The 115,343-nt window shown below is 33.7% G+C and carries 96 protein-coding genes (2 of these 96 only partly in view); 36 read left to right on the top strand and 60 right to left on the bottom strand.

Annotated features, from left to right (window positions below):
• The 5 genes from AAYQ19_RS04410 to AAYQ19_RS04390 form a co-directional block, all read right to left on the bottom strand.
• Positions 1-56, bottom strand: the beginning of a protein-coding gene (locus AAYQ19_RS04410) for a hypothetical protein (protein ID WP_343534254.1). Its footprint begins 466 nt before the window's first position; the window shows 56 of its 522 coding nt (coding positions 1-56); it begins with the start codon at positions 54-56; its stop codon lies off the left edge, out of view.
• A gap of 58 nt (positions 57-114) precedes the next feature.
• The gene (locus AAYQ19_RS04405; protein ID WP_343534252.1) at positions 115-663 is read right to left on the bottom strand and encodes an RBBP9/YdeN family alpha/beta hydrolase; all 549 of its coding nucleotides are present in this window, start codon (positions 661-663) and stop codon (positions 115-117) included.
• A 223-nt stretch (positions 664-886) separates the two neighbouring features.
• Entirely contained in the window at positions 887-1,717 is an 831-nt protein-coding gene (locus AAYQ19_RS04400; protein WP_343534250.1) for an alpha/beta hydrolase, read from the bottom strand.
• Between the two features lie 172 nt (positions 1,718-1,889).
• On the bottom strand, positions 1,890-2,258 hold the full coding sequence (locus AAYQ19_RS04395) for a PUR family DNA/RNA-binding protein (protein WP_026728980.1): 369 nt from the start codon (positions 2,256-2,258) through the stop codon (positions 1,890-1,892).
• A gap of 69 nt (positions 2,259-2,327) precedes the next feature.
• Positions 2,328-4,106 carry an ABC transporter ATP-binding protein gene (locus AAYQ19_RS04390; protein WP_343534248.1) on the bottom strand — a complete coding sequence of 593 codons (1,779 nt, stop codon included), beginning with the start codon at positions 4,104-4,106 and terminating at the stop codon, positions 2,328-2,330.
• A gap of 203 nt (positions 4,107-4,309) precedes the next feature.
• On the opposite strand from AAYQ19_RS04390, the gene AAYQ19_RS04385 reads away from it, so the two are divergent.
• The 3 genes from AAYQ19_RS04385 (at position 4,310) to yajC (ending at position 6,848) form a co-directional block, all read left to right on the top strand.
• Complete coding sequence (locus AAYQ19_RS04385; protein WP_343534246.1) at positions 4,310-5,416, top strand: Glu/Leu/Phe/Val family dehydrogenase; 1,107 nt, start codon at positions 4,310-4,312, stop codon at positions 5,414-5,416.
• 205 nt (positions 5,417-5,621) lie between these two features.
• Positions 5,622-6,533 (top strand): transcription antitermination factor NusB, encoded by a 912-nt coding sequence (gene nusB / locus AAYQ19_RS04380; protein WP_343534244.1) that lies wholly within the window; start codon positions 5,622-5,624, stop codon positions 6,531-6,533.
• 36 nt (positions 6,534-6,569) lie between these two features.
• A complete protein-coding gene (gene yajC / locus AAYQ19_RS04375) occupies positions 6,570-6,848 on the top strand; it encodes a preprotein translocase subunit YajC (RefSeq protein ID WP_343534242.1) in 279 nt (92 codons plus the stop codon).
• Between the two features lie 238 nt (positions 6,849-7,086).
• Here yajC and AAYQ19_RS04370 read toward each other — a convergent pair whose 3' ends face one another.
• The 7 genes from AAYQ19_RS04370 to AAYQ19_RS04340 all read right to left on the bottom strand — a co-directional run bounded on the left by AAYQ19_RS04370 (position 7,087) and on the right by AAYQ19_RS04340 (position 15,711).
• Positions 7,087-7,674 (bottom strand): YdeI/OmpD-associated family protein, encoded by a 588-nt coding sequence (locus AAYQ19_RS04370; RefSeq protein WP_343534240.1) that lies wholly within the window; start codon positions 7,672-7,674, stop codon positions 7,087-7,089.
• Positions 7,674-8,951, bottom strand: coding sequence for a peptidase T (gene pepT, locus AAYQ19_RS04365; protein ID WP_343534238.1), 1,278 nt, complete (start codon positions 8,949-8,951; stop codon positions 7,674-7,676). The genes AAYQ19_RS04370 and pepT overlap by 1 nt, the downstream gene beginning before the upstream one ends.
• Positions 8,952-9,071: 120 nt before the next feature.
• On the bottom strand, positions 9,072-10,211 hold the full coding sequence (locus AAYQ19_RS04360; protein ID WP_343534236.1) for a formylglycine-generating enzyme family protein: 1,140 nt from the start codon (positions 10,209-10,211) through the stop codon (positions 9,072-9,074).
• 104 nt (positions 10,212-10,315) lie between these two features.
• A complete protein-coding gene (locus AAYQ19_RS04355) occupies positions 10,316-11,293 on the bottom strand; it encodes a DUF6515 family protein (protein WP_343534234.1) in 978 nt (325 codons plus the stop codon).
• A gap of 72 nt (positions 11,294-11,365) precedes the next feature.
• Positions 11,366-12,586, bottom strand: a complete 1,221-nt coding sequence (locus AAYQ19_RS04350; RefSeq protein WP_343534232.1) for an OprO/OprP family phosphate-selective porin — start codon at positions 12,584-12,586, stop codon at positions 11,366-11,368.
• Between the two features lie 18 nt (positions 12,587-12,604).
• Entirely contained in the window at positions 12,605-13,183 is a 579-nt protein-coding gene (locus tag AAYQ19_RS04345; RefSeq protein WP_343534230.1) for a hypothetical protein, read from the bottom strand.
• A gap of 89 nt (positions 13,184-13,272) precedes the next feature.
• On the bottom strand, positions 13,273-15,711 hold the full coding sequence (locus AAYQ19_RS04340; RefSeq protein WP_343534228.1) for an arylsulfatase: 2,439 nt from the start codon (positions 15,709-15,711) through the stop codon (positions 13,273-13,275).
• A 373-nt stretch (positions 15,712-16,084) separates the two neighbouring features.
• Between AAYQ19_RS04340 and AAYQ19_RS04335 the strand changes: the two genes are divergently transcribed.
• The gene (locus AAYQ19_RS04335; RefSeq protein WP_343534226.1) at positions 16,085-17,119 is read left to right on the top strand and encodes a quinone-dependent dihydroorotate dehydrogenase; all 1,035 of its coding nucleotides are present in this window, start codon (positions 16,085-16,087) and stop codon (positions 17,117-17,119) included.
• Here the strand turns inward: AAYQ19_RS04335 and AAYQ19_RS04330 are convergent.
• Together AAYQ19_RS04330 and AAYQ19_RS04325 are read right to left on the bottom strand one after the other, a co-directional pair.
• Positions 17,105-17,821: a DUF3307 domain-containing protein gene (locus AAYQ19_RS04330; RefSeq protein ID WP_343534224.1), complete on the bottom strand. Its 717-nt coding sequence runs from the start codon at positions 17,819-17,821 to the stop codon at positions 17,105-17,107. The two genes, AAYQ19_RS04335 and AAYQ19_RS04330, sit on opposite strands and share 15 nt — an antisense overlap.
• The gene (locus AAYQ19_RS04325) at positions 17,818-18,429 is read right to left on the bottom strand and encodes a hypothetical protein (protein WP_343534222.1); all 612 of its coding nucleotides are present in this window, start codon (positions 18,427-18,429) and stop codon (positions 17,818-17,820) included. Before AAYQ19_RS04325 ends, AAYQ19_RS04330 begins: the two co-directional genes overlap by 4 nt.
• A 333-nt stretch (positions 18,430-18,762) precedes the next feature.
• Here AAYQ19_RS04325 and AAYQ19_RS04320 point away from each other — a divergent pair, with 333 nt between their 5' ends.
• The 4 genes from AAYQ19_RS04320 to guaB all read left to right on the top strand — a co-directional run bounded on the left by AAYQ19_RS04320 (position 18,763) and on the right by guaB (position 23,345).
• Positions 18,763-19,629: a hydroxymethylglutaryl-CoA lyase-like TIM-barrel protein gene (locus tag AAYQ19_RS04320; RefSeq protein ID WP_343534396.1), complete on the top strand. Its 867-nt coding sequence runs from the start codon at positions 18,763-18,765 to the stop codon at positions 19,627-19,629.
• A gap of 77 nt (positions 19,630-19,706) precedes the next feature.
• The gene (locus tag AAYQ19_RS04315; protein ID WP_343534220.1) at positions 19,707-20,264 is read left to right on the top strand and encodes a hypothetical protein; all 558 of its coding nucleotides are present in this window, start codon (positions 19,707-19,709) and stop codon (positions 20,262-20,264) included.
• Positions 20,261-21,661, top strand: a complete 1,401-nt coding sequence (locus AAYQ19_RS04310; RefSeq protein ID WP_343534218.1) for a DUF5723 family protein — start codon at positions 20,261-20,263, stop codon at positions 21,659-21,661. The genes AAYQ19_RS04315 and AAYQ19_RS04310 overlap by 4 nt, the downstream gene beginning before the upstream one ends.
• A gap of 211 nt (positions 21,662-21,872) precedes the next feature.
• The gene (guaB, locus tag AAYQ19_RS04305; protein WP_343534217.1) at positions 21,873-23,345 is read left to right on the top strand and encodes an IMP dehydrogenase; all 1,473 of its coding nucleotides are present in this window, start codon (positions 21,873-21,875) and stop codon (positions 23,343-23,345) included.
• A 75-nt stretch (positions 23,346-23,420) separates the two neighbouring features.
• Here guaB and AAYQ19_RS04300 read toward each other — a convergent pair whose 3' ends face one another.
• From AAYQ19_RS04300 to AAYQ19_RS04225, 16 genes are all read right to left on the bottom strand, one after another.
• On the bottom strand, positions 23,421-24,566 hold the full coding sequence (locus AAYQ19_RS04300) for an FAD-dependent oxidoreductase (protein ID WP_343534215.1): 1,146 nt from the start codon (positions 24,564-24,566) through the stop codon (positions 23,421-23,423).
• 202 nt (positions 24,567-24,768) lie between these two features.
• Positions 24,769-25,650, bottom strand: coding sequence for a L,D-transpeptidase (locus tag AAYQ19_RS04295; RefSeq protein WP_343534213.1), 882 nt, complete (start codon positions 25,648-25,650; stop codon positions 24,769-24,771).
• 91 nt (positions 25,651-25,741) lie between these two features.
• Positions 25,742-27,235 (bottom strand): S41 family peptidase, encoded by a 1,494-nt coding sequence (locus AAYQ19_RS04290; RefSeq protein WP_343534211.1) that lies wholly within the window; start codon positions 27,233-27,235, stop codon positions 25,742-25,744.
• Positions 27,236-27,274: 39 nt separating this feature from the next.
• Positions 27,275-27,856: an NUDIX domain-containing protein gene (locus AAYQ19_RS04285; protein WP_343534209.1), complete on the bottom strand. Its 582-nt coding sequence runs from the start codon at positions 27,854-27,856 to the stop codon at positions 27,275-27,277.
• A gap of 55 nt (positions 27,857-27,911) precedes the next feature.
• On the bottom strand, positions 27,912-29,183 hold the full coding sequence (locus AAYQ19_RS04280; protein ID WP_343534207.1) for an adenylosuccinate synthase: 1,272 nt from the start codon (positions 29,181-29,183) through the stop codon (positions 27,912-27,914).
• A gap of 97 nt (positions 29,184-29,280) precedes the next feature.
• Positions 29,281-29,745, bottom strand: coding sequence for a Fur family transcriptional regulator (locus AAYQ19_RS04275; RefSeq protein WP_026729002.1), 465 nt, complete (start codon positions 29,743-29,745; stop codon positions 29,281-29,283).
• Between the two features lie 181 nt (positions 29,746-29,926).
• Positions 29,927-30,469 (bottom strand): hypothetical protein, encoded by a 543-nt coding sequence (locus AAYQ19_RS04270; protein ID WP_343534202.1) that lies wholly within the window; start codon positions 30,467-30,469, stop codon positions 29,927-29,929.
• A gap of 32 nt (positions 30,470-30,501) precedes the next feature.
• Positions 30,502-32,721, bottom strand: coding sequence for a RelA/SpoT family protein (locus AAYQ19_RS04265; RefSeq protein WP_343534200.1), 2,220 nt, complete (start codon positions 32,719-32,721; stop codon positions 30,502-30,504).
• A 139-nt stretch (positions 32,722-32,860) separates the two neighbouring features.
• Positions 32,861-33,649, bottom strand: a complete 789-nt coding sequence (locus AAYQ19_RS04260) for a TrmH family RNA methyltransferase (protein ID WP_343534198.1) — start codon at positions 33,647-33,649, stop codon at positions 32,861-32,863.
• A 124-nt stretch (positions 33,650-33,773) separates the two neighbouring features.
• Entirely contained in the window at positions 33,774-34,274 is a 501-nt protein-coding gene (locus AAYQ19_RS04255) for a hypothetical protein (protein WP_343534196.1), read from the bottom strand.
• A 121-nt stretch (positions 34,275-34,395) separates the two neighbouring features.
• Entirely contained in the window at positions 34,396-35,481 is a 1,086-nt protein-coding gene (locus AAYQ19_RS04250) for a phosphoglyceromutase (protein ID WP_343534194.1), read from the bottom strand.
• 114 nt (positions 35,482-35,595) lie between these two features.
• Positions 35,596-36,927, bottom strand: a complete 1,332-nt coding sequence (locus AAYQ19_RS04245) for a DUF58 domain-containing protein (protein ID WP_343534192.1) — start codon at positions 36,925-36,927, stop codon at positions 35,596-35,598.
• A gap of 115 nt (positions 36,928-37,042) precedes the next feature.
• Positions 37,043-38,056, bottom strand: coding sequence for an AAA family ATPase (locus AAYQ19_RS04240; RefSeq protein WP_343534190.1), 1,014 nt, complete (start codon positions 38,054-38,056; stop codon positions 37,043-37,045).
• A gap of 41 nt (positions 38,057-38,097) precedes the next feature.
• Positions 38,098-39,303, bottom strand: coding sequence for a DUF4350 family protein (locus AAYQ19_RS04235; RefSeq protein WP_343534188.1), 1,206 nt, complete (start codon positions 39,301-39,303; stop codon positions 38,098-38,100).
• The gene (locus AAYQ19_RS04230) at positions 39,296-40,069 is read right to left on the bottom strand and encodes a DUF4129 domain-containing protein (RefSeq protein WP_343534186.1); all 774 of its coding nucleotides are present in this window, start codon (positions 40,067-40,069) and stop codon (positions 39,296-39,298) included. Before AAYQ19_RS04230 ends, AAYQ19_RS04235 begins: the two co-directional genes overlap by 8 nt.
• A 22-nt stretch (positions 40,070-40,091) precedes the next feature.
• Positions 40,092-41,063 (bottom strand): stage II sporulation protein M, encoded by a 972-nt coding sequence (locus AAYQ19_RS04225; protein WP_343534184.1) that lies wholly within the window; start codon positions 41,061-41,063, stop codon positions 40,092-40,094.
• Between the two features lie 20 nt (positions 41,064-41,083).
• Between AAYQ19_RS04225 and AAYQ19_RS04220 the strand changes: the two genes are divergently transcribed.
• From AAYQ19_RS04220 to AAYQ19_RS04190, 7 genes are all read left to right on the top strand, one after another.
• Positions 41,084-41,833, top strand: coding sequence for an RDD family protein (locus AAYQ19_RS04220; RefSeq protein ID WP_343534182.1), 750 nt, complete (start codon positions 41,084-41,086; stop codon positions 41,831-41,833).
• Positions 41,834-42,103: 270 nt separating this feature from the next.
• On the top strand, positions 42,104-42,952 hold the full coding sequence (locus AAYQ19_RS04215; protein ID WP_343534180.1) for a hypothetical protein: 849 nt from the start codon (positions 42,104-42,106) through the stop codon (positions 42,950-42,952).
• 73 nt (positions 42,953-43,025) lie between these two features.
• Positions 43,026-43,628 (top strand): trimeric intracellular cation channel family protein, encoded by a 603-nt coding sequence (locus tag AAYQ19_RS04210; RefSeq protein WP_343534178.1) that lies wholly within the window; start codon positions 43,026-43,028, stop codon positions 43,626-43,628.
• Between the two features lie 4 nt (positions 43,629-43,632).
• Entirely contained in the window at positions 43,633-44,580 is a 948-nt protein-coding gene (locus AAYQ19_RS04205) for a GNAT family N-acetyltransferase (protein WP_343534176.1), read from the top strand.
• Positions 44,577-45,779: a DegT/DnrJ/EryC1/StrS family aminotransferase gene (locus AAYQ19_RS04200; protein ID WP_343534174.1), complete on the top strand. Its 1,203-nt coding sequence runs from the start codon at positions 44,577-44,579 to the stop codon at positions 45,777-45,779. Before AAYQ19_RS04205 ends, AAYQ19_RS04200 begins: the two co-directional genes overlap by 4 nt.
• A gap of 4 nt (positions 45,780-45,783) precedes the next feature.
• On the top strand, positions 45,784-47,277 hold the full coding sequence (locus AAYQ19_RS04195) for an oligosaccharide flippase family protein (RefSeq protein ID WP_343534172.1): 1,494 nt from the start codon (positions 45,784-45,786) through the stop codon (positions 47,275-47,277).
• Positions 47,270-48,016, top strand: a complete 747-nt coding sequence (locus AAYQ19_RS04190) for an acyltransferase (protein ID WP_343534170.1) — start codon at positions 47,270-47,272, stop codon at positions 48,014-48,016. Before AAYQ19_RS04195 ends, AAYQ19_RS04190 begins: the two co-directional genes overlap by 8 nt.
• A gap of 130 nt (positions 48,017-48,146) precedes the next feature.
• Here the strand turns inward: AAYQ19_RS04190 and AAYQ19_RS04185 are convergent, their stop codons facing one another.
• Positions 48,147-49,043 carry a glycosyltransferase family 2 protein gene (locus AAYQ19_RS04185; RefSeq protein WP_343534168.1) on the bottom strand — a complete coding sequence of 299 codons (897 nt, stop codon included), beginning with the start codon at positions 49,041-49,043 and terminating at the stop codon, positions 48,147-48,149.
• 45 nt (positions 49,044-49,088) lie between these two features.
• Between AAYQ19_RS04185 and AAYQ19_RS04180 the strand changes: the two genes are divergently transcribed.
• The 3 genes from AAYQ19_RS04180 to AAYQ19_RS04170 are packed head-to-tail and all read left to right on the top strand — an operon-like array spanning position 49,089 to position 51,656.
• On the top strand, positions 49,089-50,186 hold the full coding sequence (locus AAYQ19_RS04180; protein WP_343534166.1) for a glycosyltransferase: 1,098 nt from the start codon (positions 49,089-49,091) through the stop codon (positions 50,184-50,186).
• A 4-nt stretch (positions 50,187-50,190) separates the two neighbouring features.
• Positions 50,191-50,595, top strand: a complete 405-nt coding sequence (locus AAYQ19_RS04175; protein ID WP_343534164.1) for a sugar 3,4-ketoisomerase — start codon at positions 50,191-50,193, stop codon at positions 50,593-50,595.
• Positions 50,592-51,656: a glycosyltransferase family 4 protein gene (locus AAYQ19_RS04170; protein ID WP_343534162.1), complete on the top strand. Its 1,065-nt coding sequence runs from the start codon at positions 50,592-50,594 to the stop codon at positions 51,654-51,656. The genes AAYQ19_RS04175 and AAYQ19_RS04170 overlap by 4 nt, the downstream gene beginning before the upstream one ends.
• Here the strand turns inward: AAYQ19_RS04170 and AAYQ19_RS04165 are convergent.
• Together AAYQ19_RS04165 and AAYQ19_RS04160 are read right to left on the bottom strand one after the other, a co-directional pair.
• The gene (locus tag AAYQ19_RS04165; protein ID WP_343534160.1) at positions 51,651-52,508 is read right to left on the bottom strand and encodes a glycosyltransferase family 2 protein; all 858 of its coding nucleotides are present in this window, start codon (positions 52,506-52,508) and stop codon (positions 51,651-51,653) included. The genes AAYQ19_RS04170 and AAYQ19_RS04165 overlap by 6 nt on opposite strands.
• Entirely contained in the window at positions 52,508-53,191 is a 684-nt protein-coding gene (locus tag AAYQ19_RS04160) for a cell division ATP-binding protein FtsE (protein ID WP_343534158.1), read from the bottom strand. The genes AAYQ19_RS04165 and AAYQ19_RS04160 overlap by 1 nt, the downstream gene beginning before the upstream one ends.
• Positions 53,192-53,531: 340 nt before the next feature.
• Here AAYQ19_RS04160 and AAYQ19_RS04155 point away from each other — a divergent pair, with 340 nt between their 5' ends.
• The 10 genes from AAYQ19_RS04155 (at position 53,532) to secDF (ending at position 73,671) form a co-directional block, all read left to right on the top strand.
• Positions 53,532-56,549: a tetratricopeptide repeat protein gene (locus AAYQ19_RS04155; RefSeq protein WP_343534156.1), complete on the top strand. Its 3,018-nt coding sequence runs from the start codon at positions 53,532-53,534 to the stop codon at positions 56,547-56,549.
• A gap of 90 nt (positions 56,550-56,639) precedes the next feature.
• Complete coding sequence (locus tag AAYQ19_RS04150; protein WP_343534155.1) at positions 56,640-57,503, top strand: PhzF family protein; 864 nt, start codon at positions 56,640-56,642, stop codon at positions 57,501-57,503.
• A gap of 110 nt (positions 57,504-57,613) precedes the next feature.
• Positions 57,614-59,365 (top strand): TonB-dependent receptor, encoded by a 1,752-nt coding sequence (locus AAYQ19_RS04145; protein WP_343534154.1) that lies wholly within the window; start codon positions 57,614-57,616, stop codon positions 59,363-59,365.
• Between the two features lie 166 nt (positions 59,366-59,531).
• Positions 59,532-59,981 (top strand): hypothetical protein, encoded by a 450-nt coding sequence (locus AAYQ19_RS04140; protein WP_343534152.1) that lies wholly within the window; start codon positions 59,532-59,534, stop codon positions 59,979-59,981.
• A gap of 509 nt (positions 59,982-60,490) precedes the next feature.
• Positions 60,491-62,167, top strand: a complete 1,677-nt coding sequence (gene asnB, locus AAYQ19_RS04135) for an asparagine synthase B (RefSeq protein ID WP_343534150.1) — start codon at positions 60,491-60,493, stop codon at positions 62,165-62,167.
• A 315-nt stretch (positions 62,168-62,482) separates the two neighbouring features.
• Complete coding sequence (asnB, locus tag AAYQ19_RS04130) at positions 62,483-64,090, top strand: asparagine synthase B (protein ID WP_343534148.1); 1,608 nt, start codon at positions 62,483-62,485, stop codon at positions 64,088-64,090.
• A gap of 258 nt (positions 64,091-64,348) precedes the next feature.
• The gene (locus AAYQ19_RS04125) at positions 64,349-67,093 is read left to right on the top strand and encodes a M16 family metallopeptidase (protein ID WP_343534142.1); all 2,745 of its coding nucleotides are present in this window, start codon (positions 64,349-64,351) and stop codon (positions 67,091-67,093) included.
• Between the two features lie 390 nt (positions 67,094-67,483).
• The gene (gene gyrB, locus AAYQ19_RS04120; RefSeq protein WP_343534140.1) at positions 67,484-69,424 is read left to right on the top strand and encodes a DNA topoisomerase (ATP-hydrolyzing) subunit B; all 1,941 of its coding nucleotides are present in this window, start codon (positions 67,484-67,486) and stop codon (positions 69,422-69,424) included.
• A gap of 112 nt (positions 69,425-69,536) precedes the next feature.
• Positions 69,537-70,472 carry a malate dehydrogenase gene (mdh, locus tag AAYQ19_RS04115; protein WP_343534138.1) on the top strand — a complete coding sequence of 312 codons (936 nt, stop codon included), beginning with the start codon at positions 69,537-69,539 and terminating at the stop codon, positions 70,470-70,472.
• Between the two features lie 226 nt (positions 70,473-70,698).
• Positions 70,699-73,671: a protein translocase subunit SecDF gene (secDF, locus tag AAYQ19_RS04110; protein WP_343534136.1), complete on the top strand. Its 2,973-nt coding sequence runs from the start codon at positions 70,699-70,701 to the stop codon at positions 73,669-73,671.
• A gap of 446 nt (positions 73,672-74,117) precedes the next feature.
• On the opposite strand, the gene lgt is transcribed toward secDF, so the two are convergent.
• The 5 genes from lgt to AAYQ19_RS04085 all read right to left on the bottom strand — a co-directional run bounded on the left by lgt (position 74,118) and on the right by AAYQ19_RS04085 (position 79,096).
• Positions 74,118-75,080 (bottom strand): prolipoprotein diacylglyceryl transferase, encoded by a 963-nt coding sequence (lgt, locus tag AAYQ19_RS04105; protein WP_343534134.1) that lies wholly within the window; start codon positions 75,078-75,080, stop codon positions 74,118-74,120.
• A 66-nt stretch (positions 75,081-75,146) separates the two neighbouring features.
• Positions 75,147-75,386: a membrane protein insertion efficiency factor YidD gene (gene yidD, locus AAYQ19_RS04100; protein ID WP_343534132.1), complete on the bottom strand. Its 240-nt coding sequence runs from the start codon at positions 75,384-75,386 to the stop codon at positions 75,147-75,149.
• 21 nt (positions 75,387-75,407) lie between these two features.
• Positions 75,408-76,886: a cysteine--tRNA ligase gene (gene cysS, locus AAYQ19_RS04095; RefSeq protein ID WP_343534130.1), complete on the bottom strand. Its 1,479-nt coding sequence runs from the start codon at positions 76,884-76,886 to the stop codon at positions 75,408-75,410.
• Between the two features lie 154 nt (positions 76,887-77,040).
• On the bottom strand, positions 77,041-77,712 hold the full coding sequence (gene folE, locus AAYQ19_RS04090) for a GTP cyclohydrolase I FolE (RefSeq protein ID WP_012024336.1): 672 nt from the start codon (positions 77,710-77,712) through the stop codon (positions 77,041-77,043).
• 187 nt (positions 77,713-77,899) lie between these two features.
• A complete protein-coding gene (locus tag AAYQ19_RS04085; RefSeq protein WP_343534118.1) occupies positions 77,900-79,096 on the bottom strand; it encodes a pyridoxal phosphate-dependent aminotransferase in 1,197 nt (398 codons plus the stop codon).
• Between the two features lie 123 nt (positions 79,097-79,219).
• On the opposite strand from AAYQ19_RS04085, the gene AAYQ19_RS04080 reads away from it, so the two are divergent.
• The 5 genes from AAYQ19_RS04080 (at position 79,220) to AAYQ19_RS04060 (ending at position 87,058) form a co-directional block, all read left to right on the top strand.
• A complete protein-coding gene (locus AAYQ19_RS04080) occupies positions 79,220-80,545 on the top strand; it encodes a PDZ domain-containing protein (protein ID WP_343534116.1) in 1,326 nt (441 codons plus the stop codon).
• Between the two features lie 150 nt (positions 80,546-80,695).
• Positions 80,696-83,326: a T9SS type B sorting domain-containing protein gene (locus AAYQ19_RS04075; protein ID WP_343534114.1), complete on the top strand. Its 2,631-nt coding sequence runs from the start codon at positions 80,696-80,698 to the stop codon at positions 83,324-83,326.
• 31 nt (positions 83,327-83,357) lie between these two features.
• Positions 83,358-84,293, top strand: a complete 936-nt coding sequence (locus AAYQ19_RS04070) for a PorP/SprF family type IX secretion system membrane protein (RefSeq protein WP_343534112.1) — start codon at positions 83,358-83,360, stop codon at positions 84,291-84,293.
• A 10-nt stretch (positions 84,294-84,303) separates the two neighbouring features.
• Complete coding sequence (locus AAYQ19_RS04065) at positions 84,304-86,436, top strand: OmpA family protein (protein WP_343534110.1); 2,133 nt, start codon at positions 84,304-84,306, stop codon at positions 86,434-86,436.
• Positions 86,437-86,575: 139 nt separating this feature from the next.
• Entirely contained in the window at positions 86,576-87,058 is a 483-nt protein-coding gene (locus tag AAYQ19_RS04060) for a hypothetical protein (protein WP_343534108.1), read from the top strand.
• Positions 87,059-87,161: 103 nt separating this feature from the next.
• Here AAYQ19_RS04060 and AAYQ19_RS04055 read toward each other — a convergent pair whose 3' ends face one another.
• The gene (locus AAYQ19_RS04055) at positions 87,162-87,542 is read right to left on the bottom strand and encodes a DUF1573 domain-containing protein (RefSeq protein WP_343534107.1); all 381 of its coding nucleotides are present in this window, start codon (positions 87,540-87,542) and stop codon (positions 87,162-87,164) included.
• 261 nt (positions 87,543-87,803) lie between these two features.
• On the opposite strand from AAYQ19_RS04055, the gene AAYQ19_RS04050 reads away from it, so the two are divergent.
• Positions 87,804-90,434, top strand: a complete 2,631-nt coding sequence (locus AAYQ19_RS04050) for a valine--tRNA ligase (protein WP_343534105.1) — start codon at positions 87,804-87,806, stop codon at positions 90,432-90,434.
• Positions 90,435-90,554: 120 nt separating this feature from the next.
• Here the strand turns inward: AAYQ19_RS04050 and AAYQ19_RS04045 are convergent, their stop codons facing one another.
• The 5 genes from AAYQ19_RS04045 to AAYQ19_RS04025 all read right to left on the bottom strand — a co-directional run bounded on the left by AAYQ19_RS04045 (position 90,555) and on the right by AAYQ19_RS04025 (position 99,020).
• On the bottom strand, positions 90,555-91,868 hold the full coding sequence (locus tag AAYQ19_RS04045; protein ID WP_343534103.1) for an APC family permease: 1,314 nt from the start codon (positions 91,866-91,868) through the stop codon (positions 90,555-90,557).
• A 191-nt stretch (positions 91,869-92,059) separates the two neighbouring features.
• Positions 92,060-94,288 (bottom strand): TonB-dependent siderophore receptor, encoded by a 2,229-nt coding sequence (locus AAYQ19_RS04040; protein WP_343534101.1) that lies wholly within the window; start codon positions 94,286-94,288, stop codon positions 92,060-92,062.
• A gap of 254 nt (positions 94,289-94,542) precedes the next feature.
• Complete coding sequence (locus tag AAYQ19_RS04035; RefSeq protein WP_343534099.1) at positions 94,543-95,268, bottom strand: DUF4198 domain-containing protein; 726 nt, start codon at positions 95,266-95,268, stop codon at positions 94,543-94,545.
• A 176-nt stretch (positions 95,269-95,444) separates the two neighbouring features.
• A complete protein-coding gene (locus AAYQ19_RS04030) occupies positions 95,445-96,605 on the bottom strand; it encodes a PepSY-associated TM helix domain-containing protein (RefSeq protein ID WP_343534097.1) in 1,161 nt (386 codons plus the stop codon).
• A gap of 90 nt (positions 96,606-96,695) precedes the next feature.
• Positions 96,696-99,020 (bottom strand): TonB-dependent siderophore receptor, encoded by a 2,325-nt coding sequence (locus AAYQ19_RS04025; protein WP_343534095.1) that lies wholly within the window; start codon positions 99,018-99,020, stop codon positions 96,696-96,698.
• Positions 99,021-99,235: 215 nt separating this feature from the next.
• Here AAYQ19_RS04025 and AAYQ19_RS04020 point away from each other — a divergent pair, with 215 nt between their 5' ends.
• Positions 99,236-100,396, top strand: coding sequence for an MFS transporter (locus AAYQ19_RS04020; protein WP_343534094.1), 1,161 nt, complete (start codon positions 99,236-99,238; stop codon positions 100,394-100,396).
• Between the two features lie 533 nt (positions 100,397-100,929).
• Here the strand turns inward: AAYQ19_RS04020 and AAYQ19_RS04015 are convergent.
• The 15 genes from AAYQ19_RS04015 to AAYQ19_RS03945 all read right to left on the bottom strand — a co-directional run bounded on the left by AAYQ19_RS04015 (position 100,930) and on the right by AAYQ19_RS03945 (position 114,264).
• The gene (locus tag AAYQ19_RS04015; protein WP_343534091.1) at positions 100,930-101,385 is read right to left on the bottom strand and encodes a hypothetical protein; all 456 of its coding nucleotides are present in this window, start codon (positions 101,383-101,385) and stop codon (positions 100,930-100,932) included.
• Between the two features lie 68 nt (positions 101,386-101,453).
• Positions 101,454-101,876, bottom strand: a complete 423-nt coding sequence (locus AAYQ19_RS04010) for a hypothetical protein (protein WP_343534089.1) — start codon at positions 101,874-101,876, stop codon at positions 101,454-101,456.
• 87 nt (positions 101,877-101,963) lie between these two features.
• Positions 101,964-103,031 (bottom strand): outer membrane protein assembly factor BamB family protein, encoded by a 1,068-nt coding sequence (locus AAYQ19_RS04005; protein ID WP_343534087.1) that lies wholly within the window; start codon positions 103,029-103,031, stop codon positions 101,964-101,966.
• Between the two features lie 22 nt (positions 103,032-103,053).
• Positions 103,054-103,530 carry a DUF6265 family protein gene (locus AAYQ19_RS04000; RefSeq protein WP_343534085.1) on the bottom strand — a complete coding sequence of 159 codons (477 nt, stop codon included), beginning with the start codon at positions 103,528-103,530 and terminating at the stop codon, positions 103,054-103,056.
• 250 nt (positions 103,531-103,780) lie between these two features.
• Entirely contained in the window at positions 103,781-106,090 is a 2,310-nt protein-coding gene (locus AAYQ19_RS03995) for a type IA DNA topoisomerase (protein WP_343534083.1), read from the bottom strand.
• Positions 106,091-106,171: 81 nt separating this feature from the next.
• Complete coding sequence (locus tag AAYQ19_RS03990) at positions 106,172-106,561, bottom strand: hypothetical protein (RefSeq protein WP_343534081.1); 390 nt, start codon at positions 106,559-106,561, stop codon at positions 106,172-106,174.
• A gap of 107 nt (positions 106,562-106,668) precedes the next feature.
• The gene (locus AAYQ19_RS03985) at positions 106,669-107,163 is read right to left on the bottom strand and encodes an SRPBCC family protein (RefSeq protein WP_343534079.1); all 495 of its coding nucleotides are present in this window, start codon (positions 107,161-107,163) and stop codon (positions 106,669-106,671) included.
• A 149-nt stretch (positions 107,164-107,312) separates the two neighbouring features.
• Positions 107,313-107,735, bottom strand: coding sequence for a VOC family protein (locus AAYQ19_RS03980; RefSeq protein WP_343534077.1), 423 nt, complete (start codon positions 107,733-107,735; stop codon positions 107,313-107,315).
• 31 nt (positions 107,736-107,766) lie between these two features.
• Positions 107,767-108,510: a DUF6597 domain-containing transcriptional factor gene (locus AAYQ19_RS03975; RefSeq protein ID WP_343534075.1), complete on the bottom strand. Its 744-nt coding sequence runs from the start codon at positions 108,508-108,510 to the stop codon at positions 107,767-107,769.
• 120 nt (positions 108,511-108,630) lie between these two features.
• Complete coding sequence (locus AAYQ19_RS03970; RefSeq protein WP_343534073.1) at positions 108,631-110,538, bottom strand: S9 family peptidase; 1,908 nt, start codon at positions 110,536-110,538, stop codon at positions 108,631-108,633.
• A gap of 361 nt (positions 110,539-110,899) precedes the next feature.
• On the bottom strand, positions 110,900-111,301 hold the full coding sequence (locus tag AAYQ19_RS03965; protein ID WP_343534071.1) for a hypothetical protein: 402 nt from the start codon (positions 111,299-111,301) through the stop codon (positions 110,900-110,902).
• 133 nt (positions 111,302-111,434) lie between these two features.
• A complete protein-coding gene (locus tag AAYQ19_RS03960) occupies positions 111,435-112,337 on the bottom strand; it encodes a hypothetical protein (RefSeq protein ID WP_343534069.1) in 903 nt (300 codons plus the stop codon).
• Positions 112,338-112,468: 131 nt separating this feature from the next.
• Positions 112,469-113,116, bottom strand: a complete 648-nt coding sequence (locus AAYQ19_RS03955; protein ID WP_343534067.1) for a hypothetical protein — start codon at positions 113,114-113,116, stop codon at positions 112,469-112,471.
• Positions 113,117-113,118: 2 nt separating this feature from the next.
• Positions 113,119-113,676 (bottom strand): hypothetical protein, encoded by a 558-nt coding sequence (locus tag AAYQ19_RS03950; RefSeq protein WP_343534065.1) that lies wholly within the window; start codon positions 113,674-113,676, stop codon positions 113,119-113,121.
• A 42-nt stretch (positions 113,677-113,718) separates the two neighbouring features.
• Entirely contained in the window at positions 113,719-114,264 is a 546-nt protein-coding gene (locus tag AAYQ19_RS03945; protein ID WP_343534063.1) for a hypothetical protein, read from the bottom strand.
• A gap of 132 nt (positions 114,265-114,396) precedes the next feature.
• On the opposite strand from AAYQ19_RS03945, the gene AAYQ19_RS03940 reads away from it, so the two are divergent.
• The gene (locus AAYQ19_RS03940; RefSeq protein ID WP_343534061.1) at positions 114,397-115,182 is read left to right on the top strand and encodes a DUF5995 family protein; all 786 of its coding nucleotides are present in this window, start codon (positions 114,397-114,399) and stop codon (positions 115,180-115,182) included.
• 126 nt (positions 115,183-115,308) lie between these two features.
• On the opposite strand, the gene AAYQ19_RS03935 is transcribed toward AAYQ19_RS03940, so the two are convergent.
• Positions 115,309-115,343, bottom strand: partial view of a DoxX family protein gene (locus AAYQ19_RS03935; RefSeq protein ID WP_343534059.1) — the final stretch only. It continues 799 nt past the right edge of the window; only the last 35 of its 834 coding nucleotides appear in the window; its start codon lies off the right edge, out of view; its stop codon occupies positions 115,309-115,311.

The raw sequence follows: 115,343 nt of genomic DNA, 5'->3' as shown, positions 1-115,343 counted from the left end.
AAGTCCCAATAATCTTCATAATCACTTTTGTCTTGTATGGCTTCTATTTTGTTCATTGAACGTTTTTAAAATTTGCCTATTTGTGAAAAACTATTTTCTTTTTTGTGACTTTTTTTAACTGGTAATTTTCTCAATTAACTTCTGCAAAATTTCCTGCCCTTCTTCCCAATATTTCAAATCAGAATCTGAGTTGATGTGGCCTTGTTCGCCAACGTTTACAAACTCGCTTCCCCATTTTTCGGCAAAATGTTTTTTTCTTTCGAATGACGCATACGGATCATTTTCGCTTGCGACAACAATTGAAGGAAAAGGTAATTTGTAAAGAGGCATTGGTGAAAAATTTCGAACTACTTCGGGTGTGTGTTCTGGTGAATCAACATCAGCAGGAGCTACTAATAAAGCGCCAATTATATTTTTATTAGAATTGTTTTCTGCCCAATGCAATACCAAGGAAACGGCAAGACTATGCGCAACTAAAACCGTAGGGCTTTCTAATTTTGAAATTTCTTCATTCAGGCGGGAAACCCAATCTTCGCGTAAAGGTTCATCCCAATTATCTTGTACAATTCGAATTGAATTTTCGAATTTTTTGTGCCAAAAAGTCTGCCAGTGTTTTTCTCCAGAATTTCCAAGTCCTGGTAGAATTAATAGTTGTGTGTCCATTGCCGTGGATTTTAGTTTGTTATTAGCTAATTTACTTTTTCAACACATAGAAACATAGTTTTTTGAAGATTAAAAAAGGCGTTTCACTAATTTAAATTCACATAGTTTGGCTATGTGTGGAAACTTGTTTCTTTTATTTTCAGAACAGTTCCAAAGCTATGGAACTATGTTTCTATGTGTTAAAATTTTTATTCAATTTTCAACTAAAGAAGTCGTTGTTAGTTTACTTCTTGGTTTGTTTTTCTTTTAAAATGCGGTTTACTTCATTGACAAGTAATGGAAAGCCGGGTTCTGTCATTCCGTGCCCGTAACCATCTAATTCATAAAGTTTTGTTTGCGTATGTCCAACAAGTTTCATCATTCTTGCCATATAAGCGTTTTCTTCATATCGTCCTAACATTTCCAATTCGCGATCTCCTGTGATTAACAAAAGTGGCGGAGCATCCGCGCGAACGTGATATAAAGGAGCATATTCGTCAATTGTAGGCTGTTTTTCAGGAATTCCGTTTTGTCTTCTAATTTCAAAATGCGTAATGCATTGTGAGCTAAACGGAATAAGTCCAGCGATTTTGTTTGCATCAATTCCTTCTTTTTGGAGCCATTTTTTATCAAGTCCAATCATTGAGGTCAAATAAGCCCCAGCCGAATGTCCAGAAACAAAAATTAGAGAATTATCCCCACCATAACTAGCGATATTATTGAAAGCCCAGCTTACTGCTGCTGCCGCATCTTCAATACATTTTTCTGCTCTTACTTTTGGCGAAAGCCTGTAATTTACACCAATAATTGCAAAACCTTTATTTTTCAATGCTTCAGGAATTTCTTTGCTTCCGCCTGTCAGCCCACCACCGTGAAACCATACGATTGTTGCAAAGCCTTTAGTGTTTTTTGGATAATAAATATCTAAAACGCATCTTTCGTTAATGTAGCTATCAGCTTTGTTTGCCGTTGCGTTGTAATATTGAATATTTGTTTTGGTTTCGTATTCCAGTTTTTGTGAAAATGCTGAAAAGCTGATGAAAACAAAAGCCAATAGGGAAAATAATTTTTTCATTTTTTGTTGAATGTAAAATGTTAGTAGTAAAATGTATTTCGTGGAAGTTGAAGATGTCTAAATCGTACGTCTCACATTTTACAATTCACATCTCAAAAAATAAATATATAAAAAAAGTCCAAAATGCTATACAAATTGGACTCGTACTTTTTTAAAAAAAAGTTATTTAGGACTAAATATCGTCAAAATCAATATCGGTAAAGCTTGATCTTTGTGTTTCAGCTTTATCAGAACTGTATTCTTTTTTAAAATCTTTTTGGTGTCTTTCAGAGATCACTTCTTCGCCTTTGTGGTTCAAGACATATGAAGTCATTTCTTCTAGTATTTCTGCAAAAGCACTAAAATCTTCTTTGTACAAGTAAATTTTGTGTTTTTTAAAATGAAAAGAACCATCTTCTTCAGTGAATTTTTTACTTTCGGTAATTGTGATATAATAATCGTCAGCTTTTGTAGCTCTCACATCAAAGAAATAAGTTCTTCTTCCTGCGCGTAATACTTTAGAAAAAATCTCTTCTTTTTCTAACATGTCATTTTCTCTCATAATACGTTCTATCATTTTTTGGAATTAATAGTACTCAAAAATCATAAAAATTTATCTATTACACAACAATTAAAGTAATTCTTTTTCCGAAAGTTGTTTTAAATATAACGATGAATAATAGCCGTCTTGATTTATTAATTGATTATGAGAACCTTGTTGAATAATTTTACCGTCTTCCAAAATGATAATCTTGTCAGCATTTTTAGCTGATGAAACGCGGTGGCTTACAATAATTGTAGTTTTATTTTTACAAATTTCAAATAAATTGCTTAAAATGGTTTCTTCAGTTTCTGTATCGACTGCAGAAAGACAATCGTCAAAAAGCAAAATGGCAGGATCTTTAATTATGGCGCGGGCAATAGAGACACGTTGCTTTTGTCCGCCCGAAAGCGTGATGCCTCGTTCACCTAAAATAGTGTCATATTGTTTGTTGAATGCTACGATATTGTCATGAACCACAGCATTTTTCGCCGCTTCAATGACTTCTTCATCAGTAGCATTTTCGTTGCCAAATTTGATGTTGTTTTTGATGGTATCCGAGAATAAAAAAGCATCTTGTGGCACCATTCCAATGCTGTTTCTCAGATCATTTAAGTTCAAAGTACTGATCTCATTTTGATCAATTGTAATTCTTCCTTCCGTAACATCATAGAAACGTGAAATTAAGGATAAAATAGTCGATTTTCCAGATCCCGTTTTTCCTAAAATGGCTAATGTTTCTCCATTTTTTACAGAAAAAGTTACATTTTTTAGTGCTTCGATATTGGTATCTTCATACGTGTAACTCACATTTTCAAAAGCAATTGAACCGTGAATTTCAGATGAATTTGGATTGTTGTTTTTGATTTCGGGCTCCAATTTCAAAAATTCGTTTAAACGTTTCTGAGAAGCTTCGGCCTCTTGAACCATCGACGAAACCCAGCCCAAAGACGCTACTGGCCAAGTCAGCATGTTTACATATAATATAAACTCGGCAATGGTTCCAATATTCGGGATACTTCCGTTAATGTACATTACGCCTCCAAAATAAATCACAACCAAATTACTGATTCCGATAAGCGCAATCATCAACGGCCCAAAAAGCGATTGTACTTTAGCTAGATCCAAACTTTTCTTTTTGCTTTCATCAGCAAGATCAATCATATTATTCTGATGCTGATTTTCTAACGAATAGGCTTTTATGACGCGAATTCCAGAAAAAATTTCTTGTGTAAAACTGGAAACTTTTGATAAATATTGCTGGAAAGTGGTGCTTCGCTTATTGATTTCTGAACTCAATTTAAAAATACAATACGATAAAATTGGCAACGGAAGAATCGTGTACAAAGTCAAAAGCGGCGAAACATTATACATATATATGATAACGATCGCAAAGCGTATAAATGTATTGATTGTATACATTACTGCAGGCCCGACATACATACGAACTTTTGAAACGTCTTCAGAAATTCGGTTCATTAAATCTCCAGTTCGGTTTTGTTTGTAAAAATTCTGCGAAAGAATTTCGTATTGCTTGAAAACTTCATTTTTCAAATCAAACTCGATGTGGCGTGACATTACAATTAATGTTTGGCGCATTAAAAAAGTCAAGAAACCTGCTACAATCGCACTTCCGATGATTAACAGCACATTATGAATCAAATCTTGTTTGTAAAATTCTCTAATAATGGCTGAATTTTGATCTGCTTCTGAAAGTTTTAAAAACCGTTCAATAACGTCAAAGGAATGACTGACCAGTTTTGGAGTAAACAAAAAGAATATTTGTGCGATTATTGTGATTAAAATTCCAAAGGAAAAACTGAATTTATATTTGATGAAATATTTGTTTAAATAGCTTAATTCTTTCATTTTTTTAAGAAATGTGATATTGAATTGATTTAAAATTATGAATTATCATTAATTAAAATTATAATAAATTGCAATTAAATCAAAACAATTATATTGTAAAATTGTTATTTTAAAGATAAAAAATTAGCACATGTGTATTTTTTAATTATGTTTGAGAAGTCTTTTTGACAAATTCATAATTTTAACTAATTAATACTAGCGCTATGGATGCAACTTTCGCAACTGGAAAGGAACTTCAAAAAATGGATCCTGTTTTTGGTCAATTATCTTTTGACGATCACGAACAAATTGTATTTTGCAATGACAAAGATACAGGTTTAAAAGCAATTATTGGTATTCATAATTCGGTTATGGGGCCAGCTTTAGGAGGTACTAGAATGTGGAATTATAACACCGAGTGGGAGGCATTAAACGATGTTTTGCGTCTTTCAAGAGGGATGACTTATAAATCTGCCATTACTGGACTAAATATTGGTGGAGGTAAAGCGGTTATTATTGGTGATGCTAAAACCCAAAAAACGCCTGAACTAATGCGCAAGTTTGGAGAATTTGTTCACTCTTTAAGCGGAAGATATATTACTGCTGAAGATGTTGGAATGGAAACAAAAGACATGGACACAGTGAGAGACGTTACGCCTTATGTAACTGGAATTTCTGAGGAAAGAGGTGGATCTGGAAATCCTTCGCCTGTTACAGCTTACGGAGTTTATTTAGGAATGAAAGCGGCAGCAAAAAGCCAATTTGGTTCTGATGTTTTAGACGGTAAAAAAGTTTTGGTTCAAGGAATTGGGCACGTGGGTGAAGCTTTGGTTGAATATTTGACTAAAGAAGGAGCGCAGGTTACAATTTCGGATATCAATGAAGAAAAATTATATGAGGTAGCTTCAAAATACAACGCAACAATTTACACAGGTGAAGATTTGTATACTGCTGATGTTGATATTTATGCGCCATGTGCAATGGGAGCAATCATCAATGATAATACAGTAAACAAAATTAAAGCTAAAGTTATTGCTGGTGCTGCCAACAATCAATTAGCAGATGAAAATGTTCATGGTGCAAGATTGCAAGAAAGAGGAATTTTATATGCTCCAGATTTCTTGATCAATGCTGGTGGAATCATCAATGTTTATGCTGAATTAGCTCACTATGGAAAACCTGAAATTATGGCTAAAACCGAAAATATCTATAACACTACTTTAGAAATTATCGATTATGCTGTAAAAAACGGAATTACAACGCATAAAGCGGCACTTACAATTGCTCAAAATCGTATTGATGCAAGAAAATTAGAAAACGCTAAAAAGTAGTTTTTTTTAGTTTACAATCTTAAATCTCAGTTTTCGGTTATCTGGAAACTGAGATTTTTTTTGAATTAAACTGAAAACTGCGACTCAAAACTGTTACTTTTTTACGAATTAATTTTAAAATAAGCTTCAAAAGTTATACTTTTGCAGACTAATTTTTAAATGTTCTTACAAGGTGGTAAATAGAAGACACATACGCGTTAAAGTAATGCAATCCATTTATGCAATGCATCAAAGCGGTTCTGATAATATGGAAAAAGAAGAGAAATTTCTTTTTTACAGCATAGACAATATTCAGGACTTATATCTTATAATGCTTTCTTCATTGATTGAAATTTGCAAAAAAGAATCAGTATTCCTGCATTTATCAAGCAAAAAACACCTTGCAACTGCAGCAGAACGTAACCCGAATGAAAAATTTATCAAAAACAAAATTTTTCAACTTCTTGCCGAAAGCAATTCTCTTAGCATCGCTCTAGAAACTCGTAAAATCAACAATTGGTCTTTAAATGATGATTATATTATTTTGCTTTTGAATGATATTAAAGCAAGTGATATTTACAAGAATTACATGAAGAATAATGTAAATACATTTGAAGAAGACAGACAATTTATAATTGATTTGTTTGAAAATGTAATTGTTCCAAATGAAAAATTATACGAATATCTTGAAGACGACAAATTGACTTGGGTTGATGATATTCCGGTTGTGAATACACATATTATCAAGCAATTGAAAGCAATCAAAACAGAAGATCCAGATGCTTTCAGAGTTCCGAAATTGTACAAAGATGTTGAAGACAAGGATTTTGCAAAGGATTTATTCAGACGCACTATTTTGAACGAAGCAGTTTTGGCAAAAGAATACGACGACAAAACACCAAATTGGGACAGCGAACGTATTGCAGAAATTGATACTATTATTTTGAAAATGGCAATTTGCGAATTTTTGAAATTTCCATCAATTCCTGTAAAAGTAACTCTTAACGAATATTTAGAAATTGCAAAAGAGTATTCTACACCAAAAAGCAGTATTTTTATCAACGGAATTTTAGATAATCTGGTAAAAGAGCTTACTGCTAACAAAAAGATGGTAAAAGTAGGACGAGGATTAATGTAAAATAAATTAATAATCAATAATTATAAAATATAAAAAATGGGAAATTACATGTTGTATCTTCAGCTTGGTCTAATGGGAGTAATTATTTACTTGTTTATGTTTCGACCAGCGCAGAAAAAAGCGAAAATTGAAAAGGAATTCAAGGAATCTTTAAAAGTTGGAGATAAAGTTGTTACTATTGGAGGAATCCACGGAAAATTAACTGAACTAGGGGAAGCTACAATTGTAATTGAAACAATGTCAGGAAAATTGAAATTAGACAGATCAGCACTTTCAGTAGAAAAAACTGCAGCTTTGAATGCTAAAAAAGCTTAAGTTTTTTTAAATTCCAATAAAATTTAAAATCCCAAATTCCAAAATGGAGTTTGGGATTTTTTTATGGTTTAACAAATGAATGTCTCAATTTTTTCATTCCGAGGAACGACTCTCTACGAAGCTCGAAAAAAAACCTTTGTCAAAGTTTAAAACTTTGACAAAGGTCTTGTATGTTTAGTTTCTCAACGATGGCAGTAGCGTTGGTTGGAATTTGGAATTTTAAAATTTGGAATTTAACCTACCTGTATTTATCATTCAGCCCAACGTTCGCCAAAATCATAGGAAGCACTTTTTCTATTCTCGAAAGTTTGGTTTTTTCCTGTTTGGCTGTTTCGATATATTCCAAAAACTCATATTGTTTATAAGGAGAAAATTTTTCAAAAGCTGCTGCCAAAGCTGGATTCTGAGCCATTTCTTTATTTAAAAGTTCAGAAACAATGGCTTCTTTTTTAGAAGGTTTTATAACTTTTCCTTGTTTCTCGTTTTCGATTGCTTCTTTTAGGTATTCCAAAATAACTGTTTCGTCAATTTCATCTTTAGAAGAAAATCGCCATTGACGCAAAGATTTGGTTACATCTTCTTGAGCATTTATAAGTTTCTTTTTCTCGTCTTTTAAGAAAACACCATTAAAAAACCATAAAGCAAAATAATCTTTAAATCCTCCAATTCCGACAACATTTTTCTTTTCATAAACAAAAACCGGACCTCCCCATTTTGTGGTTTCAGTAAGTTCTGTCTTGTCAATAATGGCTTTAAGGAGAATCAATTCTTCTTCCCATTGTGCGCCATATTTCCACATGCCTTTATTTTCAGATTTAGTTTCCACTATTTTCTTTTTTTAGAATTTTCTGGTTTGTCAAAAATTCCTGGAACAGCAGTCAATTCAGCAATTTTCACAATTACATCAGTTGCTTTTTGGATGCTTTCCGCAGGAACATATTCGTATTTTCCATGGAAATTGTGTCCGCCAGCAAAAATATTCGGGCAAGGCAATCCCATAAATGATAGTTGCGATCCGTCCGTTCCGCCACGAATTGGTTTGATGATCGGTTTTATGTTTAATTCTCTCATCGCTTTTTCAGCAATATCAACAATATGTTTTACAGGCAAAACCTTTTCTTTCATGTTGAAATATTGATCTTTTACAACAGGAATCACAATATCTTCTCCGAATTTTTTAGCATATTTTTTATTGAAGCTTTTCGCAATCTTGAAAATAAGCTCTTTTCTTTTTTCGAATTTCTTTTTGTTATGATCGCGAATAATAAGTTCTAAAACTGTTTCTTCGATATTTCCTTTAATGTGATGAATGTGAAAGAAACCTTCATAACCTTTAGTTTCTTGTGGTGTTTCTCCAGCAGGAAGTTCATTGATAAATTCATTTGCCAAAAGCATAGAATTGATCATTTTCCCTTTTGCATAACCTGGATGAACGCTTTTTCCTTTGAAAGTGATTTTAGCCCCTGCAGCGTTGAAATTTTCATATTCTAATTCCCCAATCTGACTTCCATCCATGGTATAAGCCCATTGCGCTCCGAATTTTTCAACATCAAAATGGTGCGCTCCACGACCAATTTCTTCATCAGGAGTAAAACCAATTCTGATTTTTCCGTGCTTAATTTCAGGATGCTGAATTAAATATTCCATCGCCGAAACAATTTCTGTAATTCCAGCTTTATCATCAGCTCCTAATAAAGTTGTTCCGTCAGTTGTAATGATGGTTTGACCTTTATATAAAAGTAAATCTTTAAAGTAATTTGGGGATAAAACAATGTTTTTTTCAGCATTCAAAACAATATCTTTTCCGTCGTAATTTTCAACAATCTGAGGTTTTACGTTGGCTCCGCTGAAATCTGGAGAAGTATCAAAATGCGAAACAAAACCAATTGTAGGAACTTCATGATCAACATTACTTGGTAAAGTAGCCATGATGTATGCTTTGTCGTCAATTGTAACCTCTTGCATTCCAATAGCTTTTAGTTCTTCAACTAGTTTATTGGCAAGATTCCATTGTTTTTCTGTACTTGGAGTTGTTTGAGAATTTGGATCTGATTCAGTGTCAATTGTTACATAACTGATAAAACGATCTATGATATGTTGCATTTTTTTGTTTTTTTAGCAAATATAAAAATTTTTCAATGGTATGATTTTAAAATTTTATTTGCAGTTGGGGAATTAAAAAAGGGATTTATAAATTCTATAAATCCCTTTTTGATTTTGTTCTTATATGCTTTTTACGCATCTAAAGCCAACATGATTTGCAGCAGATCGAATTTCGCCTTTTCCACGAGTTCCAACCATGTAGCGAGTACAATATTGATCCGTACATAAAAAGGAACCACCACGGTGTACACGTTTTATTTCAGAAGGATCATTAGGATCGTAATAAGCATTAGGGCCTTGCGGATTTTTTGTTACTTTTCCGGTTTCAGCTAATGATTTGTAATAGTCTACACTGTACCAGTCGTTTACCCATTCCCACACATTTCCAGCCATATCATACAAACCATATGCATTTGGAGCGTATTGGCCTGTTGGAGCGATTCCCTTGAAGCCATCTTCTCCTGTATCGCCGTCTTTAATTGGGAAATGTCCCTGATAAATATTAGCTTGAAATTTTCCTTTAGGCTTTAAATCATTTCCCCATGCGTATAAATTTCCAGTTTTTCCACCTCTTGCTGCAAACTCCCATTCTGCTTCAGTCGGAAGCCTTTTTCCAGCCCATTTTGCATAAGCTGCAGCATCTTCGTAAGTAATATGCACAACAGGGTATTTTTCTTTTCCCTTAATTGTGCTTAGTGGACCTTCAGGATGTCTCCAGTCTGCATTTGGTTCATAACGCCACCATTGTAGAAAGTCGTTTAAATTTACAGCGCTTGGAGTAGGAGTGAAAACTACAGATCCCGCAACTAAATCTTCTTCATTAGCAGTTGGAAATTCCTCTTTTGTTGGTTTTTGTTCTGCAACTGTAACATATCCTGTAGCTTTTACGAATTTTTCATATTCCTCGTTGGTTACTTCGGTTTGATCCATATAATAACCATCAACATAAACTCGGTGAATAGGAGCAGCATCTTTAGTAACTCCTTTTATGCTGCATAAGCTTTCGTCTTCAACATTTGATCCCATAGAAAATTCGCCACCTGGAATCCAAACCATCCCTTTTGGTGCTTTTCCGGCTGGTTTGTTTTTATTTTCAATTGTTGGTTGAAATGCCGCAGCTTCATTCATATTTGGAGTTTCTGCACAATCCATTGCAACAGCTTTTTCTTGCTTTGGAACTGCTAGTTTAGTGTATCCGTAAGCAATCGAAATAAGGGAAATGGTTAGGATTGCAAAAATCCAATAGGTTTTATTTTTCATTAGAATAGTTTTTAATGTATGCTAGTTGTCAATAACGGGCTAAAATTATAAAAAATTAAATTATTATAGTCTATTTATTTTATAGAATTTATAGAGTAGTGATTTTAGCTATCTTTTTCAACTTGAACTACTTCGTATTTATTTTTTCCATCTATTTGTACAGGCTGATAATAAGTTTCACCAAATTTGACATATTTTACATCGCCAATAGTTACTTCTTCGCCGCCTTCAGGTAAATTATCAACTACAGTTCCAGCTGTTGGTGCGACTACGGTGTATTTGCTTCCGTCTTTTTCATAATACGTTCCTCCATAATAATAATTATTTACGGTTCCAGTATTTACAGTTTCTGCGCCGCTTGGAATATTGTTTACAGTGCCTCCAACTGGTGCAGGAACAGCAGTATAACCGCCACTTGTAGGTTTATACCAAACTCCCTGATCATAATGATACTGAGTACTTTCGACGCTTACTACAATTGCAGTAACGGCTAAAGTTGCTACAAAAAATCCCCAAGGATGCCAAACAGGTCCCCAATAAAAAGGAGTATAAGGACGAGGATAGTAAGGATGATAACAATTATATCTATAACCGCCATAAACATAAGGAGGACGCGCATATGGTCTAACGCCAGGTCGCACTACAGTATTACGATTATTGCGAACATAAGTGTTGTTGTTAACGTTAATATTAACGTTATTCCTGTTTCTGTTCACTGTATTACCACTGATATTAGTATTTCTATTTCCAGAATTATTAATACGGTTGGTGTTGTTGTTTCTGTTGTTCACTGTTCCGTTATTGCGGATATTGGTATTGTTTGTCGAAGGATTAATTCTTGTACCACTATTATTTGCCCCAGGTCTCGTAGTATTTGCAGGTCTACTTGCTGTAGGTCTAGATTGCATATTTGGACGCGCTTCCCTCGCTGGTCTTGCTTGTCGTGTTGCGCCACCACCGCCACCTGCTCCGTGAAACCCTCCACGACCACGTTGCGCAAAACTGTCTATCGAAATCAAAAAAAACGATCCAGCTAGACACATCATTGCAGTTTTTCGTATTGCTGTTGTTATATTTTTCATTTTCAGAATTTTAGTTTTATAAAGTTATTAAAAAAAAGATTTTTCAGGAAGAATTTAACTATAATTCGATTGTTATAAGGAGATGTCCCACTGTATTCTAAAGCGCCATCCTTGCTGTAATGGAAGTGTTTTATCTTGAAAACTAAAATAACTTACCTCTGAAGTTAATTTGTTTTTATGTCCTTTAAAAAACCAGTTAAAAGCTACAGTAGATTCTTCTTGTCTATTTTCTCTAATGGAGTTATCAGGTCTGTAAGCGGCATGACGCCCAGCCATTTCTAAGTGTTTGGGCCACCAATCAAATGCATTGTGAAAAAAATAACCTGCCTGAACATAATATCCTTTCATTATAGTGGTGTCGTCGTTGTTTATTTTGTCAATTATTTCTTTGTTGTGCAATTCGCTCTGCCATGAAAAGCCACGATACATAAAAGCAGTCTCAAAATTCCATTGATTGACTCTGTATTGTCCTGGAAGTCCATTTTCAAATCCGTCTAAAGAACCTCCGCCTGCTTGCGAAAATCGAGTGTAAGGGCTTCTGTTGGTTACGGCTGAAAAAGCAATAATTGGGGTTAGTTTTTCGTGAAATTCCAAATCGCAACCCTCAAATTCCAGCGATCTTCCTAAGAAATTCCATTGTGCTCTTCCGAAATACATTAAATGATTGTCATCATTTGAGGTGCTTCCTCGTCCGGTTCCTGTTAAAGCTGCTGCCCAATAATTGAAATCGGCAATTCCGGCGCCTTTTAGATGACCGTAAACTTCAACTCCTAATTGTCTGTCTACCGTAAAAGGGCGGTTAATTAGAGATCGATCAACCATCTGCTGTTCACCACTACTAATGAAACGTTCACGTGTAAATTCGGTTTTCCATTGTCCTACTTTAAAGCTCAACCAATCCCATTTTTCAATCATAAGCCTAAAATCAAGCAAGTTGGACTGGCTTAATTCGTATTCCCAATAATATTTTAGCCAAGGTTCGAAAGCATGACCTCCAACTTTAAGTCTAGCACGGTTTATTTTAAAAGTAGTTTGAGCATCTCTACTATAATCATCATAAGTTAAAGGATCTGTATCATTTGGTGTTGAAAAACGAAACTGCAGACGGCTCGCCAATTGAAATAAGAATTTTTTGTCCCGAGTTTCTAGCTCGATTCCTTTACTTCCATAACGAACATTCATTAGTTTTGTGGTATCTTTTTCTTGTTGTGAAAGTCCTTTAAAACCAATTAATAAAAGAAAAATACAGAGTAGATTTTTAAAATTACGATTCGATTTGTTGCCACTATACATAAGATCAATAAGTATAAATTATTTTCCTCCAAAGTTTTTTGCAATCCCTAAACCAATTCCCCAGCTGTCATAAGCATTCCATTTAAAGTCATAACTCGCCGTTCCGAAAATTTCCCATCCTTTAGGAAGCTCATAGCCATATTCTACACCAGCACGAGTCAAGAAAAAGTCTTCTTCTTTAGCAAATTCACCTCCAAATCCTAAGAGAAAACTCCAATTTTCTGTTGGTTTATAAATCCCCATTATAGCTGGAGCAATAGGATAACTTCTTTCTACTGTTTCTTGATCATCTCCGCTTGCGTAAACTTTTTCTACTTTAAATTTTTCTACGATAAAATCGGTGTGAAGACCAATAGCCCATTTTTCATGAAATTGATAAGTGTAGTCAATTCCCCAAGCAGGAAGCGTCAAAGTTTCGCGATTTCCTTCGTCATCGCGGCCTTCAAAAACATGGACATGATTGATTGAAATTCCAATTTGATGATGCGGTTTGAATGTTTTCTCTTCGCTTTCCTGAGCTGTAATTTTGTTTTGAATGATTAAGTACAAAACAGCTGTTAGAAAAAGTGTTTTTTTAAGATGGCTTGTACTAGTCATTGTGATTTAGTTTTTAATCTTTAATAAAAAGAGGTATTTTATTCACTTTTTCAGTTTATAAATACCTCTTTAATTTGTTTTTCTACAGACTACTCGCTTTTCATAATTCTTAAAGCTTCTTTGTTAAGATCTTCATAGCTTTGTTCGCTAATATCAACACCAACACCTAAGATTTCTCCACCTTTAAAAGTACCTGGTGATTTATATTGATGACTAACGGCGTCGCCACTATCGAATCCTACACAAAGACCATCACCAGAAAGTGTGAATTTACCTGGTTGCGTTTTCATAGGACCTTTGGCTACTTCTTTACCGTCAATGTATAAATGACCTGTACCAATTTGTTCTCCATTTTTACCAGTACTTTCTCTTATAAACTCAAATCCTAAGGCATGTTTGCCAGGAGTTAAGGTAGCCGATGAAACAAAAGTTTGTTCTGGCTGAATTCCTAAGAAATTATAAACATAGTATAGTTTATTGTCTTTGATGAATAAAGAGTGTCCTCCAAAGCGAGATCCGTGAGCAAAAACTACTCCTGAGGCTCCCGATTTAATATCTACATCACCTACAATCTTATATGAACGACCACGGACGTTTACTGCTACACCTTCTGGCACGGCGGCAGTTCCAGGATAGTAAATGTAACGAGTTTTTGGTTTTTCTTGAGAAGGACGTTCCGTGCTTAATAATTCCATAGGAGAACGGTCATCTAAAGGCAAAACTAAATTTTTAGCAGCTTCTTCAAACCAAGCATCTTTAAGTTCTTTTAATTTTTGAGGGTTCTGTTTAGCCAAATTGTTTGATTCAGCTCTGTCCACATCTACATTGTACAATTCCCATTCGTCTTTGTCAAAGTTGCTTTTACCTGTAAGCGGCACGTGTACAGCAACTGCTTTCCAACCATCTTTCCAAATCGCTCTAGTACCTAACATAGTATAATACTGAATGTGTTTTTGAGTAGGAGCATCTGGTTTAGCATCAAACGAATATCTCATTGAAACTCCAGATAATGGATATTGATCTACGCCATTAAATTTAGTAGGCATTTCTAAACCACAGATGTCTAAAATGGTAGGCACAATGTCAGTAGAATGGTGGTATTGATTACGGATTTCACCTCGTGCTTTAATTCCTTTTGGCCACGAAATTACTAATGCATCACAAGTTCCTCCTGCATAGTTACTGTAACGTTTGAACATTTTGTAAGGAGCAGAGAAAGCCGCAGCCCATCCAGTTGGATAATGTTCATAAGTATCCGGACCTCCTAGTTTATCCAAATATTTTAAATTTTCAGATAATTCATCGGGATAGCCATTAAAGAATTTGTTTTCGTTTACAGATCCAGAAGGAGAACCTTCACCAGAAGCACCATTATCAGCAGCATAAAGAACCACAGTATTTTCTAACTGGCCTGTTTTCTCTAAATACTCGATAACGCGTCCTACTTGAGCATCAGTGTATTCTGAGAAACCGGCATACACTTCGGCTAGTTTAGAGAATAATTTTTTCTCATCAGCGCTTAGTTTATTCCAAGGTTTTACATAATCACCAGGATTAGCAATGTTAGGAGGTAAGAAATTGAAATCGGTGTTTTTAGTTCCTTTAGGTACTATTCCTTTAGCAATCATACGAGGCAATACCCATTCGCGGTACGCATCGTAACCAGCATCAAATTTTCCTTTGTATTTAGCAATGTACTCTTCTGGTGCATGGTGTGGTGCATGGTTCGCTCCAGGGCAATACCACATATACCATGGTTTAGAAGGGTTGGTGGCTTTTTGGTCTTTGATATATTCAATGGCTTTATCGGCTAAATCTTTAGATAAGTGATACCCCTCTTCAGGAGTATAAGGTGCCTCAATAAAGTGGTTGTCTTCTATTAAATCAGGATACCATTGGTTGGTTTCACCTCCTATGAATCCGTAATAGCGGTCAAAGCCCATTTGGGTTGGCCATTGTGCTTTGGAGCCTCCAGAAGAAACGTCTTGTTCCGGTACATTGTGGTTTTTTCCAATCCAGAAAGTACTCCATCCTGCTTGCTGTAATACTTGACCAATAGTAGCACACTGAGCTGGGATTTGTCCGTTTGCTCCAGGATAACCATCTGTAGTTTCTGTGATGGATGCCATACCGTTTAAGTGGTGGTTACGGCCCGTTAATAAAGTAGAACGAGTTGGCGAACATAATGCTGTAGTGTGCCATTGGGTATAGGTAATACCATTGTCTGCTAATTTTTGTAGTGTTGGCATGTTGATGGCTCCTCCATAAGGTGACCAAGCAGCCTGTCCTGTGTCATCGTATAAGATAAACAATATGTTTGGCGCACCTTCTGGAGCTGATTTTTTGGTGTAGGGTTTCCAGTCTGGTTTTGAATTTCTAATGTCAAGTTCGATGACACCATGGAAATTTTCTTTGGTTACTTTCTGAGGATCTGCTTGTGCAAATATTTTCGAAGTCGTTCCTAATGAAAGACAAAATAGGAATACAAAAAAACTTTTCCTAAGTATTAAAATTTTAATGATTTTCATGATTTTGCGGTGTTAATTATTATTGATTTTAGATGCTCATTTGGGTAAAAAAATTCTAAAATTGGAATTTTATTTTCTCGAACAGAAAAAATGCACAGTATTGATGTTTTAGGTTTTGAAATAAGATATCAGACCTAAAGCCTTCAAAATTAAGTATTATGAAGAGGAATTAGCTTGTGCAAAAGCATCGAACAGGTTTCATTTTATAACTTGCAACGTTAAAAAAGGCATTTATTCAATGGTTTTTCTGAATTCAAAATGTCATGAATAAAAGAATCGAACAAAATTGAAATTATTTGTTTTTGTAAAAAAAGCACCTTTTTAAACTATAATATCTAAATTTGCACCCGAAAACAACACAACACTATTTCTTATGTATAAATTGATAATTCGTCCGATACTTTTTTGGTTTGATCCTGAAGAAGTGCATTATTTTACTTTTTCATTCGTTAAATTCATTTCAAAAATTCCAGGCGTTTCATCAATCATAAGATCGATTTACGAAGTAAAAGATGCTCGTTTAGAAAGAGAAGTTTTCGGAATAAAATTCAAAAATCCAGTTGGACTTGCGGCAGGATTTGATAAAGATGCTAAGCTTTACAAAGAATTGGGAGATTTCGGTTTTGGTTTTATCGAAATTGGAACTGTAACTCCGGTTGGGCAAGAAGGAAATCCTAAAAAACGTTTGTTTCGTTTAAAAGAAGATCAAGCCATTATTAACCGAATGGGATTTAATAACGGCGGTGTTCTTGAAGCCTTAGAACGTTTGAAAAAGAACTCGGGTGTTTTGATTGGAGGAAATATCGGAAAAAATAAAGTGACTGATAATGAAGATGCGGTTAAAGATTATATCATTTGTTTTGATGCGCTTTACAATCATGTGGATTATTTTGTTGTAAATGTAAGTTCACCAAACACGCCAAACTTAAGAGCTTTACAAGATAAAGAGCCTTTGACAGCCTTATTGCAGACTTTGCAAGATAGAAATGTCGAAAAGCAAAAAACAAGTACTCAAAAAGCAAAACCAATTCTGTTGAAAATTGCTCCAGACTTAACAGATGAGCAGTTATTAGATATTATTGATATTGTAAAAACAACTCAAATTGCAGGTATAATTGCTACGAATACTACAATTTCGAGAGAAGGTTTACAATCTGCTAATCAATCTGAAACGGGAGGATTGTCAGGAAAACCATTGACAAAACGCTCTACAGAAGTAATTCGTTTTCTTTCTGAAAAAAGCAATAAAGCATTCCCGATTATTGGGGTAGGAGGAATTCATTCTGCCGATGATGCAATCGAAAAACTTAATGCGGGAGCAAGTTTAGTGCAATTGTACACCGGATTTATTTATGAAGGTCCAGCGCTGATAAAAGCAATCAACAAAAAAGTTTTATCGCAATTGTAAAAGAAGTGCTTGAATAACAAGCCCGGTCACTATTGCAATCCCGAAACTGATTAAAGTTCCAATCATTACATATTCAGTAAGTTTTCTGTCTTTGGCTTCTTTTAGATCTCCGAATCTAAAAATAGATTTTGCAGCCAAAAGAAATCCGATTGCTTCAAAGTGATTCGTTAAAATAAAACAGATTATCAATAAACGCTCTAAAATGCCAATGTAGTTTCCTGCGCTGGCAAGCGAATTGTCTGCGTGGCTGTTTTGACTTTCGGGACTCCAGATTGAAATAATGGTTTTAATAAAAATGGAAGCAGGTTTTGTAACCAATAAAAAACCGGTTAGTAAAAACCAAAACTCATTAAAATTCAAAATAGGAATAATGCTATTTCTGTTATAAAAGAGCGCAATTCCGATTAAAATCAAAAGATGTGCAATTTGATCCACTACAAACCAGGTACGTTTTGTTTTTGCTTTTTGAAAATTCAATTTAATTAAATCGATAATTCCGTGTGTAACAGCAATTAATATAGCATAAGGAATAAAATCAATTTCACCGATTAAAACTGCAGCTAAAACTCCGTGAAGTAAAATATGTAAGTACAAATAAATGCTTTTATGTTTTTTTATCTCTTTATCGGCGACCCAAGAATTTGGTTGCCAGATAAAATCGCCTAATAAATGTGCTAAAAGAAGTTTTACGAATACAATCATGAGGCAAGTTGTTTTATTTGTGTTCTAAAATATCGATCTAAACTCATTACTAAATCAAATTGAGCGCGTTTTTGTCTTCGGCTTACGGCGGCTTGATTGATTCCTAATTTCTGTCCAAGTTCTTCTTGTGACAAAGTAGGATTTTCAATTGCCAGTGCGACAAATTCAGCCGATTGAGCGAGCCAACTGTCCATAAAAGTCAAAGCCAGTTGAATCATCAAATTCATTTTTTCATCTATTTCGGAATTCCCTGTTCGCATTGCTAAAGTCACTTTTTGCTTTTTTAGAGTTTCAAAAAGTTCTCCCGAATGAATAAAAGCAGAACCGTTGCTTTCAGAAATTTTTTCGGCACTATGCGTTTTATCACCAAAACCAATACTCATACGAGCATCCGATTTTATAGCGCGCAAATGCGCTTTTACTAGAATAGCGGTCAATAAAGCTTCTTCAGGGTTTTTAACTTCAATTTGAAATTCGTCTCCTCGGTAAACTTCCCACTGTTTTGGCGTAACGCCAAGTGGAGTCAGAATTCGTTTCAAATCATCAACCCAATGATTGGATTTCTGTTGTCGTGAACCAATTATATCGCCTGTAATTACACTAGTCATAACCAAATATAATTAAAAAATTATAAACTTTCTATTACAAATATACGGAATAAAATTTATTATTACGTTTTTTGGTAATATTTTAAAATATTACGTTTTTGTGTAATAATATTTATAATTACAGTTTTGAGTATAATCAGTTTGCGGATTCTCTTTGTGTAGACGCACTGCAGTGCGTCTCTACAATTGAGAATGCGACTAAACGTGAACGGTAGATTTTAGAATGTTATTAAATGAACTTATATAACTTATATGGTTTCAAAAAAAACAGAAAAACATAATTTTTATTTCTTTAAAAAAGAAACTAACTTAGCATTTACAAAAGAAAAAGTTTTGAATAAAGAAATCAAGATTATCGAATGTCCGCGAGATGCAATGCAAGGCATCAAGGATTTTATTCCAACAAAAAATAAGGTTACTTATATTCAGGCATTGCTTCGTGTAGGTTTTGATACCATTGATTTTGGAAGTTTTGTATCTCCAAAAGCAATTCCGCAAATGCAGGATACAGCTGAGGTTTTGGCACAACTTGATCTTTCACAAACTTCAAGCAAATTACTTTCTATAATTGCTAATACACAAGGAGCGGCTTTAGCTTCAGAATTTGAATCGATCCGATATTTAGGATTTCCTTTTTCAATATCGGAGAATTTTCAGATGCGTAATACACATAAAACCATTGCCGAATCTTTAATTACTTTAGAAGAAATTCTGGAAATTGGCGATAAAAAAAACAAAGAAGTCGTAACGTATCTTTCTATGGGTTTTGGAAATCCTTATGGAGATCCTTGGAATGTGGAAATAGTAGGAGAGTGGACGGAAAAATTAGCAGGAATGGGTGTAAAAATCCTTTCGCTTTCAGATACAGTCGGAAGCTCAACGCCTGATGTTATTACGTATTTATTTTCAAATTTAATTCCGAAATATCCACAAATTGAGTTCGGTGCTCATTTGCATACCACACCTGACAGTTGGTTCGAAAAAATCGATGCAGCCGCAAAAGCAGGCTGTACACGTTTCGATGGTGCAATTCAAGGTTTTGGAGGTTGTCCAATGGCGACAGATAAACTGACAGGAAATATGCCTACAGAAAAATTGGTTTCGTATTTTACTGCAAATAAAAAGGTTACAGGTTTGAATTCGCTTAGTTTTGAAAGCGCTTATAATGAAGCTTCAAAATTATTTGGTAAGTTTCATTAAAAAAATTCCTATATTTACTTGACAAAGCAATAAAAGCAATTCCCCAGTTGTTACTATTATTTTAAATTCTTTCAACCATGAAATTGAATTGCATAAATAGTATCCTAAAGATTTTTGCGTTAGCAATCTTGTTTTTTTCATGCTCAAGTGATTTAGATTTTGATCAGGTAAATGATTTAAAGCTAGAACCTGTTTATGTCGCCAATCTCGCTTATTTTGATATTCCGGCAAATAAACTAGTCGCTGATGGAGGAACTCAGATTGCTTATGATTCCAGAAATTTTGATGTTTTCAAAAAACAGTTTCTCCGAGACCATTTGGTAAAAGTTGAATTTGATGTCGAAATTGAAAACAATATCGAACGCGGTTTTGTAATCAATATGTTGCTTCTGAATTCTCAAAATCAAATTCTCACCACTTCTTCTTATGCTGTACCAGCTTATAAAGGAAGTCCGAATGTTATTAAATATCCTACTGAAGTTTTTGCAAATCAACGCTTAGAACTTTTGAAACAAACTCAGAAAATAGGATTTGTTGTCTTAGTGACTTCTGGACCACCATTGGATGAAAATAGCTTAGGAAATATAAAACTGCGATCAAGTACAACAACTTATTTTGAAATCGGAGTAGAATGAGGGCGAAATATTTAATTTTAGGGCTTCTCTTGCAGTTTTCTTGTTTTTCTCAAAATAAGGAAGTGCTGTACAACTTTACATCAATTCCGCAATCGTCATTAGTAAATCCTGGTGCCGATGTTTCTTATAAATATTATTTCGGATTTCCAATATTATCAGCAGTTTCAGTTAATATGGGATCGAGCAGTTTTTCAGCTTATGATTTATTTGCCAATAATGGCGTTGATTTTAATACTAAAGTTAGGGACATTGTAAACAAATCTTCACGCAACGACAAGGTAGTAACCAATCAGCAATTAGAAGTTTTTTCTGGTGGATTCAGAGTAGGAGGAAGTGAAAGTCGTTCGTATATTTCATTTGGAGTTTATCAGGAATTTGATTTTTTCATGTACATGCCAAAAGATTTGGCGATATTGGCTTTAGAAGGAAACAGAAACTACATTGGTAAAGTTTTTCATTTAGATGATCTAAATGTAAAAGCCGAAGTGCTTTCAGTTTTTCATGTTGGATTTCATAAAAAGATAAATGACAAACTTGTGCTGGGTGGTCGTGCCAAAATTTATTCCAGTGGTGCAAATGCAACTTCTGTCCATAATTCAGGTTATATACTTACCACACAAGAACCTGGCACACCAAATCTTTATACCCAAATTATTTCTTCAAATTTGGAACTTAAAACTTCCGGATTGGCTCCTTTTACCAAGGATGAATATGATGGAAATATTGCAAGAGATATTGCGCACAATACTTTTTTTAATGGAAGTTTAGGACTAGGTCTAGACGCCGGTGTGACTTATTATTTTAAAGAAAATCTTCAAGTAACAGGCAGTATTATTGATCTCGGATTTATAAATCAATCAAAAAATATTGAAACGCTTACTTATAAAGGCACTTATCAATATCAAGGCGCAAATCCTGATTTTACAAATCCAGATGATCCAGAAAATGTTTTTGATGAATTTAAAAAAGCAATTCCGCGAGATACATTATATAATAAGTATACTACTTGGAGGCCTACAAAAGTATATGCTTCTGTTGAGTACGCATTTGGCAATTCTCGCTCAAATGCCGATTGTAATTGCAAAGGTGAAGCGAAGAGTCGTTATCTAAATGCGGCGGGAATTCAGTTTTTTGCTATGACAGCGCCGAGAGAACCATTAGCAGCAGTTACTGCTTTTTATAAACGAAGTATTTTTGAAAAATTAGATTTGAAAGCTACTTATACCATAGATGCATTCTCGAGCACTAATATTGGTCTCGGGCTTTCGGGAACGATTTGGAAATTGAATATTTATGCTTTGGCAAACAATGTTTTAGAATATAAGGATATTTCAAAAGCAAGTAGTGCAGCATTTCAGCTCGGTATAAACTTCGTTTTTCAAGATCCGAAAGAATAAAATCCAATAATCGTGAAAAATTCAAATTTTTGAAATTCCAAATTCCAATCTAATTTGGAATTTGGAATTTTAATTATTGGGATTTAGAATTTAATTATTGGAATTTTAAAATATAGGTTTTTTCCTGTAAATGCAATTTTATGAATTAGTTAGTATTCAAGTTAGCAATTTATTCACTATATTTGCACGCAATTCAACTAGAAATTGCACCATGATAGCACACAACTCCAAGATTATCGGCGAAGGTTTGACTTACGACGATGTATTATTAGTACCTAACTACTCGAATGTGCTTCCTCGCGAAGTGAGCATTAAATCAAAATTCTCAAGAAACATCACATTAAACGTTCCAATTGTATCTGCAGCTATGGATACAGTAACTGAAAGTGCAATGGCAATTGCTATGGCGCAAGAAGGCGGAATTGGTGTTTTACATAAAAATATGACTATCGAACAACAAGCAGGAAAAGTTCGAAAAGTAAAACGTGCTGAAGCTGGAATGATTATCGATCCAGTAACATTGCCAATGACTTCTACTATTGCAGATGCAAAAAATGCAATGAAAGAATTCGGTATCGGCGGTATTCCAATCGTTGACGAAAACAAAATCCTAAAAGGAATCGTTACCAATCGTGATTTACGTTTTGAAAAAAATGGAGCACGACCAATCGCTGAGGTAATGACAAGCAAAAATCTTGTTACTGTTGCCGAAGGAACTTCATTAGAACAGGCAGAAGTTGTTTTGCAAGGGCATAAAATCGAAAAATTACCTGTTGTAAACGCTAAAAACGAATTAGTAGGTTTAATTACTTTTAGAGATATTACAAAATTGACTCAAAAACCAATCGCTAACAAAGATTCTTTTGGTCGTTTGAGAGTTGCTGCTGCAATTGGAGTTACTGGAGATGCAGTTCAAAGAGCTGAAGCTTTGGTTGCTGCTGGTGTAGATGCAATCATTATCGATACAGCTCACGGACATACAGAAGGCGTGGTTAATGTATTGAAAGAAGTAAAATCAAAATTCCCTCAAATAGATGTAATTGTTGGAAACATCGCAACTCCAGAAGCGGCTAAATATTTAGTCGAAAGTGGTGCGGATGGTGTGAAAGTTGGAATCGGACCTGGTTCTATCTGTACTACTCGTATTGTTGCAGGTGTTGGTTTTCCTCAATTCTCAGCAGTTTTAGAAGTTGCTGCTGCAATTAAAGGAACTGGAGTTCCAGTTATCGCTGATGGTGGAATTCGTTATACGGGAGATATTCCTAAAGCAATCGCTGCAGGTGCTGACTGTGTAATGTTGGGTTCATTATTAGCAGGAACTAAAGAATCTCCAGGAGAAACTATTATTTTCGAAGGAAGAAAATTCAAATCTTACCGCGGAATGGGATCTGTTGAAGCAATGCAAACAGGTTCTAAAGACCGTTATTTCCAAGATGTTGAGGACGACGTTAAAAAACTAGTTCCAGAAGGAATCGTTGGACGTGTTCCTTACAAAGGAGAATTAAACGAAAGTATGCTTCAATTTATTGGAGGTCTTCGTGCAGGTATGGGATACTGTGGTTCAAAAGATATTCCGACTTTGCAAGAAACTGGACGTTTTGTTAGAATCACTTCTAGCGGAATCACTGAAAGCCACCCGCATAACGTAACAATTACAAAAGAAGCTCCAAATTATTCTAGATAATTTTCAGTTTTTGAAATAAAAACAAAAGGCGTAAGATTTATTTCTTACGCCTTTTGTTTTATTATTTTGATGAGATTAATCTTCAACTCTACTGCTTAAAATATCTTCAGCCGTAATATCAGAATGCAATAAATCTTCCATTTTTTTGGTCATTCGTTGCGCTTCTAAAGCATAGCCAAACATCTTTCTCTCGTAATCCTGGATCGCTTCATCAATGGTGTTGAATTTTCCATTAGTTAAATTTTCGGTTAAATGAAAAGCATCATATAATCCCATATTTACACCTTCGCCTGCAAAAGGAGGCATTAAATGTGCCGCATCTCCCACAAGTGTGATGTTAGAATGCTCTTTCCAAGATTCTTCTAAAGAAAATAAACGCAAAGGCAAACCAGAAAACTCAGTTGAAGCGGCGAAGAACTTTTTATAATCATCACCCCAATTTTTAAACGTTTCATTCAAAAAAGAAATAACAGCTTTATCATCTTCAAAGTTGATTCCGTGATTTGAAATCCAATCTTCATCGGCTTTAAAAGAAACGCCAAAATGAACAGAACCATCACTCATAGTATGCGTATAAAACATTTTTTGTTCCCCCATAGCCATGACATTTCCGTTTCCGTATTTCGGTTTGAATGCTGGATAATCTTGTTCTGGATTGGTGATTTCGCCTTGAATAATATACGTTCCAGAAAGTTGAGGTTCTTGATCGCTCACAAATTTTCTAACATTTGATCGTCCGCCATTTGCCACAATAACAAAATCAGCAGTTGTGGTTGAACCGTTTTTAAATTCTAAAATATATTGATTTTCAGATTTTTCAATGTTAATCAATTGGCTGTCCCAAACAACTGTGTTTTCTTGAAGATTTTCCAACATGATTTTTCTCAAATCATTACGATCAATTTCTGGACGTGAAAAAGCATTTGTTTCATCTGGCATTTCATCCGAAGTAATATTTCCATGCATATCGGCCATTTTTTCGCCTGTTGGGCGTGCATATTTGTAGAATTCATCCATTAATTCCGCTTTCTGAATTGCATATTGTCCTGAACCCAAATGAATATCGAGTGTTCCTCCGGTAGTACGTGCGAGTTCATTAAAATCTCTTTCATAAACTTTTACGTTTGCACCATTGATTTGTAAAATTCGAGCTGTTGTAAGTCCGACAGGTCCTCCGCCAATAATGGCAATTTGTTTATTCTCTAAAAGTGAAGTTTTCATTTTATGTATTGAATTTAATTCGTATTTAAAATTTGCTTGTATTAGTCAAGCTGAACAATTCGATACAAAGGTATTAAAATAAATGAGTGTTTATTCATTTATAAAAAAAAATAATTTTAAAGATTAATCGTAGAGACGTATTGCATTTAAACTAAAAAGACCGCATAATAACTATGCGGTCTTACCATAATATTAATAGATTTTAAAGTGTTTTGCTTGGTTCAGCTTCTCTAAGTTTTTGATTTTCTAATATTTGTTGAAGAAATGGTTTTGTCTGGTTTTCAATTTCTGATTCTGAAATATTTAAAGCTTTTGGATCAGAAGCCAACTGCAACCAAGGTTTCGGGCCGTCAAAATTATAACTTCCAAAAACAATTACTGGCGTGCCTTTTACTTTTACATTTTCTTTGTCTTTCAAAATCCATTCGTCTGCAAATTTGTAAAGGTATTTAGCATCTTTTTCTAATAATCTCAAACAAGAATGGGAAGCAGGATATCCAGGTAATTCGTATTGATGAAAACCAACTCCCAATTTGTTTTCAATGTTGAAATTCCATTTTAAATCCCATTCGTCATTAAACGTGCTGGTTGTTTGTTCTGCTTTCCAATTGGTGAAAAACAAGCCGGTTGGAGTAGGATCTTTTTTTCTTCCCATATTTGTTGGGCCCGTACGAACTAATTCGCCGTTTTCGTAAGCTGCGAAAGTTTGTGTTGGATAAGAGAAAATAATAATCTTAGAAACATCTTCTAAGGCTGAAACATGCAATGGAAATGGAAGATAATAAACCAGATCACCACTAAAATCGGCCGGAATTACAACAGAATCCAGTTTTTTGAAATTGGCTTTATCTGTTCTATTTACGGCGTAAACAATATCCATTTTACTGCTGTCAGCTTCATTTAATTTCAACCAATCTTTTGTCTTTTCGATTTGAAAAGAAACAGATTTAGGTTTCTTGTATTCGATTACTTTTTTCGCTTTTTTGTTTTCCGTCAGATTTACAGTTTCGCTTTTTTTGCAGGAACCTAATAAAACTAACATCAATATAAGTAGGGCATTTGCTGAGTAATATAACTTTTTCATAGCTATTAATTTTATGAAAATAAAGTTATAAATCAATCAGGAAAAGTGCTTTACATAATTTTTTGATTTGGTTTCGGGATTTTCATTTGTTTTATTTCTCATTTATGACTTTTAAAGTATATTCAAATTGAGTGTCCTTATTTTGCATAAAATCTTCGAAAGTTTGTGAGATTTCATAATTCGGCATTATTCCTCTGCCAAAAATCTGATTTGATTTTTTCGGTACATCTTGTTCTAAATTTACGATAGAAAATTGTGTTTTGATTTTAGTATTTGGCAATTCATATTCAATAGGAGTGTGGCCGTTGTGTCCATAATAGCCGCCCATCGTTTCTTCGCCTATTACAATTGCGTTTGTGTTTCCTGCCACAAGTGAAGCAAATAATGATCCTGCAGAAGCAATTCGGGGACTGATGAGTAAATAAATTTGTCCTTTAAAACTGTTTTTATCGGGCTGTAATTCTTGATTGAATTTCTTATCCTGAAGATATTTTTCATTAATCAACTTTGGGAATTCTTCTATTATTTCATCTTCAAAATCCTTTCGTTCCTCTTGCTGTTTTTTGGCATCGGTTTCTTCGTAAACGAAATAATTAGGAAAAGGTATTTTTTGAAAATTGACATAAGCTGATGCATTTTCGCGATACGTTTTTTGCGTCAAGTAAGAGAAAGTCACAATATCATTCGGGTCAGTACCACCGCCATTGTTTCTAACATCAACAATTAAATTTTTAATTTCAGAATGTTTAGAAAGATATTCAAAACAGCTGTCTAAATATTTCTTATAGGCAATATGTTGTTTGTCTTTGGCATTTCGCCCGATCACAAATGTATGAATAGATAGGAGAGCGATATTTTCAGAAATTATCTTGAATGAATATTTATCTTTTGCTCGTTTGTATTGCAAACTATCTATCGGTACTGAAAATCGTTTTTCAAAATTTGCTTTCCGAATTTCATTTGAAACAGCTGCAATGTTTTTGGTCAGTTTTTGAGTTTGGTTTGGAAGTGAATATTCAACTGAAAAGCTTTTTTGAGATCCATATTCCATTTGGAAATATTTAGCGAAAGAACTTCCAATTCCGATTGATTTTCCTGTAATGTTGTTACCGTCGGTTGTGTAATATTTGTATAGAGAAGAAAGCATTTTTTTGGCTTCAATGCCATTAATGCTATGAATTTGAGAGCCTAAAGGGATTTCAGGATTTTCAAAATTAAGAATCAGTTGCTTTTGGATAATCTTTACGGGATAAGGAAAGAAAACATTTCCTGATGAATATTTTTTTTCATAAGCATCAGGAAGTGTAGTATCATTATGCAGACTTCCTTCAAAATCAGTAATCTGCAAAATTATTTTGTAGAATTCAATAAGTTCTTTCGGTTCATTGATTTGAGAAAACGCCCAAGAATAAATGCTGTCAATCTGTGGTTTTGTTCTGTATTTATAAAGTCCAGAATTGGCTTTTTCTCTTATTTCTCTAAAGAGAATCAAGTCGTCTTTGAGTTTTTTAATCGGCCATTTTTCATTTTGCGCAAGCATAATTAAGGGCAAAAAGAAAATCAGAACTATTTTAAATTTGAGCATTTTAGATCGTTTTGTTAATCTAAAATACTCAAAAAACTTCTAAATCAGATTTTTAATTTTAGCATGTTGCAACAATAAAATAGTTTTAGCATCAGAAATCTCGCCCGATTCGATCATTGCATAAGCTTCATCAAAAGTATATTCTAAAACCTCAATATTTTCCTGTTCCGAATCCAATCCTCCGCCTTCGCTCACTTTCATGCTTTCATTATATTCCCCGACAAAAAGATACAAAATTTCGGTTACGGCGCCCGGCGACATATAAGTTTCAAATACTTTTTGAACTTTAGAAATACGGTAACCTGTTTCTTCTTCGGTTTCTCTAATAATTGCTTGTTCTGGATTGTCTTGATCTAATAGTCCTGCGCAAACTTCAATCATCATTCCAGTTTTATTTCCGTTCAGGAAACTCGGCAAACGAAATTGACGTGTTAAAATAACTGTTTTTTTGGCAGTGTTGTAAAGCAAAATTCCAGCACCGTTTCCGCGGTCATAAACTTCGCGAGTATGTGTTTGTAGTGGTGCATTTTCTTTTTGATAAGTAAAAGTAACTTTGTTTAAAATATACCAATTGTCTGATAGCAAAGAAGTTTCAGTTATTTTGATTTCAGGATTTTTCATAAATAGAAATTAGGTGTATAAAAAAACGCTCTGATTATCAGAGCGTTTAAGTGTATTATTTTGTTATTGTTTGCTTTCTATCTGGTCCAACCGATACAATTTTGATTGGCACTTCGATTTCTTTCTCAATAAACTCAATATATTCTTTTAGCTCAATTGGCAATTCATCATAAGTTGTCAATCCAGTCAAGTCAGCTTTCCATCCTTTGAATTCTTTGTAAACAGGAGTAACGTTTTCTGGCTCGATATTGTATGGGAAATGAGAAATGTTTTGCCCTTTGTAGTTGTATTCCGTACAAACTTTAAGAGTTTCAAAACCAGAAAGTACATCACCTTTCATCATCATTAATTGCGTAACTCCATTAACTTGAACAGCATATTTTAAAGCTACTAAATCTAACCATCCACAACGTCTTTGTCTTCCTGTTACAGAACCAAATTCATTACCAACTTTTGCCATTGTAGCACCAACTTCGTCAAAAAGTTCAGTTGGGAAAGGCCCGCTACCTACACGTGTAACATACGCTTTGAAAATTCCGTAAACTTCTTTGATTTTGTTAGGCGCAATTCCTAAACCAGTACAAGCTCCAGCAGCAGTAGTGTTTGATGAAGTAACGAAAGGATAAGTTCCGAAATCAACATCTAATAAAGATCCTTGAGCACCTTCACAAAGAATAGATTTACCAGCTTTTTGAGCTTGGTGCATGTATTCTTCACTGTCAATAAAATCTAATTTTTTAAGTTCTTCAATAGCTTCAAAGAATTCTTTTTCTAATTCAGCTAAATTATATTGAATATTAACATCATAAAAAGCAATCATAGCTTCGTGTTTGTCTGCTAAAGCTCTGTAACGATCTTTGAAGTCTTCTAATTCAATATCTCCAACACGTAAACCATTTCTTCCGGTTTTGTCCATGTAAGTTGGTCCAATCCCTTTAAGAGTAGAACCAATTTTTGCTTTTCCTTTTGAAGCTTCAGAAGCTGCGTCAAGCAAACGGTGTGTTGGTAAGATTAAATGCGCTTTTCTAGAAATGATTAATTTGCTTTTGATGTCAAGTTTGAATTTCTCTAAACCTTCGATTTCTTTTTGAAAAACTACAGGATCAATTACAACTCCATTTCCGATGATGTTTACTGAATTTTTATGAAAAATTCCAGAAGGAATAGTTCTAAGTACGTGTTTAATTCCGTCAAATTCTAATGTATGTCCTGCGTTTGGTCCTCCTTGGAAACGTGCAATAATATCATAATTTGAGGTAAGTACGTCAACAATTTTTCCTTTACCTTCATCTCCCCATTGTAATCCTAGTAATAAATCTACGGTCATTCTGTTTTAATTTGCGTTGGGACAATCTACGTTGTCCTACTGATTATGTAGTTAATTTTTCTTTTTTCTTTTTTTGAAAGTCTAATGTTTTAAAAGACTATGAATTTGAGTTTTGCTTTTTATTTCCATAGAAATAAAGCGAGTGATTTGTAATTTCAATATCAAAAATTTCTTCGATAGTCTTTTTGATGGTTTGAATTCTTGGATCACAAAATTCGATTACCTCACCAGAATCTGTCATAATGATATGATCGTGCTGTTTATCAAAATATGATTTTTCGTAGTAAGCTTGATTTTGTCCAAATTGATGTTTTCTAACCAAAGCGCAGTCCAACAATAACTCGATCGTGTTGTATAAAGTAGCTCTACTTACACGATAGTTCTTGTTTTTCATTTTGATATATAGATTTTCAATATCAAAATGTTCCTCGCTATCGTAAATTTCCTGAAGTATAGCATAACGCTCAGGAGTTTTGCGATGCCCTTTTTGCTCAAGATACATTGTAAAAACATTTTTTACAATTTCTTGATTTTTAGTGTTGTCAGTTGAAATAAGTGTCATATCCTGCAAAGATAATTTTTTATTTTAATGAATAAAAGTTTAAGCTTCAAAGTTTAACTTTCAAATTTAGATAAAGTTCGGTCAGAATGCTTGTTTTATGCGATTATAGTGTTGATTCTTTTCGGACTTAATTAAACATATTAACATATTTATTTCGATTTGAGATAAAACTAACAAACCATTAAGAGGCTTTTGTCATAAACATATACCAATTCCATTCCCACGTTTTTCCTTGGTCGGCGCTCATGGCTTGGCTCCAAATCGGATTTTTTTCATCTCTTGCATCCCATCTAAAAACCTGGACAACATCTTTATCTTCATATTTGTCTTTAGAAAAAAAATGACCGACTTTATTTTCAAATGAACCCACCACAGGTTTGTCTAAAACACCAGTATTTGAATCAGACCAGTAAATGCTCCATAATTTGGTCAACGGATTAAACAATCGAACCGTCATTCCTTCGAAAGGTTCGCCATCAAAAGTGGCAAGAAAGTTATCAATATTTCCGATTCCGTTTAGGATGGTATACATTTCTTGAGTGGAAGGAAATTCAAGCCATTCATGACAATCAGATAATCGCTTTTTTAGTTTTTTATTTATAATATTAGATTTGCCTTTAAAAAAATCAAAATCATTTTTAGAAGAAGACTCGGAAGCTGTAATTATAAGTTCTCCATTTTCATCAAATTGTAATTGAGGTATTTTCAAATTATCATTTTTCATAATTAGGCAAATTGGTTTATCATTTGATTGTTTTATGTCCTGTATTCTCTGGTTACTTTATCAACGCCGTCGATTTTTTTGATGGCATTGATCATTTTTTTCAAAATCGTATTGTTTTTAACAATTACCGCAACCTGTCCGTGAAAAATTCCTGCATCAGTACTCAATGAAATACTTTGAATATTAACACTCATGTTGTTCGAAATCACCTTTGTTAATTGGTTTGTAAGCCCTAGAACATCCATTCCTGTAATATTGATAATCGCTTTGAATTCTTCTTGCGAAGAGTCAATCCATTTGGCGCTCATGATTCGGTATGCGTAATTAGATTGCATTCCAATGGCGTTTGGACAGTCTTTTTTGTGCACTTTTATTCCTTCATTAATCGTCACAAAACCAAAAACATCGTCACCTGGAATCGGGTTACAACATTGCGAAAGCTTATAATCCAGTTTGTCATGCTCCGTTCCAAAAACCAACATGTCATAATTACTGCTGATGATTGGTTTGTGAATATCCTCGTCGGCGGTGTCTTTATTTCTTTTGATTTTATTTTTAAAGAAATTGATAAACGAATTGCTTTTTTGCGCCGCATAATCCTTTAATTGCTGATTTTCGATCGCGCCAATTCCAACTCTATAAAATAAATCTAAACTTGTTTTTAGTTTAAAGAAGTTAACCAGCTCGTTTGTAACTTGTTCGTTAAGTGTAACTTTTAAATGTTTTAATTTTCTGGTAAGAAGTTCTTTTCCTTCCTCGCCAATTTTTTTGGTATTCTCGTTAAGAACGTTTTTGATTTTATTTTTGGCACGAGAAGTCGTCACATATTCCAACCAGTTCACGGTTGGTTTTTGACTTGCCGATGTAATTACTTCAACTTGATCACCACTTTTTAATTCGTGATTTAACGGTACTAATCGTCCGTTTACACGCGTTCCTCTTGTTTTGATTCCAATTTCAGAGTGAATGCTGAAGGCAAAATCCAATGAAGTGGCGCCTTTTGGCAACGATTTAATTTCTCCTTTTGGAGTAAAGACAAAGATTTCTTTTGAATACAAATTCATTTTGAAATCTTCTACAAAATCGACAGCATTCGTTTCTGGATTTTCCAAAGCTTCACGAAGCAAATTCAGCCAAGTGTCAAGTCCGCTTTCTTCGGTTGCTCCATTTTTATATTTGTAGTGCGCTGCATAACCTTTTTCGGCAATTTCATCCATACGCTCGCTTCGAACCTGAACTTCAACCCAGCGTCCTTTTGGTCCCATAACGGTGATGTGAAGCGCCTCATATCCCGTTGATTTTGGAGATGAAATCCAGTCACGCAAACGGCTCGGGCTTGGTCTGTAGTGATCGGTTACAATGGAATAGATTTTCCAAGCAATGAATTTTTCATCATGAGAATCTGATTTGTAAACAATCCTAAGCGCGAATTTGTCATATACTTCATCAAAACTCACATTTTGAGCGCGCATTTTTCGGCGAATCGAATAAATAGATTTTGGACGGCCTTTTATAATGTAATCGATATTTTCAGCATCAAGCGATTTTTTCAAAACATCCGAAATGTCTTTGATATAAGCGTCTTGTTCCTCTTTTGTTTCTCTGATTTTGCTTACAATGTCGTTGTAAATTGCAGGTTCAGTATATTTTAACCCTAAATCTTCGAGTTTGGTTTTAATATTATAAAGTCCCAAACGGTGGGCTAGAGGAGCATAGATATAAAGTGTTTCTGATGCGATTTTGGTTTGCTTGTATTCCGCCATCGAATCCATCGTTTGCATATTATGAAGACGATCGGCCAATTTTATCAAAATCACGCGTACATCATCATTCAATGTAAGGATCATTTTTCTAAAATTCTCGGCTTGCATTGAAGCATTCAAGTCTTTTTGAACTAATGAAATTTTAGTTAAACCTTCAACCAGCTGCGCCACTTTCGGATTAAATAATCGTTCAATTTCTTCAACTGTCATTGGGGTATCTTCGACAACATCGTGCAATAAGGCCGCAGCAATAGAAGTCGCTCCCAGACCAATTTCTGAGGCAACAATTTTTGCAACTGCAATAGGATGAAAGATATACGCTTCGCCAGATTTGCGTCTTTGTTCTTTATGAGCATCGACAGCGACATCAAATGCTTTCCGAATTAATTTTTTATCGGCAGGGGTTAAAGTCTGATAACTTATTCGAAGTAATTCTTTGTATTCTTGCGCAATCGCTTTGTTTTCTTTCTCAATATCTATTTCTATCATAACGGCATATTCAAGTACTAAAAATACGCATTAGTTTGAATATACGCAAGGGAATAAATTTTAGATTTTAGATTGTAGATTTTAATTTGGTTTAGCCAAATTAAAATATGAATCGTTGTAATAAATCTGCAATCTAAAATCAGAACCCTCTCTGACGTTTCGCTTCAAAAATCAAAATAGCAGCAGCGACAGAAACGTTCATGCTGTCGATTTCGCCTTGCATTGGGATAATGATGTTTTGTGTTGCGTTGTCACGCCATTCTTGCGTTAGACCTGTTGCTTCGGTTCCAACAACTAAAGCCGTTGGAGTGGTGAAATTTTGAGTATGATAAGAAGTTGAATTTTGTAAAGTGGCGCTATAGAAATTGATTTTCTTTTCCTTTAAAAAAGCAATAATTTCTGTAGTTGTTCCAGTCGCAATTTGGTTTGTGAATAAACAGCCAACGCTAGAACGCACAATATTCGGGTTGTATAAATCGCTTTTCGGATTGGCAATTAAAACCGCGTCTAATTTAGCGGCATCAGCTGTGCGTAAAACAGCGCCTATATTTCCTGGTTTTTCTAAAGATTCAACAACCAGAATTAATGGATTTTCAGATAATTTTAAATCGGATAATTTCAAGGATTTGGTTTTGGCTACTGCCAAAATGCCTTCAGTTGTATCGCGATAAGCTAGTTTTTGATAAACTTCCTTATTGATTTCGATGATCTGAAATGGATTAGAAATTAGTTTATTGATTTCTGATTCAGAAACCAATTCGGGTAAAAATAAAACCGTTTCAATTTCGTAACCGCCTTTTATGGCTAATGAAATTTCGCGTAAACCTTCAATCAAAAACGTTCCAGTTTGTTTTCTGGCTTTGGATTTTTCCTGAAGTAAAACCAAAGATTTGATAAACGGATTTTGAACTGAAGTGATTTGTTTCATTTTCTTTTGAGATGCTAAGTTTCTAAGGCGCTAAGGTACTGAGTTTTTTTTTAAAGTGGCAACGCACAGTAGTTAGAAACAGTAAAGGTTTTCCTTTCTTGCAAAGTCATTCTAGACAATATATTCACTTCCATAATTTCATTGCTTCCACTTTGGTCAATGTTTTTAATTTTTTTTGGGGAAAATCTGCTTCAATAAGGGGAAATTCTCTTTGATTTTCGCCAGTTAAAATTACTGGTTTTCTTAGGAGTTGACTGATTTGCTCCATGAAATTCACAATTTTTTCATAGTCTTTAAAAGAATTGATTTCTTTTGGATCAATGTCAAACTCAATTTCTTCAATCGAGAAAAAATGTTGATTTATTATAATATCATCGATAATAATTGATGCTATTTTTGTTTCAAGTTGAGCAGTTTCGTCAAGCAAATATTGAATTGAATATTCTAAATCAATCGAATTTATAATTTTGTTTTCTCCCAAAGTATCATATTTTATGATATGGTTAGAGTTGAGAAAATGAATCAAAATTTTCCAATCTTCAAGTGTTGTATTTTTGATGTAAATATCCCTAAGCGATCCGTCAACGTCAAAAATCCATTTAATTTCTTCCCAATTTTTACTCATTTTTAGTGTTGACCTTTTTTATATTAAGTTTAAGTAAAAAATCTTGCCACGAATTCACGAATTATCTAATTTTATTATCAATATAAAATTCGGGAATTCGTGGCGGAAAATAAATCCTAAATTATTTCTCAAAAACTTCTTTTATCTCTTCATTAACAGGATGATCTGTCGTGAAATTATAGCCTAGAATTTTTGCTAAAGTTTGTGCAAATTGTTTTTGATACAATTGCAAATCAGTTTTGATTTCGCCTTTTGGAGCAATTTCTGGTCCCATTACAGCGAACCAAATTTGCGATGCGCCTTCAACATCAGAGCCATGATCTGTCCATTGTTTTTTTATTTTGTCTCCGCGGCCGTGATCAACCGTTATGAATAGTGTCGTTTTATTTTTGTATTGTGGATCATTTTGAACGAAGTTCCAGATTTCTTGAATCCATTTGTCAACTTGATTTGCGGCATCAAGATACGAGCGATATTGTGCGTGGTGCGCCCATTCGTCGGTTTCTCCGTAAGCGATATAAAGTACTTTTGGCTTTTTTGTTTTAAGCTCGTCCATGGCTTGATAATGTGTGAAAACATCCAGACATTCATCTTCATGAAATGGTTTGTATGAGTTATCACGCATCTCGTTTAATAATTTTTGAGCTGCAGTTGGTTTGTTTCCACCCACTTTGTCAAATGCCGAAATTACTGGAAATCCGCTTCTTTCTTCATTTAAAATTCGGTCAAAAGCATCCCATGCGCCAAACGCTGCGACTTTACCTTTAAGTTTTGCTTGTTTGTTCAAAAACTCCAAAACGTTCACATTCGGATTCGCTTTATAACCATTTGAATTTACTGCTATATCTACATTTCCGGTCATAATTTCGCTATAACCAGGATAACTAAACCAATACGGATTTGCTACATCGACTTTGTTCCCAAGATCGCGATTGCCATAAATTTGTCCTTTCGAAGCAATTTCAGACCAGAAAAAAGGCATCAGATTTTTACGCGAAATTTTTAAATCAGCGTTAGCATATTTTTTATAAATGTACGCGCTGTCGCCTTGGTTGAATTTTTTATCATTGGCAATTGCTTGATCTACACCTTTAAAAACTTCTTGCCATCTAAAACCGTCTGTTGTGATGATAATGATATTTTCTGTTTTTTGGGCTTGAGATATAAAGCTCGATAAAAGGATTAGAAGTAAGATTGCTTTTTTCATTTTTGATAAGTTTGAAATTTGTTCAGATTTCATGTTTATTCCAAAGCTAATTTATAAAATTGATCCGATATGGTTCTTTTTATAAAATAACAATAAGATAACAAAACTTGAGAATTACAAAATCCCTCTCGCCTTAATTTCTAAATATTTATTGATTGCATCTAAAGTAAGATTCTCAGGCTGCGTTAAAACCGAATGAATTCCGTATTTCTTTAATTCATTGACAATTAATCGTTTTTCAAACATGAATTTTTCGGCGATAATTTTATCGTAAACTTCTTGAATCGTATCGGTTTTTTTGTTGATGATCGAATTTAATTCTGTGTTTTGGAAAAAGACTACAACTAACAAATGATTTTTTGCAATTCCTTTTAAATAAGGCAATTGTCGGTTCAAACCGTCCATTGTTTCGAAATTGGTGTATAAAATAATCAAACTTCGCTGATTGATGTTTTTCTTGATGTCTACGTACAATCGGCTGTAATCGCTTTCAAAAAAGTCAGTTTTGATATTGTATAATGACTCAAGGATCTTTTGCATTTGCGAACCTCTTTTTTCTGCAAAAACTCGGTTTTCGACCTTTTTAGAAAAAGAGAAAAGTCCGGCTTTATCCTGTTTTTTCAGAATCACATTAGATAAAACTAAAGTCGAATTTATAGCATAATCTAATAAACTCAAGCCATCAAAAGGCATTTGCATTACACGGCCTTTATCAATTACCATATAAACCGATTGCGATTTTTCATCTTGAAATTGGTTGACCATCAAAGCGTTTTTCTTTGCTGTCGCTTTCCAATTCAGTGTTCTCAAATCGTCGCCTTGAACATATTCTTTGATTTGCTCAAATTCCATGGTGTGGCCAATTCGGCGAATTTTCTTGATTCCGTATTGAAATAAATTGTTCGAAAAAGCCAACAAATCGTATTTTCTTAATTGAATATACGAAGGATAAGTGGGAACCATTTGGTCCTTATTAAAGGTAAATCTTCTCGAAATTAATCGTAAAGGCGAAGAAACGTAAACGTTTAAATAACCAAAAAAATATTCACCACGTTCTGTCGGTCGAAGATCATAACCGATTTCTTTTTGCTGTGAAGCTTTTACAGTTTTGATGATTTTAAAATCACGAACCTGAAATTGAAACGGAATCTCATCAATTATTTTTACCGAAACCGGAAACGTGTAATGATTTTTCAGAATCAAATTTATCGGATTCAAATCTCCGTTTGACAATTTTTCGGGAGTAATACGATCAGCTTCAAATCCTGTTCGGGTCAAGTACAAAAGCAAAATATCAAGAGCCAAAAAAGTAAGTAAAACCAAAACGCAAAACCAAACCGCATTATAGATATTCGGAAAAATAAAAGCACAAACAAACAATCCTATTATGCCCATGAGCACGTAGAAAAAGAAGTTGTTGAGATATAGGCTTTTTATAAACTTCATTTATTTTGTTTCAAGTTTTTTATGTTTCAAGGTTTCAAGTTCCAGGTTTCAAGTTTCAGGTTGTCAGGTTGAGCGAAGTCGAAGCCATCTAAAATTCACCATTTACAATTAACAATTATCTAGGGATTTCTACAGTCTCGATAATTTGTTTGATGATTTCAGAACTTGTAATTCCTTCCATTTCTCTTTCTGGAGCTACGATTACACGGTGTTGCAAAACCGGAATAGCAGCTTCTTTGATATCTTCTGGAGTAACAAAATCGCGTCCGCGGATGGCAGCAAAACCTTTAGCCGCATTTAAAATTGCGATCGAAGCACGAGGAGAAGCACCTAAATATAAAAAGGCATTTTCACGCGTGTTTACTACAATTCTTGCAATGTATTCCAATAAATTCTGCTCAACTCTTATTTGTTTTATTAAGGCTTGATATGCTTTTATTTCCACTGCAGAAAGTACTGCTTTTATGGCTTCTAATTTGCCATGATTTTCCAATAAATGCTCACGCTGAATAATCAGGATTTCTTCATTTAATTTTGGATAATCAACCGCTATTTTGAATAAAAAACGGTCTAATTGTGCTTCAGGCAAACGATATGTTCCTTCTTGCTCAATCGGGTTTTGAGTTGCAATTACCAAAAATGGCGCATCTAATTGATACGCTGTTCCGTCAATTGTAATTTGGCGTTCTTCCATAACTTCAAAAAGAGCTGCTTGTGTTTTAGCTGGCGCACGGTTGATCTCGTCAATTAAAATTAAATTAGAGAAAATAGGTCCTTTTTTAAATTCAAATTCTGAACTTTTTAAATTAAAAATTGAAGTTCCCAAAATATCTGATGGCATCAAATCTGGTGTAAACTGAATTCGGCTAAAATCAATATTCACTGTTTTTGCCAGCAATTTTGCTGTAATAGTTTTGGCAACTCCAGGAACACCCTCCAACAAAACATGGCCATTTGATAAAATAGCAACCAAAAGTTGGTCGACCATTTTATGCTGACCCACAATTACAGTTTCTATTTCTTTTTTGATGGCATTTACATGTTCTAAAAGAGGTGTTAAGTTTATTCTGGTTTCAAAATTCACATTTTCGTTTGTGATTTCGTTTTCTGTGATGCTATTTTCGTCCATGTTTTGGTATGTTTTCTTGTGGTGAATTTCGGTTAAAAATACTAATGTATAACTTTTTCGATTGCATTATTAATTCGGATCAGATCTTCTTCAAGACTTCCGTGATAACTCTTTCTATGTTCATTGATCAAAAAGACAAGCTCTTGAATATCGGCAATATTTTTTCCTGTTTTGTGATGCAGTTTTTTGATAAAATCATCATCAAGTTTCGCAGTGTCAATCAAATATTCGTTTCGTATTTTCTCAAGGAAAAAAATGATTTTTTTGTCGATGATATTAGTATGGTCGCCTTCTTGATAATACAAATTTCCGATTGTTTTGGTAAAATCTACGGTCAAGTTTGCCAATGGTTTTATTATTGGAACAATACGCTGTTTTCGTTTGACATTGAAAATAATAAAAATCAACATTCCAAATATTCCCAACAAATAAGCCCATTTTAATGCTGGTTGACTGAAAATATAACGCAACGGCGAATCTGAAATCGACTCATTGTTTTGTCCTTTGGTGTACCAAAAAACATCTCCTTTTGGGATCTGAGATAATAAATTTTCAGCGTATTGATAATGATTATCTTTTAGCAAATGAAAATTAGTAAAAGCAGCAGGTTGTGTATGCAAATAAAAATAGCCGTTGATATATTTGACTTTAATAAAATTGACATGCTTTTCATTTTTTGCCGTGCTTTGATATCCTAAAACAGTAGTTTTTGCCGTGTCAATTTTTGAAAAATAATCCTCAATAGCTTGCTTAAAGATGTATTTCTTTTTGCTCGCTTTTGGATTTGCCATCCAGATTGTGGTGTTATGAACTGGTTTTAAATCATTTTGAACATCTAGGTTTAAGCTGTCTAGCAAAATTTGAGGAAAAGAATGCATGCTTAAAAACGCACTATTCCCGCGGGAAACAAAATAAAAAAGCTCTTTTACAGATTGCTCATCAATATCACTATTGCCGGAAATATTTAAAAATGTGCCTTTTATTCTGTAATCTTCAACTAAAGTATCTGGATTGTATTTAGAATCTAAATATTCGTATGGTGTTACGCTTGAAATTCGTTCAACTTTCTGGGTTTTTAAAATTTTATTGATTTCTTGATTAAAAACATAAAGCCCGTACGGGATTTTGTCATGTACAGAAAAAGTAGGGCGCCAGTCGATTGGTTTTGGCTGTTTTTTGCTTGTGAACAAAATGATGCCAAAAATAAAAACCAGAACTCCGAGGTAAATTTTTATAGACTTATCCATGGTTAAAGGTTTTTATAGCTTTTTTGAAACGGTTTTCAGCTTTCAAGAAAATAGGTTCATTGATATCAAATTCGCCATACCAAATATAGTTGTACAAATAAGATAAATACGTGAATTCTTCTTTATGAACAGGGCTTTGAATCTCATATAAATAGTCTGAATTGGTTTTTTCGATATCCCATTCAATGTAATTATTTTGTGCCATCACTTTTAATAGCCACAAATAATAATATCTGATTGCAATTCTTTTTTCGCCAGATTGAATATGTTCTGAGATCAATTTTTCGAAATCTAAAAGATGAATGTTCTTTTCGACATCAGAATAATAAATAGTCTTTTTTTGTGAATTTTTGCCAAAAATCCATTGTCCTTCCTTGTTAATTAAGGCTTTTACAATCAGTATAATAACAATGATAACAATTATTGCAGCTAATGTTTTGAAAAGAATTGCCACAAAATCTACTGAAGATTTATGATCACTGAAAGTAAATATTTTGCTGAACAGGCGTGCAAGCCATTCTAGGAAATCATCCCAGAATGTTTTTTCTGGAGGTTTTACTTCATAAACAAAGTCATCGCCTTTATAACTTTCTTTGAATTTTTTATCAAAAGTTTTAGGTTCAACTGTTGACGAATCGATTTGAATATCTTTCTCAGTATATTTAATCGAAGCCATTTTTGGCGGTTCTTCAGTCACAAGAGAATCTTGTGCATTTGAAAAATTGCAGCTAAAAACAAAAAGTAAAATGAAGAAAATTTTATTCATTATGGTTTCCGATTAAGTCAATTTAGGCTGATAATTGTTGTGTTTTTTTATGGACGATAAAAGGATAAACCAAATAATAAAATGAAATTATTCCTAAGGTAAATAATATAATAAAACTACTTAGCCAATTTGGCATATCAATAGAATATCTTGTAATGAAACCTTCTAAAAATCCTGCCCCAATTGTAAAAGGGAAAGTGCTTAAATAAATTTTAAAGCTATTTTTGAAACCAATTTTAAACGAATTCAGTCTTGAGAAAGTCTTTGGAAATAAGATAGAAGCACCTAAAATAAATCCGGCTGCAGTTTCGATTACAATTCCAAAAATCTCCATGGCGCCGTGAATCCAGATTCCTCTGACGCTTTTCCAGAAAACACCTTGCTCATAAAAGAAATACTGAAATGAACCCAACATAATTGAATTGTACATGCAAATGTAAAATGTCCCGATTCCTGCAAAAATCCCAAAAAAGTAGCATTTTGCACCCACAAAAAGATTGTTTACGGTGATGGAAATAAAACTTCCCCAATTGCTTCCAGAGCCATAAACGGCCATTGGATTTCCTTTTTTAATATTTTCTAAAGTTTCATTGACATACTCATCGCCTAGAATAAGACGAACAAAATCTTGGTCATATTTTGCAGAGATTACTCCCATAGCAACCGTCACAAAAAATAAAATAAAAGCATAGATCAAGTAACGTCTGTATTGATACACCAGCAATGGAACTTCGGTTACAAAAAACTCGACAACTCTGTTTTTCTCGGTTCTCTTGGTTTTGTAAATTTTTTGATAAATCTGCGATGCAAGGTGGTTTAAGTAAATAACTGTTTTACTTTTAGGATAATACGTTTGTGCATACGACAAATCATTCATCATTTGAATGTATAAATTAGCTAATTCGTCAGGATTTTTTTTAGCTTTACCAAAAATAGCTAGCTCAAATTCCAGCCATTTTTCTTTATTTTGTTTTATGAAGGCGACTTCTCTCATTGCAGGCTAAAATATAAAATATGTCAGAATTATCTATTAATACAACACAAAATGTTAAAATAAATTTTATATCGGCTTCGGTAGGGGAACGGTTAGGTGCTTATTTTATTGATGCTTCGGTTAAAATTGCCTACATTCTTGTAGTATGGTTTGTCTTTTTTAATTGGTTAAAACTGGGTCTTATCATCGATAATTTAGACAGTTGGTCAGAAAGAGCGATAGTTTTATTGTTTTCGATTCCGCTTATATTTTATTCTCTTTTTTTAGAAAGTTTTTTTGAGGGACAATCAATCGGAAAAATATTGGTGAAAATAAAAGTCGTTAAAATTGATGGCTATCAAGCTGGATTTGGCGATTATTTAATTCGCTGGTTTTTTGGAACTATTGACTTTTTTATTCCGCCATTTTACGGATTGGTGGCCTTGATTACTGCAATATCAAGTAAAAAAACGCAACGTTTTGGCGATATGGCGGCGGGCACAGCTGTAATTACGCTAAAAAATAAAATCGATATTAGTCACACGATTTTGGAGGATATCGGAACGGCATATGTGCCAACTTACCCATTGGTGATTAAATTGTCAGATAATGATATGCGAATCATCAAAGAAACCTTTAAGAAAGCGGTTGCTAAAAATGATTATGAGATTATTTCGAAATTAGTGGCAAAAATTGAAAGCGTGACCGGAATTAAAAATCAGTCGGGAAATAACAGTGATTTTATTCGTGTGGTTTTGAAAGACTACAACTTCTATACCCAAAACATGTAATTTTTTGAAAGATTTCTTTTGAAAATGAGTGCCCTAGCCCTGATGGAAGCGGCATCCTTTTTCCTGCTTCTTTAGCAGGTAAAAGATACAGCGGACAGCAGGAAACAGCTCCTTAAAATTTGTATTATTTTTCGAACAATTTTTATCATTTAATTCCAGTTTCGAAATATGATTTGTTAACTTTGTTTTGAAGCGAAATAATGATTTTGCTTTGAAATCGAAAACGAATTATATAACTGCCTGAAAAATTGGGATTTAAATTTAATCAAGATGAGAATTAAAAATGTTTTTGCCACGATTTTAATGTTGTTTCTATGTGTTGCTGTTTTCGCTCAAGGCGGAAAAAAATTAGATAAAATCATAAAAAGAGATTATCAGATTATTGAATGTACTGTTGCTAAAATATCGGATAAAACCGTTGAATATTCTTTGCCAGGCGAAACTGTGGTTATTGTTTTAGATGTCGCACAGATTGCGCGAATCGATTTTGCTAGCGGACGCTCTCAAACTTTTGATGTTACACCTTCAAATTCAGTTTCAGATAATTCAGGGCAAAGCATTGTTGCTGGCGAAATTAAGCCAAATACAATTGCTGTTTTGCCGGTCCCTTATGTCAATGCAGACAATCAGCAAGGATCTGAAGATATGGCTAAGTTTGCCCAAAACGATTTGTATAATAAATTGCTTGACAAATCTGCCAACATTTCACCTTTGACCGTTCAAGATTTAAGAGTTACCAACAGTTTGTTGCATAAAGCTGGAATTGACCACAATAATGTCGATGAAACATCAATTGAGGATTTGCAGAAAATACTTGGTGTTGACAATATTGTAGCGGCAAAAGTTTCCTTTACAATTGGCACTGGAACAACGGCATCTACTTATAATAGTGGAAATGCAAAAATAAGTGACAATAATAAAAAAGTAACCACAAACGATTATTCGACTACAACAGCAAATAATCAGCAGTATTACTATTACACGGTTTATTTTGATATGTATAAAAATGGCTCGAAAATTTATTCGCAAACCCGCAAACCATTTTTGGCCGTAAAAGACAGCTGGATGGAATCAATTAGCTATTTGTTGAAAAGAAGTCCTATTTATGCAAAAAAGTAGCGATTTGAGTCGATTTTAAAAGTTCAAGGAACTTTGTAACTTTGACCCTTTACACCTTTGTAACTCAAAAAAAATGTTCCACCTATTAGATATTATTGGTACGATGGCTTTTGCCATGTCTGGCGCTTTAACGGCAATGCATAAAAAACTGGATCCGTTTGGGGTTTTTATTATTGCCTTTGTAACTGCCGTTGGAGGAGGAACGCTTCGTGACGTTTTGATTGGGAGAACTCCTGTAGGTTGGATGCGAGACATGCAATATGTTTATGTGATAATTATTGGTTATTTTTTAGCTATAATTTTCAGAAAAAGCTTTGACAAGCTTCGAACTTCGTTGTTTCTTTTTGATACAATTGGTTTGGGCGTTTTTACTTTGATAGGCCTTGAACGCGGACTTGTAACGGGACTTCATCCCGTTATTTGCATTGCCTTAGGAACTATGACGGCTTGTTTTGGAGGCGTTATTAGAGATATTCTATGCAATGAGATTCCGAATGTTTTTAGGGAAGAAATTTATGCCACGATTTGTATTTTGGGAGGAATAGTTTTCTTTGGCTTAAGAAAACTAAATCTCAACGACGATATTTTGTATTTGGTTACTTCTTTGGTTATCATTGTGATACGATTAATGGCGGTGAAGTACAAATGGAATTTAAAAGCATTTGATCATAAATAAATCTATGTCATATTCTGTTAGAAAATACGATCAAAACGATTATTCTGTATGGAATGAGTTTATTGTTCAGGCAAAAAATGCAACTTTTTTGTTTCATCGTGATTTTATGGAATATCACAAAGATCGATTTGAGGATTTTTCGCTTTTAGTTTTTGAAAATGAAAAGCTTAAGGCGATTTTGCCCGCAAATGTCAAAGGAAATTCGGTTTATTCTCATCAAGGATTGACGTATGGAGGTTTGGTTTTTTCGGCAAAATTGAAAGCAGAAAAAGCGGAAGCAATTCTGGATGCGGTTTTGTTTTTTTTGAAAGAAAATAAAATTGAAACGTTTCATTATAAGCCAATTCCGTCCTTTTATTTTTTAGAAGGAAATCAGGAAATGGATTTTTTTCTATTTAAAAGAAATGCCATTTTAGAAAGAAAAGAAATGAATTTGGTTGTTGATTTAAAATCGCCTCTTCATATTTCGAAAAGCAAAATGAAGCATTTTAGAAGAATTGAAAATCTTGATTTGGATATTGTGGAAGAACAAGAATTTAAGCCTTTTTGGGAAAATGTTTTAGAACCGCGATTGCAGGAAAAATTCAAAACAAAACCAGTTCATACTTGCGAAGAAATTACTTTCTTGAAACAACAATTTCCCGAAAGAATCAAACAATATTCTGTTTATCAAAACGACGAAATTATTGCTGGAATAACTATTTTTGAAACGGAACATGTTGTAAAATCACAATATGGAGCGACTTCTGAAAAAGGCGAAAAAGTACGTGCTTTAGATTTTTTGTTCATCAATTTGATTCATAAATACAAACGAAAAGGAAAACACTTTTTTGATATGGGAATCGTAAATTCAGTTGATGAAAAAGACTATAATGCAGGACTTTTGCAACAAAAAGAAGAATTGGGCTGTACGATTTACAATCAGGATTTTTACAAAATAGACTTAAAATGATACCTTTTCTGGATCTTAAAAAAATAAACGAACCGTATGAAACTGCTTTTCAGGAAAAACTGAAAGAAGTTTTAGAAAACGGCTGGTATATTTTAGGAAAGGAAGTCGAAATTTTTGAAAAGGCTTTCGCCGAATATTGCCAAACGAAATATTGTGTTGGAGTAGGAAATGGTTTAGACGCCTTAGTTTTGATTTTCAAAGGGTATATCGAACTCGGGAAACTCAAAAAAGGTGACGAAGTTATAGTTCCTGCAAATACTTATATTGCGAGTATTTTGGCCATTTTGCAAGCCGATTTAGTTCCAGTTTTAGTTGAGCCACGATTAGAAACTTACAATCTCAATCCCGATTTAATTGAAGAAAAAATCACTTCAAATGCAAAAGCCATTTTAGCCGTTCATTTATATGGACAATTGTGCGAAATGGATCAAATAAATGAAATTGCTGAAAAGCATAATTTGATTGTTGTAGAAGATTGTGCGCAAGCGCATGGAGCTTTGCAAAATTCCAATAATTTTAAATTCCAAATTCCAAATCAGATTGTCCCTCTGAGCGAAGTCGAAGAGCCGCATTTGAATGAAAATTCCAAATTCCAAGCGGAAGAAAATCTCAAATCTAAAACCTTAAATATAAAATCGGCGCAAGCTTACAGTTTTTATCCTGGAAAAAACTTGGGTTGTCTTGGCGATGGCGGCGCGATTACCACAAATGATTCAGAATTAGCAAAAGTTCTTTTTGCACTTCGGAATTATGGTTCAGAGAAAAAATATCACAACGAACATATTGGCGTAAATTCCAGATTAGACGAATTGCAAGCTGGTTTTTTAAACTTGAAATTACCGAATTTAAATGCCGACAATCAAAAAAGAAAAGTAATAGCAAAACGTTATTTGTCCGAAATTAAAAACGAAAAAATAATCTTGCCTTTTTGGTATTTATCTGAAAATCATGTTTTTCATTTGTTCGTGATCCGAACTGAAAACAGAGAAGATTTACAGAATTATTTGACTCAAAATAATATTCAAACCGTTATTCATTATCCAATTCCGCCACATAAACAAAAAGCATTTTTGGAGTGGAATAATTTGTCATTTCCAATTACTGAAAAAATCCATGACGAGGTTTTAAGTTTGCCAATTAGTCCAGTTTTGACTGAAAATGAAATCGATTTTATTATTGAAATTTTAAATCAATATTAAAATAGTGTCTGATAAAAAATCATATCAGCAAATTTTAAAAACGACTTCACTTTTTGGAGGCGTTCAGTTTTTTTCGATTCTAATTTCGGTTGTTCGAACTAAATTGATTGCAGTTTTTATTGGGCCTGCAGGAATGGGAATTATTGCTTTGCTGAATTCAACTTTGGGCGTTTTGAGCAGTATTTCCGGTTTCGGAATTGAAACGAGTTCGGTAAAAAGTATTTCCGAAAATTATAAAAATGACGATCTAAAAACGGTTTCCAAAACCATTCAAATTGTCAAGAAAATTGTGTTTTTTACTGGAATTTTCGGAATGTTTTTGACATTGGCTTTTTCAAAAATATTGAGCATCATCACTTTTGGCGATTCTAGTCAGACTTTTTCTTTTGCAATTCTTTCGGTTACGATTTTGTTCAAGCAATTAAGTTCAGGACAATTGGCGGTTTTGCAAGGTTTGCGGTCTTTTCAATTTTTGGCGAAAGCCAATTTATATGGCAATTTATTTGGACTTCTTTTTTCGGTTCCCCTTTATTATTTTTTGAAAATTGACGCTATTCTTCCAACGATTATAATTGCGTCATTATCAGCTTTAGTTTTTTCATTTTATTATTCGAATAAAGTAAAAATTGAAAAGGAAAGGATGGAAAATTCGGTCCTATTTTCAGAAGGGAAACTGATTGTGAAGCTAGGTTTTATGCTTACGATAAGCAGTGTTTTAACACTTTTGTCCACGTATTTGGTTCAGATTTTTATTGGAAAAATTGGAGGTTTGGAGCAAGTTGGTTTTTATAACGCCGGATTTACGTTGCTCAATTCGTATGTCGGAATAATTTTTACGGTAATGAGCACCGATTATTTTCCAAAATTAGCTTCAATTAATTCTGATGATGAAAAAGTTAGAATGAGTGTAGTACAACAAGCTTTTATTTCGATTTTGATTATCACACCGATTATTGTATTGTTTTTGGCTTTGTGTCCCATAATCGTCAAAGTAATTTATACAGCTAAATTCAATGCGATTTTGCCCATGATCAGCGCGGGAATTCTCGGAATGTTGTTTCGTGCTGTTTCCTGGTCAATGGGATTTATTTTGATTGCAAAAGGCGATTCGAAAATGTTTGTGAAAACCGCAATTGGGTTCAATATTTTGTCTTTGATAATGAATGTTGGAGGCTATTATTTTTATGGTTTAGAAGGTCTTGGTTTTAGTTTTTGTTTGTATTTTTTGCTTCATTTTATTGGAATGAAAATCATTACCAAAAAGCGCTATAACTTTTATTTTGAAAATGATTTTTACCGAATTTATTCGGTGTGTTTCGTAATTTGTATTTCGACTTTTTTGATTCAATACATTGAAAATCAAAATTTAAAATATGGTTTTACTGCTGTGCTAATTTTAATTTCATTTGCTTTCAGTTTGAATCAAATCAATAAAAAAATAGATTTAAAAGAAATTTTCACGTCATTTGTTCAGCGAAAAAACGATAAAAATGCTTAGAAGCAGTTACCGAAAATACAAGTCATTTTATCAAAAAATCAAGTTTTACTGGTCGGTAAACTGGACCAAAACGCTGTATTTTAATTTCAAGAAATTTCCGTTTCAAACGGCAAAAAAGCTACCAATTTTCTTTTATGGAAAGATGAAATTCACTTCGATAAAAGGTGAAATTAAAATTGAAGGAAATATCAAAAAAGGAATGATTGGTTTTGGCCAACCTTACGAATTGAACAGTCGCCACAAAGGAATTGCGGAAATCTTCATTTTAGGAAAGTTAACCTTTAAAGGGAAATTCCAATTTGGGAAAGATTGTTTTGTTTTTGTGGGCGAAAATGCGATTTGCGAACTAGGGAATATGGCTTCGTTGGCGTCTAGCGGAAAAATAATTTGTACCGAAAAAATAGTTTTAGGCGATTATGCCCGTTTTGGTTCTGAATGCCAAATTATCGACACTAATTTTCATGATTTAATTGATACCAAAACTGGCGAAAAACTTCAAAAATCGGCACCAATTTTTATTGGAAATTACAATTTCGTCAGTAATAGAGTATCGATTATGAAAGGAACGCAAACGCCTGATTTCTGTACAATCGCCTCAAATAGTTTATGCACAAAAGATTATAAAAATTTAGGAGAAAATATTTTGATTGGAGGCGTTCCTGCCCAATTAATAAGAGAAAATATTTCGCGCGATTGGGAAGGAGAGAAGCATCAATTAGACGATTTCTTGACGATTTAAAATTGCGAAATTGGCCACGGATTAAACGGATTTACTTCGTAAAAACGCGGATTGTCGCGGATTTTTTAATTTAATTGAAAGATCAGTGCTAATCAGCGTCTTCGCGATAGCGAATCTGTTTTATCAGCGTTCAAAGGAGTACTTTAGTTCGCTGCTTTACTTCAAGTAAAATATACTTCAATAACAATTTGAAATCAGAAGTTTTATACGCCAAAATCATTTCAAAATGAATGCGTTTTAAAATGGCTTTGTGTTCCTCTTTTGTTCGGTTTAGCAGAATTGCTTTTTTGATAATCAGGTAAGTAGAATAATTTATTCTTTTCGCTCTTGCATCGTTTTTTAGAAAAAAACGAGTTCCTAAAGAATCTGTCGAAATTCTTTTCTGAATCGAAATTTCATCAATATAATCAACATTATAGTTGCGCGAAGCACGAATCCATAAATCTAAATCTTCATAAGCCAGATTTTCATCATAACCTTTTAAATCATCAAAAACAGATTTTTTAACCATCGAAGAAACCGAACAAATACTATTTCCGCCAGAAATAACACTTAAATAAATGTCTCCAGTTTTTCGATTTTCAATTGTTTTTTTATTTGAATCGACTGGGAAGTAATAGGAATCATGATTTCCATTTTCAGTGATTAATTCGGCATTTCCGTAAACAATTCCGAGATTTTTTAATGTAGTTTCGTGAAAAGCTTTTATTTGCAATGAAACGCAATTTGGCAACAAAATATCGTCACAAGCCAAATCAATTATAAAATCGCCTTTTGCCAGTTTTAAAGCTTTATTAAAGGATTTTGTGCTTCCTAAATTTGTTTCATTTTCAATAAATTGAATTTGCGGATAATTGATCAGGAAATTTTTAATGATTTCCCTCGAATTATCGGTACTGAAATCATCAACAACTATTAATTCAATTGCTGAATAATCTTGATTTAGTGCCGACATTAGGCTTTCAATCACAAATTTTTCGTGATTGTAGCACAAGCAAATAATGGTCACTAATGATTTATCCTGCATTTTGTTTTAAAAAGTTATATTTGATACGAAAATAAGAAATCACGAATGATATTGTCTCACAAAAAAAAGAAAATCGTTTTAATTGGTTACCGTCTGAGTGGGGGCGGAAGTGACAAAGTGATGGCAAATTTGTCTCTTTTTTTTGAAAAACAAGGTTTTGAAATTGATGTTATTATTGTTTTGGATGAAGTCAGTTTTCCATATGCTGGCAAAGTGATCAATCTTGGTTTGCTGAAAAATAAACGCAATGGTTTTTTCAATAAAATAAAACGGTTAAGGGCTTTACGAACGTATTTAAACGAAAACCATTTTGACTTTATAATTGATTTTAGGTTTAGAACCAAAATCATTCAGGAACTCATTCTTGCCCGGTTTATTTACAATACCAAAACCATTTTTACGGTTCACAGTTTTTTGATTGATCATTATATGCCCAATAATTCTTGGTTGACACGTTTGATGTACAATCATTGTTTGGCAAACGTCGCGATTACAGATGAGATGAAAGTTTTGATGGAGAAAAAACATCATTTGCAGAATGTTGTCATGATTCATAATCCAGTGAATTTAGACGAAATTCAGCAAAAGAAAAACGAACAAATTGATTTAAATTTTGAGTTTATAATTGCTGTCGGGCAATATGAAAATGATATAAAGCAATTTGAAAAACTGATTTCTAGTTATGCAAAATCTGATTTGGCAGAGAAAAATATTCGTTTAGTGATTGTGGGAAATGGAGACGAATCGAAGCTTCAAAAAGTAATCTCAGATTGTCAAATTCAAGGTTTTGTGCATCTTTTAGGCTATCAAAACAATCCATTTAAATATTTGAGCAAAGCTAAATTTTTAGTTTTAAGCAGTAAAAATGAAGGTTTCCCAAATGTCATTTTAGAAGCTTTGGCTTGCGAAATTCCTGTTGTTTCTTTTGATTGCGATTTTGGTCCTCGCGACATGATTTCTTCTTTCGAAAATGGAATTTTAGTCGAAAATCAGAATTGGGAAAAATTAACCGAATCAATGAATTTATTGGCTTCGGATGAGTTTTTGTGGCAAAAATGCAAAGAAAATTCATTAAAAAGTATTCAACCTTTTCTATTGGAAAATATTGGAAAACAATGGCTAAATTTGTTGCAAGAACATTAAATATATGACGACACTTCAAGATATTTCATTGCTAAAAATTCCCGTTGTGGAAGACTTGAGCGGTAATTTGGCTTTTATTCAAAATGGTGTTTTGCCTTTTGAATTCAAGCGTGTTTATTATCTTTTTGATGTTCCGAGCACTGCTTTTCGTGGCGGACATTCGCACATTGAGCAACATGAAGTTTTGATTGCTTTGAGTGGCAGTTTTGAAGTGATTGTAAACGACGGAAAAGACAAAAAAAGTTATTTGCTTAATAAACCAAACGTTGGTCTTCATTTGCCAAAAGGAATTTGGCGCGAACTTGAAAATTTTTCTTCAGGTTCAGTTTGTCTTGTTTTGGCTTCAGGTATTTTTGAAGAAGCTGATTATATTCGGGATTATGAAACTTTTCTGAATTCCAAAAAATGAAACTGCTTTATATTGTTCCCAAAATAAAAAATGCAGGGGGAGTCGCTCGCGTGTTGTCTGTCAAGGCAAATTATTTTGTCCAACAGTTTAATTACGAAGTTCATATTTTATCTCAAAATGAAGAAAAAGAGTTGTCTTTTTATGGCTTCAATGCTGAGATCGTTTCTCATAATATGATTTTGAAAGGAAATGCTTTTCAGTTTTTAAAATCATATAAAAATCAAATAAATAAAGCCATTCAAGAAGTAAAACCTGATGTGATTTTAATTGCAGATAATGGTTTAAAAGCCTTTGTTTTTCCGTTTATAATCAAAACCAAAATCCCGATTGTTTTCGAAATTCACGGTTCAAAATTTATTGAAGAAAAAAGCCAGAAAACAGATTTCATTTCAAAATCAATTCAAAAATTAAAGTATCAATTTAAAGATTTTGGAGCTCGAAAATTCACAAATATAGTAGCGCTTTCAAAAGAAAGTTTGAAAGAATGGAAAGTGAAAAACGGAATTGTAATTCCGAATCCATCTTGGGTTAAAACGGAAAATTCAGCTTCTTTAAAAAACAAAAAAGTTATTGCCATTGCGCGAAATTCCTATGAAAAAGGCTTGGATCGATTGTTGTTGATTTGGAAAGAAATTTATAAAAAACATCCAGATTGGACTCTGGATATTTATACAGATGATTTTGAGTCTTTTGAAAAAGTACAAAATGTAAATTACTTTCATTTTGTAAAAAACATTGAAGAAAAATATCTAGAAGCTTCCATTTATTTGATGACTTCAAGATCAGAAGGTTTTCCGATGGTTTTATTGGAAGCAATGTCTTTTGGGATTCCGTGTATTGCGTATGATTGTCCAATTGGTCCTAGAACTATCATTACAAATGAAGAAAACGGTTTTTTAGTTCCGGATAATAATTTTGAAATGTACGTCGAAAAACTTTCTTTTTTAATTGAAAATGAAGTGGCAAGATTGAAATTTGGGCAAAATGCAAAAGAAGCCTCAGAGCAATTTTCAATTGAAAAAATAATGGGAAAATGGAAAGTGTTTTTGGAAAGTTTATAAGTTTTTCAGCATACAAAAATAGCCCAACTTATAAAAGTCAAATAAAAACAATGAAGGTTTTTCTGAAAGCAAATTTTGCTCTAATTTGGTTTCTCTTTTTTTGAAAAAAAATGTTGCCAAACCATGTAAATTCATCTTTTTAAGCAATTCAAAAGCTTTAATTATCTTACTTTCTTCCGAAGAAATTTTATTTGAATTATAAAGAAAAACCAAATTTTCAAGTGCCGTTTTGGTTTTGGTTAAAAACAGTTCTGATGTTTCTAAGTTCAAATGAAAAGTTGGGTTTTCGATTTGAAAAACTTCAAAATTATTTCTTTTTAAAATTGAAAAGAAAAGCAAATCTTCATAACCGTATTTTGTAATTTCTTCATCAAAAGGAAATTGAAGAAAAACTTCTTTTTTGATTACTAAATTGGAAGTTAAAGTTGCTGAAGTTTCCCTTTCTCGGCCATAAATCCAACGCAAAAGTTGTTCTTTTTCTGGCTTTTTTTCTTCATAAACAATTCCTCCAAAAATGATTTTTTTTGAATCTGAAATCGCATCAATATAGTCTTGAATAAAATTGTTATTTGCTGGAAAAGTATCGCAATCTAAGATCAGCAACCAATCGTATTTTGCTTTTCGAGCTAACGAATTGACGTTTTTTCCTCGTCCTAAATTGGTTTCATTTGTAAAAAAGAAACAATTAGAAAGAAGATTAATTTCTTGATTTTGAATGTTTAATTCAGATTTTGACGCGTCGTCCTGACATAAGATTTCAAAAGTAATGCCGCACGAATTACATTGCTTTACGAGTTCGTTAACGAGCGGTAAAACATTATAATTAAAAACCGGAATTAAAATGGAAAGCATTACACGCTTCTTTGCACCACTTCGAAGATTCTTTCATCCTCACATTTTAATGTCTTTGATGGGAATTTCATCAATAAAGCATAATCGTGAGTCGCCATGATAACCGTTTTGCCGTTAGCATTGATGGTTTTTAAAACCTCTAAAACCTCTGAACTTGTTTGTGGATCAAGGTTTCCAGTTGGTTCATCGGCAAGGATAAATTCTGGATCGTTTAGCAATGCTCTTGCAATCGCAACACGTTGTTGTTCACCTCCAGAAAGCTGGTGAGGCATTTTGTTCAAGAAGTCTTTCATTCCAACTTTATTCAAAACTTCATCGATTTTGTGCTCCATTGCTTCTTTTTCTGTCCATCCAGTTGCTTTCAAAACAAAAAGCATATTGTCTTTTACAGAACGGTCTGGAAGCAATTTAAAGTCTTGGAACACGATACCAATTTTACGTCTCAAATACGGAATATCGTTTTCTTTTAGAGTTGCCAAATCAAATTCAACAATATGTCCTTCTCCCTCAAGTAAAGGCAAATCAGCATATAAAGTTTTTAAGAAACTACTTTTCCCAGAACCTGTTTTTCCAATAATATAGATGAATTCGCCATGCTGAACATCTAAATTAATGTGAGAGATAATTTTTCTTCCTTCTTGATATATAGTGACTTCTTTAAGAGATAGTACGGTTTGTGACATAATAAAATTGATTTGATTGGTAAAAGTAATAAGATAACGATTGGATTCAAAATAAATTTCAATGATTTCTGAATAAAAATACTAAAGTAGTTAGAAAAAAAATTAACCATATAAGTGATATAAGTTCATTTTAGTAGGATGTGTAAACGCGCTTGCTTATAAGAACTTATATTACTTATATGGTTTGAAAAATGCTTTTTTGATTGTTTGAGAACCAATAATTTGTGGCTTTATAAGCTCTGAAATCATAACTATTAAACGATTTGTTCATAATAAATAATAGAAACGTTTCGTTATAAACGGTATAAAATGATACATTTGAATACTAAATATAACTAAAATGCGTAGACTTTCCTGGTTCTTTTTATTGCAAATTATCCTTATATCGACAACAATTTCAGCACAAAAATCAGCTATTTATACTTACGATTTAAAGGATTTTGACAAAGCACTGGCTTTATATAATGATAAACAATACGCTTCGGCACAACATATTTTTGAGTATGTTAAAAATAATACCGCACCTACAGAGGAAGTAAAATCAGATTGCGCTTATTATATTGCGAATTGTGCCATTAGAACCAATCAACCCAACGCTGATGCGTTGATGGAAAAGTTTGTGAATGATTACCCAACAAGTACAAAACAAAATCAGGCTTATATTGAAGTGGCGCAATATTTCTTCGAACAAGGAAATTATCCAAAAGCTTTGCAATGGTTTGACAAAGTCGATGAAAGCTACATGAGCAAATCGGATTCGGATAAATTTAATTTTCAAAAAGGATACAGTTTTTTCAATGCAAAAAAGAAAAAAGAAGCAACAACGTATTTCAACAAAGTCGTAAATTCTCCTGAATATGGTTCTCAAGCTAAATATTATTTAGGTTTCATGGCTTATGAAGGCGATGATTACAAAGAAGCAACTAAATATTTTGACGAAGTTTCTGGTGAAGAAAAATACAAAGAAAAGCTTTCGTATTATCAAGCTGATATGAATTTCAAACTTGGAAATTTCCAAAAAGCTATTGATTTGGGCCAAAAAGCGATGGCGAAATCAAATGAAATTGAAAAATCAGAACTGAATAAAATTATTGGAGAGAGTTATTTCAATTTGAAGCAATATGGCAAAGCGATTCCGTATTTAGAGCTTTACGCAGGTAAAAAAGGAAAATGGAATAATACCGATTTTTACCAATTGGGTTATGCGTATTATGAGCAAAAAGACTATGAAAAGGCTATTTCGCAATTCAATAAAATTATTGAAGGTAAAGACTTTGTGGCTCAAAATGCTTATTATCATTTAGGTTTAAGTTATTTGAATACAGGCAAAAAACAAGAAGCTTTGAACGCTTTTAAAAATGCTTCGGAAATGGAATTTAACGCTCAAATTCAAGAAGATGCGGCGTTGAATTATGCAAAATTGAGTTATGATATTGGAAATGCGTACCAAACTGTTCCTGGAATTTTGCTTGATTTCTTGAAAAAATATCCAAATAATTCGAGTAGAGCTGAAGTTGAAAAGCTTTTAGTGGACTCGTATATTTCGACAAAAAACTACAAAGAAGCGTTGGTTTTATTAGAAAAAAACAGAACTGCTGAAAATAAGGCTGCGTACCAAAAAGTTCTATTTTACAGAGGATTAGAATTGTATAACGAATCTAATTATGTTGAAGCTGGAAAAATGTTCAAAAGTGCAATGAGTGAACAAAAAACGCCTGAGTTTACGGCTCGCGCGACATTCTGGAAAGCTGAAACAGAATATCTTTCTGATGATTTTCAGAATGCTTTATTGACATACAAACAGTTTGCTGGACTTCCTGCAGCAAAATCTACAGACGAATATAAAAACATTAATTATAATGTTGGATATACGTATTTCAAGTTAAAAGAATACGATTCGGCGGCAAGTTCGTTTCAAGCGCAAATTGATAATTCGCCTTCTGATAAATCTCGTTTAACGGATTCGTATTTGCGTTTGGGAGATTCTCGTTTTGTGAATTCGAAATATTCTCAAGCAATGGAAGCGTACGGAAAAGCAATTGACGCAAAAGGGGTTGATGCTGATTATGCGCAATTTCAGAAAGCGCTTTCGTATGGTTTTATGTCAAAAAATGATCAGAAAATCAGTGAGTTGAATAACTTCTTGAAAATGTATAAAAAATCAGAATATCGTGATGATGTTTTGTTTGAATTAGGAAATACATATGTTGCTGATAAGAAAAATGATTTGGCAATCAAAACGTACGATCAATTGATTTCGGAATATCCAAATGGATTGTTTACTTCAAAATCAATTTTAAAACAAGGTTTGATTTATTACAATTCAGATCGTGACGAATTGGCTTTAGCTAAATTCAAAAAAGTTGCAGCTGAGTTTCCTAAAACTCCAGAAGCTTTAGAAGCCGTTTCGACAGCAAGATTGATTTATGTTGATTCTGGAAAAGTAGATGAATATGCAACATGGGTACGAACTTTAGATTTCGTTTCGGTTACAGATGCTGAATTGGATAATGATACTTATGATGCTGCTTTCAAGCAATACAGTCAAGGCAACAGCAAAGCAGCGATTACTGGTTTTGCGGGTTATGTAAGCAAATTTCCTTCAGGATTGCATGCTTTAGAGGCGAATTTCTATTTGGCACAGTTGTATTATGCTGATGGTTCAGAAACAAAATCGATTGCAAATTATCAATATGTAATTGGTCAGCCAAGAAATGAATTTAGCGAGCAATCACTAAATAAATTGGCGCAGATTTATTTAAAAACTAAAGATTGCGACAAGGCGATTCCGGTTTTAGTTCGTTTAGAAAATGAAGCTGATAATGCTCAAAATAAAAACTTTGCGCAAGCGAATTTGATGAAATGTTATTATGACAAAAAGGATTATGACAATTCGGTTATTGCTGCTGACAAAGTATTAGAAAATCCAAAAGCAGATGCAGGCGTAAAAGCCGATGCACAAATTATTGTTGCTCGTGCTGCAATGCAAACTGGAAATGAAGACAAAGCAAAAACGGCTTATGCAAAATTGTCGTCAACTTCAAAAGGAGAATTAGCGGCAGAAGCTTTGTATTATGATGCTTATTTTAAAACTAAAGAAGGAAAATTTGACGCTTCGAATGTGGCGGTTCAAAAATTGGCGAAAAATTATTCGGCTTACAAATATTACGGAGCAAAAGGATTGGTTTTGATGGCGAAAAATTTCTACGGATTGAAAGACAGCTATCAAGCAACTTATATTTTAGACAACGTAATCAATAATTTCACTGATTTTCCAGATGTAGTGGAAGAAGCAAAAAGAGAGTTGAGCGCGATTAAATTAGAAGAATCAAAAACGAATTCGTCAATTACAAAATAAGTATGTAGAAAAACGATGCAAGAAGCAAGATTTCGAAGAAATAAAGTCTTTTTCCTTGTATCTGTCTATTCTAAAAAAAAAGAAAAAAAAATGAGTTTACCTTTTTATATAGTTGATGTTTTTGCCGATAAAAAATATGCTGGGAATCAATTGGCAGTTTTTTTGGATGCAAGAAATTTAAGTGCTGTAGAAATGCAAAATATTGCGCGCGAAATCAATTTTGCCGAAAGTACTTTTGTAACCAAATTAGACAAAGAAAACAGCAAAGCCGAAATCAGAATATTTACTCCGGCGCATGAAATGCAGTTTGCAGGACATCCAATAATTGGCACTTCATGGGTTTTGATGAATAAGATTTTTGATCATTCACCTGACGAAATTAAATTGGAAGTTCCGATTGGGCCAATCGCGATTCACAAAACTGAAGATTTGATTTGGTTGAAGGCGGCGCAACCGAAGTTTTGGGATATTTTTTCAAAAGAAGATTTCTCAACTTTCAGCAATCTGACCATAAGCGATTTTGAAAATCAGTTTCCAATTCAGGAAGTAACAACGGGAAGCGCCTTTGTAATGGTTGGGTTAAGTAGCAAAAGAGCGTTGGAAAACTTGGTTTTAGACAAAGACAAAACAGATGAATGGCTTAAGAAACATTGTAAAACCGATCACAGAGGTTTGTATTTCTACTATTTAGAAGGAGAAAAACTTTTCAGCCGAATGCTTTGCATTGAACATAATCAATTGGTTGAGGATGCAGCGACGGGGAGCGCGAGTACTTGTTTACAGGCTTTTCTATTGAAATATCACAAACCAGAAATTGAATTGACAAATTATCAGGGAGATTATATTAATCGTCCGTCTGAAATTTATTTTAAAGGAAAACTAACTGGAGAACAATTTGACATAAAAATAGGCGGAAAAGCCCAATTTGTTGCCAAAGGAGAGTGGGAAGCTTAATAATTAAAAAGTAGAAGAAAGAATCAAGATAGTAGAAATTAGAATGAAGAGAAAATAAGAGAAGTCTTTCTTCTTGGCTCTTTTTTCTGTTTTCTTAAAATAGAAGAAATATGAAATTAAACTGCCATAATAAAATCATCGTTTTACTGCTGTTGTTTGTTGCTCAGGTTTCGTTTTCCCAGAAGAAAAATGAAAACATCGGAACTGAAACGGTTAATGTAGTAAAACCTTATTCGCCAACCATATCAGATGCTTTTAAAGTGAAAGAAACTCCTTCGCTTGATGACAGTGGCAATCAACCGAAAGAAACTATAAAATATAGTATTTTATCGGTTCCGGTTGCGTCAACTTTTACACCTTCAAAAGGGAATGCCCAGGCGGTAGATAAATCTAAAAAAGAGCGATTATTCAATAATTATGCAACTTTAGGTGTTGGAAATTACGGAACTTTAAACGCTGAGTTGTTTGTGACACAGGATTTAGGAAATAATGATTATGTTGCCGGAATGTTGCGTCATCATTCTTCACAAGGCGGTATTAAAGATGTGAATTTGAATGATGAGTTTTACGACACGGCATTAAATGTAGGGTATGGCGTAATCAATCGTGATATGTCTTGGGGAGTTGATTTAGGATATCAAAATCAGCTTTATAATTGGTATGGTCTTCCAGCCGATTTCGGAATGACTTTGCCTCCTCAGACGCAGGAAGATTTGATCAGAGGAATTAATCCGAATCATTCTTATAACACCATTTCATTGGGTGGAAATGCAGAATTTACAGAGGGAATTTTCAGCAAAATTGCAACTCGTTTTACGCATTTTTCAGATAGCTTTTCTTCTTCAGAAAACCGTTTTTATCTAAAGCCGACTTTCAAAGTTGATGTAATGGATCAAGCCATAACTACAAATGTTATTATCGATCATGTAAGTGGTTCTTTTGAACATAATTATGTAGCAGATAACACAGAGCCGTTAAAATATAGTTTGACTAATTTTGGAATTGAGCCAAGTTTTGTGATTCATGAAAACGAATGGACATTAGAATTAGGAGCTGGATTGTTTTATGGTTTAGATTCTGAAAATAGCGGCAATAAATTTTTTGTTTATCCAAAAATCAACGCATCATACAAATTAGTTGGCGATTTAATGATTTTCTATACTGGAGCAAACGGAAGCTTGAATCAAAATTCGTATGCCGATTTTGTGAGCGAAAATCCATTTTTGTCTCCAACTTTAAACATGAGGCCAACAAGCAATCAATATACTGTTTTTGCTGGATTAAAAGGAAAATTGGCAAACAATGTCAGTTATAATTTGACAGGTTCATATTTGAATGAAAAAGATAAGGCGTTGTTTAAAAGCCAAGATTATACAGAAGATTTTTCAAATCAGAATTATGCTTTCGGAAACTCTTTTGATGTAATTTATGATGATGTTCGAACTTTCCGTTTCTACGGAGAATTAAAAGCTGATTTCTCTCAAAATGTTTCTTTTGGAATCAATGGAACATTCAACAGCTACAAAACAGACGGCTTAGAAGCTTGGAATTTGCCTTCAATGAAATTAAGTTCAAATCTTGACGTTACTATTACAAAACAATGGTACGCAGGTCTTAATGTATTTTATGTTGGAGAACGTAAAGACATGCAGACAAATCTAGATTTAGGCACTACACCATCTGTAGTAACTTTAAAAAGCTATTTTGATGCGAATGCTCATTTAGGATACAAATACAACGAACGTTTGACTTTCTTTTTAAAACTGAATAATATTGGAAATCAAGCTTACGAAAGATGGCTGAATTATCCTGTTCAAGGATTCCAAGTTTTAGTTGGAGGAAATTATAAGTTCGACTTTTAAAAAGTTTTTGCCGAAAGGCAGTCAGCCCCAGACTCACTTTAAATCTGGGACTTTTTAGCCATGATTTCATGAGTTTTTTGGAGTAAACTCGTGTTTTCATGGCTAATTTTTTTATGATAAAAAACCTTTGCATCTTTGTAGCTCAGAACCTCAGTACCTAAAAGAAATGACTTTCAAAGAAAAAATATATACCCACTATTCACAAATGGTTCAAGACCGAATCGATGTTTTTAAAGACATGATTTCTGGTTTGACCGAAGATTCTAAAAACGATGCAAAAGGTTCTGCTGGGGACAAGCACGAAACCGCTTTATCGATGATGCATATCGAACAGGAAAAATTGACGAATAAACTAAAAGAAGCAATCGTTCAAAAGGAGATTTTGGATAAGATAGATCCTGTAAAAATGACTGAAAATATTGTTTTAGGAAGTCTGGTAAAAGCAAACGGCATTTATTTATACGTTAGCGTCGCACTTCCAAAAATTGCAATTGAAGGAATTAATGTCATTGCACTTTCTCCACAATCTCCATTGGGAAATCATTTAATGGGAAATAAAACTGGCTTTCAGTTTGAAATTAATAAGACGCATTATACTATTGAGAGTGTAGATTAAGCAATTTGTTTGGTTTAGTCCCTACGGGACATCTCTGTATTGCGTTGAATTTTTTTCTACCGATATTTAATCTCTCCGAGATATGCTCCTTTAGGAGCTAAATGTTGGTAGAAATTATAGATTTCAAGTGTAGTTGTCCCGTAGGGACTAAATAAAAGTTGTATGCCTTCGTCACGATGACAAACTAATAGGCTAAGTTCTTTGCTTAAAATATAATTCCAAAACAACTTTCTTTCTTGTCTTTAAGAATTCTTCATAGATATTCGAATAACTCAAAATTTAATTCAAAAAAACAGATTAAACTTTAAATTTTAAAGCGGTTTTGGCCTCAAAATTGAAAATTTCAAGTTTAAGGCTTTTTTTGATGTTAAATTTTTACAATTTTAATGTAAATTGATTGTTTTGATTAATAATTGTAACTGATATTGTGTAATGTGTTTTTCAATTGTAACTAATACTTCATCTTTGCCTTATCAAATTAAAATTTACAAATAAAAATATAGAATATTATGTGCGGAATTGTATGTGCCTTTGATCTAAAACAAAAAGCCGAAACTTTAAGACCTCAAGTATTAGAAATGTCTAAAATCATTCGTCACCGCGGACCAGACTGGAGCGGAATTTACAGTAATGATAAAGCGATTCTTTCACACGAGCGTTTGGCAATTGTAGATCCAGCTTCAGGAAAACAACCTTTATTTACAGAAGATAAAAAGTTGGTTTTGGCTGCAAATGGTGAAATTTACAATCACAGAGATCTTCGCAAGCAATTTGAAGGAAAATATAACTTTCAGACAGAAAGTGACTGCGAAGTTATTTTGGCACTTTACAAAGAAAAAGGACCAAATTTTGTTGACGAAATGAACGGGATCTTCGGATTCGCGATTTATGATGTTGATAAAGACGAATATTTTGTCGCTCGTGACCATATGGGAATTATTCCTTTATATATCGGTTGGGATCAACACGGAACTTTCTATGTTGCTTCTGAGTTAAAAGCTTTAGAAGGATACTGTACAAAAATCGAATTATTTCCTCCAGGACACTATTTGTCAAGTAAAGACGGAGAATTTGTACAATGGTACAAAAGAGACTGGACGGAGTATGATGCAGTAAAAGACAATGAAACAAGCATTCCAGAAATTAGAAAAGCGCTTGAAGCGGCAGTTCATAGACAATTAATGAGCGACGTTCCTTACGGAGTTTTACTTTCTGGAGGTTTAGATTCTTCTATAACTTCAGCTGTAGCTAAGAAATTTGCTCAAAAAAGAATTGAGTCTGATGATACAACAGATGCGTGGTACCCACAATTGCACTCTTTCTCTGTTGGTTTAGAAGGTTCGCCAGATTTAGCAGCAGCAAGAAAAGTAGCAGATCATATTGGAACAATTCACCACGAAATCAAATTTACAATCCAAGAAGGTTTAGATGCTGTTCGTGATGTAATTTACAACTTAGAAACGTATGACGTAACTACAGTTAGAGCTTCGACTCCAATGTGGTTAATGGCAAGAGTTATTAAGTCAATGGGAATCAAAATGGTTCTTTCAGGTGAAGGAGCAGATGAGTTATTTGGAGGATATTTATACTTCCACAAAGCGCCAAACGCAAAAGAATTCCACGAAGAAAACGTTCGTAAATTAGGTAAGCTTCACATGTACGACTGTTTACGTGCAAACAAAAGTTTAGCTGCTTGGGGAATCGAGGGTCGTGTACCATTCTTAGATAAAGAATTTATGGATGTTGCTATGCGCATCAACCCACAAGATAAAATGATCAACAAGGAGCACCCGATGGAAAAATGGGTTGTTCGTAAAGCTTTTGAAGATATGCTTCCAGAAAGTGTTGCATGGAGACAAAAAGAGCAGTTTTCTGATGGAGTAGGATACAGCTGGATCGATACTTTGAAAGAAGTTGTAGCAAGAGAAGTTTCGGATGAACAATTGGCAAACGCTAGATTTAAATTCCCATTGCAGACGCCAACTTCAAAAGAGGAATATTACTATCGTTCTATCTTTACAGAACATTTCCCAAGTGATGCGGCAGCGTTATGCGTGCCTCAAGAAGCAAGTGTAGCATGTAGTACAAAAATCGCTTTGGAGTGGGATGAAGCTTTCAAAAACTTGAACGATCCATCAGGAAGAGCGGTAGCAAACGTTCACGATGATGCTTACGTGAAAGCATAAACAAGTTAATTTATTAGATTTAGTATATATTTTTTCGAAAAACGTTCTCAATTCAGAGGACGTTTTTCTTGTCTTAAATTTAAGTTGTAATATTTCAAATAGTTACGAATTGTTTTTGACAATTATTAGGCTTTCTTTTTTATATTTGGCATTTGCCGAAATAAAGTTAAATGCCTGATATTATAATAAGATTGTAAAGAAAAAACAGAAAATAATATTTAGTTTTGCCACAGATTATAAAGTATAATCGTTTTTGCAGCTAGTTGGCTTCATATAGTGAGTTTGAAGAAAATATTAAGTAAAAAAAAGTAGAATATGTCTGGATTATTGGCCGTTATAGGCAAAGGAAAAGATCCTAAACTCGTACAAGAGCTTTCAGCGAGAATGTCACATCGAGGCCCTGATGAGAGTGATGTTCATATTATGGATAATGGAAGCGTGCTTTGTCACGAAAGTTTATCAATTGTTGATTTACAAACAGGCAAACAGCCTATTCAGGGAACAAATCGTGCATGGGTGATTCACGATGGTGAAATTTATAATTATGAGGAATTAAAAAGCACCGTCTTAAAAGAGCACACATTTAGAACCAATTCAGATTCAGAGGTTATTGTGCATCTGTATGAAGAATTTGGCTATAACTTCTGCAACAAACTTGATGGAGATTTTGCCTTTGTAGTAATCGATGGAGACGATTATATCGCAGGAAGAGATCCTATCGGAGTGAAACCATTATATTATGGATTGGACGAAAGAGGAAGAATTTATTTTTCTTCTGAAATGAAGTCAATTGCAGATCAATGCAAATCATTTTCAACTTTCCCTCCAGGGCACTATTATACAGCAAAAACTGGTTTTGTAAAATATTATCAACCAGAATGCGAAGACCATAAAAAAGCGGTTGAAAGCTTAGATTTGGGCTTGATTCGCGAAAGTTTGATTGAAGCGGTTCGCAAGCGTTTGCTTAGCAATGTTCCGCTGGGAACTATTTTATCTGGAGGTTTGGATACTTCTTTGATTTCTTCAATTGCTTCAAAACTTTTGAAGGAAAAAGGAGAAAAATTGCATACATTTTCTATCGGCTTAAATGCTGATGCGCCAGATAATATTGCAGCAAGAAAAGCTGCTGCGTTTTTAGGAACAGAACATCATGAAATTCATTTTTCTTTAGAAGAAGGAGTTGAGGTGCTGGAAAAAGTGATTTATTATATAGAAACTTACGATATTATCTCTGTACGTTCGAGTGTGCCGATGTATTTGTTATCAAAGGCAATTGCAGATCAGGAAATAAAAGTGTTACTTTCAGGTGAAGGAGCCGATGAAATTTTCGGGGGACATTTATATTTCAGAAACGCTCCATCAACAGAAGCATTTCAGGATGAAACCATAGAAAGAGTACAAAAACTTTTTACTGCTGATTTATTGCGTGTGGATAAAACGACAATGGCACATGGTTTAGAGGCAAGAGTTCCATTTTTGGATACTTCATTTTTAGATGTTGCCATCCGAATCAAACCGGAAGAAAAACAGCCAAAAACGTATGACGGAATTGAAAAATATATTTTAAGAAAAGCATTTGATACGGCCGAAGATCCATATTTGCCAGCTGAGGTTTTATGGCGTCAAAAAGAACAATTTTCTGATGGAGTTGGGTACAAATGGGTTGATGAATTGATTGAATATTGTGCTTCCCAAGTAACAGACGAGCAATTGGCTGGTGCAAGTGCAGAGTTTCCATATAATTCGCCAACAACTAAGGAAGCGTACTTGTACAGATCGATTTTTCATAAATTCTACCCACAAGTAAGCGCCGCGCAAACCGTGCGCAAATGGATTCCAAAATGGCAAGACAATCTTGATCCAAGTGGAAGAGCAAATGCTGCACACGTGAAAGTACCGGGTGTTGAGCTTTTGAAATCTTAATTTACAATTTGAAATAAGTTTTTTCAAACTTTAAAATATTGAACCGAGATAGTATATAATATTGCTATCTCGGTTTTGTTTTATTATGGATTTGAGTAAAGTTTGAATTTTTGTTAGTGTTGCGGATGATTTGCATTGAAAATTTAGGCCTTTTAACTAATTTATTAAAACTAAGTTAATGTTAATCTTTCGTGTTTAAGAAAAATACTATATTTGGTTACCAAGAATAATTTAATTCTAAACCATTAAACAAAATCTATGAAAAACTTATTACTAAGTGGAGCGTTGTGCTGCTCACTACTTTCGTTGAGTTCAGTTTATGCGCAAAAACCGGCGGCACCTAAGGATACGCCTAAATTTATTACCAACGTCGAAGGTGTCAAAGAATATTCTTTAAAAAATGGATTAAAAGTTTTGTTGATTCCTGATGCTTCTCAAAGCAATATGGTGGTCAATATTGTTTACAATGTAGGTTCTAGAAATGAAGGGTATGGTGAGAAAGGAATGGCGCACTTGCTAGAACATATGCTTTTTAAAAGTACAAAAAATTTGGGAGACATCAAAAAAATGCTTTCAGATAAAGGAGGAAATGCCAACGGAACTACTTGGTACGATCGAACAAATTATTATGAAGTTTTTCCATCAAATGATGAAAATCTGAAATGGAGTATTCAAATGGAAGCAGATAGGATGATAAACTCAACTATTCTGCAATCCGATCTTGATAAAGAGTTTTCAGTTGTTAGGAATGAATTCGAAATCGGAGAAAATAGCCCAGACCGAGTTTTGGAAGAAAGAATTACTTCGACAGCGTATTTGTGGCATAACTACGGAAACAGTACTATTGGAAGCAAAGAAGATATCGAGCGCGTAAAAGCAAATACACTTAGAGTTTTTTATGAAAGATATTATCAGCCAGATAACGCTACCTTGATTGTTGCTGGAAAATTTGATGAGCAGAAAACATTGCAATATGTTGGTCAGTATTTTGGGTCTATTCCAAGGCCTAAAAGAATTTTGGATAAAACCTATACAATTGAACCTGCTCAAGATGGAGAGAAATTTGTAGAGCTAAAAAGAGCTGGTGAAAGCAAAAATATGGGAGCTTTGTATCATACCGCTGCTTATGCTGATAAAGATTACCCTGCGCTAGATGCATTAGGCGAAATTTTGACGGCTGATCCTTCTGGTTATTTGTACAAATCTTTGGTTGAAACCCAAAAAGTTTCTAGCCTGTATTTTTGGCAACCAACAACAAGAGATGCTAGTTATATGTATTTTGGATTTGCGGTCGCAAATGATAAAGACATTAGAGCAACTCAAGATATTGTAAGGGCTGAATTGGATAAAATTGGCACCACACAATATACAGATCAAGACGTAAGCAGAGCTAAAGCTAAAATTATTAAACAAATTGAAGCAACTAAAAATAATACCATCTCATTTGCAATCAATCTGACAGAAGTTATTGGTTCTGGGGATTATAGACTGAATTATATATATCGTGATGCTATTGAAAAGTTGACAAAAGAAGATATTCAACGTGTTGCTGAAAAGTATTTTAGAAGCAACAACAGAACGGTTGGTATTTTTATTCCTTCAAAAGATGAACAAAGATTAAAATCTGTTGAGTATACAGACGATCAAATTGTAGCGCTTACTAAAGATTACAAAGGAAAAGCTTTAGAAAAAGAAGTGGCGGCTTTTGAAGCTTCAATCAAAAATTTAAAACAAAATTTGACTGAAGGGAAACTGACCAACGGAATGAAATACGGGGTGATTAAAAAGGAAATAAAAGGAGGAAAAGTTCAGGCTACTTTTGTTTTTCCGGTAAGCAACGAGAAAGATCTTTCTGGAAAATCAGATATAGGTGGTATCATGGCGCAACTATTGAAAACGGGAACAACTACAAAAAGCAAAGAACAAATTCAAGATCGCTTAGACCAGTTGAAATCGAGTGTTAATTTTAACTTTAATCATCAAACTTTATCGGTTTATGTAAGTACTTATAAAGAAAATTTTAAAGAGGTTATGGGGATTTTAGAAGATTTACTTCTTAATTCAACTTTTCCGCAAAATGAATTAACGAAAACAATTGCAGAGTATAATACTTATTTAGAAGGAAGCTTAAATGACCCTCAATCTATTGCATTTACCGAAATTGCAAGACAAACAACAAAATATCCAAAAGAAAGTATTTTTTATACGTCAACAACTCAAGAAGAAATAGACGCCTTTAAAGCTATAAAACAATCTGAAATTGTAGATTTTTACAAAAATATATTAGGAGGAAACAATGGTGTTGGAAGTGTAGTTGGAGATTTGGATGCAAAATCTACGGGTGAAATTTTGGAAAGTACATTTGGAAAATGGAATTCTAAATCGAAATACGAGCGCGCGACTCCGACTTTTTTCGAAACGCAAAAATTAGATAAAGACATTATTACTCCAGACAAAGAAAATGCAGTTGCTGTAGGAAGAGTTAGCTTTAAAATGGATACTAAAAATCCAGATTACCCGGCATTTGTGATGGCAAATGAAATTTTAGGTAGCGGTGGGTTTTTAAGTGCAAGAATTCCAATGAGGTTAAGAGAAAAAGACGGTATAAGTTATGGAGCTGGGTCTTTTGTCAATATTCCAATTGCAAATGACGTGGCATCATGGAGTTACTATGCTTTTTTAAATCCAACAAAAAAGAATGCTGTTGAAAATGCTGCAAAAGAAGAAATTGCAAAAGCATTAAAAGACGGATTTACGGCAGAAGAATTAAAATCGAACTTGGTAAGCTGGCAGAATGAAAGAAAAACCAGATTAGGAAGCGATGGTACTTTGATCAGTTTAGTAAATACTTATTTGCAATACGGAATTCCGCTTGAAGATTATGATGATCTTGAAGGCAAAGTAAAAGTGCTTAAAGTTGAAGACGTAAACAAGGTTTTGAAAAAATACTTAAGTCTAGATAAAATGACATCAATTTACGCTGGAGATTTTAATAAAAAATAAAGCATAGAAAATTCCAAAAATTAAATTCCAAATTCCAATTTTTAAACTTGGGATTTGGAATTTTTTATTTTAAAGTTTGGAATTTAATTTTTGAGTTGACTTTTAAACTTGAGATTTGGATTTATATTCAAAAGTTTGGAATTTGGAATTTTTAAAAATTGGAATTTAATTTTAGAGCTGATTTTTAAAATTGGAATTTGGAGTTTTTTATCAAAAAGTTTGGAATTTGGGATTTTAATAATTGGAATTTAATTTTTTGGCCGATTTTTTGATTTTTCAGACCATTCTGTTAATAACTTAAGCGCTTTAAATGGGATTTTAACGGATATATAATTTGCGTTTTTATATATTTGCGTGTTAGACAGTAAATACATTTTTAGAATAAATTATATGAGCGAAGAAATCAAGAAGAACAATTATTCAGCAGATAGTATTCAGGCATTAGAGGGAATGGAGCACGTAAGAATGCGTCCGTCGATGTATATTGGAGATGTAGGGGTTCGAGGACTGCATCATTTGGTTTATGAAGTTGTTGATAACTCTATTGATGAGGCGATGGGAGGGCATTGTGATGCTATTAGCGTTGCAATCAATGAAGACGGTTCAGTAACAGTTGAAGATAACGGTCGTGGTATTCCAGTTGATTTACATAAAAAAGAAGGAGTTTCGGCACTTGAGGTTGTAATGACTAAAATTGGTGCTGGAGGTAAATTCGATAAAGACTCTTATAAAGTTTCTGGAGGTCTTCACGGAGTTGGGGTTTCGGTTGTAAATGCACTTTCGGTTCATATGAAATCTACTGTTTTTAGAGAAGGAAAAATCTATGAGCAGGAATACGAAAGAGGAAAATCATTATATCCGGTAAAACAAATCGGAGAAACAGATAAAAGAGGTACACGTCAGACTTTCTTTCCAGACGATACAATTTTTACTCAAACAACAGAGTTTTCATACGACACGCTTTCAGCACGTATGCGTGAGCTTTCTTTCTTGAATAAAGGAATCACGATTACTTTTACAGATAAAAGAGAAGTTGACGATAAAGGCGAATTCAGAAGTGAAGTATTTCATTCTGATGAAGGTCTTAAAGAATATATTCGTTATTTAGATGGTAACCGTGAGCCAATTGTTTCTCACGTTATCAGTATGGATAATGATAAAGGAGAAATTCCAGTTGAGGTTGCTTTAATCTACAATACAAGTTATACAGAAAATATTTTCTCTTACGTAAATAATATCAATACGCACGAGGGAGGAACACACTTGCAAGGTTTTAGAAGTGGTTTGACAAGAACACTTAAAAAATATGCTGATGCTTCTGGTTTATTAGATAAATTGAAATTCGAAATTGCTGGAGATGACTTCCGTGAAGGATTGACAGCGATTATTTCGGTAAAAGTATCAGAACCTCAATTCGAAGGACAGACGAAAACTAAACTTGGAAACAGAGAAGTGGTTTCTCCGGTTTCTCAAGCTGTTGGAGAAATGTTAGAGAACTACTTGGAAGAAAATCCAAATGATGCAAAATTAATTATCCAAAAAGTAATCTTAGCAGCCCAAGCACGTCACGCAGCGAAAAAAGCGCGTGAAATGGTACAGCGTAAAACCGTTATGGGTGGCGGTGGATTGCCAGGAAAATTATCTGACTGTTCTGAGCAAGATCCAGCAAGATGTGAGGTTTACCTTGTCGAGGGAGATTCGGCTGGTGGAACAGCAAAACAAGGACGTGATCGTAACTTTCAAGCGATTTTGCCTTTACGTGGTAAAATCTTGAACGTTGAGAAAGCGATGCATCATAAAGTATTTGAAAACGAAGAGATCAGAAATATTTTTACCGCTCTTGGTGTAACAGTAGGTACAGCAGAAGATAGTAAAGCGTTAAATCTTGAAAAACTAAGATATCACAAGGTAATCATCATGTGTGATGCCGATGTCGATGGTAGCCACATTTCTACCTTAATATTAACGTTCTTCTTCCGTTTCATGAAAGAGCTAATTGAAGAAGGTCACGTATATATTGCGGCGCCACCTTTGTACTTAGTTAAAAAAGGAAACAAAAAAGAATATGCGTGGAATGATGTTCAACGTGACCAAGCTAACGAGAGAATGGGAGGAAGTGCTAATATTCAGCGTTATAAAGGTCTTGGAGAGATGAACGCGGAGCAATTATGGGAAACTACAATGGATCCGAACTTCAGAACATTACGTCAAGTGAATATTGATAGTTTGGCAGAAGCTGATCAAGTCTTCTCTATGTTGATGGGGGATGAAGTACCACCACGTAGAGAGTTTATCGAGAAAAATGCAGTTTATGCAAATATTGATGCATAAAATGAAAAATTAATAATTCCAATTCGTTTAATTGTTTAAATTTACTAGACAATTAAACGAATTGTCTTTTTAAGGAATAGACAAATATTAATAACCGATAAAGTAAAAAAATATGAAAGTTACCATTGTAGGAGCAGGAAATGTTGGAGCTACCTGTGCGGATGTTATTTCTTATAGAGGAATTGCAAGCGAAGTAGTACTGTTGGATATTAAAGAAGGTTTTGCCGAAGGTAAAGCGTTGGATATTATGCAATGTGCCACAAATACAGGTTTTAATACCAAAGTTTCTGGTGTTACCAACGATTATTCTAAAACTGCTGGAAGTGATGTTGTAGTAATTACATCAGGAATTCCGAGAAAACCAGGAATGACTAGAGAAGAGTTAATAGGCATCAATGCGGGAATTGTGAAAACAGTTGCTGAAAATGTGCTTAAATATTCTCCTAATACTATAATTGTAGTTGTTTCTAATCCAATGGACACAATGACGTATTTGGCTTTAAAAGCGACAGGCTTGCCAAAAAACAGAATAATTGGAATGGGAGGAGCTTTAGACAGCTCTCGTTTTAGAACGTATCTTTCATTGGCATTGGATAAGCCTGCAAATGATATTTCGGCTATGGTAATTGGAGGTCATGGTGATACTACAATGATTCCTTTAACGCGTTTGGCTTCTTATAATGGAATTCCAGTTTCGCAATTTCTTTCAGAAGAGGTGCTTCAAAAAGTAGCCGCGGATACAATGGTAGGAGGGGCGACACTTACAGGTCTTCTTGGGACTTCGGCTTGGTATGCGCCTGGAGCGTCTGTAGCTTACTTAGTAGACAGTATTTTAAATGATCAAAAGAAAATGATCGCGTGCTCAGTTTTTGTAGAAGGCGAGTATGGACAAAATGATATTTGCATTGGAGTGCCTTGTATAATCGGTAAAAACGGTGTTGAAGAAATCGTCGATATCAATTTAAATGATCAGGAAAAGGCATTATTTTCAAAAAGTGCAGATGCGGTTCGTAGCATGAATGATGCCTTAAAGACTATTTTAGTATAATAAAAACGGTAAAAAAAAGAAAAGGCTGCACTTTTGCAGCTTTTTTTTTGAGATTAATTAATAAATAAATTGGTTAATATTTTCGTTAATTATATATTTGCTCGGTTTAAAAAAAAATTGGTAATTCGTGATCTCGTATTTTTGTTTTAAAAAATCATGTCAGGGCTTATTTTATCAGGATTTAAAACAAAAACAAATAATAAAACTTAATTAATTTTTAGTAATAATGCAGAATAAAGGACTTATTAAATTTTTCGCAATTCTATTTGCATTGGTAAGTATTTACCAACTTTCTTTCACTTTTGTGGCAAATAATGTCAAAGGTGAGGCTAAAGCTTTTGCAGGAGATAACCCTGATAAAGAGCTAAAATATTTAGATTCTATTGGTAAAGAGAAAGTATTTGATCTTGGTTTTACTGATTATACTTATAATGAGATAAAAAACAAGCAGCTAAACAAAGGTCTTGACTTAGAAGGAGGAATTAACGTAATTCTTCAAATTTCTATTAAAGACGTTTTGAAAGGTTTAGCAAACAACTCTAAAAATCCAGTATTTAATAAATCATTAGCTGATGCAACTGCGAACTTAGAAGGAAATAAAACCTATTTAAATAAGTTTTTTGAAGCTTTTGAAGCAAATTCAAACGGAACTGTGAAATTAGCTTCGCCAGATATTTTTGCAAACAGAAGTTTACAAGGAGAAGGCGGAATTGATTTCCAAATGACTGATGCGCAAGCTCAAAAAGTAATTAAAAGAAAAGTTGACGAGTCTGTAGAAAGTGCTTACAAAGTATTAAGAGAGCGTATCGACAAATTCGGTGTAACACAACCAAATATCCAAAAATTAGGAGAAACAGGAAGAATCTTAGTTGAGCTTCCAGGTGCTAAAGATGTTGATAGAATCAAAAAATTATTGGGTGGAAAAGCTCAATTAGAGTTCTGGGAAACTTTTAAAATTGAAGAAATCGGAAACTTCTTAGTAGCTTCTAATGAGGCTTTGAAAAAGACTGAAGTTAAGAAAACTGAAACTAAAGCTGTTGCTAAAGATTCATTGAATGCTTTATTGACTGATGCTAAAGATTCTGCAGATGTTAAAAAAGGAAACAATCCATTATTTGACAAAATGATTGGTCAAGGTGGTGGACCAGTTTTAGGATATTTTGCTCCAAAAGATACAGCTACTGTTAATGCTTATTTCAAAAGATCAGATATCAGAATTTTATTGGGTGCTGACCAGCATTATGCAAAATTTGTTTGGAGCAAGCCAACTACTTTAAAAGATGCTAAAGGTAAAGAAGTTGAAGCAGTTGAATTATATGCTTTGAAAGGAAACAGAGATAACGCGCCAGCTATGAGCGGTGGTGTTGTAACTGATGCAAAAGATACTTTTGACCAATTAGGAAAACCAGCTGTTTCTATGCAAATGAACAGCCAAGGTGCTAAAGTTTGGGAAGAATTGACAGGAAGAGCTTTTGCTCAAAAAGGTTATATTGCTATTGTATTAGATGATATCGTTTATTCTGCTCCTGGTGTAACTAGCGGACCAATCGCTGGAGGAAGATCTGAAATTACAGGTTCTTTTGATGTTGCTGAAACTAAAGATTTAGCTAACGTATTAAATGCAGGTAAATTACCAGCTTCTGCAGATATTATCCAATCAACTGTTGTTGGTCCATCTTTAGGTCAAGCAGCTATTGATGCAGGTACAATTTCTTCTGTATTAGGTTTCTTATTAGTTTGTGTTTGGATGGTATTCTATTATGGTAAAGCAGGTTGGTATGCAAACCTTGCATTATTATTGAACTTACTATTCTTATTCGGAATTATGGCAAGTTTTGGTTTCGTATTGACATTGCCAGGTATTGCAGGTATCGTGTTAACATTAGGTACTGCGGTAGATGCGAACATTATTATCTATGAAAGAGCAAAAGAGGAATTGCGTGAAGGTAAGTCATTGGCTGAAGCTGTTCAAGCTTCTTACGGATGGCATGGTGCAATGCGTTCTATTATTGATGCTAACGTAACTCACGTTTTAACTGGAGCTATCTTATTCATCTTCGGAACAGGACCAATTAAAGGTTTTGCATTGACATTGTTAATTGGTATCGTAACTTCATTGTTTACATCGATCTTTATTGCTAGAATTTTTATTGACAGAAACATCGCTGGTAAAGCTGATTTGACTTTCTGTACAAACATTACTAAAAACTGGTTTACTAATTTCCACTTTGACTTTATCAAAATCAAAAAATTCACTTATATCTTCTCTTCAATTGTAGTAGTTGTAAGTTTAGTTTCGATCTTCTTCGTTAACGGATTAGATGAAGGTGTTGATTTTGTTGGAGGTAGAACTTTCCAAGTTAAATTTGAAAAACCGATTGATGCTACTGTAGTTTCAGATGAGTTATCTGCGGCTTTTGGAACTCCGGTTGAGGCTAAAGTTTTAGGTGATGATGATCAATTGAAAATCACTACTAAATATAAAATTAAAGAAGATGGTGTTGCTATCGATGAGGAAGTAAACCAAAAATTATATGCTGGATTACAGAAATATTTCCCAAATACTACTTACGATAAGTTCATCAACTCTTTTGATGGAAAAAGAGTAGGAGTATTGCAAGCTTCTAAAGTTGGAGCTTCTATTTCTGAAGATATCAAAACGAACTCTTACTGGGCAGTTCTTGGTGCAATGGCAGTTATTTTCTTATACTTAATGGTTTCTTTCCGTAAATGGCAATATTCATTAGGTGCGATTGCAGCTGTTGCGCATGACGTAATCTTTGTATTAGGAATCTATTCTTTATGCTACAAGTTCATGCCATTCCACATGGAAATGGATCAACACTTTATCGCTGCGATTCTTACGGTAATTGGTTACTCTATGAACGATACTGTAATTGTATTTGATAGAATTAGAGAGTTTATCATAGGAAACCGTAAAGGAACTTTTGAAGATATCGTAAATGCTTCTATTAATACTACATTATCAAGAACGTTGAATACTTCATTAATGATGATCATTGTATTGTTGACGATGTTTATCTTTGGTGGTGAGTCAATCAGAGGATTTATCTTCGCTATGTTGATTGGTATTATTGTTGGTACTTATTCTTCATTATTTATTGCGACACCAGTATTGGTTGACACGATTTCAAGTGAAGATAAACACACAATTGAAGACAAGCATAATAAGGCTTAATTAACCTTATTTTTAAAATAGAAAAAGATCCAGTGAAAACTGGATCTTTTTTTTGTGCCTTATATTATTTGAGACTTTTGTTTCTCAAGTACAAGCATTTAGAATTTTGATTAGAATTACATTTAAAGAGTGATTTTGCTTGCTCTGTATTCCGTTTAAATTAGATTCGGTTAATTGTTTAATTAGAGCTTTGTTGAAGAACTTTTGAAAACAAAAACTTCTAGTCTAGCCCCGATGGGAGCGGCATCCTTTTTCCTGCTTCTTTAGCAGGGAAAAGATATAGTGGACGGCGGGACAATACTTCTCTTGAAAGAATGTATTTCTGCTTCTAATAATTCAATAAGTGAAATTGATTGAATAGATGATAATATTATAAGAAGGAATTCTCAAGGCAAAAAAAAAGCCCAATATTTTTAAATATTGGGCTTTTTAATTATTTGATTTTTTTAAGATGTTGCTAAAGGATTTCTTTGCGCTCTAATGATAAAGAAAAGACCGATAATGATAAAAGGTATGCTTAGCCATTGTCCAGTTGAGAAATAGCCTAATTCGCTCTCAAAACCGCCTTGACTCTCTTTTACAAACTCCACGATAAAACGCACAACAAATAAAAGCACTAAAAATAATCCGAATAGGTAGCCGGATTTAAGTCTCGCATTTGTTTTCCAGTATAAGAAGTATAAAATTGCAAATACAAAAATGTAGCAGAAAGCTTCATATAATTGTGTTGGATGTTTTGCTGGAACTTGAGCTAATATATCTGCAAATTTTGGATCGTTCGCAATGGCATTGTAAGCTTCTTTTGGATTTGTTATTCCTGTGCTTTGTACAGCATCCCTAGGGCTGATTTCATCATGTAAAAAACGAATTCCAAATGCCGAGGAAGTTTTGTTTCCAACAATTTCAGAGTTGAAGAAATTTCCAATTCGCACGAAAACTGCTCCACTTGCTACTGGAATTACAATTCGGTCTAAAATCCACAATACACTTCTATGTAATATTTTTTTATTGTAAACGTACATTGTGATGATAATGGCGATTGCAGCTCCATGGCTAGCTAAGCCTTGAAAACCGGTAAATTCCCAACCGTGAATAAAGCCAAAAAGAGTTGAGCCTTCGTGTTCTTTAATTGGTAAAAACATTTCTAGAGGATGATTTCTGAAGTAATGATCTTCATCATAAAAAAGGATCTGACCTAAACGCGCGCCAGCCAAGGTTGCCAAAACAGTCCAAACAAATAAAGAATCCAATTTGTCAAGTGGCTCGTTTTCGCGTTGGAAAATCTTTTTCATTAGGTACCATCCTAAACCAAAAGCGATTACGAACATTAAACTGTAATAACGAATCATAAAAAATCCTAAATCGATTCCTTCTGAAGGATTCCAAACCATGTTTAAGGCGTGTGTCATGTAATATTGTGTTTTTTATTAATTGTAAAAATAAATATTTAAAGCAGAGTTCCTCTTTATAAAAAGTTAATCTTTATGTGAACATTTTTTTTCTGGAACAGGATCATAACCGGTTCTTCCCCAAGGATGGCAACTTAAAATACGTTTCATTCCAAGGTAACCTCCATAAAATAATCCATGTTTTTGAAGGGCTTCAATCATGTAGCTGGAACATGTTGGCTCAAATCGGCATGACGCTGGTGTAAATGGCGAAATGGCGGTTTGATAAAAGCGCACTAAATAAACAAATGGAGTGATGGCTTTCATGGTTTTTATGAAGTGACTTTTTTAGATTGAAAAGCTCGTGCCTTCTTTTCCGTCTTTCAACTGGATTCCTAAAGCGATAAGCTGATCACGAATTTGGTCAGAAAGCGCAAAGTTCTTATCTGCTCTCGCTTGATTTCTCATTGTGATAAGCATATTTACAACGCCTTCTAATTTATCGTTATTGCTATCAGAACCTTTTTCGTCGCTTAATCCTAAAACATCAAAAACAAAAGCATTGATGGCTGTTGTGAATGTTTGGTGATCTTCGGCAGAAATAGTTTCTTTTCCGTCTTTTAATAAATTGATATATCGAACGCCTTCAAATAGTTGTGCAATTAAAATTGGCGTATTGAAGTCGTCATTCATCGCGTCGTAACACAACTGTTTCCAAGCTCCAAAATCAATAGAGCTAGATTTGCTTGCTGTAATAGTTGGCAACGCATCAGTCGCCTCCATTAATCTTTTGTATCCTTTTTCAGCTGCTGTTATAGCATCATCAGAGAAATCCAAAATACTTCTGTAATGTGCCTGCAACATGAAGAAACGAGTTACAGATGCTGAAAATGCTTTGCTTAAAACAGTATTGTCTCCGCTTAAAATTTCGCCTGGCAAAATATTGTTTCCAGTAGATTTTGCCATTTTCTTTCCGTTTAAGGTAAGCATATTGGCGTGCATCCAGTAATTTACTGGAGATTGTCCTGTGCAAGCTTCATTTTGCGCAATTTCACATTCGTGGTGTGGGAATTTTAGATCCATTCCGCCTCCGTGAATGTCAAAATGATTTCCTAGGTATTTTGTACTCATTGCAGTACATTCTAAGTGCCAACCTGGGAAACCGTCGCTCCAAGGCGAAGGCCATCTCATGATATGTTCTGGTTCGGCTCTTTTCCAAAGTGCAAAATCTTGCGGATTTCTTTTGTCAGACTGTCCATCAAGATCGCGTGTGTTAGCAAGCATGTCTTCGATATTTCGCCCACTTAAAATGCCGTAATTGTTCGTTTCGTTATATTTTACAACATCAAAATAAACGGATCCGTTGGCAACGTAGCCAATTCCTTTGTCAATGATTTTTTTGATGATTTCGATTTGCTCAATAATATGTCCTGTCGCTGTTGGCTCGATACTTGGTGGCAAAAAGTTGAAAGCTTTTAGAATATCATGAAAATCGACAGTATAGCGCTGTACAACTTCCATTGGTTCTAGCTGTTCCAAACGTGCTTTTTTAGCAATTTTATCTTCACCTTCATCAACATCATCGACAATGTGTCCAACATCGGTAATATTACGAACATAACGAACTTTGTAATCAAGATGCAAAAAGTATCTGAAAATTACATCAAAAGACATGAAAGTTCTCACGTTTCCTAAGTGAACATTACTATATACGGTTGGTCCACAAACATACATTCCAACATTTCCTTCATGGATTGGTTTGAAATCTTCTTTTTCACCCGAAAGCGAATTGTATATTTTCAGCGGTTGTGATGTATATAGTGGCATAATATTATTGTTTGACCGTTTAATCGTTATAAACGGATTTATTCTTGTGAAAGATAATATTTTTCTGTTTAGATATTTTATATATTTAATCGTTTAATCAGGATTTAGATTCGATGATTAAACGATTAAACAAATTAACGATTTACCGATTAAACTAAAATTGAGTGTCTAGTTTGATGTAGTCTAAAAATTCTCGTTTAGTTTGTGGGTCTTTGAATTTTCCACCGAATTCAGAAGTTACTGTACTGCTTTCGATATCTTTAATTCCACGTGAGTTTACACAAAGATGTTTTGCATCGATAACGCAAGCCACATCTTCTGTTCCTAAAGCTTTTTGAAGTTCCTGCACAATCTGCATTGTCAGACGCTCTTGAACTTGAGGTCTTTTTGCATAATATTCAACGATACGGTTCATTTTTGACAAACCGATAACGCGTCCGCTTGAGATGTAAGCCACGTGAGCACGTCCAATAATTGGCAGTAAGTGGTGTTCGCAAGTAGAATAAACAGTAATATTTTTCTCTACAAGCATTTCGCCATATTTATAATTATTGTCAAAAGTTGAAGCTTTTGGCTGTTTTGCAGGATTAAGGCCTCCAAAAATTTCTTTTACAAACATTTTTGCTACTCGGTTTGGAGTTCCTTTTATGCTGTCATCTGTTAAATCCATTCCAAGTGTCTGCAGAATGTTTTCAACATCTTTTTTAATTTTTTCTATTTTTTCTTCATCAGTGATGTCAAAAGCATCCTCTCTTAAAGGGTTTTTTGCATTACTGCTGAAATGACTGTCACCTATTTCGTCTAAAAAATCTTCGTTGTTTATCATTAAAAACTACTATTATAATGGGTATATCTTTTTAAGGCGGTAAAGATAATTAATAAATGGGAAACCTTTTCTATGGTTTTTACTATTTAATTGCTCCTTTTTGGAGATAATTTAAATTTGAGCCAAAAAAACAAAAGACAATAACGTAATTGGTTATTGTCTTTTGAAAGTTTAGGTTTAGTTTGTTTTATTTTTTATTGTAAACTAAAAGTGCTTCTTTTAAAATATTTACTGCTGTAATCAAGTCTTTTTTGTTTAAAACATAAGCAATTCTTACTTGATTTAGGCCCATTCCTGGTGTAGAATAGAATCCCTTTGCAGGGGCAACCATGACAGTTTCTCCATTTAAATCATAACTTTCTAAAAGCCATTGTGCAAAATCATCTGAATCGGCGATTGGCAATTGTGCGATGCAGTAAAATGCGCCTTTTGGTTTTGTCACAATTACGCCTTCAATTTTGTTCAATTCAGCTATTAAAGTGTCACGACGTTCTTTGTATTCGCCTATTACTTCGTCAAAATAACTTTGTGGCGTGTCTATCGCAGCTTCACAAGCAATTTGTTCAATAGTTGGCGGACTTAAACGGGCTTGGGCAAATTTCATTACAGTTGCTAAAACATCTTTGTTTTTAGTTACTAGACATCCAATTCTAGCACCACACATACTGTAGCGTTTTGAAACAGAATCAACCATAATTACGTTTTGCTGTACATCGTCTAAATTCATTACAGAAAAATGCACATCAACGCCATCGTATAAAAATTCACGATAAACTTCATCAGCAATTAAATACAAATCATGCTTTTTGATCAAGCTTGCTAATTGTTTAATTTCTGTTTCAGAATATAAATAACCAGTTGGATTGCCTGGATTGCAAATTAAAATCGCTTTTGTTCTTGGTGTGATCAACTTTTCAACTTCTTCAATGCTTGGCAATGCAAATGCAGTTTCAATAGTAGAAACAAGAGGTACTACCGTGGCACTTGTTGATGATGCAAATGCATGATAATTAGCATAAAAAGGCTCAGGAATGATGATTTCATCACCTGGATCTGTAATTGTGGCCAGCGCAAATAGTAAGGCTTCAGAACCACCTGTCGTAACAATGATGTCTTCTGGGTTTACGTTTACATTTTGGCGCTGGTAAAAATGAGATAATTTTTTTCTATAGCTTTCATATCCGGCAGACGGACTGTATTCTATAATACTCAAATCAATATTTTTTACCGCCTCGATGGCCACTTCCGGTGTCTTGATATCCGGTTGACCAATGTTTAAGTGATACACTTTGTGACCCTTTTTCTTTGCTAAATCAGCATAAGGAGCCAGCTTTCGTATCGGTGATTCAGGCATGTTTCTGCCTTTGTGTGAAATTGTTGGCATGAGTATAAATTATTGAAGTGCAAATTTGCATATTTTTTTCGAATTTAACGTAAACATTATGGGGTGTTATGGAAATGTAACAATTATCAATATTTTTATTAATTTTATATTAAAATATTGTCAATGAAAAAATATTTCATGTTGTTTTTTGGGCTTTTGGCATCTTTCAGTATACAAGCTCAAGATGATTTTTTGATCCAAAGCCATAGCAGTAAGATCACTATTCCATTTAAATTGATTAACAATCTTGTTTTTATTCCTATAAAAGTAAACGGAATAGAACTGAATTTCTTATTGGATTCTGGAGTTGAAGAGACAATTTTATTCAGCATGGATGAGAAAAAGGAAGTCAGTTTTAATAACGTTGTTAAAATAAAACTGAGAGGTTTAGGTAGTGAAGACGAAATCGAAGGATTAAAATCAACGAATAATGTTTTCGAAACACATGGTTTGAAATCAGACAATCATTTGGTTTATATAATATTAGACCAGAATTTTAATTTGTCATCTCATATCGGAATTCCAGTCAATGGTATTATCGGATATAAATTTTTTAAGAATAATTTAGTTGAAATAAATTATTCGAAGAAAAAAATCTACGTTTATCCAAACAATGAAGGGATTAAGGAAAGATTGGACAAGAAATTTAAATCGGTTCCAATTACGATCGAAAGGTCCAAACCTTATATTACGACAACTGCAGTAGTGGACAGCGTTCAGATTTCGGCTAAATTATTAATAGATATAGGAAATAGTGATGCTTTTTGGATATTTGAAAATGACAAAATAAAATTGCCTAAGAAAAATTTTCCCGATTTTTTAGGAAAAGGTTTTAGTGGCGATATTGAAGGACATCGTGCTAAAATAGCCAAGTTTTCAGTTGACGAATTTGATTTTAAAAATCCAATAGTCGCATTTCCTGATTCAAGCTCAATTCGAAATGTGAAAATGGTTCCAGGACGCATTGGTTCAATTGGAGGAGAAGTTTTAAAGCGTTTCACTCTTGTTTTAGATTATGCAGATCAAAAACTTTACTTAAAAAAGAACAACAAATTTTCAGAGCCATTCACTTATAACAAAAGCGGGATCACCATACAACATAATGGTTTGCAATGGGTACAGGAAACTGTGCATTTGGAAACTGTTCAAGTTGCCAACTCAATGTCTGATGTAGGTTATGATGGAAAAAAAGATGATAATTTCAAATATAAATTTTCATTAAAACCGGTATATGAAATTGTGAACATCAGGAAAAAATCAGCAGCAGAAAAATGTGGTTTAAGAAAAGGCGATATCATTATCAGTATAAACAATGCATTGCCTTATAAGTATTCGCTACAGCAAATAAATAGTCTTTTGAAATCTGAAGATGATGTTTGGATTACCCTTGAAGTGGAGCGAGACAGTGTGGTTTTGAAATTTAGGTTTAGGCTTGAAGATGAGTTGTAATAGAGATATTTAAGAATTTTTATTTGCGTCATAATCAATAGAATCACTATTTTTGAAACGCAAGCACACTTTTGTGATAAAATAATTGTTAAATTACCTTAGTGTATTGAATGCTGCGAATTATAATGTTTATGCCCAAAAACATAATTTATGATCGAAAAATACATTAATTTCTTACGAATTACTCTTGTTTTTGCTTTTTTATCTTTTATTCCAAATACAATTTATGCGCAATGTGCGGGTGAAGACGGAACGCTGACAGTTTGTGACGTAACTGCGTCCAGCAGTGAATCTATTGATTTGTTTACTTACTTAACAGGCTCGCCACTTAGCGGTGGAGTATGGACAGATACCGATGGTTCTGGTGGGCTAGATCCTGATACTGGAATTTTGAACGCTCAGGAAATTCGTACAAGTGGTGTTTTTAGATATACCTATACTGTTGAAGGAATTGGACTTTGTCCGGATAATAATGCAGTCGTTACCGTTACAATTGGAGGGTATTCTGGCGTAACATCTCCAAACGTTTCTGTTTGTAGTGCTGTTGGAGAATTTAATCTTTTTTCTGCGTTCAACGGTTTGTATTTAAGTCCACATTCTAACGGACAATGGCATAATGATACTACCAATCAAAATGTAAGGCCAATTGTAAATGTGACTGATATGGAAGGAACATTTCAATATACTTACACTATGCCAGCACGAGGTACTTGTCCAGCTATGTCTTCAACAGCTGTAGTAACAATTTTTAAAGCTCCTAAATCTGGCAAGGCTACGACTTTAAAATTGTGCGCGGATGATGGATTAGGGGGCTATACAGATTTCGATTTGAATAGCTTGCTTAGTGACCAAGATCTAGGTGGGACATGGACAGATGCAAGTAGTACTGGAGAGTTGACTTTTGTTGGAGATCATTCTGTAAATGTTCAAAAAATCTATAATAATAAAGGGGCTGGCAACTACTATTATAATTATACCGTGAAATCTAAAAATCCAATTTGTTCTAACGAGATTACGACAGTTAGAATTGCATTGGAAAAAAAGCTTGATTTTACAGGAGCAAAAATTAAAGTTGATGCTAACAATATTTGTGAGACAGAAATTCCTACTGCCACTTATGTGGCAACTATTACGAATGGACCTGCTTCAGTTAAAAATGGCGATTATTTTGTTTCATTTGTTGTTTCTGGACCAAATGGAGGAAGTGAAACTTTGCCTGCGAATTTTATTAATGGTGTTTTAGTTTTTCCATTAAAATCAACATATTTTCAACAAGTAGGAAGTTATAAGGTGACCGTAACAGATATTTATGATTCAAGTTCTGTAAGAGCATGTAAAAATATTATTAATAATCTTTCAGAAACTGTAAATATATATCCAATACCAGATTTAGCAGGTGCAAAAATCACACCTATAGCCGCATGTCAAAACACAGCAACAGAAGTACAAATAACTGGTGCTGCACAAATTGTTGACGGAACTTATGAAATTATCTATAATATTTCTGGAGTTAATAATGCTTCATCTCAAACGGTAACGGCGACTTTTGTTGGAGGGAATGCAACATTTACTATTCCTTTAATTTTAAATTCGCAAAGCGGAAATGGTACAATCAAAATTGTGAAGATTACGCATGTAATTTCTGGATGTACAAATACTGCTGATATTCAAGGTGATATAGTTGTGAATCCTTTGCCTAATATTGCAAATTTGAGAGTTCAGGTGGCAACAGTCTGCTTTGGATCAGCTGTAACAGCTTCAGTTTCTGGTTTAGGAACTTTGACCGATGTTACCTTGTCATACTCGCTTTCAAATAGTAATGTGGCAACGGTGCAAACTGTTGCTTTGACGCCTGTAAGTGGTAGTGCGAGTTTTGTAATTCCTGCAGCATTGCTTCCAAATACTGGTTCAACGACGATTAAAATTGAGAATTTAAAAAATAATATTACCAGTTGTGATAGCCCAGTAAATTCAGTATCGGGAGTATTTTCGATAAATCCAATTCCACCTGCGCCAGTATCTGTTGATCAATCTTTTTGTAAATCAGAAGGAGCTATTATTGGGAATTTAGATCCGAGCGGACCACAATTTAAGTGGTATAATTCGCCAGCAATGACAACACCACTTCCTAATACATATGTTCTTAAAGACGAAACATTATATTTGACAGAAACAACCTTGTCTTGTACTTCTCCTGTAACAACAATAAAAGTAACAATAAAAGATACTCCTGCACCAGAGTTAAATACAGATGGACAGAATTTCTGTGGACTTAATTCGCCAACTATTGCTGATTTATCAAACAATACAAATGTACCTTCATCTGTAGTTTGGTATGATGCGCCAAAAGGAGGGGCTCTTTTGCCACCAACAACAGTTTTAGTTGATAAAAGGAAATATTACGGATATGATTTTTCGTCAAGCGAAAATTGTCCTTCTTACGATTATCTAGAGGTAGCCGTATCCTTAACAGATTGCCCTGTTGTACCACCAGATTTTTTTATTCCTGACGGATTTTCGCCGAATGGAGATGGCATAAATGATGTCTTCGTAATTCCAAATATCGATTACTTATTCCCAGATTATGTTATTGAAATTTTCAATCGATATGGAAACGGTATGTACAGAGGCGGAAAAGACAAACCAGGCTGGGACGGAATAAATTATGAAACACAAGGATTGAATCACGGAATCGCACCAAATGGAGTTTATTTTTATGTTATCCATTTTAATAAAGACAATAAACCGCCTATACAAGGTCGTCTTTATTTAAATCGATAATTCCGTTTTACATTATTTAATATAATTTCAAATGAAAAAAATAATACTCTTTATAAGTTTTCTCTTTTATATAAACACTGTCTCGGCGCAGCAAGATCCTGAGTACACGCATTATATGTACAATATGAGCGTGATAAATCCTGCCTATGCAACTGGAACTCCTCTTATGATGAATTTTGGAGGGTTATACAGAACGCAATGGGTTGGAGCAGTTGGTTCGCCAAAAACTTTTACATTTTTTGGTCACACGGCGTTGAGTGAAAAAGTCGAAGTTGGAATGTCTTTAGTTTCTGATGATATTGGTGATGGAGCAAAAAAAGAAACGAATGGATATGCAGATTTTGCTTATATCTTAAACTTGGGCGGAAAAAATAGACTTTCCCTTGGTTTAAAAGCTGGATTCTCTGCACTGCAATCGAATTTTAATGGTTTTCAATTACAAAGTGGAAATGCTGCTACAGATGCTGCTTTCGCAGAAAATATCAATGCGACGAAACCAAATATTGGAGTAGGAGCTTATTATTTTAGAGATAATCTCTATGTTGGATTTTCGGCGCCAAATTTATTAAGGTCAAAACAAATCGAAGAAAAATCAGGAATAAATGCCTATGGTTCTGAAGAAATTCATATGTATTTAACCGGTGGATATGTCTTCCAATTAAATGACATGTGGAAATTAAAACCTGCTTCAATGGCTAAATTTGTGAAAGGTGCACCAGTGGCTGTCGATATCACGGCAAATGTCTTGTATAATGAGAAGTTCGAACTTGGGGTAGCGTACAGAATTAATGATTCCTTTAGTGCTTTAGCAAATATCAATGTTACTCCTTCCTTGAGAGTTGGTTATGCTTACGATTATACGCTTTCAAATTTAGGTCAGTTTAATTCGGGGACGCACGAAATAATGCTTCTTTTTGATTTGGATTTATTAGGAAAAGGATATGATAAATCACCTAGATTCTTCTAAAATGAAAAATATGAAAAAACTACTCGTTATTATATTCGTATTTTCAATACAATTTATAAGTGCCCAAGATAAGGATTTGGCAAGAGCCAAACGATTCTTTGATAAGACATTTTACAGTGAAGCTATTGTTTTATATGAAAAAATAGCCGAAGAAAAACCTTCGCAAGAAGCTATTAAAAACTTGGCTGATTCGTACTATTACACGAATAATTTTGTGAAAGCGCAACAGTATTACCGATTGCTCTTTAAGAATTACAACAACAATTTAGATCGCGAATATTATTTTAGATATGCGCAAACTCTAAAAGCGACAAATAGTTATGACGATGCAAATGTGGCTTTAAAACAATATTATGCATCTTCGACTACTGGAAAGGATTCTATTTATTTTAAAAATGAATTGAAAGAACTTGAAAATGTTTCGGCTATTGGAAACCGATTTGAGATAAAAAATCTGGCAATCAATACACCAAATTCTGAGTTTGGAGCAGTTCCATACAATGGGAAATTAGTGTTTGCCGCTGTTAAATTAAAACCAGGATTGTTTGATAAGAAATTCAAATGGGACAATGAAACGTATTTGAACTTGGTTTCTGTTTCCTTAAATGAAATAAATGCTGCTGAACCAAACATTGATTATTTTGCTCAGGAATTAAAAACCGGCATGCACGAATCAAATGCTGTTTTTACTAAAGATGGAAAAACGGTTTATTTTACACGTAATAATTCCAAAAATAGAACCAGAAAAACGAACGATCAGAAAGTTTCGAATCTTCAAATTTTCAAAGCAGAATTAGTGGATGGAAAATGGAAAAACGTTACGTCGCTACCGTTTAATAGTCCAAATTATTCGACTGAACATCCAGCGCTTAGTGTGGATGAAAAAGTGTTGTATTTTGCTTCTGATATGCCGGGATCGTTGGGTTCTTTTGATATTTATTCGGTAAACATCAATAAGGGAGCTTTTGACACGCCAAAGAATTTAGGTCCAATTATTAATACCGATAAAAGAGAGCAATTCCCTTTTGTGTCGGCAGACAATAAGCTTTATTTTTCTTCTGATGGACATTTAGGATATGGCTCATTGGATGTTTTTGTTTCTGAAATTAAAGGAAATGAATATTCAGAACCAGTAAATATAGGTTTGCCATTGAATTCTAATTTAGATGATTTTTCTTTTACAATCAATTCTGATACAAAAGAAGGATTTTTTGCATCCAATAGAGAAGGAGGAAAGGGAAGTGATGATATTTACCAATTCAAAGAAACTAAAGATTTAATCGTTGAAGACTGCAAACAATTTATCGCGGGAACAATTACAGACGTTGATACAAATTTGCCTCTTGAAAATGCAACTGTAATGCTTCAAGATGCTTCTAAAAAGACTTTAAATACGATTTCGGTAGCAGCCGATGGGAAATTCAGTTTTACAGTTGCTTGTGAAAGTTCATATACGATTGTTGCTTTCAAAGAAAAGTATACCAATGAATCTAAAACGCTTGAGATTGACAAAACCAGAAACATTACAAATGATGGTTCATTGGCGCTGAAATCTTTAGAAGCAATTAAATTGGAAGAACAGCAAAATGCCGAGAAAAGAAGAAAGCAAGAAATTCAGCTAGAAACAGAGAAAAAAGAAAAAGAAGCTTTGGCTATTATTGCTTTAAATGAAGCAGCTAAAAAAGCAAAAGCAGATGAAATAAAAGCAGAAGAAGCAAAGAAAAAGGAAAAAATTGCTGAAATCTTAAAGCAAGAAAAAGATGTTGTAAAAGATGATAAAGACCGATTGATTATTAAAACTGATCCGATTTATTTTGATTACAACATGTGGTACATTCGTAAAGAATCAAAAGTAGTTTTAGGCCGAGTGGTTGCTTTGATGAACAAATATCCAGGAATGGTAATCGAGATTGGTTCACATACAGATTCTCGTGGAAATGAAAAATTCAATGAAGAGCTTTCTCAAAAAAGAGCAAATTCAACCAGAGAATTTATAATTCAGTCTGGAATTAGTGCCAGCAGAGTTTCTGCAAAAGGTTATGGTGAATCAGTACCAATTATAAAATGCAAGACAGATGACGCTTGTTCAGAAGAAGATCATGAGTTGAACCGACGATCTGAATTTGTAATCAAGAAGTTGTAAAATATAATTCCAATATTTCGTAGACGCGTACTGCAGTGTGTCTTATCCATGTGAATAAACATCATAAAATAAATAAACGAGAAGCCTTTTTTTTGGCTTCTTTTTTATTTATTTTTATATGAAATTAAAAAATTCAGTTATGAAAAAAATAGTGTTGTCTTGTATGCTTTTGTCTCTTGTTGGACTTCAAAGCTGTAAAAATGAGGAAAAACAAAAAGCTGAAGCGGCCGCTAAAGCTGAAGGCGAAAAAGTAGTAAGTACAGAATGTTATAAAGCAATCTATGAAAATGATACTTTAAACCTAACAGTAAATAAACTGAAAAACGGAAAAATTGGTGGCGATATGATTATGAAGGTTGCTTCGTCACCAGTAAAAAAAGGAGAAATTGCCGGAGAATTCCATGGTGATACTTTGTTTGTGGATTACACTTTTGTGGACGGAACAAATAATAATGCGACTTTCAAAAATCCAATGGCTCTTTTGAAACGTGATAAACAGCTTATTTTAGGAAACGGAACGATGCAAACGACAATGGGTGTAACGTATTTAGTTAAAGACAAACCAATCGATTTTGATCGCGTTAAATATAAATTTGACTCCGTTGAATGTGAAGCGAAATAAATAAAAATATTTTATAAAAAAACCGACAGGTTAATTTTGGATAATAAAAAAGCCGTTTCTAATTCAAGAAACGGCTTTTTTTTATTTTAAGATTTAAAAATTCTTATAAAACTTCACCTTTGATTTTTAAGGCAACTCTTCCGTCAGGATAATTTACAGCGTTGGTTTCAACAGTAATTGTTTTACGAATCGGGCCAGAAACCATGTTATATTTTACATCAATTTTTCCTTTTTTTCCGGGTTGTATCGCCGTTGTAGGTTTAGTAACCACAATAGAACTCACTGTTGATTCTGCACCAATGATCATTAGCGGAGCATCACCAGTATTGGTGAATTCAAAGGAGCGAACTCCATTATCACTTTTTGAAATTTTTCCATAATCAATTGTATTATCTTGGGCTGCAAATTCAATTTTTGGGCCGTTTTGCGAATAACCGATTGCACTAAACAATACGATTGCAATAAAAGAGGCAACATTTTTCATTTGAAATTATTTTTAATTGTAAGTAAATATACATTCTTTTAATTAACACACAAATTAATAATTCGCTTTTTATAGTGTCTTTAATTATTTACTTTTGCTGTCAGTTATAAATACAAAAATTGAACCAAAGTTTCGTTTATTTGTTTAACTGTTTAATTCTTTAACCGATTTACCTTAATGGAATTCGCAAAAACAAACAAACGATTAAACAATTTAACGATTAAACGAATCAACAAAAAATAAACGATTAAACATATATAAATGACAATTCCAGCACAATTTGACGCTAAGACGATTGAGAGTAAATGGTATGATTACTGGATGAAAAACAACTATTTTCATTCAGAACCAGATCATAGAACGCCGTACACCATTGTAATCCCGCCGCCAAACGTCACTGGAGTCCTTCACATGGGACATATGTTGAACAATACAATTCAAGATGTTTTAATTCGTAGAGCGCGTCTTAAAGGATTCAACGCTTGTTGGGTTCCTGGAACTGACCACGCTTCGATCGCAACCGAAGCAAAAGTGGTAGCGAAATTAAAAGCAGAAGGAATCAATAAAAATGATTTGACTCGTGAAGAATTCCTAAAACATGCTTGGGAATGGACAGATAAATACGGTGGAACAATCTTAGAGCAACTTAAGAAATTAGGTGCTTCTTGCGATTGGGAACGCACAAAATTTACAATGGATCCAGATATGTCTGCATCTGTAATTCGTTCTTTTGTTGATTTATACAACAAAGGACTAATTTACAGAGGATACCGAATGGTAAACTGGGATCCAGAAGCGAAAACGACTTTATCTGATGAAGAAGTTATTTACGAAGAACAACAAGGAAAATTATTTTTCTTAAAATATAAGATCGAAGGCACTGAGGAATTTTTGACCATTGCTACAACTCGTCCAGAAACTATTTTTGGAGATACTGCCATCTGTATCAACCCAAATGATGAGCGTTTTACACATTTAAAAGGTAAAAAAGCAATCGTTCCAATTTGCGGCAGAGTAATTCCAATTATCGAAGACGAATATGTAGATGTAGAATTCGGAACAGGATGTTTGAAAGTAACGCCTGCGCACGATATGAATGATAAAACGTTGGGTGAAAAACACAACCTAGAAATCGTTGATATTTTTAACGAAGATGCGACTTTAAACAGCTTCGGATTACACTATCAAGGTAAAGACCGTTTTGTAGTTCGTAAGGAAATCGAAAAAGAACTTGAGGAAATTGGCGCTTTAGCAAAAACAGAAATCCACTTAAATAAAGTAGGAACTTCTGAAAGAACAAAAGCCGTAATCGAACCAAGATTATCAGACCAATGGTTCTTGAAAATGGAAGAATTAGTAAAACCAGCAATTAAGTCGGTTTTAGAAACAGGAGATATTAAATTACATCCAAAACGTTTCGAAAACACTTATGCGCACTGGTTGAACAATATTCGCGATTGGAATATTTCTCGTCAATTATGGTGGGGACAACAAATTCCAGCGTACTATTACGGAGACGGAAAAGAAGATTTCGTAGTGGCTGAAAACATCGAAGATGCATTAGTGTTAGCCAAAGAAAAAACATCTAACAACTCACTTACAACATCTGACTTAAAACAAGATGTTGATGCGCTAGATACATGGTTTTCTTCTTGGTTATGGCCAATGTCTGTTTTTGGTGGAATTATGGATCCAGAAAGTGCAGATTACAAATATTATTATCCAACAAATGATCTAGTAACGGGTCCAGATATTTTATTCTTCTGGGTGGCGAGAATGATCATTGCAGGTTACGAATATGCAGGCGAAAAACCATTTACAAATGTATATTTGACTGGTTTAGTTCGTGATAAACAACGTCGTAAAATGTCTAAATCATTAGGAAACTCTCCTGATCCTTTAGATTTGATTGATAAATTCAGCGCAGACGGTGTTCGTGTAGGATTGCTTTTAAGCGCTTCTGCAGGAAACGATATCATGTTTGATGAAGAATTATGCCTACAAGGAAAAGCATTCTCAAACAAAATATGGAATGCTTTCAAATTAATTAAAGGTTGGGAAGTTTCGGAAATTGCACAGCCTGAATCTTCTAAAAAAGCTATTGAATGGTACGAAGCAAAATTTCAACAAACTTTAGCAGAAATTGAAGATAATTTCGACAAATACAGAATTTCAGATTCTCTTATGGCTATTTATAAATTAGTTTGGGATGATTTCTGTAATTGGTTCCTTGAAATGATTAAACCAGCTTATCAGCAACCAATTGATAAAGCTACATTTAATAAAGCAATTGAAATTTTTGAGAGTAACTTGAAGTTATTGCATCCGTTTATGCCTTTCTTGACAGAGGAAATTTGGCAGTTAATTGCTGAAAGAACTCCAGAAGAAGCTTTAATTGTTTCTACTTGGCCAGAAGTAAAACCATTTGATGCAAAATTAATTGCTGATTTTGAAAATTCTATCGAAGTAATTTCTGGAATCAGAACAATTCGTAAAGACAAAAACATTCCGTTTAAAGACGCAATCGAATTAAAAGGAATCAATAGCGAAAATGTTTCAACTTATTTTGATTCAATTATAACGAAATTAGGAAACGTTTCTGCTTTCGAATATGTTTCTGAAAAAGTAGATGGTGCATTGTCTTTCCGTGTAAAATCAAATGAATATTTCATTCCGATTACAGGAAACATCGATGTTGAAGCTGAAATCGCAAAATTGACGGAAGAATTGAATTACACAAAAGGATTCTTGAAATCTGTTGAAGCAAAACTTTCTAACGAGAAATTCGTAAACGGAGCTCCAGAGAAAGTTCTTAATTTAGAAAAACAAAAACAAGCCGATGCATTAGCAAAAATTGCTACAATCGAGCAGAGTTTGGCTGGTTTGAAATAAGAAATCAAACTTAGTTTTAATACGAAACCCGACAGATTTTTTTGAAAGCTGTCGGGTTTTTTAGTTTTTTTGCTGCTAATAGACGAATTAATTCGTGGCTGTTTTTTTAAAGAATCGTGGCTACCTTTTCTTCTTCAAAATCAAAAACAAAGGATAAGAAATCAAGGTAATTCCAACAATTATCGAAAAAGCAATAGGATCGCTATAAATAAAGCCTAACAATAATCCAATCGAAATAATAATTGCAATTATAGTTGCCCACGGATACCAAAAAGAGCGATATGGTCTTATCATATCAGGTTCTGATTTTCTTAATTTTATAAGTGAATAATAGGCCAATCCCCAAACGATTATGGAGATAAAAGCAGCGAAAGAAAACAATACTTCAAACGAGCCGATGCAAATTAAAAATAAACTAAAAAGCGATGAAACTAAAAGCGCCACAATTGGTGTTCCGCCTTTGTTTACTTGAGTTCCTTTTTCGATAAAAAAACCGTCACGGCTTAATCCGTAAAGGATTCTTGGCGGAATCATCATAAAAGCATTCAAAATGCTGATTAAAGAGAAAATTGAAATTACAGTTACGATTATTGCGCCTTTTTCTCCGAAAAGAACTTTGGCGACATCAGCGGCAGCCAAATTTGATTTTGCTAAAGTTTCAATTGGCAAAACATGGAAGAATGCGGCATTAACCAAAACATAAATCACTACAACTAGCAATACGCCACTGTATAAAGATTTCGGAATGTTTTTGCTTGGATTGTCATTTTCTTCGGCGAAAAAGCAAACAGCATTCCAACCATTGTAAGTTCCGATAATGAGCTGTAATGATTTGAAAAATCCAAAAATAAGTCCAATTTGAAAAACCGAATTGTTTGTCTTAATCTCTGGAACTTCAACGCCAGAATACATGAAACAAGCGACAACCAAAGCGACAAAGCAAATTACTTTTAAAAAGCTTGTAATTTGCTGAATGACACTTCCGTTTTTGACGCCACTTAAATGAAGCAATACAAAAGCGATTAATAAAGAAATCGATATTACAGTGGAAAGGCTTTTAAGTTCAGGAAATAAAATAATAGTGTATTCGCTAATTACGATACAATAAAATGCAGGCGGAATTGCATTGACAATATAATCAAACCAGCCCGATAAAAATCCACCATATTCGCCTAAGGCTCTTTTAATATAATTGTAAGAACCTCCTGCTTTCGGAAGCATCGTCGCCAATTCAGAATACGAATTGGCACCTAACAAAACGTATAATCCTCCAAAAATCCAAGAGACAAGAATGAGCCAATAATTATCCAACAGTCCAGCAATTGAACCTGGTGTTCGCAAAATCCCAACTCCGATTGTTCCGCCAATTAATACGGCTATGTTAAAGCTTAATCCAAGTGTTTTTTTTAATTGGTTTGGTTTGGAATCTGACATAGAATTTGGTTTTGCAAAGAATAGAATTGAGAAACAAAAGTAAAGATATTTAGAGCACTTTTTGATGTAAAAAATAAAAACCTCATTTATTGCTAAATGAGGTTTTTTGTGAAATTTAAACCAAAACTTTTGATGCTTTTTAGAATTAAAGAGCTAAAAAGTTTTAACAAATTAAAATCTAATTCAAAAATTTAGAATTTGTATCGTAGACTTGTCATAACTTGACGAGGTGCGATTGGATTCACACTGTAATTTTCGTGAACTGTATAATTTAACTCATTTGTAATGTTTGATAATTTACAAAGAAGCGAGAATTTTTTCCAAGTATATCCAACAGATGCATCAATTGTAACATAACCTTCTAATGGAATTTCTCTGTGGTAAATACCGTCAGGATATTTAACTGTATCTGTACTGATTTGATCGTTCCATCCACCTAAACGGTCACCGATATAGTTTCCAACTGCTCCAACAGATAAATTTCTAAAAAATCCTTCTTGCACAGTGTAAAAGAAACTCAAGTTTGCTGTATTTGCTGGAGTTCTAACAAGACGATCACCTTCAATAAAACTTCCGTTCAAACCAGATGTTTTAGTATAACGCATATCGTTGTAGCTGTAACCTGCAATAATGCTAAATCCTTCAACTGGTCTTGCAGTAATGTCAATTTCAACACCTTTACTTTTAGTTTGACCACTCAACACTTTAATGTTTGTATCTGAGTTTAAACTTCCATCAGCTTTGAATTCAGCTGTTTGAGCCAAATTGCTATTTGTGATTTGGTAAACAGTAACGTTTGTGCTTAATAATCCTTTTAAGAAGTCTGTTTTAACACCAGCTTCATATTGATCAATAATAGATGGTTCAATTGGTTTTAAATCTGCTGTAGTTCCAGTGTTTGGAGTAAACGAAGTAGAATAACTAGCAAATAAAGAAACGTCTTTTCTTGGTTGGTAAATTAATCCAACTTTTGGAGAAAATGCATTGTCTAATTTTTTGTCGCCCACTACAGGTACTGCATCTTCTGGTTTAACAGTTTGTTTGCCACCAGCATAAGTTTCTTTGTAAGTTGTAACTTCAGCTTCTTGCCATGACCAACGTATACCTGCTAAAACTTTAAACTTCTCTGTAATTGAAATCAAATCTTGAAAATACACACCAAAACGGTTGGTTTCTGTTTTTGCAATTTGAGTTGTTCTTGCATTAGGAATATCATTTCTTTGCGTTGACGGGTCAAAGTTGAAAAGGTTTATAGTGTCATAATTTGCAGGGTTAAATGCAAAAGTATAAGCTGTCGCGAATGAGTTTTCCCAGTCTGCACCTGTAAATACCTGATGTTTGATTGATCCTGTATTAAAGTTTCCTTGAAGGCTTAATTGGTCTCCTAAAATTTGCTCTAAGTTTTCATTTTGAACCAAAGGTCTTGTCCAGTCCCCATTTGGTTGTACTGTAGACAATTGTGCTGTAGATTTTGAAGCTCTGTCATAGTTTTGAAGAGAGCTGTTAAAATTAAGCTTCCAGTTTTTATTGAAATCATGGTTTAATAATACAGATGCGCTTGAAGATTTTGTTGTACCATTTGACCAAAGTGATCCGTAAAAAGCATTTCTAGGCAAATCAAGAATTTCTGTGCCAACAATTCCAGTTCCAAAATCAGGAGTCCAGTCTTGGCTTAAATAATCTCCTTGAACTGTAATTTGAGTTTTAGGGCTAATAACAAAAAGCAACGATGGATTTACATACACACGTTCGTTTTTTACAACATCTCTAAAGCTTTCAGAGTTTTCGTAAGAACCATTGATTCTGAATGCAATTGATTTTGTCAAACCTCCGTAAAAATCGAAAGCTGGTTTGTAGTAAGAATAACTTCCAAATTGCATAGAAACTTCTCCACCGCTTTTGAACTGAGGTGTTTTTGTTACTAAATTAAGAACTCCCCCTGGCGCTACGTTTCCAAATAATAGAGCTGCGCCACCTTTTAGAAATTCAACTTTATCTAGACCTGAAACATCTGGAATAGAACCCGCATTGTAACGGAAACCATTTTTAAACATATTGTTGGCAGACATGTCGTAACCTCTAGAGAAGAAAGACTCTTGAGCACCACCACGAGCTGAACCTACATAAACCCCATTTGCATTTTTCAAAACTTCACTTAATCTGATTGCTTGTTGTTGCTCGATAACTTCAGAACCAATAACTTGGATAGCTTGTGGATTATCCATTGGTTTCAAACCAGAACGAACTGCAGTTACCGGTTTAGGCTCTTTGTTTTTAGTAACAACTACTTCGTTTAGGATTTCTCCTTTTTTATTTTTTACAGTGTCGCTTACAGTTGTGGTATTTTCAGCACTTGTAAATTCTTGGCTATAAGCTCCAAAACTTATTAAAGATAAAGCAAGTAGTAAACTATGTTTCATGTGACTTATTTAGATTTAATAAAAATAATTTTTTGCAAATATAAGGGCGCGTTAAGGGTTTAACAAAATTTATAGAGGTATTTTCTTCATTAAAGTTTTATTATTTTTGTCTTAAGATTTGCTTAAGATTTTGTTTTTTCTGATTCATTTTCTTATTTAGATTGAATTAAAAGAAGATGCTTTAAAACAGAAAAAGCTCTGCCCGAAAGAGCAAAGCTTTTTACTAAGACTAATTTAAAAATGAAGGGGTATTGTTATTTTACAGTAATCTGATATGTTGCCATTTTCCAGATTTCATCGTATTTTTTGCCGTTATGATCACCAGAAGCTTTTTCAGTGTGAGCATATTCAACCATATAATTTCCAGACCAGATAGGAGTGAAAGAAAATTCACCTTTATCATTTGTCCATAATTCTTTTTCCCAACCGTTTGGAGCAATCACTTTGATTTTTGTTTCTTTTGCCGATGCGCCATCATAAAGTGCAAATCCTGTTACTTTTGAATCTTTTTTTGCGATGTCGGCATTTTCAGAAAATAAGCCAATTTGGTTTTTATTTGCTGTAGCATAATTTCCAGCAGTTTTGTTTCCCACTACCACTGTTGCACTTGAGTTATAATCTAAAACCATAGTTCCGTAAACATCTTTTACTTTATGATGCATAACGATTGTATAAACTCCGTCTTCATCTGGTGTAAAGAAAGCTTGGTATTTATTGTCTAGAGCTTTAGAAGTCAGTTTTGTTTCTTTTTTTGACGGACTTACCAATACTAAAGAGAAATCCTTTAAGTCTGAAAACCATTTGTCAGCTTTTGTTATGTCGTTTTCTGAAAATTCTCCAAAATAAACTGAAATTTCTTGTGCTTTTCCTTTTGTTCCAGTAGCTTTTGTTTCAATCCAAAGTGCGTGCGCAAATAATTGTGGAGTAGCAACTAACATTAAAAATAAAAATGCAATTGTTTTTAAAGTTTTCGATTTCATAATATTTAAGATTAAGATTAATAGTTTTTAGAAAATTCTTTCTTCAGTTTTAATGGCGAAGAAATCTTTGAACAGCCGACTTTGCTTGCCTGTCGAATTAAATGCAAATATAAAGTTTAAAATCAGTTTAACAATTCTTATTTAGAATAAATACTAATAATGTTTTCGGATTTTTTTTAAGATGATTTAGCGAGTTTTTTTTTCTTTTTGTTATTTCGTCCCCACCAAATTAAAAAGCCTGTAATAGGTAAACTTGCAGATACTAGGCTAGCAAAGAAAGCCAATACTTTTCCAGGAAAACCTAAAATGCTTCCAACATGTAAATCATAATTGATAAAACGAAATTTTTCACCTCCGCTTTTATCATTATAAGTGGTTGTTCTTAGATTTTTGGCGGTGTATCGGTCAAATTCCATTGAAATATCATCAAAACGATTTTTATATCGCACAAATGTTTGAAAGGTAGCCAATGAATCATCTGCTTTTGGAATAAATAAATAATAGCTTTTCGCTTTAGGATTTGCCTTTTTGGTTGCGATGAAAATTTTATCGGTTGCTGTTTTTACATTGTATTGAGTAGTATCCGAAACTAATTTTACTTTTTCAATTGTTTTACCTCCGTTAAAAATCCATTGTACACCTTTATCGTAGCATCCAAAAGCCCAAACCAATCCGGTTAGTGCAATTATCAAAGCGAAAAACATCATGTAATAGCCAAGAATATTATGTAAATCGTAATTTTTGCGTTTCCACTGAGTGGTATTTTTCCATCGAAACCAAAAACGTTGTTTTGCAGCTTGCTTGTTTTTTGGCCACCAAAGTATCAAACCTGTAATTAACGAAATGATAAAAATAATGGTTGCTGTTCCAACAATTGGATCGCCAATTTCGCTATTTAAACAAAGCGTTTGGTGCAACATTCGAACAAAAACAAAAAACTCAAAATTATATTCTTCGAGTTTTTGCACAGTTCCTGTGTATGGATTTATGTAAACGTAGGTGTTTTGATAACGATTCCAATACCAGATTGCATCTTTGTCTAATTCTTCAAAAAACCACACAATAACAGTGCGTTTATCATCATTTATAATTCGAGCGCCAGAAAGCTTTTGATTTGGATGTGCTTTTGCGTTTGCTTCTTCAGCAATTTTTATAAGTTGGCTAACAGGCAGTTTTTTAGTTTTGACCTGATCAACATAATAATATTCGTAAACAATAGGGCGTAATTCTTCTTCAAAAACATACAAACAGCCCGTAATGCCAAGTATGATAACAATTAAGCCAGAAGACAATCCTAGCCATAAATGTATTTTTTTTATTAAATTTTTAAATGTCATGTTTGCTTATGATGCAGCAGTTAGAATTAAACTGCTATTATTTTTAAAAAGCACCTCTATAATAAAGAGGTGCTTTTTATGAATTAAATTTTAGAATTTAAGAGTTAAGCTTGCCAAAATGTTTGTAGGCGCTTGTGATGTTCCCCAGAAATCCCAATATTTTTCATTGCTGATATTGTTGAATTTCAAACCAATTCTCCAAGAAGATTGATCATAATAAACAGATGCATTATAAGTCGTGTATGACGGCATGTAGAAAGTATTATCTGCAGTAAAATAGTTTTTGTCAACATAGTTGGCGCCAAAACCTAATCCTAAACCTTTTAATTTGTTTTGAAAAGTATAAGAAGTCCAAAAATTGAAAACATTTTCTGGTGAGCCAGTCGCTTTATTTCCTTCTATTGTTGCGTCAGAAGCTCTTACGATTCTGTTGTCATTATAGCCGTAGCCAGCAACAATGTTAAATCCGTTGATTGGGTTGGCAATTAATTCAAAATCAAAACCTTTACTTACTTGTTTTCCGTCTTGAACTGTAAATCCAGAGGCATTTAATCGTGTTGCATTATCAATTGTAATATTGTAATAACTTACAGATCCGCTTAATTTTTTATGAAAAGCTTCAGCTTTAATTCCTCCTTCATATTGCACTGCATAAATTGGATCTAAAACGAGTTGAGTTGCATCTGGTTGTGTAACAGGTTGCATATTTTGGAAACCGTTCATGTAGTTTCCAAATAACGAAACTTGATCTTTTACAAGTTCATAAACCAATCCAAGTTTTGGAGCCAAAGCCGTTTGATGATATCCTTCAACAGTTCCCACTTTTTCGCGATCAAAATTATCCAAACGCAAACTTAGCATAGCAGAAAGACGATCTGTAAAGTTGATAACATCACACGCATATGCACTAAATGTTTTTTGATCAGCAACTGGAGATGTAGTCAAAACAAGTCCCGCATCAACTGCTTTTCTTCTAATAGGAGCGAAGTTGGTAGTGACATCAATATTGTCAAGTGTAAAAGTAGTTCCGCCAGAAAAAGAACCGCTATAAAGTCTGTAATTTAAACCAGCCAAGAATTTATGTTTAATGCTTCCAGTATTGAAAGTTCCGTTTAAGTTTTCTTGTATGTTGGTGTAGTTGTTGTAAATTGGTCCCCAAAGTCCAACTCTTCTCGCTACTTGCGTTGGAGAACTCCAAACTGCATAACTCTGATAACTGCGTTCTACATCTTCACCTACGAAAGAGAAAACGGTTGTGGATTTCCAGTTTTCTGAAATTTCATATTCTGCTTGCGCAAAAAATTTAGTTGCAGTTGTTTTTGCATCATTGTCATCATGAAACATTGATTTTCTATAATCAATTTTCAAATCATTCGGATTTGTGATTCCTGAAGTCGTGGCGTATGTATTATAGGTGCGACGTGTGTTGTTTACGTTATATAGCTCAGCATCAAAATTGAAAGTAAGTTTTTCAGATGCTTTATAAGTTAAGCTTGGCGCGAAAAGCAGTGCATTATTAAAACCATAATTTAGGAAGCTTTTTTCTCTGTTCACAGCCATATTGATTCTGAACAAAACGGTTTTGTCTTTGTTTAATGGTGTATTTACATCTGCCGTAAGTCGGTTTAAATTATAGCTTCCGGTCGTATATGATATTTCAGTAGCAGTTGTCTCAAAAGGTTTTTTGGTAACTAAATTCACAACTCCTCCAAATGAAGAAACAGATGAACCAAACAAAGTTCCAGATGGTCCTTTCATAATTTCGATACGCTCAACATTTCCAAGATCAACAGAAGAACGCCCAGAAGCTGTTTCCATTCCGTTTCGTGCATTTATTCCAGTAGAAAATCCTCTAAAAATTACGCCAACACCTCCTGATGGATAGCTTATTGAAACAACTCCAGGCGAATTTTGAACAGCGCTTCTAATATCTACAGCAACTTGTTCTTGCAAAAGTTCTTTATGGATAACACTGTAAACTTGCGGATTTTCTAGATTTTTAAGAGGCATTCTGGCAACATAATCTGTTTTTTTAGAAACGATGCTCTTTTTGCCACTAATTACAACTTCTTGTAATTCCTTATTAGAAACTTTTAGTTGCAGGTTTAAGGTATTGGTTTCATTTTCTATAACAACAACTTCTTTCTCAGAAGTTTCATAGCCAGTTAAAGAAATTTGCAGCGTATAAGTTCCTGTTTTTACTCGGTTAAATTCAAAAGTACCATCGTCATTAGTTGTGGTTCCATATTTTGAATTTTTTAAAATGATATTTACACCTGCAGCCGCGTCGCCGTCAGATGTTGTGATTGTTCCTTTGATTTTTCCGCTGTTTTGCTGTGCAAATACGCTTAAAAATGAAAATAAAAAACTGATTGAAAATAGAAAACGAGAAGTTTTCAGACTAAGGTTATTCATCGATTATTTTAATTGGTTGATATTAAATTTTATTTAGAATAAATAAAAACAGTGCAAATGTAGAAATTAAAATAAGTTTAACAATTTTTATTTTTATCATTTGTTGACGAAATTGTTAAATGTTGGCTTTGTGTGTAATTAAAGGGAATTCTTATTCAAAGTTGTAGTTGGATAAAATTTAAAAGGCTTAATTTTGCAGTCAGAAAATTGACTTCATGATTTTACCCTTCTTAAAAAAATACGAAAACACACCCAAAGGATACCGAATAGCAAACACCGTATTTTTTTTCCTATCTGGAATTGGCTATTCATCATGGGTTTCTAGGATTCCGCACATACAAGCCCAATTGCATTTGTCTGAAGCTCAATTTGGAGCAGTTTTATTTGCTTTTCCAATAGGATTGATGCTTACTATGCCTTTTACAGGAAAATTATTGAATAAATACAGTAGTCGTTATATTATGCTTTTAGGCGCAATCATGTTCAATATTGTGCTTGCTTTGCCAGGTTTGGTTGCTTTTGTTTGGCAGTTGGTTATTGTTCTTCTAATATTTGGAGCTTCTCGAAATATTTTCAACTTGTCGATTAATGCGCAATCTTTGGAAGTGCAGAAATTATATCCTAAATCGATCATAACTCGTTTTCACGCTGTATGGAGTATTGCTGTTTTTTCGGGAGCGGGCTTAGGTTATGTTATGGTAACGCAACATGTGACACCTGCGCATCACTTACTTGGAGTTAGTGTTTTTATGATGGCGCTTACGGCTTGTTTTTACCCAATGAGCATTCACAATGAACCTGTTCCGGTAAAAAAGAAATTCTTTTCGATGCCTGAAAAAAACTTAATCAAATTTGCTTTGATTTGTTTTGTTTCAATGGCTTGCGAAAATACGATGTACGATTGGAGTGGTATTTATTTTGAAAATATTTTAAAAGCTTCACCAAAATTAACCAGTGCCGCGTTTGTGTTTTTTGCAACTGCAGTAACGCTCGGACGTATTTTTGGAGATTATGGCGTAATGAAATTTGGTACGAAAAAAATTCTGCTGTATAGTGGCATATTGATCACAGTTGGTTTCGGAATTTGTTTTATACTGCCGTATGTTTATCCAACTATTTTCGGCTATATGTTGATTGGATTTGGAGTTTCTTGTGTTGTTCCTTTGGTTTTTAGCATTGCAGGAAGATCTTCAAAATTAAGCAGTGGTTCAGCATTAACTTCGATTTCTACAATTGGTTATTTAGGTTTCCTGTTGGTACCGCCAATGGTAGGTTTTATTTCTGAATATTTGAGTATGAAATGGGCGTTTTTGATTATGGCGCTTTTAGGTATTTTGATGATTTTTATGGTGAATAAGATCGGGGAGAATGAGTAGTTTTTTTGAGGAGCTACGGTTCTGAGATACTGAGTTTTTTATACAGTGCTTTTAGCCAATTTGTTCTGTTGTATTATTTTTTCTTTAATATTGAATATCAAGTTAATTAGCATAAGTGCTAAAATATTTATGCTAATTTTGGTTAATGAAGGATCTGAATTTAATTTTAGATTCCAAGTTGTCAAGCCGAAATTATACGTTAGCAAGGTGTCGCTTGTCAAATCTAGACCAAATTTTAAAAAGATGCCGGAGCAAAATTCAAATGTGTAGCCTAACACAGAAAAACTGATTACTTGAATGATTTGGTTTATAATGGACAGATTTAAGCCTTTGTCATATTTTTTGGTAAGCAATAAAAAACCGCAATAAACGGAGAATGAAAATAATAAGATCGAAGATAGTATGATTGTTAGAACTGATTTATTGCCAAAAAACAATTTGCTAAAAAATATGAAGGTAAAAAGTAATCCTAAAACCCCACCAGCTATTTGATATATTCCAAGAATTTTAATTTGTGTTTCTGTTTTTTTCATTTAGTTTATTTCATTTAAAAAATCTTTCCATTTTTGTTTTTCAACGATGTAAGAATATTGATAACCACTTTCGCAAATTCTTATTTTGGTTTTAAATTCTAGAGTATCAACATAAAAGAAATCAAGTTCTTTTTGTTGATCCAGAAAATGAATTGAATATGAGCTTTTCGGACAGCAACAATAGCTTGTCTTTTCTGAATCTATAAAAATAGCTTTAAAACTTTCAAATTGTTGCTTTGAATTTGTTTTGTATTTTTTTATTGAATTATATGATTGTACATGCACGGTTTTATTTGTTACTGTTGAACCGTACTGTTTTATAATAATTTGAGTACTATTTGACAATGTATTATTAAATGAAAAATTGTCCAAAATATCATCAAAAAAATATTGAGTTTTTTCGTTGCAACTTAGTGTTAATGCCGCTATTATAATCAATAAAAGTATCTTTTTCATGAGAACCTTCTAGTTGCTAGGGTTAAGAATTTATTTTAAAATTTTTTACAACTTCAATCTTATCTTCTTCATTTCTCAGGAGTTATTGTAGTATCAGTATGATATTCAAAAATATAACTGAAAATCATTAAAATAGGTAAAGAAAGCCATCCAGTAAAGGCAAGTTCAAGTCCGTTTTGTCCACCTGAACCATAGCACAGAGTAGTAGCTTTTGTAAAAAATACACTAAGCGCAGTCTGAATAAAAAAGTATTCGAATAAATTAAAGAAGATCAGATTGGTTTTCAATTTTTCTGAAGTCTCAGTTTCTTTACTCCTAAGGTTTTTAAGAAATAAAACAGGAAGTAAAATCATCCCGATCCAAGAAATTATCCAAAATGATTTCCATGCTATAGTGCATTCCAGTCCTAGTTTTTCTAGAAATTGCTGTATACAAACTAAAAAAATGGCAGTAAATCCGGGAATTACAAAACCTATGATGCAAAAAATCATAGTAGCCCTAATGTAATTGTATTTATACTTCAAATTATTTCAATTGATTGAGTTATTCGATTTTTTAAGATTGCATAATTTGAAGCATTATTTCTTAGCAGTTTCAACCGCTTTTGACGAAGTATCTGGATTTTCGACCGTTGCTTTAAAAACCGATTTAATTGTAGTTAAATCAGTACTGATTTTATAAACTTCACCAGATTCGTCAGCAAAATAAATAGCATTTTCAACCAATATTGGACTTGATTTTATTTTTTCTTTTGCTGGAAATTTTTTGATTAGTTTTCCGGTTTTATCTAACACATAAAGGTTTTTATCATCACTTCCGAAGAAGATTTTGTTTCCATTAACAAGCGACTCAGTGCGAATACTAGCATTAGCTTTAAACTTCCATTTCGTTGCCATGGTTGTTTTGTCTAGACAATAAAAAAAGCCACCATCATTGCCAAAGAAAATGAAATTGCCATCTATTGCCGCGGTTGAAGAAACCCATTCGTTTGTTATAGCCTTAGCAACAATTTTCTTTTCGTCTAAGTTGAATTTATAAAAATTCATGTCATTGCTGCCAAAGAAAAGATTGTTTTGGTCCACAATTATTTTTCCAAGAATACTTGCCGAAGCACATTGATACGATTCAATTGCTGATCCTTGCAAACTCAATTTATATATTTTCCCTTTTGAATCGCCTATGAAAATCGAATTGTCCTTAACTGAAACAGGAGAACTGATTGGCGCATCAGCATAAAATTTCCCTACTGTTGAACCATCTCGAGGATCAAGAATAAATAAACTAGATGCTGAGGTTACATAAAGATTATTATCTATAAGTGTTGGTTTATTGGCGATAGGGCTATATGTTCCCAAGTTTATTTTCCAGATTTGTTTTCCATCAGCTCCAACGCAATAAACCATTGCATTGGCATCACCAATAAAAATCTTATTGTCTTTGATTTCTGCCTGACTGTATATTTCATTTTCAGAATTAAAAATCCAATTTGTATTTTTTGTATCGATATTCAGGGAATATAAATTTTTATTTAAGCTCCCAAATATTAAATTTTTGTTTTGAAAATTTATTTTAGCAATAATGCTTTGTGCTTGCAGCGTAGTTACTGTTGCAAAAAAGCTGACAAATAGTAGGATTTTTATTCTCATATCTTAGCTTATTTTTAAAATGTTATTTCTTGGTCATCACAAACTTTTCAGAACTTGGTTTTCCATTTAAATTTCCCGAAATCTCAGCAGTCAACGTGTTGTTTGTCCCTTTTGTATACGTGATTTTTTGAGGATAATCATGCTTTGGGTTTTCGAAAACTAATTTTTGATCGGTTTCAGCAGTAGAAGGGAAGAAAACCGGTTTGTCTTCATTTTGACCTCTTACCGTTGCTTTATAGGTCAAAGTTTCGCCTAATTGAGCCAAAATAATAGTTTCAAAATGTAAAGTGTCTTTTCCTTTAATGAAATAAGATGAAGCGCTAAAAGTACTGTCATTAAGTTTTATCCAGTTTTCAGATAAAACACCTTCATCAGATTTATTTTCCCAGTTTCCAATCAACCAATCGGCTTTTTTGATTTTGTCTTTTTCAACGGTTTCTTTTTTCTGGCAAGAAACAAAAGCTATAATTAGGGCTACAAGGGTAATTTTCTGAAACATATTTTTTCGTTTTGATTTGGTATTGAGGTACTAATGTATGAAAAAAAATGTTTGCCACGAACTCCACTAAATTATGCGAATTATAATTTGAGTATTTTTATGCGAAAAGTTTGAAGATTTTTGTTTCACGCAGATTTTGCTGATTTAAGCAGATTTAATTTTGATTATAAAATCTGTGCGTATCAGCTTAGATCAGCAAAATCTGCGTGAAATAAATTAGTGGAAATTAGTGGAATTCGTGGCGAAAAAATTACACGTTTTCTGATAAAATCGAGTAAACCAATTCTTTAGTGGGTTTTTGATCTTTTAGTTTTGCGCGAACTTCGTCAAAAGTTACTTTGAAATCGCAACCTGATTTATATTCGGCGCAGCCGTAAGCGGTTTTACCTTTTAGTATGGTTCCTTTTTTGCATTTCGGACAAGTCAAAGCATCTGAATTTTCTTTTGCTTCAGCTTTTTTCTCTGTTTTCTTAGGTTCTAATTTCAGCTTGTAATTTTCCTCAAAACGAATCAAACCTTCGACAGTTCCAGAGTCGGTTTTAAAACCTTTTATATTTACTGTAGAACCTTTTTGAACCAATCGTAAATATTGGCTTTCGGTGATTTTTTTATCATGAAAAACAAAAGGCAACACAAAATCGCAACCCGATTTGTATTCGCTGCATCCAAAAGCCGATTTTCCTTTTATTAAATTTCCTTTTTGGCATTTCGGACACGTTTCTGCAGAAATTCCAGAAGTTGTCTTTTTCTCTTTTTCAGCTTTTGCGACAGGTTTCTGAATCGTTGCGGCGTGCGAAATATTAGCATGTTTGGTTTCGCTTCGAACTTCATAAACCAAAGCTTCCACCATGCGTTTCATGTTTCGGATAAAGGCTGCGGCAGTGAAAGTTCCTTTTTCGATATCTTTTAATTGTTTTTCCCAAGTTCCTGTAAGTTCAGCCGATTTTACCAATTCGTTCTGAATCGTATCAATCAACTGAATTCCTGTTAAAGTCGGTAAAACCTGTTTTTTATTTCGAACAATATATTGACGTTTGAAAAGCGTTTCAATAATATTCGCACGGGTTGACGGACGCCCGATGCCGTTTTCTTTCATCAATTCACGTAAATCTTCGTCGTCAACTTGTTTTCCAGCGGTTTCCATGGCACGCAATAAAGTCGCCTCAGTAAACTGATTCGGCGGTTTGGTTTCTTTTTGAAGAAACGAAGGTTCATGTGGCCCTTTTTCGCCCATGACAAAACTAGGCAGTAAATCTGGTTCTTTTTCCTTCGCATTTGGATCTTCAAAAACAACTCTGAAACCTTTTTTCAAGATTTCTTTTCCCGTTGCTTTGAACGTTACTTCCGCCGCTTTTCCAATTACTGTGGTGTTGGCAACCAAACAATCGTCATAAAAAACAGCAATAAAACGTCTAGTAATAATATCGTAAACCTGTTGTTGGTTGTAAGGCAGATTATTTTGAATTCCGGTTGGAATAATCGCGTGGTGATCGGTTACTTTTTTATCGTTGAAAACCTTTGGCGATTTCTTTATTTTTTTCTCCAAAATAGGTTGCGTCAATTCGGAGTAATTGGTTAATTTTTGTAGAATTCCCGGCACTTTCGGATAAATATCTCCTGGTAAAAAAGTCGTGTCAACTCTGGGATACGTGATAACTTTTTGCTCGTATAAAGTCTGTGCGATTTTCAGCGTTTCTTCTGCAGAAAATCCAAATTTTTGGTTGCAATAAACCTGTAAACCTGTTAAATCGAAAAGCTTTGGCGCATATTCGTTTCCGTTCTTTTTATCCACAGAAACAATTTCGAACTCACTTTCTTTTACTTTTTCTGCCAGAATTTCTCCATCTTCTTTGTTTAAAAAACGACCTTCTTCATAACTAAAAAGCGTTTCTCTGTATAAAGTTTGTAATTCCCAATACGGCTGCGGTTTAAAGTTTTCGATTTCTCTAAAACGATCTACCACCATCGCTAATGTAGGCGTTTGCACACGGCCAATAGACAAAACTTGTTTGTAGCCGCCATGTTTTACAGTATACAAACGTGTAGCATTCATTCCTAAAAGCCAATCTCCAATAGCTCTTGAAAATCCCGCGTAGAATAAATTATCGTAATTTGAAGAGGGTTTTAAGTTTTCAAAACCTTCTTTGATGGCTTCTGTAGTCAAAGATGAAATCCACAAACGCTGAATTTCGCCTTTGTAATGCGCTTCATTCATCACCCAACGCTGAATTAATTCTCCTTCTTGTCCAGCATCCCCGCAGTTGATGACCACGTCGGCTTTGTCGAAAAGACTTTTAATGATTTTAAACTGTTTTTGAATTCCCGAATTCTGAACGACTTTGGTTTCGAATTTTTCAGGAAGCATCGGCAAATTATTCAAATCCCAGCTTTTCCAGTGCGGTTTATAATCGTTAGGCTCTTTTAAAGTACATAAGTGCCCGAAAGTATAAGTAACTGCATAACCATTGCCTTCGTAATAGCCATCGTGCTTGGTATTGGCACCCAAAACGGATGCGATTTCACGTGCTACACTTGGTTTCTCGGCAATACAGACCTTCATTTTCTCCTTTCTTGATTAATAGGCGAAATTAGGGAATTTTCTTTGAAGGGGCAAAGAGGCAAAGTTGCAGAGTTTCAAAGCTTAATTTATTATTGACTCATTATCTTGTATTTCAAATATTGTTTTAAAAGCCCTTTCAAATTTTTTCTTCTTATAAAAGATTCTAAAATTGGCAAAAGAACCTATTATTACGATAAAAAAGTTGAATAATAAATAGACCAGAAGAGGCGATTTTTCAATAATGAAAATGGTATTGAATAATGCAAATGCAATAAAAGGAAAATAACGAATCCAATAATATCCAAATTTGATTGGAGTTATTACATAAGTTATTTCAGTTAGGGTTTCGTTTTTTGATTTAATTTTTCCTTCCAAAACAAAAGGAATGGGATGCAGTATTGCATTTTTAGTGATTTTAAAATCATTTTGATTTATATTCCCATAAAATAATTTGTCTTTTTCGCCAACCAAGTTAAATGCGTGCAAAGGACTGCCACTAATTTTTGGATTGCCTAATTTAGTATTTAGTTTTAGCCTTTTTCGAAATTCTTCAATGTTTAGTTGGGATATCATTGTCGTTAATTATTAATCATCGGATTCAGATTACTATCCTTATTTCTTAAATCCAATCCGCCTTCGTAAACTGATTTTAGATTTGTAAGATAAAAATGCCAACCATTCGAGCAACCCAATCTGATATATTGTTTCGAAGAATCATCAGTTGGGATATTATGATGGCGAAGTTCTACAATTGTGTAATCCTCTTTTTCAGTTAGATTAATGTCTACAAGACAGTTTCCTTCAAAAGTAAATTGCAATTGATCTTTTCCGTTGGCAGATACGATTTTTCCCTTCATAGAATCATCATATAAATACCAAAGCCATTCATAAGTATTTCCATCTTTAGCATTTTCATCTTTGTTTAAAAGTTCCTGCTTTCCATCAAAAAAAGATACTTTCTCGAGAAACCATTTTTCTAATTCATTTGCTTTTGTCCAAGCATTGTAAATGTCTGAAAGTTCAGCTCTAATGGCTATTTTTTTGGTGAAAGAAGTCCAATCGAAATTTTCCATGGTAGCTTAGATTGTTTAAAGTTAGTGGAGAAGTAGATTAAAGAAAGATTGGTTGAAACAAATATAAGATATTTCGTCCACCTTTTATTTCAAAAAAAAGCCACAGAAAATATTTTCTGCAGCTTTTTAATGATCATTTTATTTTAATGTTATTCCTTTTTCTCGGCAAAGCCTAAAATATAGCCATTCAAATCTTTTAAATAGAATTCCTGCATTCCGTACCAAGTGGTTTTTAGCGGTGTTATTTCAAGATTTTTACTTTTAAGAACCGAATAAAAATCAGTTATGCCTTCGATATCCATATAAAAAGAAACTGTTGCACCCAATGTTAAATCTTTAGCAAAGACAACATCATTTTTGAATGTGTCTGAACGCTGAAACATAAATTCTATATTGTCTTTTTGCATCATGGCATATACATATTCTTTGTTGTCGGCAAGAGTCTGTTCAACTCCGTCTTGGGTTTCAGGAACTGCCATAATGAGTTTGAATCCGAAATTTTCGGTATAGAATTCAACTGTTTTCCTGATATCAGTTACTTCAAAGTTTGGAGAAAGTTTGCTTATTTTCATTTCAATAAAAGTTTAAAATTATACAGCAAAACTATTTTTCTTCCCGCTTTGATAATTGTAAAAATCGGTCGTTTTTATTTTTGCTCAATTCTTTTGGAGTAACTCCAGTGTATTTTTTTATTTCTTTGATAAAATGCGCCTGATCAAAAAAATCGGTTTGGGGACTAATATTGCCATTCGAAATTTCATCATAAGAAGCATTGCAACGAACAATTTTCAGAAACTCTTTTAACGGAATTCCAAATTGCGAACTAAAATATCTATTGATTTGCCTGCTGTTCCAGAAAATGTGATTTGAAAGTTCTGAAACCGTTTTAACTTTTTGTTGATAAACGATTTCAAAAAGCTTTAATTTTCGGTTGTCAATCTGATTTAAGTGTTTTAAGGAAGCTTCTAATTTGGCCGAAATTTCAGAAGCAAATCGCTCAAATTCATCCGATTTATAACGATCAAAATTCCAAAAATCAAAAGGTAGATTTATAGAAGTATCCAAAATAGATTTGAGTTCTTTTTTAAAAAGATATTCAACCGCCAAAAGTTTAAACCGAATCGCGAAGAATTTTACGTTTTTTGGAATGACAATATCTTTTGGTTGGGTCCAAATTCCAGTCAGTTCCAAGGTTGTTAAAACATCGTTTTCAAATTCGCCAATTAAATCAAAATAACCGTCTGGCAAAATTGTATGATGCGTTTCGGCATCAGTTGTTTCATAATACCAAAAACACTGCACAAAATTGGCCAAGAACCCATCAGGTTTGATTTCTTTATAATTCATTTATATGAAATTTTGGTTTGAAAATCCTATACAAAGATTGATTTTTTCTCTTTACTAAATAAAAAAAGCCACAGAAAATATTTTCCTGCAGCTTTTCAGTAAGTCAAAGTTTGATATTATTTATTTCTTCTGTTTCAAATGTTTGTCAAGGAATTTTTCCATGGCACCATAAAAATCAATGCGATTGTCTTGGTTTCTAAAACCATGACCTTCATCGTTTTTGACCATATATTCAACCACCACGCCTCGTTTTTTCAAAGCCTCAACCATTTGGTCGCTTTCTGCTTTGTTTACTCTCGGATCGTTTGCACCTTGTGCGATGAACAATGGCGTTTTGATTTTATCAGCATGCAAGGCTGGCGATGCAGAGGCAAGCAACAAACTGTCTTTTTTAGGATCGCCGACCATTTCGTGAAACTGATCCAAATACGGTTTCCAATAAGGCGGAATCGTATTCATGAACGTAAACAAATTACTCACACCCACATAATCTACCGCTGCTGCGTATAAATCTGGAGTAAAAGTGATTCCGGCAAGCGTTGCATAACCACCATAGCTTCCGCCGTAAATTGCAATACGGTTTTCATCGGCAATGCCTTCTTTTTTCAGCCATTCAACACCGTCAGTAATGTCGTCTTGCATGGTTTTTCCCCACTGTTTGAAGCTTGATTCCCAAAATTTCTTTCCGTAACCCGTGCTTCCTCTGTAATTCATTTGCAAAACTGCATAACCACGATTGGCCAAAAACTGAACTTCCGGATTGTAATACCAGCCGTCTCTCGCCCAAGGCCCACCATGCGGATTAATAATAACCGGCAGATTTTTAGGTTCAACGCCCAACGGAAGTGTCAAATAACCGTGAATTTCCAAACCGTCTCTTGATTTGTATGTTATCGGCTTGATGTGGCTCATTTGTTTTTCTTCAATCCACGGATACGGATTTGCGACTTCTTTTAAATCTTTGGTTTTGAAATCATATAAATAGAATTTCCCTGGCGTTCTGTCATTTCCTGCCCAAACAATTGCTTTGGTTCGCGCATCGTCGTAGCTTACAATTTCAGTTTCGTAGCCTTCAATTTGCTTTTTCAGATTTTCGTGAATGGCTTCCCAATCTTTATCAAAAAAATGTTCTTCCTTTTTTTCAGCTTCCCAATCAACAGAAGTCAAAGCTTGTTTTTTTCGGTCATAGTTAATGCCGTCTAAATCATATTTGCTGTCAGCAAAAAGCTCTTTTACATCCTTTTTAGCAACAGGATCATATTCCACCAAAACTACTTTGTCTTTTCCGAGATTGCTCAGCGCATAAATATTTTTATTGTCTTTGTCAAAAGAGGCAGGTGAAAAAATATCTTTAAAAGTTGTCGTAATCAAAGGTGTAAAAGGTTCTTTGTCTGAATTTCTGTAATTCCACGTAATGTTAACGCCATCGGTTTTTGAGGCAAGACGAATAACGCCATTATTATCAGTTACCCAGCCATCAAAGTTTTCTTTATTGTTATAAAGCAATGTCAAAGTTCCTGTTTCAACATTCAAAATATAAGGGTCAAAATATTCTTTTACCCTTTTGTTGATTTGCACAATCAATTCTTTTTCTTTTCCCGGAATGTCGATCAAAGCATCTGTTATATCACTTCTGATGCCAGGAAAAGGCGTTAAAGCCTTTAAATCAGTTCCATCTGCCTTTACGGAGAAAAGTTGAAAATTTTCATCTCCGCCCACGTCCTGCGCATATACAATTCGGTCGCCTTTCCAGAAATAATTGAAAATGCTGCGCAAAGTATCGTTTGTTACGCGAACCGCTTTGGTCTCGTTTACTTTTTGAACAAAAATGTTGATTTTTCCTTTGTAATCAGCGCGGTAACTGAAGTAATTACCGTCGGGAGAAATTCTGAAAGAGCTTTTTTCTCCATTTTTGAAAAAAGTTTTTACGTCAATTAATGGGGCAGGTGTTTCTTTTGGTTCCTGTTTGCAGGAATTTAAAACCAATGCTAAAACAACTAAAACAGATAAAAAGGATTTTCTAATCATATTTTGCTTTTTTGAGGTTTTGGAAATTATGAACTGCTAAAAAAAACAGATTGTAAATAATGTATTTTATTGTAAATCTGATTTTTATGTATTCAAAAATAAGAAAAGTTTGCGAAATAAAATCGATAAAAAAATACTTGCCAAAATCACCGCAAATCATTGAAGAGAGCATTGCCCTTTAGGTTGGTCGTAACAAAATAGGAGGGAGAAAAAAGAATTTTTTATGAGAAAGAAACGATAATACAGAATGGTTTGAACAGTTATGTAATTGTTCTATATTTCTAAATTAAAAATTATTACCTCCACTGGCAGGAGCAGGGGAAAACGAGCGAGACGATCGTGCAAGCGGAGAAAACTGTTATTATACTCCTCTTATTAATTCATCAAAATTGTTTGCCTTTTTTATATTTTCCATCCACTTAAATTTATATTCATTTGATTCTAGATTGTTTATCCTTTGTAACATGAAATCCTTCAAATCCTTCAAATCAATTTTTTCTTCAGTTAATTCAAAAATCATTTCGTGTTTCGGTCGCACAAAAAAACTCATCCAATTCCTCTCCTTTTTTTGAAGTCTGACGATTTTAAAAATAGTTCCTTTGGCATCTACGATTTTATGATTTAACCTGAATCTTTCAAACAAATCATAAGAGTTACTGTAAAAATAAATATCATCAAAGATTATTTCACTTACATTCTCTAAGTTCCACTCATTTATAGAAATATCTAAAACAGGAAAATTGATTTTATTAATGTAATCCATAATATGTTTTTTTGATAGCGCGGATTTGCAATACGTGCCCATAAAGATTGGTTTGTTTTCTGTAAATATAAAAAAAGCTGATTTATTGTAGCTTTTGTTTTTAAGGATTTGTATAGAATGACGAGCTGGCTTATTATTCTATTTTTTGTCGGCTTGTGCTGCTATATTTTGTACCGTCGAAGGATAATAAATCTTCCCATTCTACATCTGTTTCTGGTTTCGCGCATCTTGTTAAAAGGTAAGGAAGTTTATTTTTCATTAGCGGAATAATTTTTAAATCAGTAATATTTTCGGGTTCGGCGCTTTTGTACAGAATTTTTAATTCTTCACCCTTAAATGAAACGACATACGAATCAGACTCAGAATTGATTACTGATATCACAGTGTCGTTGTTTGCAAAATGAAGATGCGTCCCACTCTTTTCAAGGCCAAAATAGGATTTAGTTACGCCCAGTTTAGTAAGTAGTTTTTGTGTTAATACAGTATCTCGGATTATTGTATAATTTGGAGTTTCAGTAGTTTTATCAAAATTGCTGATGGCATAATTTTGGTTTGATTTTATTCTTTTATCGGTTTTGTAAACAGCAATAAAATGAGACGCAATCGGTTCATTTAGATATTCTGTGCGAACAAAATCGCCATTGCAAATAAATTTATTATTCTCGTCATAGATGGCAAGTTTTGACAAACCTCTTAAATCAAAATATTTTGACGCCAGACCTGCTGGAAATCGATGTCTGCTGGTTTCATCATCTTGATAAATCAAGGAATCTGCCAGTTTTACGATGTCATAATATTCTTGATCGTTAATCTTGTCGCTTTTGAAGGATAGTTCGATATAAACTTCATTTTTTTTAGAAAAATAGAAAGTATTCACAAATCCGATAAAATGGACTTTCTCATCCAAAACGGTTGTTTTTTTCTCGTTTGTGTGGGCCGGTTTTTGCAAACTTTTAATACTTGAGATGTTAGATTTGTCTTTTTTAGAACAGCTAAAAGTTAATAGTGCAATTGTCAACAGTATTACAATTCTCATTTGTTGTGGCCTTTTTAGGGTTTGTTTTTCAAAGCTAATTTTTTAAGATTTAAGAATAGTAAGGATAACCATAAAAGCTCAAAAAAAATATTATGGTTGTACTAATTGTAAATCCAAACACGAGCTAATTTTTATTGCTGCAATATCAAATTTTCCAAATTAATATTGCCGCAATGAATTTCTTTATCATTGATTTTGTAAAATAGATTTTGGCCTTTTATGCTAAGTCCTGTTCGTAAAGTACCACGAGCGCCGTTAACTACAGAAAGCAATACGACATAAAAACTACTCGATTTTTTCGGGTTGATGATTCTTTTTAAAGAAGACGATTTGTCGAAATTTTCATCTAAAAAAGGTTCTAAATCGGTCAGACCATAATTAAATAAAGAAACTTTCTCAGATGTCATTGGGTTTGGCGGCATCAAGATCTTAAAATACGAGCCAGGCATAGACGGAACTTCATACGAATGAATAGGAAAATCAATCCTAACTTCAAGCGGATGGTTTGTCTCATTGCTAATTTGTGTCCAAAATATAGCATACCGATATTCCTTGCCAGTTGGATCTGTGTATTTCATTCCGCCTTTTGGGAAACTGTTTTGTATTGTAACATGTGCGCCATCAGAATCAGTGTATTTATAAGTAGAATAGACGCTTTTATTAGTCAATGATTTTTGGCTTTCAGAATCTTTTGCCGAATCTGGAGTTGATTTATCATTTTGCTTGCAGGAAAAAAGTCCTGTCGTTGCCAAAATCAGTATTAGGATACGTTTTTTCATTTCTAACTTTCCCTTTTATTTTTTGTTTCAATTCGCTTTTCGATATGATCTTCAACCATCATAACATCATCAAATAATTTCCAACCTGATTTTGTCAAAGTTGCTTCAATTTCTAGATAATATTTACGGTCGCTCTTGGAATCGGTTAATTCGACTAAAATTGCTGAATACTCATTTCCGTCACTTTTTTCAGTTTCATAAATTATTCGGTTGATTTTGGCCGTATTCCAATCCGGATTTTTTTTGCCTCTGCACAATTCGCCTTTTAAGTCTTCGTATCTGCCTTTAACGTTTTTTAGCTCATCGGCTTGAACTAATTTTGCTTCTTCTTTAATAGGTCTTTTAAATGTGATTTTGCTGTAACTTCGTTGTATTTTAATTCCGTTTTCATACTCAGAAAGCGTCGGAACTAAATTGATAAAAACATTGACATCAGATTGCTGTAAAGCCAATACTATTTTATTTGCTAATTGATCTCTGTCAAGCTTTTGCCCAAAAGAAAAGTTTGTTGATGAGATGTACAGTATTGCCAGCAAAAATATTCTAATCATTTTTTTCATATGTGTATTGTTTTTTAAATTCATTAATCCAGATTCTTATGATTACGTTTTTTCTTCGATGATTTTTAATCTCATTTCCTCTGCAGCATAATTATAGCTTCCATTATTTTTTTCGTTTACATTCAAGACTTTTTTTGCTAAATCAAGATAAAAATTTAGGGGTTGGCTTCTTTTAGGAATATTATGTACTACTTGTATATTTTGTGTTAAATATTCTTGACTTTCTAGATCATCAACATGCAATATTAGTTTGCAATACAAGTAAGATCCATTTAAATTTGGGTTAACAATGCTAAGAAATGGATCGGCTAAATCAAGAACGATTTCTTCTTTCCAATTCCAAATTTCTGAAACGAATTTTTCACATTCGTTTTTAGAAAAACTATTGAGGTGCGAAACTATTTTAGGATTATGATAATAGTGCCAAGAATCGCCCTCTTGATCTACAGAATTGCCATTTATATATAAATACAACGCCTCAATTTTGTTTTCAATTTTTGGTATTTCATCCATATATAAATAAGGTAATTTGAAATCTGTAGGTTTAAAGATTGATTCGCTTTGATGTAAATATAAAAAAAGCTGCATGATTTTTTGCAGTTTCGGAATTTTTAAAAGCAACAAGATAACAAGAGAATTACTTCAAAAAGATATCAAGTGAAAGCTTAAAATAATTATATTAGTTCCTCTCAATTTAATGATAACCAATTATAAATGAGTATGAAACAAGCAGGGACTATTGATGAAGTAATTCTGTTATTGGATGAAATAATAGAAAGATCAAAACTAGAGCAAAGCAATCTGGGTTTGTTTGCTATTCTGTATCGTGAAGTTACAGTCAGAATAAAAGAAGGCATTCTTGCTGGCTCTTTTCAAAATGGCGAGCGAATGGAAAAATTAGACGTCATTTTTGCCAATAGATATCTTAAAGCGTATTATCAATATCAAGCCAAAGAAAAACCATCAGAATGTTGGGGATTTGCTTTTGAACAGGCCGAAAAGTTTTGGCCAATAGTACTGCAACATTTGTTACTCGGAATCAATGCGCACATCAATCTCGATTTAGGAATAGCATCAGCTGAGGTTAGTACCATTGAAGATATCGAAGATTTAAAACATGATTTTGACGAAATAAATGCTATTCTTAGCAATTTGGTAGCTGGTGTCGAAAAGTGTTTGATCAAAATTTGGCCAACACTTACGTGGATATTAAAATTTACAGGTAAAGTAGACAATTTTTTTATCGATTTTAGTATGGAAACCGCAAGAAATGGTGCATGGAAATTTGCTACCGAATTTGTCGCAGTTCCAGAAAATGAAAGAGAAGACTGTACGAAATTAAGAGATAAAAGAATAACCGAAATAGCCCGATTGGTTTCAAACCCAGGATATTTTGTTAGTGCCGTTTTCAAATTCATCCGATTATTTGAAAGAGGTACAATCGCTCAAAAAATAATGGATATGCAGATCATGGAGGAAAACAATATGGAATGTGTTGTCGCGTAAATTTTAAAAATCGTAGAACACGGAAAAACCTAAAGTTATTTCCAATGTAAAACAAAATCGAGCAAATTTTCGACAATTATTTTGAGCCAGTTTTTCTTTTTTGTCTCAGCCATTTTTACTGTTAATTTAAATTGGTTCAGAAGCCAAAAGCTGTTTTTTGG

It is taken from the genome of Flavobacterium mesophilum, from assembly GCF_039581405.1.
Taxonomy (GTDB): domain Bacteria; phylum Bacteroidota; class Bacteroidia; order Flavobacteriales; family Flavobacteriaceae; genus Flavobacterium.
The sequence above is the reverse complement of the archived record's forward strand: the minus strand, read 5'-3'. Positions and strand labels throughout refer to the sequence as shown.

Bases quoted from the DNA above. Each gene is read 5' to 3' on its own strand.
- guaB (WP_343534217.1), top strand. From the start codon at position 21,873: ATGATAGCACACAACTCCAAGATTATCGGCGAAGGTTTGACTTACGAC.
- AAYQ19_RS04005 (WP_343534087.1), bottom strand. From the start codon at position 103,031: ATGAGAATAAAAATCCTACTATTTGTCAGCTTTTTTGCAACAGTAACT.
- AAYQ19_RS04300 (WP_343534215.1), bottom strand. From the start codon at position 24,566: ATGAAAACTTCACTTTTAGAGAATAAACAAATTGCCATTATTGGCGGA.
- AAYQ19_RS04150 (WP_343534155.1), top strand. From the start codon at position 56,640: ATGAGTTTACCTTTTTATATAGTTGATGTTTTTGCCGATAAAAAATAT.
- AAYQ19_RS03980 (WP_343534077.1), bottom strand. From the start codon at position 107,735: ATGAAAATAAGCAAACTTTCTCCAAACTTTGAAGTAACTGATATCAGG.
- AAYQ19_RS03950 (WP_343534065.1), bottom strand. From the start codon at position 113,676: ATGAAAAAAATGATTAGAATATTTTTGCTGGCAATACTGTACATCTCA.
- AAYQ19_RS04405 (WP_343534252.1), bottom strand. From the start codon at position 663: ATGGACACACAACTATTAATTCTACCAGGACTTGGAAATTCTGGAGAA.
- AAYQ19_RS04275 (WP_026729002.1), bottom strand. From the start codon at position 29,745: ATGACACTTATTTCAACTGACAACACTAAAAATCAAGAAATTGTAAAA.
- AAYQ19_RS04070 (WP_343534112.1), top strand. From the start codon at position 83,358: ATGAAAAAAATAATACTCTTTATAAGTTTTCTCTTTTATATAAACACT.
- AAYQ19_RS03960 (WP_343534069.1), bottom strand. From the start codon at position 112,337: ATGAGAATTGTAATACTGTTGACAATTGCACTATTAACTTTTAGCTGT.
- AAYQ19_RS04240 (WP_343534190.1), bottom strand. From the start codon at position 38,056: ATGGACGAAAATAGCATCACAGAAAACGAAATCACAAACGAAAATGTG.
- pepT (WP_343534238.1), bottom strand. From the start codon at position 8,951: ATGCAACATATCATAGATCGTTTTATCAGTTATGTAACAATTGACACT.
- nusB (WP_343534244.1), top strand. From the start codon at position 5,622: ATGCAATCCATTTATGCAATGCATCAAAGCGGTTCTGATAATATGGAA.
- AAYQ19_RS04270 (WP_343534202.1), bottom strand. From the start codon at position 30,469: ATGAAAAATGATAATTTGAAAATACCTCAATTACAATTTGATGAAAAT.
- AAYQ19_RS04155 (WP_343534156.1), top strand. From the start codon at position 53,532: ATGCGTAGACTTTCCTGGTTCTTTTTATTGCAAATTATCCTTATATCG.
- AAYQ19_RS04260 (WP_343534198.1), bottom strand. From the start codon at position 33,649: ATGAAACAAATCACTTCAGTTCAAAATCCGTTTATCAAATCTTTGGTT.
- AAYQ19_RS04040 (WP_343534101.1), bottom strand. From the start codon at position 94,288: ATGAAACATAGTTTACTACTTGCTTTATCTTTAATAAGTTTTGGAGCT.
- AAYQ19_RS04160 (WP_343534158.1), bottom strand. From the start codon at position 53,191: ATGTCACAAACCGTACTATCTCTTAAAGAAGTCACTATATATCAAGAA.
- AAYQ19_RS04055 (WP_343534107.1), bottom strand. From the start codon at position 87,542: ATGAAAAATGTTGCCTCTTTTATTGCAATCGTATTGTTTAGTGCAATC.
- AAYQ19_RS04395 (WP_026728980.1), bottom strand. From the start codon at position 2,258: ATGAGAGAAAATGACATGTTAGAAAAAGAAGAGATTTTTTCTAAAGTA.
- AAYQ19_RS04225 (WP_343534184.1), bottom strand. From the start codon at position 41,063: ATGAGAGAAGTCGCCTTCATAAAACAAAATAAAGAAAAATGGCTGGAA.
- AAYQ19_RS04400 (WP_343534250.1), bottom strand. From the start codon at position 1,717: ATGAAAAAATTATTTTCCCTATTGGCTTTTGTTTTCATCAGCTTTTCA.
- AAYQ19_RS04020 (WP_343534094.1), top strand. From the start codon at position 99,236: ATGATTTTACCCTTCTTAAAAAAATACGAAAACACACCCAAAGGATAC.
- AAYQ19_RS03940 (WP_343534061.1), top strand. From the start codon at position 114,397: ATGAAACAAGCAGGGACTATTGATGAAGTAATTCTGTTATTGGATGAA.
- AAYQ19_RS03945 (WP_343534063.1), bottom strand. From the start codon at position 114,264: ATGCAGCTTTTTTTATATTTACATCAAAGCGAATCAATCTTTAAACCT.
- AAYQ19_RS03985 (WP_343534079.1), bottom strand. From the start codon at position 107,163: ATGGAAAATTTCGATTGGACTTCTTTCACCAAAAAAATAGCCATTAGA.
- AAYQ19_RS04255 (WP_343534196.1), bottom strand. From the start codon at position 34,274: ATGAGTAAAAATTGGGAAGAAATTAAATGGATTTTTGACGTTGACGGA.
- AAYQ19_RS04330 (WP_343534224.1), bottom strand. From the start codon at position 17,821: ATGATTGTATTCGTAAAACTTCTTTTAGCACATTTATTAGGCGATTTT.
- AAYQ19_RS04050 (WP_343534105.1), top strand. From the start codon at position 87,804: ATGACAATTCCAGCACAATTTGACGCTAAGACGATTGAGAGTAAATGG.
- folE (WP_012024336.1), bottom strand. From the start codon at position 77,712: ATGATAAACAACGAAGATTTTTTAGACGAAATAGGTGACAGTCATTTC.
- AAYQ19_RS04065 (WP_343534110.1), top strand. From the start codon at position 84,304: ATGAAAAAACTACTCGTTATTATATTCGTATTTTCAATACAATTTATA.
- AAYQ19_RS04285 (WP_343534209.1), bottom strand. From the start codon at position 27,856: ATGAAAAATCCTGAAATCAAAATAACTGAAACTTCTTTGCTATCAGAC.
- AAYQ19_RS04060 (WP_343534108.1), top strand. From the start codon at position 86,576: ATGAAAAAAATAGTGTTGTCTTGTATGCTTTTGTCTCTTGTTGGACTT.
- AAYQ19_RS04340 (WP_343534228.1), bottom strand. From the start codon at position 15,711: ATGAAAATCATTAAAATTTTAATACTTAGGAAAAGTTTTTTTGTATTC.
- AAYQ19_RS04210 (WP_343534178.1), top strand. From the start codon at position 43,026: ATGTTCCACCTATTAGATATTATTGGTACGATGGCTTTTGCCATGTCT.
- AAYQ19_RS04290 (WP_343534211.1), bottom strand. From the start codon at position 27,235: ATGCTCAAATTTAAAATAGTTCTGATTTTCTTTTTGCCCTTAATTATG.
- AAYQ19_RS03995 (WP_343534083.1), bottom strand. From the start codon at position 106,090: ATGAAGGTCTGTATTGCCGAGAAACCAAGTGTAGCACGTGAAATCGCA.
- AAYQ19_RS04200 (WP_343534174.1), top strand. From the start codon at position 44,577: ATGATACCTTTTCTGGATCTTAAAAAAATAAACGAACCGTATGAAACT.
- AAYQ19_RS04015 (WP_343534091.1), bottom strand. From the start codon at position 101,385: ATGAAAAAGATACTTTTATTGATTATAATAGCGGCATTAACACTAAGT.
- AAYQ19_RS04025 (WP_343534095.1), bottom strand. From the start codon at position 99,020: ATGAATAACCTTAGTCTGAAAACTTCTCGTTTTCTATTTTCAATCAGT.
- AAYQ19_RS04245 (WP_343534192.1), bottom strand. From the start codon at position 36,927: ATGAAGTTTATAAAAAGCCTATATCTCAACAACTTCTTTTTCTACGTG.
- AAYQ19_RS04385 (WP_343534246.1), top strand. From the start codon at position 4,310: ATGGATGCAACTTTCGCAACTGGAAAGGAACTTCAAAAAATGGATCCT.
- AAYQ19_RS04295 (WP_343534213.1), bottom strand. From the start codon at position 25,650: ATGAAAAAGTTATATTACTCAGCAAATGCCCTACTTATATTGATGTTA.
- AAYQ19_RS04315 (WP_343534220.1), top strand. From the start codon at position 19,707: ATGAAATTGAATTGCATAAATAGTATCCTAAAGATTTTTGCGTTAGCA.
- AAYQ19_RS04390 (WP_343534248.1), bottom strand. From the start codon at position 4,106: ATGAAAGAATTAAGCTATTTAAACAAATATTTCATCAAATATAAATTC.
- AAYQ19_RS04165 (WP_343534160.1), bottom strand. From the start codon at position 52,508: ATGCTTTCCATTTTAATTCCGGTTTTTAATTATAATGTTTTACCGCTC.
- AAYQ19_RS04175 (WP_343534164.1), top strand. From the start codon at position 50,191: ATGACGACACTTCAAGATATTTCATTGCTAAAAATTCCCGTTGTGGAA.
- AAYQ19_RS04350 (WP_343534232.1), bottom strand. From the start codon at position 12,586: ATGTATAGTGGCAACAAATCGAATCGTAATTTTAAAAATCTACTCTGT.
- AAYQ19_RS04250 (WP_343534194.1), bottom strand. From the start codon at position 35,481: ATGAAAAAAGCAATCTTACTTCTAATCCTTTTATCGAGCTTTATATCT.
- AAYQ19_RS04280 (WP_343534207.1), bottom strand. From the start codon at position 29,183: ATGACCGTAGATTTATTACTAGGATTACAATGGGGAGATGAAGGTAAA.
- AAYQ19_RS04180 (WP_343534166.1), top strand. From the start codon at position 49,089: ATGATATTGTCTCACAAAAAAAAGAAAATCGTTTTAATTGGTTACCGT.
- mdh (WP_343534138.1), top strand. From the start codon at position 69,537: ATGAAAGTTACCATTGTAGGAGCAGGAAATGTTGGAGCTACCTGTGCG.
- cysS (WP_343534130.1), bottom strand. From the start codon at position 76,886: ATGCCACTATATACATCACAACCGCTGAAAATATACAATTCGCTTTCG.
- AAYQ19_RS03970 (WP_343534073.1), bottom strand. From the start codon at position 110,538: ATGATTAGAAAATCCTTTTTATCTGTTTTAGTTGTTTTAGCATTGGTT.
- AAYQ19_RS04335 (WP_343534226.1), top strand. From the start codon at position 16,085: ATGTATAAATTGATAATTCGTCCGATACTTTTTTGGTTTGATCCTGAA.
- AAYQ19_RS04035 (WP_343534099.1), bottom strand. From the start codon at position 95,268: ATGAAATCGAAAACTTTAAAAACAATTGCATTTTTATTTTTAATGTTA.
- AAYQ19_RS04125 (WP_343534142.1), top strand. From the start codon at position 64,349: ATGAAAAACTTATTACTAAGTGGAGCGTTGTGCTGCTCACTACTTTCG.
- asnB (WP_343534148.1), top strand. From the start codon at position 62,483: ATGTCTGGATTATTGGCCGTTATAGGCAAAGGAAAAGATCCTAAACTC.
- AAYQ19_RS04140 (WP_343534152.1), top strand. From the start codon at position 59,532: ATGACTTTCAAAGAAAAAATATATACCCACTATTCACAAATGGTTCAA.
- AAYQ19_RS04360 (WP_343534236.1), bottom strand. From the start codon at position 10,211: ATGAAAAATAAAACCTATTGGATTTTTGCAATCCTAACCATTTCCCTT.
- AAYQ19_RS04045 (WP_343534103.1), bottom strand. From the start codon at position 91,868: ATGTCAGATTCCAAACCAAACCAATTAAAAAAAACACTTGGATTAAGC.
- AAYQ19_RS04215 (WP_343534180.1), top strand. From the start codon at position 42,104: ATGAGAATTAAAAATGTTTTTGCCACGATTTTAATGTTGTTTCTATGT.
- AAYQ19_RS04145 (WP_343534154.1), top strand. From the start codon at position 57,614: ATGAAATTAAACTGCCATAATAAAATCATCGTTTTACTGCTGTTGTTT.
- lgt (WP_343534134.1), bottom strand. From the start codon at position 75,080: ATGACACACGCCTTAAACATGGTTTGGAATCCTTCAGAAGGAATCGAT.
- AAYQ19_RS03965 (WP_343534071.1), bottom strand. From the start codon at position 111,301: ATGGATTACATTAATAAAATCAATTTTCCTGTTTTAGATATTTCTATA.
- AAYQ19_RS04080 (WP_343534116.1), top strand. From the start codon at position 79,220: ATGAAAAAATATTTCATGTTGTTTTTTGGGCTTTTGGCATCTTTCAGT.
- AAYQ19_RS04220 (WP_343534182.1), top strand. From the start codon at position 41,084: ATGTCAGAATTATCTATTAATACAACACAAAATGTTAAAATAAATTTT.
- AAYQ19_RS04205 (WP_343534176.1), top strand. From the start codon at position 43,633: ATGTCATATTCTGTTAGAAAATACGATCAAAACGATTATTCTGTATGG.
- yidD (WP_343534132.1), bottom strand. From the start codon at position 75,386: ATGAAAGCCATCACTCCATTTGTTTATTTAGTGCGCTTTTATCAAACC.
- AAYQ19_RS04310 (WP_343534218.1), top strand. From the start codon at position 20,261: ATGAGGGCGAAATATTTAATTTTAGGGCTTCTCTTGCAGTTTTCTTGT.
- AAYQ19_RS04190 (WP_343534170.1), top strand. From the start codon at position 47,270: ATGCTTAGAAGCAGTTACCGAAAATACAAGTCATTTTATCAAAAAATC.
- AAYQ19_RS04170 (WP_343534162.1), top strand. From the start codon at position 50,592: ATGAAACTGCTTTATATTGTTCCCAAAATAAAAAATGCAGGGGGAGTC.
- AAYQ19_RS04265 (WP_343534200.1), bottom strand. From the start codon at position 32,721: ATGATAGAAATAGATATTGAGAAAGAAAACAAAGCGATTGCGCAAGAA.
- gyrB (WP_343534140.1), top strand. From the start codon at position 67,484: ATGAGCGAAGAAATCAAGAAGAACAATTATTCAGCAGATAGTATTCAG.
- yajC (WP_343534242.1), top strand. From the start codon at position 6,570: ATGGGAAATTACATGTTGTATCTTCAGCTTGGTCTAATGGGAGTAATT.
- AAYQ19_RS04325 (WP_343534222.1), bottom strand. From the start codon at position 18,429: ATGACTAGTGTAATTACAGGCGATATAATTGGTTCACGACAACAGAAA.
- AAYQ19_RS04230 (WP_343534186.1), bottom strand. From the start codon at position 40,069: ATGAATAAAATTTTCTTCATTTTACTTTTTGTTTTTAGCTGCAATTTT.
- asnB (WP_343534150.1), top strand. From the start codon at position 60,491: ATGTGCGGAATTGTATGTGCCTTTGATCTAAAACAAAAAGCCGAAACT.
- AAYQ19_RS04345 (WP_343534230.1), bottom strand. From the start codon at position 13,183: ATGACTAGTACAAGCCATCTTAAAAAAACACTTTTTCTAACAGCTGTT.
- AAYQ19_RS04000 (WP_343534085.1), bottom strand. From the start codon at position 103,530: ATGTTTCAGAAAATTACCCTTGTAGCCCTAATTATAGCTTTTGTTTCT.
- AAYQ19_RS03955 (WP_343534067.1), bottom strand. From the start codon at position 113,116: ATGAAAAAACGTATCCTAATACTGATTTTGGCAACGACAGGACTTTTT.
- AAYQ19_RS04185 (WP_343534168.1), bottom strand. From the start codon at position 49,043: ATGCAGGATAAATCATTAGTGACCATTATTTGCTTGTGCTACAATCAC.
- AAYQ19_RS04030 (WP_343534097.1), bottom strand. From the start codon at position 96,605: ATGACATTTAAAAATTTAATAAAAAAAATACATTTATGGCTAGGATTG.
- AAYQ19_RS04010 (WP_343534089.1), bottom strand. From the start codon at position 101,876: ATGATTTTTTGCATCATAGGTTTTGTAATTCCCGGATTTACTGCCATT.
- AAYQ19_RS04075 (WP_343534114.1), top strand. From the start codon at position 80,696: ATGATCGAAAAATACATTAATTTCTTACGAATTACTCTTGTTTTTGCT.
- secDF (WP_343534136.1), top strand. From the start codon at position 70,699: ATGCAGAATAAAGGACTTATTAAATTTTTCGCAATTCTATTTGCATTG.
- AAYQ19_RS04355 (WP_343534234.1), bottom strand. From the start codon at position 11,293: ATGAAAAATATAACAACAGCAATACGAAAAACTGCAATGATGTGTCTA.
- AAYQ19_RS03975 (WP_343534075.1), bottom strand. From the start codon at position 108,510: ATGAATTATAAAGAAATCAAACCTGATGGGTTCTTGGCCAATTTTGTG.
- AAYQ19_RS04235 (WP_343534188.1), bottom strand. From the start codon at position 39,303: ATGGATAAGTCTATAAAAATTTACCTCGGAGTTCTGGTTTTTATTTTT.
- AAYQ19_RS04085 (WP_343534118.1), bottom strand. From the start codon at position 79,096: ATGCCAACAATTTCACACAAAGGCAGAAACATGCCTGAATCACCGATA.